Annotated in this window: 77 protein-coding genes and 1 tRNA gene; 49 read left to right on the top strand and 29 right to left on the bottom strand. The window is 37.8% G+C overall.

Annotation, left to right across the window (positions count from 1 at the left end):
* The 8 genes from PXG98_RS12880 to PXG98_RS12845 form a co-directional block, all read left to right on the top strand.
* On the top strand, positions 1–7,278 hold a 7,278-nt coding region (locus PXG98_RS12880), incomplete at its 5' end, for a hypothetical protein (RefSeq protein WP_276391691.1).
* A 27-nt stretch (positions 7,279–7,305) separates the two neighbouring features.
* On the top strand, positions 7,306–9,318 hold the full coding sequence (locus tag PXG98_RS12875; protein ID WP_276391690.1) for a T9SS type B sorting domain-containing protein: 2,013 nt from the start codon (positions 7,306–7,308) through the stop codon (positions 9,316–9,318).
* A 4-nt stretch (positions 9,319–9,322) separates the two neighbouring features.
* Complete coding sequence (locus PXG98_RS12870; protein ID WP_276391689.1) at positions 9,323–10,291, top strand: PorP/SprF family type IX secretion system membrane protein; 969 nt, start codon at positions 9,323–9,325, stop codon at positions 10,289–10,291.
* Between the two features lie 81 nt (positions 10,292–10,372).
* Positions 10,373–10,909: an isopentenyl-diphosphate Delta-isomerase gene (idi, locus tag PXG98_RS12865; RefSeq protein ID WP_276391688.1), complete on the top strand. Its 537-nt coding sequence runs from the start codon at positions 10,373–10,375 to the stop codon at positions 10,907–10,909.
* A 2-nt stretch (positions 10,910–10,911) separates the two neighbouring features.
* Complete coding sequence (locus PXG98_RS12860) at positions 10,912–11,319, top strand: 6-pyruvoyl trahydropterin synthase family protein (protein ID WP_276391687.1); 408 nt, start codon at positions 10,912–10,914, stop codon at positions 11,317–11,319.
* 3 nt (positions 11,320–11,322) lie between these two features.
* On the top strand, positions 11,323–11,775 hold the full coding sequence (locus tag PXG98_RS12855; protein ID WP_276391684.1) for a peroxiredoxin: 453 nt from the start codon (positions 11,323–11,325) through the stop codon (positions 11,773–11,775).
* A gap of 4 nt (positions 11,776–11,779) precedes the next feature.
* On the top strand, positions 11,780–12,748 hold the full coding sequence (locus tag PXG98_RS12850; protein WP_276391682.1) for a type I phosphomannose isomerase catalytic subunit: 969 nt from the start codon (positions 11,780–11,782) through the stop codon (positions 12,746–12,748).
* 30 nt (positions 12,749–12,778) lie between these two features.
* Positions 12,779–13,048 carry a hypothetical protein gene (locus tag PXG98_RS12845; RefSeq protein WP_276391674.1) on the top strand — a complete coding sequence of 90 codons (270 nt, stop codon included), beginning with the start codon at positions 12,779–12,781 and terminating at the stop codon, positions 13,046–13,048.
* A gap of 15 nt (positions 13,049–13,063) precedes the next feature.
* Here PXG98_RS12845 and PXG98_RS12840 read toward each other — a convergent pair whose 3' ends face one another.
* The 5 genes from PXG98_RS12840 to PXG98_RS12820 form a co-directional block, all read right to left on the bottom strand.
* Positions 13,064–13,717, bottom strand: coding sequence for a DUF4369 domain-containing protein (locus PXG98_RS12840; protein WP_276391672.1), 654 nt, complete (start codon positions 13,715–13,717; stop codon positions 13,064–13,066).
* Positions 13,718–13,805: 88 nt separating this feature from the next.
* Complete coding sequence (locus tag PXG98_RS12835) at positions 13,806–15,068, bottom strand: DUF819 family protein (protein ID WP_276391671.1); 1,263 nt, start codon at positions 15,066–15,068, stop codon at positions 13,806–13,808.
* A 71-nt stretch (positions 15,069–15,139) separates the two neighbouring features.
* Positions 15,140–17,371 (bottom strand): DUF5916 domain-containing protein, encoded by a 2,232-nt coding sequence (locus PXG98_RS12830; protein WP_276391670.1) that lies wholly within the window; start codon positions 17,369–17,371, stop codon positions 15,140–15,142.
* A 333-nt stretch (positions 17,372–17,704) separates the two neighbouring features.
* Positions 17,705–18,301, bottom strand: coding sequence for an alpha-ketoglutarate-dependent dioxygenase AlkB family protein (locus PXG98_RS12825; protein ID WP_276391669.1), 597 nt, complete (start codon positions 18,299–18,301; stop codon positions 17,705–17,707).
* The gene (locus PXG98_RS12820; RefSeq protein ID WP_276391668.1) at positions 18,301–19,173 is read right to left on the bottom strand and encodes an AraC family transcriptional regulator; all 873 of its coding nucleotides are present in this window, start codon (positions 19,171–19,173) and stop codon (positions 18,301–18,303) included. Before PXG98_RS12820 ends, PXG98_RS12825 begins: the two co-directional genes overlap by 1 nt.
* A 215-nt stretch (positions 19,174–19,388) precedes the next feature.
* On the opposite strand from PXG98_RS12820, the gene PXG98_RS12815 reads away from it, so the two are divergent.
* Complete coding sequence (locus tag PXG98_RS12815) at positions 19,389–19,973, top strand: DUF3244 domain-containing protein (RefSeq protein ID WP_276391667.1); 585 nt, start codon at positions 19,389–19,391, stop codon at positions 19,971–19,973.
* A gap of 55 nt (positions 19,974–20,028) precedes the next feature.
* On the opposite strand, the gene PXG98_RS12810 is transcribed toward PXG98_RS12815, so the two are convergent.
* The 5 genes from PXG98_RS12810 to htpG all read right to left on the bottom strand — a co-directional run bounded on the left by PXG98_RS12810 (position 20,029) and on the right by htpG (position 24,944).
* The gene (locus PXG98_RS12810; protein WP_276391666.1) at positions 20,029–20,724 is read right to left on the bottom strand and encodes an MOSC domain-containing protein; all 696 of its coding nucleotides are present in this window, start codon (positions 20,722–20,724) and stop codon (positions 20,029–20,031) included.
* A gap of 51 nt (positions 20,725–20,775) precedes the next feature.
* Positions 20,776–21,174 (bottom strand): hypothetical protein, encoded by a 399-nt coding sequence (locus PXG98_RS12805; protein ID WP_276391665.1) that lies wholly within the window; start codon positions 21,172–21,174, stop codon positions 20,776–20,778.
* A gap of 251 nt (positions 21,175–21,425) precedes the next feature.
* A complete protein-coding gene (locus PXG98_RS12800; protein ID WP_276391664.1) occupies positions 21,426–22,517 on the bottom strand; it encodes a helix-turn-helix domain-containing protein in 1,092 nt (363 codons plus the stop codon).
* Between the two features lie 116 nt (positions 22,518–22,633).
* A complete protein-coding gene (locus tag PXG98_RS12795; protein WP_276391661.1) occupies positions 22,634–22,990 on the bottom strand; it encodes a DoxX family protein in 357 nt (118 codons plus the stop codon).
* A 67-nt stretch (positions 22,991–23,057) separates the two neighbouring features.
* Complete coding sequence (gene htpG / locus PXG98_RS12790; RefSeq protein ID WP_276391660.1) at positions 23,058–24,944, bottom strand: molecular chaperone HtpG; 1,887 nt, start codon at positions 24,942–24,944, stop codon at positions 23,058–23,060.
* A 363-nt stretch (positions 24,945–25,307) separates the two neighbouring features.
* On the opposite strand from htpG, the gene PXG98_RS12785 reads away from it, so the two are divergent.
* The 4 genes from PXG98_RS12785 to PXG98_RS12770 all read left to right on the top strand — a co-directional run bounded on the left by PXG98_RS12785 (position 25,308) and on the right by PXG98_RS12770 (position 29,000).
* A complete protein-coding gene (locus tag PXG98_RS12785) occupies positions 25,308–25,967 on the top strand; it encodes a TetR/AcrR family transcriptional regulator (RefSeq protein WP_276391657.1) in 660 nt (219 codons plus the stop codon).
* Positions 25,968–25,991: 24 nt separating this feature from the next.
* Positions 25,992–27,305, top strand: a complete 1,314-nt coding sequence (locus PXG98_RS12780) for an ABC1 kinase family protein (protein ID WP_276391655.1) — start codon at positions 25,992–25,994, stop codon at positions 27,303–27,305.
* Positions 27,306–27,424: 119 nt separating this feature from the next.
* Positions 27,425–28,432 carry a 3-oxoacyl-ACP synthase III family protein gene (locus tag PXG98_RS12775; protein ID WP_276391654.1) on the top strand — a complete coding sequence of 336 codons (1,008 nt, stop codon included), beginning with the start codon at positions 27,425–27,427 and terminating at the stop codon, positions 28,430–28,432.
* 16 nt (positions 28,433–28,448) lie between these two features.
* Positions 28,449–29,000 carry a pyridoxamine 5'-phosphate oxidase family protein gene (locus tag PXG98_RS12770; protein WP_276391653.1) on the top strand — a complete coding sequence of 184 codons (552 nt, stop codon included), beginning with the start codon at positions 28,449–28,451 and terminating at the stop codon, positions 28,998–29,000.
* Between the two features lie 87 nt (positions 29,001–29,087).
* On the opposite strand, the gene PXG98_RS12765 is transcribed toward PXG98_RS12770, so the two are convergent.
* Positions 29,088–31,538, bottom strand: coding sequence for a TonB-dependent receptor (locus PXG98_RS12765; protein WP_276391651.1), 2,451 nt, complete (start codon positions 31,536–31,538; stop codon positions 29,088–29,090).
* A 382-nt stretch (positions 31,539–31,920) separates the two neighbouring features.
* Here PXG98_RS12765 and PXG98_RS12760 point away from each other — a divergent pair, with 382 nt between their 5' ends.
* The gene (locus tag PXG98_RS12760) at positions 31,921–32,280 is read left to right on the top strand and encodes a CoA-binding protein (RefSeq protein WP_276391650.1); all 360 of its coding nucleotides are present in this window, start codon (positions 31,921–31,923) and stop codon (positions 32,278–32,280) included.
* 19 nt (positions 32,281–32,299) lie between these two features.
* Here PXG98_RS12760 and PXG98_RS12755 read toward each other — a convergent pair whose 3' ends face one another.
* Positions 32,300–33,760, bottom strand: a complete 1,461-nt coding sequence (locus PXG98_RS12755; RefSeq protein ID WP_276391649.1) for a sodium:solute symporter — start codon at positions 33,758–33,760, stop codon at positions 32,300–32,302.
* Positions 33,761–33,818: 58 nt separating this feature from the next.
* On the opposite strand from PXG98_RS12755, the gene recR reads away from it, so the two are divergent.
* The 12 genes from recR (at position 33,819) to rimO (ending at position 43,104) form a co-directional block, all read left to right on the top strand.
* Positions 33,819–34,439 (top strand): recombination mediator RecR, encoded by a 621-nt coding sequence (gene recR / locus PXG98_RS12750; protein ID WP_276391648.1) that lies wholly within the window; start codon positions 33,819–33,821, stop codon positions 34,437–34,439.
* 89 nt (positions 34,440–34,528) lie between these two features.
* Positions 34,529–35,869: a dihydrolipoamide acetyltransferase family protein gene (locus tag PXG98_RS12745; protein WP_276391647.1), complete on the top strand. Its 1,341-nt coding sequence runs from the start codon at positions 34,529–34,531 to the stop codon at positions 35,867–35,869.
* 111 nt (positions 35,870–35,980) lie between these two features.
* On the top strand, positions 35,981–36,751 hold the full coding sequence (locus PXG98_RS12740; RefSeq protein WP_276391645.1) for a 3'-5' exonuclease: 771 nt from the start codon (positions 35,981–35,983) through the stop codon (positions 36,749–36,751).
* 27 nt (positions 36,752–36,778) lie between these two features.
* Positions 36,779–37,390, top strand: coding sequence for a fumarylacetoacetate hydrolase family protein (locus PXG98_RS12735; RefSeq protein ID WP_276391642.1), 612 nt, complete (start codon positions 36,779–36,781; stop codon positions 37,388–37,390).
* The gene (locus PXG98_RS12730) at positions 37,391–37,729 is read left to right on the top strand and encodes an Hpt domain-containing protein (protein WP_276391640.1); all 339 of its coding nucleotides are present in this window, start codon (positions 37,391–37,393) and stop codon (positions 37,727–37,729) included. It begins immediately after the preceding gene.
* Positions 37,729–38,976 carry a competence/damage-inducible protein A gene (locus tag PXG98_RS12725; RefSeq protein WP_276391638.1) on the top strand — a complete coding sequence of 416 codons (1,248 nt, stop codon included), beginning with the start codon at positions 37,729–37,731 and terminating at the stop codon, positions 38,974–38,976. The genes PXG98_RS12730 and PXG98_RS12725 overlap by 1 nt, the downstream gene beginning before the upstream one ends.
* A 73-nt stretch (positions 38,977–39,049) precedes the next feature.
* Complete coding sequence (gene rpmB / locus PXG98_RS12720) at positions 39,050–39,286, top strand: 50S ribosomal protein L28 (RefSeq protein WP_276391637.1); 237 nt, start codon at positions 39,050–39,052, stop codon at positions 39,284–39,286.
* Positions 39,287–39,307: 21 nt separating this feature from the next.
* Positions 39,308–39,490, top strand: coding sequence for a 50S ribosomal protein L33 (gene rpmG, locus PXG98_RS12715; RefSeq protein ID WP_276391635.1), 183 nt, complete (start codon positions 39,308–39,310; stop codon positions 39,488–39,490).
* 6 nt (positions 39,491–39,496) lie between these two features.
* Positions 39,497–39,649, top strand: coding sequence for a DUF4295 domain-containing protein (locus PXG98_RS12710; RefSeq protein ID WP_276391634.1), 153 nt, complete (start codon positions 39,497–39,499; stop codon positions 39,647–39,649).
* Positions 39,650–39,739: 90 nt separating this feature from the next.
* Positions 39,740–40,702: a signal recognition particle-docking protein FtsY gene (gene ftsY, locus PXG98_RS12705; protein WP_276391632.1), complete on the top strand. Its 963-nt coding sequence runs from the start codon at positions 39,740–39,742 to the stop codon at positions 40,700–40,702.
* Positions 40,699–41,562 (top strand): DUF2911 domain-containing protein, encoded by an 864-nt coding sequence (locus PXG98_RS12700; RefSeq protein ID WP_276391629.1) that lies wholly within the window; start codon positions 40,699–40,701, stop codon positions 41,560–41,562. The genes ftsY and PXG98_RS12700 overlap by 4 nt, the downstream gene beginning before the upstream one ends.
* Positions 41,563–41,802: 240 nt before the next feature.
* Positions 41,803–43,104: a 30S ribosomal protein S12 methylthiotransferase RimO gene (gene rimO / locus PXG98_RS12695; protein ID WP_276391627.1), complete on the top strand. Its 1,302-nt coding sequence runs from the start codon at positions 41,803–41,805 to the stop codon at positions 43,102–43,104.
* Between the two features lie 23 nt (positions 43,105–43,127).
* On the opposite strand, the gene PXG98_RS12690 is transcribed toward rimO, so the two are convergent.
* Both PXG98_RS12690 and PXG98_RS12685 read right to left on the bottom strand, forming a co-directional pair.
* Positions 43,128–43,919, bottom strand: a complete 792-nt coding sequence (locus PXG98_RS12690) for an anti-sigma factor (RefSeq protein WP_276391626.1) — start codon at positions 43,917–43,919, stop codon at positions 43,128–43,130.
* Complete coding sequence (locus PXG98_RS12685) at positions 43,912–44,478, bottom strand: RNA polymerase sigma factor (protein WP_276391625.1); 567 nt, start codon at positions 44,476–44,478, stop codon at positions 43,912–43,914. Before PXG98_RS12685 ends, PXG98_RS12690 begins: the two co-directional genes overlap by 8 nt.
* Before the next feature lie 118 nt (positions 44,479–44,596).
* Between PXG98_RS12685 and PXG98_RS12680 the strand changes: the two genes are divergently transcribed.
* Complete coding sequence (locus PXG98_RS12680; protein WP_338150247.1) at positions 44,597–44,797, top strand: fasciclin domain-containing protein; 201 nt, start codon at positions 44,597–44,599, stop codon at positions 44,795–44,797.
* Here PXG98_RS12680 and PXG98_RS12675 read toward each other — a convergent pair.
* Together PXG98_RS12675 and PXG98_RS12670 are read right to left on the bottom strand one after the other, a co-directional pair.
* Complete coding sequence (locus PXG98_RS12675; protein ID WP_276391623.1) at positions 44,744–45,916, bottom strand: serine hydrolase; 1,173 nt, start codon at positions 45,914–45,916, stop codon at positions 44,744–44,746. The two genes, PXG98_RS12680 and PXG98_RS12675, sit on opposite strands and share 54 nt — an antisense overlap.
* A 19-nt stretch (positions 45,917–45,935) precedes the next feature.
* Positions 45,936–46,175, bottom strand: a complete 240-nt coding sequence (locus PXG98_RS12670; protein ID WP_276391620.1) for a hypothetical protein — start codon at positions 46,173–46,175, stop codon at positions 45,936–45,938.
* A gap of 339 nt (positions 46,176–46,514) precedes the next feature.
* On the opposite strand from PXG98_RS12670, the gene PXG98_RS12665 reads away from it, so the two are divergent.
* From PXG98_RS12665 to PXG98_RS12640, 6 genes are all read left to right on the top strand, one after another.
* On the top strand, positions 46,515–47,408 hold the full coding sequence (locus PXG98_RS12665) for a peptidylprolyl isomerase (protein ID WP_276391618.1): 894 nt from the start codon (positions 46,515–46,517) through the stop codon (positions 47,406–47,408).
* On the top strand, positions 47,377–48,846 hold the full coding sequence (locus PXG98_RS12660; RefSeq protein WP_276391693.1) for a peptidylprolyl isomerase: 1,470 nt from the start codon (positions 47,377–47,379) through the stop codon (positions 48,844–48,846). The genes PXG98_RS12665 and PXG98_RS12660 overlap by 32 nt, the downstream gene beginning before the upstream one ends.
* Positions 48,847–48,849: 3 nt before the next feature.
* Positions 48,850–49,803, top strand: coding sequence for an AAA family ATPase (locus PXG98_RS12655; RefSeq protein ID WP_276391616.1), 954 nt, complete (start codon positions 48,850–48,852; stop codon positions 49,801–49,803).
* 13 nt (positions 49,804–49,816) lie between these two features.
* A complete protein-coding gene (locus PXG98_RS12650; RefSeq protein ID WP_276391614.1) occupies positions 49,817–50,572 on the top strand; it encodes a class I SAM-dependent methyltransferase in 756 nt (251 codons plus the stop codon).
* 100 nt (positions 50,573–50,672) lie between these two features.
* Positions 50,673–52,940: an aconitate hydratase gene (locus PXG98_RS12645; protein WP_276391613.1), complete on the top strand. Its 2,268-nt coding sequence runs from the start codon at positions 50,673–50,675 to the stop codon at positions 52,938–52,940.
* A gap of 64 nt (positions 52,941–53,004) precedes the next feature.
* Positions 53,005–53,562: a TlpA family protein disulfide reductase gene (locus PXG98_RS12640; RefSeq protein ID WP_276391611.1), complete on the top strand. Its 558-nt coding sequence runs from the start codon at positions 53,005–53,007 to the stop codon at positions 53,560–53,562.
* 66 nt (positions 53,563–53,628) lie between these two features.
* Here PXG98_RS12640 and PXG98_RS12635 read toward each other — a convergent pair whose 3' ends face one another.
* The 4 genes from PXG98_RS12635 to PXG98_RS12620 are packed head-to-tail and all read right to left on the bottom strand — an operon-like array spanning position 53,629 to position 57,316.
* Positions 53,629–54,078 (bottom strand): sterol desaturase family protein, encoded by a 450-nt coding sequence (locus tag PXG98_RS12635; RefSeq protein WP_276391609.1) that lies wholly within the window; start codon positions 54,076–54,078, stop codon positions 53,629–53,631.
* Position 54,079: 1 nt separating this feature from the next.
* Entirely contained in the window at positions 54,080–54,919 is an 840-nt protein-coding gene (locus tag PXG98_RS12630) for a phytoene/squalene synthase family protein (protein ID WP_276391607.1), read from the bottom strand.
* The gene (locus PXG98_RS12625) at positions 54,916–56,394 is read right to left on the bottom strand and encodes a phytoene desaturase family protein (protein WP_276391605.1); all 1,479 of its coding nucleotides are present in this window, start codon (positions 56,392–56,394) and stop codon (positions 54,916–54,918) included. Before PXG98_RS12625 ends, PXG98_RS12630 begins: the two co-directional genes overlap by 4 nt.
* Before the next feature lie 22 nt (positions 56,395–56,416).
* Complete coding sequence (locus tag PXG98_RS12620; RefSeq protein WP_276391692.1) at positions 56,417–57,316, bottom strand: MerR family transcriptional regulator; 900 nt, start codon at positions 57,314–57,316, stop codon at positions 56,417–56,419.
* 242 nt (positions 57,317–57,558) lie between these two features.
* Here PXG98_RS12620 and PXG98_RS12615 point away from each other — a divergent pair, with 242 nt between their 5' ends.
* The gene (locus PXG98_RS12615; protein ID WP_276391603.1) at positions 57,559–58,269 is read left to right on the top strand and encodes a 3-keto-disaccharide hydrolase; all 711 of its coding nucleotides are present in this window, start codon (positions 57,559–57,561) and stop codon (positions 58,267–58,269) included.
* A 47-nt stretch (positions 58,270–58,316) separates the two neighbouring features.
* Here PXG98_RS12615 and PXG98_RS12610 read toward each other — a convergent pair.
* From PXG98_RS12610 to PXG98_RS12585, 6 genes are all read right to left on the bottom strand, one after another.
* A tRNA-Leu gene (locus PXG98_RS12610) sits at positions 58,317–58,400 on the bottom strand.
* Between the two features lie 105 nt (positions 58,401–58,505).
* Entirely contained in the window at positions 58,506–58,943 is a 438-nt protein-coding gene (locus PXG98_RS12605; protein ID WP_276391601.1) for a hypothetical protein, read from the bottom strand.
* A 149-nt stretch (positions 58,944–59,092) separates the two neighbouring features.
* Positions 59,093–59,767 carry an ABC transporter ATP-binding protein gene (locus PXG98_RS12600; RefSeq protein WP_276391599.1) on the bottom strand — a complete coding sequence of 225 codons (675 nt, stop codon included), beginning with the start codon at positions 59,765–59,767 and terminating at the stop codon, positions 59,093–59,095.
* Positions 59,768–59,776: 9 nt separating this feature from the next.
* Positions 59,777–61,039 carry an ABC transporter permease gene (locus PXG98_RS12595; protein ID WP_276391597.1) on the bottom strand — a complete coding sequence of 421 codons (1,263 nt, stop codon included), beginning with the start codon at positions 61,037–61,039 and terminating at the stop codon, positions 59,777–59,779.
* A complete protein-coding gene (locus tag PXG98_RS12590; RefSeq protein ID WP_276391595.1) occupies positions 61,036–62,139 on the bottom strand; it encodes an efflux RND transporter periplasmic adaptor subunit in 1,104 nt (367 codons plus the stop codon). Before PXG98_RS12590 ends, PXG98_RS12595 begins: the two co-directional genes overlap by 4 nt.
* Before the next feature lie 43 nt (positions 62,140–62,182).
* Positions 62,183–62,881 (bottom strand): LytR/AlgR family response regulator transcription factor, encoded by a 699-nt coding sequence (locus PXG98_RS12585; protein WP_276391593.1) that lies wholly within the window; start codon positions 62,879–62,881, stop codon positions 62,183–62,185.
* 236 nt (positions 62,882–63,117) lie between these two features.
* On the opposite strand from PXG98_RS12585, the gene PXG98_RS12580 reads away from it, so the two are divergent.
* The 7 genes from PXG98_RS12580 to PXG98_RS12550 all read left to right on the top strand — a co-directional run bounded on the left by PXG98_RS12580 (position 63,118) and on the right by PXG98_RS12550 (position 70,163).
* Positions 63,118–63,555: a doxx family protein gene (locus tag PXG98_RS12580; protein WP_276391591.1), complete on the top strand. Its 438-nt coding sequence runs from the start codon at positions 63,118–63,120 to the stop codon at positions 63,553–63,555.
* A 118-nt stretch (positions 63,556–63,673) separates the two neighbouring features.
* Positions 63,674–63,973 (top strand): ribosome hibernation-promoting factor, HPF/YfiA family, encoded by a 300-nt coding sequence (gene hpf, locus PXG98_RS12575; protein WP_276391589.1) that lies wholly within the window; start codon positions 63,674–63,676, stop codon positions 63,971–63,973.
* A gap of 19 nt (positions 63,974–63,992) precedes the next feature.
* Positions 63,993–64,829 (top strand): universal stress protein, encoded by an 837-nt coding sequence (locus PXG98_RS12570; protein ID WP_276391587.1) that lies wholly within the window; start codon positions 63,993–63,995, stop codon positions 64,827–64,829.
* A gap of 39 nt (positions 64,830–64,868) precedes the next feature.
* Positions 64,869–66,767: a sensor histidine kinase gene (locus PXG98_RS12565; protein ID WP_276391584.1), complete on the top strand. Its 1,899-nt coding sequence runs from the start codon at positions 64,869–64,871 to the stop codon at positions 66,765–66,767.
* A gap of 21 nt (positions 66,768–66,788) precedes the next feature.
* Positions 66,789–67,844 carry a response regulator gene (locus PXG98_RS12560; RefSeq protein ID WP_276391581.1) on the top strand — a complete coding sequence of 352 codons (1,056 nt, stop codon included), beginning with the start codon at positions 66,789–66,791 and terminating at the stop codon, positions 67,842–67,844.
* A 100-nt stretch (positions 67,845–67,944) separates the two neighbouring features.
* Entirely contained in the window at positions 67,945–69,213 is a 1,269-nt protein-coding gene (locus PXG98_RS12555) for a DUF1254 domain-containing protein (protein WP_276391578.1), read from the top strand.
* Positions 69,214–69,323: 110 nt separating this feature from the next.
* A complete protein-coding gene (locus tag PXG98_RS12550) occupies positions 69,324–70,163 on the top strand; it encodes a universal stress protein (protein WP_276391576.1) in 840 nt (279 codons plus the stop codon).
* 68 nt (positions 70,164–70,231) lie between these two features.
* Here PXG98_RS12550 and trxA read toward each other — a convergent pair whose 3' ends face one another.
* Positions 70,232–70,531 carry a thioredoxin gene (gene trxA / locus PXG98_RS12545; protein ID WP_276391574.1) on the bottom strand — a complete coding sequence of 100 codons (300 nt, stop codon included), beginning with the start codon at positions 70,529–70,531 and terminating at the stop codon, positions 70,232–70,234.
* A gap of 116 nt (positions 70,532–70,647) precedes the next feature.
* Here trxA and PXG98_RS12540 point away from each other — a divergent pair, with 116 nt between their 5' ends.
* The 7 genes from PXG98_RS12540 to PXG98_RS12510 all read left to right on the top strand — a co-directional run bounded on the left by PXG98_RS12540 (position 70,648) and on the right by PXG98_RS12510 (position 75,442).
* Positions 70,648–71,496 carry a universal stress protein gene (locus PXG98_RS12540; protein WP_276391572.1) on the top strand — a complete coding sequence of 283 codons (849 nt, stop codon included), beginning with the start codon at positions 70,648–70,650 and terminating at the stop codon, positions 71,494–71,496.
* A 15-nt stretch (positions 71,497–71,511) separates the two neighbouring features.
* Positions 71,512–72,345 (top strand): universal stress protein, encoded by an 834-nt coding sequence (locus PXG98_RS12535; protein ID WP_276391570.1) that lies wholly within the window; start codon positions 71,512–71,514, stop codon positions 72,343–72,345.
* Between the two features lie 15 nt (positions 72,346–72,360).
* Positions 72,361–73,209, top strand: a complete 849-nt coding sequence (locus PXG98_RS12530) for a universal stress protein (RefSeq protein WP_276391567.1) — start codon at positions 72,361–72,363, stop codon at positions 73,207–73,209.
* A 51-nt stretch (positions 73,210–73,260) separates the two neighbouring features.
* Positions 73,261–73,662, top strand: a complete 402-nt coding sequence (locus tag PXG98_RS12525) for a hypothetical protein (protein ID WP_276391565.1) — start codon at positions 73,261–73,263, stop codon at positions 73,660–73,662.
* Positions 73,663–73,819: 157 nt separating this feature from the next.
* The gene (locus PXG98_RS12520) at positions 73,820–74,248 is read left to right on the top strand and encodes a hypothetical protein (RefSeq protein WP_276391563.1); all 429 of its coding nucleotides are present in this window, start codon (positions 73,820–73,822) and stop codon (positions 74,246–74,248) included.
* A 110-nt stretch (positions 74,249–74,358) separates the two neighbouring features.
* Positions 74,359–74,802, top strand: coding sequence for a hypothetical protein (locus PXG98_RS12515; protein ID WP_276391561.1), 444 nt, complete (start codon positions 74,359–74,361; stop codon positions 74,800–74,802).
* Between the two features lie 7 nt (positions 74,803–74,809).
* The gene (locus PXG98_RS12510) at positions 74,810–75,442 is read left to right on the top strand and encodes a hypothetical protein (protein ID WP_276391559.1); all 633 of its coding nucleotides are present in this window, start codon (positions 74,810–74,812) and stop codon (positions 75,440–75,442) included.
* A gap of 69 nt (positions 75,443–75,511) precedes the next feature.
* On the opposite strand, the gene PXG98_RS12505 is transcribed toward PXG98_RS12510, so the two are convergent.
* A complete protein-coding gene (locus tag PXG98_RS12505) occupies positions 75,512–76,006 on the bottom strand; it encodes a heme-binding domain-containing protein (RefSeq protein WP_276391558.1) in 495 nt (164 codons plus the stop codon).
* A gap of 41 nt (positions 76,007–76,047) precedes the next feature.
* On the bottom strand, positions 76,048–77,676 hold the full coding sequence (locus PXG98_RS12500; RefSeq protein WP_276391556.1) for a carboxylesterase/lipase family protein: 1,629 nt from the start codon (positions 77,674–77,676) through the stop codon (positions 76,048–76,050).
* A 757-nt stretch (positions 77,677–78,433) separates the two neighbouring features.
* On the opposite strand from PXG98_RS12500, the gene PXG98_RS12495 reads away from it, so the two are divergent.
* On the top strand, positions 78,434–97,162 hold an 18,729-nt coding region (locus tag PXG98_RS12495; protein ID WP_276391554.1), incomplete at its 3' end, for a PKD domain-containing protein.

The raw sequence follows: 97,162 nt of genomic DNA, 5'->3' as shown, positions 1-97,162 counted from the left end.
ACTTATACGTATACTGATGAGAGTGGCACAGCACAAATAATTGATACCAATGCAAGTGCTAACCCATATGACAATACTACCTCTGGCTTAACCGCCACGGATGTACAGGCGGCTATTGACGAAGTTGTGTTGGGAAGTACAGACGATCAGGATATCAGTACGACGGGTGCAGCCGGTAATATCACCATAGAAGATGGTAGTACCTTAAACTTAAACGTAGACGATGCGGATGCAGATGCGACCAATGAATATAACACTGCAGTTGCAATGAACGCGGGTAGTCTTGAAATTACCGATGGTGGTGGTACCCTTTCAGATAATCTTATAAGTACGGATATTAATAATGACATATTAGCAGGTTCAGACGGGGCTTTGTATTTGAATGTTGCCTCGGTAACAATAGCAGAAACAGTAACTAATTTAGTGGATAACGCTAATGGTAGTTTCACCTACACCAATGAAAATGGTGTTCCGCAGACAGTTAATAAATCAGATATTACGGATAATGGTAATGGTACCTATACGTTTACTAATAATGATGGGAGTGATGTGGTAATAAATACTACGGCATTGACAAATCCATATGACAATACAACTTCCGGACTTACGGCTTCAACTGTGCAAGCAGCTATCGATGAAGTAGCTACTGGAAGCACAGACGATCAGGATATCAGCACTACGGGTGCAGCAGGTAACATTACCATAGAAGATGGTAGTACCTTAAACTTAAACGTAGATGATGCAGATGCAGATGCTTCCAACGAGGTAAACACTGGATTTGCAGTTAACGGAGCTAATCTGGAAATTACGGATAGCGATGGAACTTTATCGGTAGCCTTGGCCGACTTAGGTACAGACGACCAGGATATCAGTACCACTGGCGCAGCGGGTAATATTACCATAGAAGATGGTAGTACCTTAAACCTAAATGTAGATGATGCGGATGCAGATGCTTCCAACGAATTTAACACAGGAATTAGCTTCGACGGTACAGATCTTACTATCACCGATGGTGGAGGAAATCAAGTAATAGATATTAGTGGCGTAAGTACAGACGATCAGGATATCAGCACTACGGGTGCAGCAGGTAATATTACCATAGAAGATGGTAGTACCTTAAACTTAAACGTAGATGATGCGGATGCAGATGCTTCCAACGAATTTAACACAGGAATTAGCTTCGACGGCACGGATCTTACTATCACCGATGGTGGAGGAAATCAAGTAATAGATATTAGTGGCGTAAGTACAGACGATCAGGATATCAGCACCACTGGTGCAGCAGGTAATATTACCATAGAAGATGGTAGTACCTTAAACCTAAACGTAGACGATGCGGATGCAGATGCTTCCAACGAATTCAACACAGGAATTAGCTTCGACGGTACAGATCTTACTATCACCGATGGTGGAGGAAATCAAGTAATAGATATTAGTGGCGTAAGTACAGACGATCAGGATATCAGCACCACTGGCGCAGCAGGTAATATTACCATAGAAGATGGTAGTACCTTAAACTTAAACGTAGACGATGCAGATGCAGATGCGACCAATGAATATAACACTGCAGTTGCAATGAACGCGGGTAGTCTTGAAATTACCGATGGCGGTGGCACTCTTTCAGATAATCTTATAAGTACCGATGCAAATAATGATCTGGCATCTGGTTCAGATGGGGCTTTGTATTTGAATGTTGCCTCTGTTACCATATCCGAGACAATTACAAATTTAGTGGATAATGCTAATGGTACATTTACCTACACCAACGAAAGTGGTGCTCCGCAGACAGTTAATAAATCAGATATTACGGATAATGGCAATGGGACTTATACGTTTACTAATAATGATGGGAGTGATGTAGTAATAAATACTACGGCATTGACAAATCCATATGACAATACAACTTCCGGACTTACGGCTTCAACTGTGCAAGCAGCTATCGATGAAGTAGCTTCTGGAAGCACAGACGACCAGGATATCAACACTACGGGTGCAGCAGGAAACATTACCATAGAAGATGGTAGTACCTTAAACCTAAACGTAGACGATGCGGATGCAGATGCTTCCAACGAATTCAACACAGGAATTAGCTTCGACGGTACAGATCTTACTATCACCGATGGTGGAGGAAATCAAGTAATAGATATTAGTGGCGTAAGTACAGACGACCAGGATATCAGCACCACGGGTGCAGCAGGAAACATTACCATAGAAGATGGTAGTACCTTAAACTTAAACGTAGATGATGCGGATGCTGATGCTTCCAACGAGGTAAACACTGGATTTGCAGTTAACGGAGCTAATCTGGAAATTACAGATAGCGATGGAACTTTATCGGTAGCCTTGGCCGACTTAGGCACAGACGATCAGGATATCAGCACCACTGGTGCAGCGGGTAATATTACCATAGAAGATGGTAGTACCTTAAACCTAAACGTAGACGATGCGGATGCTGATGCTTCCAACGAGGTAAACACTGGATTTGCAGTTAACGGTGCTAATCTGGAAATTACAGATAGCGATGGAACTTTATCGGTAGCCTTGGCCGACTTAGGTACAGACGATCAGGATATCAGCACCACGGGTGCAGCAGGTAATATTACCATAGAAGATGGTAGTACCTTAAACCTAAACGTAGACGATGCGGATGCAGATGCTTCCAACGAATTCAACACAGGAATTAGCTTCGACGGTACAGATCTTACTATCACCGATGGCGGAGGCAATCAAGTAATAGATATTAGTGGCGTAAGCACAGACGACCAGGATATCAGCACCACTGGTGCAGCAGGTAATATTACCATAGAAGATGGTAGTACCTTAAACCTAAACGTAGATGATGCAGATGCAGATGCTTCCAACGAGGTAAACACTGGATTTGCAGTTAACGGAGCTAATCTAGAAATTACAGATAGCGATGGAACTTTATCGGTAGCCTTGGCCGACATAAGCACAGACGATCAGGATATCAGCACCACTGGTGCAGCAGGTAATATTACCATAGAAGATGGTAGTACCTTAAACTTAAACGTAGACGATGCGGATGCTGATGCTTCCAACGAGGTAAACACTGGATTTGCAGTTAACGGAGCTAATCTGGAAATTACAGATAGCGATGGAACTTTATCGGTAGCCTTGGCCGACATAAGCACAGACGACCAGGATATCAGCACCACTGGTGCAGCGGGTAATATTACCATAGAAGATGGTAGTACCTTAAACTTAAACGTAGATGATGCAGATGCAGATGCGACCAATGAATATAACACTGCAGTTGCAATGAACGCGGGTAGTCTTGAAATTACCGATGGCGGTGGCACCCTTTCAGATAATCTTATAAGTACCGATGCAAACAATGATCTGGCATCTGGTTCAGATGGGGCTTTATATTTGAATGTTGCCTCTGTTACCATATCCGAGACAATTACAAATTTAGTGGATAATGCTAATGGTAGTTTCACCTACACCAATGAAAATGGTGTTCCGCAGACAGTTAATAAATCAGATATTACGGATAATGGTAATGGTACCTATACGTTTACTAATAATGATGGGAGTGATGTGGTAATAAATACTACGGCATTGACAAATCCATATGACAATACAACTTCCGGACTAACGGCTTCAACTGTGCAAGCAGCTATCGATGAAGTAGCTACTGGAAGCACAGACGACCAGGATATCAGCACCACTGGTGCAGCAGGTAATATTACCATAGAAGATGGTAGTACCTTAAACTTAAACGTAGACGATGCGGATGCTGATGCTTCCAACGAATTCAACACAGGAATTAGCTTCGACGGTACAGATCTTACTATCACCGATGGCGGAGGAAATCAAGTAATAGATATTAGTGGCGTAAGTACAGACGACCAGGATATCAGCACTACGGGTGCAGCGGGTAATATTACCATAGAAGATGGTAGTACCTTAAACCTAAACGTAGACGATGCGGATGCAGATGCTTCCAACGAGGTAAACACTGGATTTGCAGTGAACGGTGCTAATCTAGAAATTACAGATAGCGATGGAACTTTATCGGTAGCCTTGGCCGACATAAGCACAGACGACCAGGATATCAGCACCACTGGTGCAGCAGGTAATATTACCATAGAAGATGGTAGTACCTTAAACTTAAACGTAGACGATGCGGATGCAGATGCTTCCAACGAGGTAAACACTGGATTTGCAGTGAACGGTGCTAATCTAGAAATTACAGATAGCGATGGAACTTTATCGGTAGCCTTGGCCGACATAAGCACAGACGACCAGGATATCAGTACCACTGGTGCAGCAGGTAATATTACCATAGAAGATGGTAGTACCTTAAACTTAAACGTAGACGATGCGGATGCAGATGCTTCCAACGAGGTAAACACTGGATTTGTAGTTAACGGAGCTAATCTGGAAATTACAGATAGCGATGGAACTTTATCGGTAGCCTTGGCCGACTTAGGCACAGACGACCAGGATATCAGTACCACTGGTGCAGCAGGTAATATTACCATAGAAGATGGAAGTACCTTAAACTTAAATGTAGATGATGCGGATGCAGATGCTTCCAATGAGGTAAACACTGGATTTGCAGTTAACGGAGCTAATCTGGAAATTACAGATAGCGATGGAACTTTATCGGTAGCCTTGGCCGACTTAGGCACAGACGATCAGGATATCAGCACCACTGGTGCAGCGGGTAATATTACCATAGAAGATGGTAGTACCTTAAACCTAAACGTAGATGATGCAGATGCAGATGCTTCCAATGAGGTAAACACTGGATTTGCAGTTAACGGAGCTAATCTGGAAATTACAGATAGCGATGGAACTTTATCGGTAGCCTTGGCCGACTTAGGCACAGACGACCAGGATATCAGCACCACTGGTGCAGCAGGTAATATTACCATAGAAGATGGTAGTACCTTAAACTTAAACGTAGACGATGCGGATGCGGATGCTTCCAACGAATTTAACACAGGAATTAGCTTCGACGGTACAGATCTTACTATCACCGATGGCGGAGGCAATCAAGTAATAGATATTAGTGGCGTAAGTACAGACGACCAGGATATCAGCACTACGGGTGCAGCGGGTAATATTACCATAGAAGATGGTAGTACCTTAAACTTAAACGTAGATGATGCAGATGCAGATGCTTCCAACGAGGTAAACACTGGATTTGCAGTTAACGGTGCTAATCTGGAAATTACAGATAGCGATGGAACTTTATCGGTAGCCTTGGCCGACATAAGCACAGACGACCAGGATATCAGCACCACTGGTGCAGCAGGTAATATTACCATAGAAGATGGTAGTACCTTAAACTTAAACGTAGACGATGCGGATGCTGATGCTTCCAACGAATTCAACACAGGAATTAGCTTCGACGGTACAGATCTTACTATCACCGATGGCGGAGGAAATCAAGTAATAGATATTAGTGGCGTAAGTACAGACGACCAGGATATCAGCACTACGGGTGCAGCGGGTAATATTACCATAGAAGATGGTAGTACCTTAAACCTAAACGTAGACGATGCGGATGCAGATGCTTCCAACGAGGTAAACACTGGATTTGCAGTGAACGGTGCTAATCTAGAAATTACAGATAGCGATGGAACTTTATCGGTAGCCTTGGCCGACTTAGGTACAGACGATCAGGATATCAGCACCACTGGTGCAGCAGGTAATATTACCATAGAAGATGGTAGTACCTTAAACTTAAACGTAGACGATGCGGATGCTGATGCTTCCAACGAATTTAACACAGGAATTAGCTTCGACGGTACAGATCTTACTATCACCGATGGTGGAGGAAATCAAGTAATAGATATTAGTGGCGTAAGTACAGACGATCAGGATATCAGCACTACGGGTGCAGCAGGTAATATTACCATAGAAGATGGTAGTACCTTAAACTTAAACGTAGACGATGCGGATGCGGATGCTTCCAACGAATTCAACACAGGAATTAGCTTCGACGGTACAGATCTTACTATCACCGATGGTGGAGGAAATCAAGTAATAGATATTAGTGGCGTAAGTACAGACGATCAGGATATCAGTACCACTGGCGCAGCAGGTAATATTACCATAGAAGATGGTAGTACCTTAAACTTAAACGTAGATGATGCGGATGCAGATGCTTCCAACGAGGTAAACACTGGATTTGCAGTTAACGGTGCTAATCTGGAAATTACAGATAGCGATGGAACTTTATCGGTAGCCTTGGCCGACTTAGGCACAGACGATCAGGATATCAGCACCACGGGTGCAGCGGGTAATATTACCATAGAAGATGGTAGTACCTTAAACCTAAACGTAGACGATGCGGATGCAGATGCTTCCAACGAATTTAACACAGGAATTAGCTTCGACGGTACAGATCTTACTATCACCGATGGCGGAGGCAATCAAGTAATAGATATTAGTGGCGTAAGTACAGACGACCAGGATATCAGCACTACGGGTGCAGCAGGTAATATTACCATAGAAGATGGTAGTACCTTAAACTTAAATGTAGATGATGCGGATGCAGATGCTTCCAACGAGGTAAACACTGGATTTGCAGTTAACGGAGCTAATCTGGAAATTACAGATAGCGATGGAACTTTATCGGTAGCCTTGGCCGACATAAGCACAGACGACCAGGATATCAGCACCACTGGTGCAGCGGGTAATATTACCATAGAAGATGGTAGTACCTTAAACCTAAACGTAGACGATGCAGATGCAGATGCTTCCAACGAGGTAAACACTGGATTTGCAGTTAACGGAGCTAATCTGGAAATTACAGATAGCGATGGAACTTTATCGGTAGCCTTGGCCGACTTAGGCACAGACGACCAGTTTGATGATGAAGTATCTTTAAGAACCTCAATTGATGTAAATGAAGGGGGAGTTGTATCGCCTACAAACGAGACTACTGTGGAAGAAGTAATTCAGGCAATTGCTCCTATTACCTCAAAAGCAGCCCGTATATTTTATCCTCCATCAATAGCCATAAATGCCTCGGCAAATGGTACCGGATTTACAGAAAATCTTTACCAACAATACTTAGATCAATATGGCATGACTTTGCCCTCCTCTGCTGCAAGTGCTGGAGCTCCGACGGCCATACCAACATATGCTTCTAACGAATTATACTACTACGTTACCTACTACGATCCAGCGGTTTTTGCCAATGTTTCTATTAGTGCAACAGGAGTAATGACTTATGACATAATTGGGCAACCAGCTGACTATAATTCATTAATTAACGTAGTTTTTGTCGTACGATAATCAGGCTAAGTCTCTAAAAAAAGGAATTTGAAATTGATCTATAAAAATAAAAATCTATTATTCTCTATTGTCCTGGCGATATGGGGTATAGCTCAGGTCAATGCACAATTTCTTTTACAGGCTCCATCGGGTAATGGAGAAAATAATTATAGATGGTATGAAGCAAGTAATCCGTCTACAGTTCTAGCTACTGATTTCTTTTACGAGACAAGTATACCAGGAGTATATTATGCAACTTATGATGGTACACTTTGTGGTTCAAATGCTACAGGATATTTTGTGTTAACGGATTGTACTACACCAGATAATCAGGTTACTTTGGATATTTCTTCAAATGTTACCGGATCATCAACAGTTTCATGGTCTCCAGCGGTTACCGGAGATCCATTAAGACCGGTAGTTACTTCAACAACTTCTGTTGTTAGATACGTAGCTACGATAACCAAAGCTGGGAATTCTATGGATCTCCCAGGATTTACAGTAGTCTGCTTGCAACAGGCGGCAACCTTAGTGGATGATCTCATTGTTCTTGATGAGGATACTTCCATAATTGTACCGATTTACGACAATGACTCAGATATCCCTTTAATAGGAACATTGAATACCACGGATCCACTAAATGGCACGGTTTCTATAAACAATAATGGTACTCCTAATGACCCTACGGATGATATTGTAACGTATACGCCCGACCCTGATTACAATGGTAGTGATTCCTTTGATTATACCGTTTGTAATGACAGAGGCGACTGTAGTACAGCTACAGTTGATGTAGATGTATTACCGATTTTAGATGCCATTGATGATTTTATAGCAGGAACAGTAGACATTCCTTTAGATATACCTTTCTTAGATAATGATAATGACGTTCCTGTGGACGCACTTCTTACATTTACAAATACCACCGATGGAAGTGTAGTGATTAATGATAATGGAACACCAACAAATGTGCTGGATGATATTTTTAATTATACACCTAACCCTGGGTATCTAGGACCGGATTCTTTTACATATACCCTATGTGATGCAGCATCGAACTGCAGCACTGCGACGGTTTCAATCATGGTTAACCCAGAAGTGATTAATCTGGATACAGACAACGACGGAATTGTAGACAGTTTTGAGGATTTAAACTCAGATTTAGATAATGATCCTTTAACAAATCCAACCGATAGTGATTTGGATGGTATTCCGGATTTTATGGATATTGACAGTGATGATGATGGAATTCCGGACAATATAGAAGCGCAAACCACAAATAACTACATTGCTCCATCAAATCAAGATATTGACTCCAACGGTTTGGATGACGCTTATGAAAATGGCGGTGGTTTAGGAATTATTCCGGTAGATTCTGATGGTGATGGATTACCTGATTATGTTGATCCCGACAGTGATAATGATAATATTCCGGATATAATTGAAGCGCACGACTTTAACCGCGACGGGATTCCTGATGTAACCTTTATTGGATCGGATAAAGACGATGATGGCTTAGATGACGGTTTTGAAGGATCGGTGGCTATTGATGATGACGTTAATGACGAAATAGACGACCCGCAAAATGATTTGCCGGATACAGATGGGGATTTGGAATTGGACTATAGGGATATTGATGACGATAATGATTTAATTCTCAGCATAGATGAAGATGCCAATGCCGATCGAAATTACGCGAACGATGATATGGATGCTGATGGTATTCCGGATTATCTAGAGGCTAATTTTAGCGAGGACGACATAGAAATATTTAATGTTGTTACCCCAAATGGAGATGGAATTCATGATGTACTCACCATTGATGGTCTTGAAAACTTTCCAAATAATACCATAAGAATATACAATAGGTGGGGCGTTCAAGTTTTTGCTACAAGTGCCTATGACACTGCTGGCAATGTTTTTGATGGAAGCTCACAAGGAAGAGTAACCGTTGATCAGGATAATATGCTTCCTGCTGGCACATATTTTTACATTTTAGAATACGAAAACGAAAACGGAATAATGAAATCATTATCCGGATACATTTATATTAATAGATAGAAAAATGCACAGAAAACCAATAGAAATTTATTGTAAGAGGAATCTAATTCCCTTGATTTTTCTATGTATAATTCTATACGCCGAAAGTGCATTTAGTCAGCAAGATGCACAGTATACGCAGTATATGTACAATACGGTAAGCGTTAATCCGGCTTATGCAGGATCTAGAGGTAATCTTAGTATAGCCGCCCTATACCGATCTCAATGGGTTGGGTTAGATGGAGCTCCAAAGACACAAACTCTAAATATTCATTCCCCAATTGGTTACAATGGAATGGGACTGGGTTTTTCAATAGTAAATGACCAAATAGGACCAACTTCTGAGACTAATTTTGATTTGGATTTATCTTATTCTATAAAGCTTGCAAAAGAGGCTAGACTTAGTTTTGGTCTTAAAGCAAGTGCTCAATTACTGGATATTCGATTTTCAGAGCTTAATCAGGATATTGGCAACCCAGGAGGTCCTGATCCGACCTTGCAAGACGATATTATGAATCGTTTTTCTCCCAATATTGGAGGAGGAGTATATTATCACACGGATCGGTTTTATGCAGGTTTATCGGTACCAAGGATTTTGGAGACCTCCCATTTTGATGAATCTTCCCTATCTACCGCCAAAGAGCAAATGAACTTCTATTTTATCACCGGCTATGTCTTTGATATGAGCGCTTTCTGGAAATTTAAACCAGCCCTGTTAGTAAAAGCTGCACAAGGTGCGCCTCTTCAGGTTGATATATCTGCCAACTTTATGTATAATGATAAGCTCATTCTTGGGGCCGCATACCGATGGGATGCCGCCTTTAGTGGAATGGCAGGATTTCAAATATCACCATCCTTTTTAATTGGTCTGGCGTACGACAGAGAAATTACGGAACTTGGACAAGCCATTTTTAATGATGGTTCTTTCGAAGTAATTTTGAGATACGATTTTATAAAGACCAAAACAAAGTTGAAATCCCCCCGCTTCTTCTAGTCTTAAATCCTCAAGTTTTATTTCTCGAATTTTTTGTTGACCTTAACCAAGTATATTGGTTAAAGATGGTATTTTTACACAATGGAAAACAAAAAAGAAGAACGAGTTGTACTTGTTAATGAAAAAGATCAGGAAGTAGGTACCATGCCGAAAATGGAAGCTCATGAAAAAGCAGTTCTGCATAGAGCTTTTTCTGTTTTTATTATGAATGCTAAAGGAGAAACAATGCTGCAAAGAAGAGCTGCACATAAATATCATTCCCCATCCTTATGGACAAATACTTGTTGTAGTCATCAACGCAAGGGAGAAACCAGTATTGAAGCAGGAAAACGAAGACTACAGGAAGAAATGGGATTTTCAGCTGAATTAGAAGAACTTTTTTGGTTTATTTACAAAGCCCCTTTTGATAATGGTCTTACAGAACACGAATTAGATCATGTTCTAATTGGATCATATGAGGGCAACCCTGAAATTAACGAAGACGAGGTATCCCAATGGAAATGGATGTTTCCCGAGGATATTAAACAGGATATAAATAATTTTCCAGAAAACTACACCGTGTGGTTTAAAATTATTTTTGAAAAATTCTACGATCATTTAATAACTAATCGTATTTAATAATGAAAGTGAAGGTAAGTAGAAGGGCTCACTTTAACGCGGCACATAGACTATACCGACCAGATTGGGAGGATGAAAAAAATCAAGATGTATTTGGGAAGTGTAATAATCCAAAATTTCATGGACATAATTATGAGCTAATTGTAAGTGTAACTGGTTCTATTGATCCCGAAACTGGTTTCGTCATAGATGTAAAAATTTTAAAGGATTTGATTAAATCAGAGGTCGAGGATGCCATGGATCATAAAAATTTGAACTTGGAAGTGGAAGAGTTTAAGACGCTTAACCCTACTGCTGAGAACATTGCAGTGGTAATTTTCAATAAACTTAGACCGCATATATCTATAGATAAAGAATTGGAAATAGTCTTGTATGAAACACCTCGCAATTTTGTAACCTATTCAGGATAATATATGGGGCTCAAAGTTGGTCAGCTTATTCCAAATTTTTCGCTTACAGATCAAAATGGCATACCCTTTAAAAGTACCGATTTATTAGGAAGTAAATCCTTTGTCTTATTTTTTTATCCCAAAGACAATACACCTGGGTGCACAGCAGAAGTATGTTCCTTTAGAGATAATTACGAAGAATTCACGGATTTAGGAGCTGAAGTAGTAGGTATTAGTTCAGATTCTGAAGCCTCACATCGTCGATTTTCTAAAAAGTTTAATCTTCCATTTATACTTTTATCGGATAAAGGAGGTAAAGTGCGAAAGATGTTTAAAGTTGAAGGTAGTTTGTTTAACTTACTTCCAGGAAGGGAGACTTATGTAATAAATAAGGATGGGAGGGTAGAAATGGTTTTTAATAGTGCAAGTTCATCCCGACATATGAAGAAGGCATTAGCAACACTTAAATCAATGTAATGAAATGAGTTTATATCCATTAAAATTTGAACCAATCTTGATGAAACGCCTATGGGGAGGTACACGTTTGGGTACTGTTTTGGGAAAGGCAGTAAAGGAAGACAAGGTAGGGGAAAGTTGGGAAATTTCCGGAGTTAAAGACCATGTGTCTATAGTCTCCAATGGAGCTTATAAGGGCTTAAAGCTTACAGAATTAATCACCAAGTTTTCTAAAGATTTATTAGGGGAAAGGGTGCTTAGTGAATTTGGAGATGAATTTCCAATCCTTATCAAGTTTATTGATGCCAAAAAAGATTTGTCGATTCAATTACATCCAGACGATATTTTGGCTAAGAAACGACATAATTCTTTAGGTAAAACAGAGATGTGGTATGTCATGGATGCAGAAGAGGAATCTAATCTAATCGTAGGTTTTAAGGAAGATATTAGTGAAGAGGATTATAAAAACAGTCTAAAAGATAATTCTCTTTTAAGCTTATTACATTTTGAAACCGTGAAAGAAGGAGATACTTTTTTTATTAATGCAGGTAAAATTCATGCAATTGGACAAGGAGTTTTATTGGCAGAAATTCAACAGACATCAGATGTTACATACAGGGTTTTTGATTATAATAGAAAAGATAGCGAAGGGAACTTACGGGAGCTGCATACAGAATTGGCATTATCTGCTATTGATTACAAAAGACGGGACGATTTTAAGATAGTCTATGAGAAGAAGGAAAATATCGAAAACCCTATGGTTAATAGTGCCTATTTCACAACGCGTTTTGTGCCGGTCAATAAGAATTTGAGTTTTGATTTATCGGAAAGGGATTCTTTTACTATTTATATGTGTGTAAAAGGAAATGCAGAAATTAAGAATGAAAATGGGAAAGCGATAATCACCAAAGGGGAAACGGTTCTTATACCTGCTAATTCTAAGAAAATTCATATAATTACAAAAGGTGCAGAACTACTCGAAATAACTATTTGAAAAGTGTATTTTTACACAAAATAAATTGAAATGGCAAATATCAGAGAATTAAAGAAAGATATCAATTACGTATTAGGAGATATTATTGAGGCGGTCTATATCATTGAAGCTTCTCTAAACAAACAAGGGTCTAAGGAAGGTACTGCAATAATTGATGACGCCATTAGCACTTTTGATGACTTAATTTCTAAAGTCAACGACAAAAAGGTGGAAGATAAAAAAACTCAAATGAAAGGTGTTAAAAATGAGCTCGAAGAAAAAGCTCGTGGCCTAGTGGATAGATTAAACGCCCTGGCCTAAACTAACTAGTTTTCTTTAGTTTTCTAAAAAGTATTGTAATTCTTTGCCATATTTTCCATTAGCAACTTCTGGCGATAGAGAATTATTAATAGAATCTAAATATACTCTGTTGGCGTCTTTAACCTCTTTTACGGCTATATAGGAGGCAATATGGGAATCACTATTATTGAGAGCAAAATTTAGGGCAAAGACATAACCCCTCTTCATGTTTTTATCACTTGCCCTCTGAATGGAATCCATTATTACAGAATCTTTGGTATTCTCAGGATCGTAAGCAGCCTGTAATATTTCTAAATTTGTCTTATTAAATCTAGACATTATTTTCCTGTACTCTTCTAACTTTTTATGGCTTTCCGAACCTTCTATTTTGGCTTTGGTGTCGAACGCATTCCAAATGGTATTTATAGTAATTATACCTGGTTCTCCAAAAAAGGTAATTCGATCGTTTACATCATTAAAGTCTTTTTTGTCTAAATAGAGATAAAATATTTCCGGACTATCTATTTCTGTTTTAAATTCAAAGTGGCCATCACCATCAATTTGTAATGAATCAACTACTTTTAATACCGTATCTGGCAGATGCTGTAAATACAACTTCCCTTTTTTTAGACCTTTAACCTGGCCCTGAATGGTCATAGTATTTTCGGTCTCCTTTTCAGCACAGGACATAATTAGCGTGACTAGGAATAGGTATAAGAGTTTATTTTTCATCATTTGGAAATTGGTCCGGCAAATATCCGCAAAGTTTATTATAATTCTAAACTTTTGATGCTATTTCCATTAAAATGGCACACAAGTAGGCCCCAGCCGTTCCTACAACATAACCTAATACCGCAAGTAAGATTCCAACGGAGGTAAGGGAGGGATGAAATTCTGCCGCCACCACTGGTGCTGATGCGGCTCCTCCTACATTTGCCTGACTTCCAACAGCCAAAAAGAAGTAGGGTGCTTTTATTAATTTGGCAACAAGAATTAGTAAAAAGGCGTGAATAGAAATCCATATTAGGCCAACAGCAATTAAACCTGGCTTGTCGAAAAAACTACTGAGGTCCATTTTCATGCCAATTGTTGCTACCAATATATAGATAAACATTCCTCCAATTTTACTTGCTCCCGCACCTTCATAATTCTTCGCTTTGGTGAAAGAAAGTATTATCCCAACTGCTGTAGAAAATACTACCATCCATAGAAATTTTGAGCCCAAGGAGGAAAGTGCTTTTTCTTTGTTACGGATCACTTCAAAGTTATTTTGTAAAAACTCTGAAAAATGGAATCCTGCGAAATGGGCAATCCCTACGGCCGTAAAGGCCAGACCGAGCATAATTATATAATCATAAAGAGTGGTTACTCTTGTTATTTTTGCTGTGTATTCAGAAACCTTCGTCTTTAAGGTTTCTATTGAAGAGTTATCTGCCTGTAGCCATTTATCAATCTGATTTGATTTTCCTATACCCAAAAGAATAATGGCCATCCACAGATTGGCGACCACAATATCTATAAGCACCATGTCCCCAAACTTTTTTGGGTTGTATTGAAAAACTTCTAGCATTGCAGCCTGATTTGCTCCGCCGCCAATCCAACTTCCTGCTATGGTTGAAAGTCCTCTCCAAACCGCGTCAAAGTCATTCCCGCCAACGGTCTCAGGCGAAAAAATGGAAACAATTAATATGGCCAGGGGGCCACCAATGATAATTCCAAAAGTACCAGTTAGGAACATTATCAATGCTTTTGATCCCAGATTCGCTATCGCCTTTAAATCAATACTTAAGGTCATTAATACCAAGGCAGCTGGGAGTAAATATCTACTCGCAATAAAATACAGGTTAGAACTTTCCTCTGCAATTAGACCAGTACTGGAAAGTATTGCGGGTAGCATGTAGCACATTAATAAGGTTGGCACAAAGCTGTAAAACTTTTTCCAAAAACCAGTCTTTATAGAAGAAGTATAAAATACAAAGCCAAGACAAAGACAAAGTAGCCCAAAAATTACGGTATCATCGGTTAGTGGGAATTGGTTCATAGTATTAATATTTGGTCCTGATGGCTCCAAATATAAGGAAATAAGAAGTGGTTATAAGGGTGGTTTAGAAGTCAAATATTTAACCAATAAGTAATTTTTAAGTTTATTGATCTATTCTTAGGGGCAAAGCCATCCACAAAATAGTTATCGTTATATACCAAGAAAAGATCTGAGAGTGGTGCAAAACGCCATTGAAGTCTGGAATTAATCCCAAGATTATCTCTTTGATTACTATATTGAATAAGTGTAGACCAAAAAATTGATTTAGTAAAAGTCACCTCTATTTTTGGACTGATTAACCATATATCTGCACTGGGATATGGGTCTGGTAATTCAATTTTGTCGTACCTAAGTAACATAGATAGAAACACCTTAGGTTGAAATCGAAGGGTCATTCCGCCTTGCATAGTAAATCGGTTCCCATTAAAAAAACGCCCAATGCTCGGCTCTAAGGAGTAAGCAAATATTTTTCGCCTATCCGAACGATACTCAAATTCTAGACTGTTGTAGTGATATCCTTGATTTCCAGGTAATGGTATTCCACCATCTGTATTGGTGGGGTCAAAATCATCCAATAAGAAGGTATATTTATTGGAAAACTGCCCGCTTACCGCACTTTGGTCGGTAAATCTTGCCTCCCATTGCGCTCTATATTCAAAATCTGTGTTTTGAAAGTCTAGGCTAGGGCTCCAGATATGTAAAGGGAAAAAGGAAATACTATGGTTCTGAATTTTCCCTCTATTTGGCCAAAATACGCGTTCTACATTAACAAATGATTTTACTATATCGGTCCTTCGTACAAAACCTAGGTCGGAAGAGAAATCTTCCCCAATATATATAACCTTACCGGTGAGATTCCAATAGCGAGTATTAAATTCCGCTCTGGTTCCTGTAGCAATATCTTTGCCATTGCTGTCCGGGCTAAAAGATTTTTGGAAAAAGAACTTTCCGCTCCATACATTATCTGTTGATATTAAATTATAGTCTAAACCAACTACCCGATTGTATTTATCTTCTGGAGCCAAAAACTCATAGTCTTCAAAAGATTGTCTGTTAATAAAGAATAATCCAATATTAGATCTGGCAAACACTTTGTGCTGCAGGGCAAGCATCATATTGTTATTGGAGGGGATTTCGTTTACCTCGTCTGCGGCGGTTTGGATATTTAAAAAACCTAGTCTAAAGTCTTTGGTTAGCTTACCACTTAACCGTACGCCTCCTATTATTCTGTTTTCTATAGTATTGTCTGCGGTATCTTTGGCAATACCAATTCTTCTCGAAAAGAAGGGATTCGCATCCCTAGGATCACCAAAACTTCCAAAAAGATCATTGTTGTCTATAAAAAATTGTCGTTTTTCTGGTAGCGATATTTCAAACCGAGAGAGATTCGTTACCTGATCATCAACTTCTACCTGAGAAAAATCGGGATTTACTGTAATATCCAGATTCATACTATTTCCAATAGACAGTTTTGCATCACCGCCTACTGTTACCTTATTGGTATCCTCGTCATTTTCATAATCGCGTTGTACAAGGCCGTTTACATAAGGAATAATGGCAATTGGCGTCCTGGACTTCCCCAAGGGTTTTTCAAAAACCATGTCTCCCATAAAGGTGAGGCCATAAATATTTTGATTCTGAGGGATATTCATCCATGTACTGGTTTCGTTAGACTGCGTATCGAATCTATAGCTATTAAAACGCCATTTTGTTTCCCCTTCTTTGAACTTAAAAGAGGTTAAGGGAATGGCAAGTTCGGCAGTATAATAATCATCGTAGATTTTAGAATCACCCTTCCATTTAACGTCCCATGAAATAGTAAAGCCTCTAAGGTCTAGTCCTCCACCCGATACCAATCCCTCTCTTCTAACACCGTAGGGATTAATACCAAATAAAAATGCATTATTTCCATCGTTAAATGTATCAAACAATAGGGTAATATTGTCACTATTTCCAGCCCTAAAGTCTCTTTTCAAGGATTGAATCGCATATGATTTTCCAACAGTACTAACTTTTATACCGATATATAAAAATTTATTGTCATAGACCATTTTTATATCCGTCTGCGCCCTAGCCTGAATAGAATCTAGTGGAAAAAACTCCCAGAAGTCTTTAGCACTGTCTGCTGTTTCCCAAATTGGTTCGTCAAGAATTCCATCAGGGTTGATCTTTTGATTAATAAGTTTAACCTGGAACGATTTATTTTGAGGCTGGCCGTTGTTCGGTAAGGACTTAGGCGTACTCTGTGCGAAAAAAAGAATAGGAAAGATTAATAAGAAAAGCGAGGGAAATTTTGGGCGCATTAATATTTGGATTAGTCTGGTATCGCAAATTTATAGCTTTATTACGTTAAGAATATCCCAAAATTTATAGGAAAAACACAAAAAATGCCCTTTGCAGGCGTAGAAACTAAATGTAGAATGTCTGACTGCCCAGTCAGGCTTGCATTTTACCTAAAATCATTCTTTCATCCATATTTTTGGAGGTTTATCGAATAGATACAATCCTAGACAAGGCATACAGTTAAATAAAGGAACGGTACATGAGGAAATTAGTAGATTTACCTCCATGCTAAAGACAGTGTATCAATTTGCGTTAAATAGAGGTGTAAAAAAATTGACTTTAAGTCAATTTTTTTATGGAATAATACGAAATGTCAGGTTTATTCTTTCCTTAATTTTTTTTCTTGTCTTGGGTATTTGATGCTGCCAATTGTGCTGTGTTTCTCCTTCCATTAATAGAAGACTTCCATTTCCCAGGGGCATTTTATATTTCCAGTCTTTTTTTTCTTTATGTCTTAAATGAAACATTCTTTCTTGACCGAGAGAAATGGAAGCTATTATGGGGTTAATGCCTAATTCTTTTTCATCATCGGAATGCCATCCATTACTATCCTTGCCATCTCTATAAAGGTTTAAAAGACAACTGGTAAACTCGTTAGGACAAACGGTTTCAATTTTCTTCTTTAAGTTTAATAAGGTAGGTGTAAAGGCCTTTGGGTATAAAGTGAGTCCGGAATAGGTGTAGGCATTTTGATTATTCCCATATAATGCTGTTAATCGGGGTTGTGGATAGATTTTTCCAAATACCCTAACCTCTTCTTGCTGCCATACTATTTTAGATTTTAGTACTTCAAAACAGGCGTTTGCTTCAATTGTACTAAGAAAATTTGGATAATAGGAAATTGTTGCTTCCCTTATGGGTAAAACTATTCTCTCGGGAAATTTCGGCATTATTTTACAACTTTCTTAAGACTATTTCTGTATTCAGAAGGGTTTTGACCCGTAAATGATTTAAACGACTTGTTGAAATGAGAAAAATTATTAAAACCGCTCTCAAAACATATATCCGTTATGCTCATTGGTTTTTCTGCCAGTAACTTAGAAGCGTGAACAAGTCGGTATTCATTCACGAATTGTATAAAGGTCTTATTGGTTATTTTTTTAAAATACCTGCAAAAGGACGGAACCGTCATACCCGCAATACTCGCAATATCAGCTAAGGAAATATCGTCTTTGAACTGGTTGCGTACATAATTAAATACAATATTTATTCTATCGTTATCTTCTATATCTGTTTTAAAAGTAAAACCTTCGGCGTTTAATACAGTTAGTTCAGAACTTTTGCCTAATTCATTTAGGACATTTAGTATGGAGAGTAATTGGCCAAATTCTGATTGTGCTTCTAGTTTTTCCATTTCATTTCCAACGAGCTTCTTTGTTTCACCATGAAAGGCTATTCCATCTTTAGCGATCTCAAAAAGCGTCTGAATGTTTTTCATCTCAGGGATATCGAAAAAAGAATTTCCCAAAAAGTCAGTTTTCATTTGAATAACAATCTCACTTTTGTTTCCTGTAAACTTATCGGTAAAACCACAGTGCGGAAGATTACTACCTATTAATATTAAATCCCCGTCGGTATAACAAGATATATGACTGCCTATTTGCCTTTTGCCTGCACCACCATTTACATATACCAATTCTATTTCAGGATGATAATGCCAAAGGTTGTCTTTATTGTTTTTTGAAGCATCAAATTTTTGGTAGGTATAGGAATGTCCAAAATTTGGTGCAATGGCCTCGAATGCTGGTTTATACTGTTTCATTTTTTTGATGATTGATAGTATAAAATTATAAAATGCTTAATCTGCTCATATTTCCAAAATTACCCAATATATGTTTAATATTACCCTAGTAGTTTGTGATTAGTTCATAGTCTGTTAATATACTATATAAATTAGAAAATAGTGATGTGGTTTAGACTTTCCTTTCACTCTATGTTTGTACTGTAAATTATTCATTAACTCTAAAATGTAATGTTATGAAAACAATTATGAAATTTACCGCAATTATTAGCTTTTTGTTAGTCACGAGTACAACAATAGCTAAAGATCCAGAATTTAGTGTAGAGGCCAATGGGGAATCTAAAAGTCTAGTACTTACTTTAGATACACAATGGAGTACTACTAAACTTAGAATTTTGGACAAGGAAAACAATGTGATTTATAACGAGACCGTTTCAAAATCACTTTATGCCAAGAAGTTTGATCTTTCTAAACTTCAGAAAGGGAATTATTCCCTTGAAGTAGATAATAGCCTAAGAACTATATATTATACTATTGAAGTAGGATCGGAGGACTTAGAAATTATCAAAAGAAAGGAAAGATCCAAGCCCGTGTTTAGAAAAACAGAAAACAAAGTTTTTTTAAATCTCTTGAACTTAGATGCGGAAGACGTTGAAGTTAAAGTGATTGATAGTCAAAATCGAGTTGTTTATACTGAGGTTGTTGAAGGAGAAAGCATTGTTGAAAAAGCTTTCAACTTTGAAAAAGCTCACGACGACCGCTACACCGTATTGGTCAAAGACGATATGCTTACCTATTCTGAAAGTATTTTAGTGAAGTAGGAAGTTTGTTTAGTTTAGTTTGTCAAAAAGGAGGTCCGGCAAGGCCTCCTTTTTTTTATAGATATTTTTTAAGACTTTCTCTCTTTTTTAAAGGAATAGCTGTATGCTCTACGGCTATTTTAAGATGTTCTTTGTTTTTGTGGTTATCAAATAGTAATTCATAGAAATCTTTAATGCTTAAGCGGGTTTTGGATTCTTCCTTAAGAACTAAAAGATCTCCAGCCTCTACTTTACCTTCTTTTAAAACCTGAACGTAAGTTCCTGGATGTCCATGTTTAATAAACTCTTTGAGAATACTTTGATCATTAAATCGAATTCCAAGTTTAAAACAGGGTTCTCTGGGCTGTGTTATTTGGATTAGTGCAGTTCCTAACTGATATATGTTGCCAATAAAAATATCTTTTTCATTTAAACTTTCTACAGTTAGATTTTCCCCGAACATTCCCCATTCCCATGTTAAATTTGGGTATTTTTCTTTCCAAAAATCATAATAATCAGACGAAAACAGATAGCAGGCCTTGTATTTACCTCCATGAACTTTTTTATTAGCGATACTGTCCTGGGCTACTCCTTCTTCCTGCAAAAGAATTGGAGAAAGTATCGGTTTTTTAAAGATGCCCGTGGCAACAACTTTTCCTTTCCAATTAACCAGAGTTTCTGAGCCAATATTTGTAGAAATTACACGCATAGTATAAAGATACTCCCTAATGACCCAATTTCCATGGGAAGATGGAAACAATTTTTCTGTCATTTCATGGGCATCAGAAAGGCATCAGGGAGTACTTTATCATAGCACACTTCTTTAGATAAAAGTTTCTGTAGGTAGTAAAATCTCTGTAAGAACAAGTTTTAATGTCTCCAGGCCGCTGTTCTCAATATCTATTATGAGACTCTCATTCTGAGGAATTTCTACGAAATGGACAGTCCCTCTTTTAAATTGAGAATACATTATTCTCCCGTCTCCTAAATGTATAACGCCACAGCCATCATTTATACACGTATAGCTAAAATCATTCTTTAATTCCCGAAAACGCAGCCTTTCTTTATGCTCTAATTTTAAATCCCATAGGCGGAAATCGGCATTTTCAAAGAGCAAGTTTTGTCCTAAATCTGTGGAGTAGTCTTTTTTTCGTAACTCTTGTAAACGTTTTGTTTCCCAACTCTTATAATTTGCTGTAGGACTAAGTTCTATGTATTCCATAACCATTTTTTAAAAAAAAAGGGCCACAAAATGGCCCTTTTTGGGAACTACCTAAAATTCAACACCATTTACACACTTCCAATTAGGTGAACACTAAACATTAATCATTCATGTAAACATGTCAAATCACTTTGCAAAGATGCTATCTTAGTATGAGGAAAAATTGAAAATATACCAGCAGAATGTATTGATTTCAGAATTATAAACCGAAAAACGGCATATTAAGAAATATTTAGGAACTTGATTATGAATTAATTAACCATCATTTCCTCCATATAATTTTTTGGAGTGGTTCCAGTGACTTTTTTAAAAGAAGCGTAAAAAGAAGCTTTGCTATGAAAGCCTACTTCCCTGCTAAGTCCTTCAACACTGAGATTACTTAGCACATTTTCCCTTAGGAGCTTTTTAGCTTTGCTAACTCTGAATTCGTTGATATAAGTATTAAAATTTTTGTTGTAGTGTTTGTTAATTGCAATAGAAATATCCCTTGGATGTTCGTTTAAGGCAGAGGCGATATTGACAACAGACAGATCTTGCTTGGTAAAGATTTCATGGTCTATGACATATTCATCAATTCTATTAATTAATTCCAATACCTTTTCAGTGGGAACTTCCTTTTTTAAAACACCTTCTTTATTTACTGCGTTGTATTTCTGTACAGCAGAAATTACATTGTATTGAATAATACCCACTATGGCAATTGAGAAAACAAATATTAGGTTGATAAAGGATATAAATAGATCCAACATATCATTGTCATCGATAAAAAGTGTGCCAATACGCACAGCTACCAAAGCCAAGCAAAAAGCTGCAAAAAAGCGAACCCATTGCAATTGTCTGTTTTTGTCTGAAGCGAACTGATTTCTTACCTCATGCGTGTGGTGCTTAATGTAAATATTTATTCTGTAAACGATATACCCCGAGTATATAAGACCTAGGATAAAATAGGCGTCAAAAATATGAGTTCGTCTGAGGAAGTCTTTAGAGGAATCGGGTAGGAAATAAAGAAATATCTGAAAAATAATGGACAAGACCCCGGGATAAAGAACTCTATAAGTAATCCTTTCATTGGAAAAAATGGATATTTTTTGTACATAAATAAAAAATAGTGGAAATATTATCCATGTTAAGTTTATTGGTATTAGAATAAGACCAGGCCTGCCTTTTAACATTTTTAAATCTTCTAATAGAATTGGCAGAAACTCAATGGCAAATCCTATTAAGAACAAACCCAAAAAGAGGGTAGATTTATGCTTTTTGTTGATAAATAACAAAACAGCCCCAAGGATTAAGCCCTGAAGTATGCCAAAGGCATGAATAAAAGAAACAATGTTGCTATCCAATTTTCTGGTATTGAGTTATCAAGTTCTATAAACTTGAGCTCTAATCCAAATTAAGATTGGAATCAATGTTAAAGGATATATGGATTGTTTTAAGCTAATTATTATATAGTTTGCTGTTAAATGTTTAGATAGCTATAGGCCCAATATATTAGAAGGAATTGTAGAATTATTCTTAGCAATAGGAGCCACTTGGGCAGGTTTAAGGAGGCCTTCTTATTCTTCAACATATTAAAATGAACCGTTAAAAAAATAAGAAGCATTATAATTAGTGTAAGAAGAGATAAATTCTTTAATACCGGTACCATTAGCCCTATACCTAAAATTACCTCGGCTATCCCGCTTAGAGAAACTAAGAGTCTGGGGTAGGGGAGATAATCTGGTATTATTCTTAGGTAGATTCTAGGCTTTATAAAATGCATTATTCCTGCCGTAATATAAAGCACTGCCATAAAATATAAAGACCAAGACTCCATTGTAATACAAATATAAAAAGGCTGTTCTAGAGAACAGCCTTTTTAGATAATTCTTGTAATATGAAAATTACTTGATCATGTCATAACTTCTATTAATGAAGTTGGTGAGTTCTTCCCCTTTTAAAAGGCCTTTTGAAAGGCGAGCCAGGTCTAAGGATTGGTTTATTAGCCGCTCTCTCTTTTTGGCTGTCTTTGTATTTAATATTTCACCTATCAGCGTATTATTAGTGTTTACAATAAGATTGTACATTTCTGGCATAGAGCCCATTCCGAACATCCCGCCTCCACCATTTTGCTGCATCTCTTTCATTCTTCTCATAAACTCTGGTTCCGTGATGATAAATGGTGATGAGTCGCTATCCATAGCTTCCATTTGAATAGTATAGCCTTTATCAGATAAAACTTCTTCAATATTCGTCTTTAATTTTTCCTTTTCCTCATCCGACAATTTACTGATTTGTGTTTCATCCTTTTTAATTAAATTATCTAGATGGTCTGCATCTACTCTGGCAAAAGACAATTTCTCCTTTGAAGTCTCTAGCTTTTGCATAAGATGTGATACGATAGGAGAATCTAATAATAGAACTTCATACCCTTTTGCTTTTGCAGCTTCAATATAACTGTGTTGTTGTTCTTTGTCTGAGGCATAAAGCAGAACTAGTTTATCGTCTTTATCTGTTTGTGTGTCTTTTACTTTTTCTTCTAACTCTGCATAGGTGTAAAACTTGCCATCAACCGTAGGATAAAGGGCAAATTGATTGGCCTTCTCAAAAAACTTATCTTCCGACAACATGCCATATTCAATCACTATTTTTATATCATTCCATTTTGCTTCAAAATCTTCGCGATTATTTTTGAAGAGAGAACTTAGTTTGTCAGCAACTTTTCTAGTGATATAAGAAGAGATTTTTTTAACCGCACCATCAGCTTGAAGATAAGATCTGGATACATTTAATGGAATGTCTGGAGAATCTATAACACCTCGCAACATGGTTAAAAATTCAGGGACTATCCCTTCAACATTATCTGTTACAAAAACTTGATTTTGATATAGTTGAATTTTATCCTTCTGAATACTCAAATCATTTGTCAACTTCGGGAAATAAAGTATTCCTGTTAGGTTAAACGGATAATCTACATTGAGATGAATGTGAAATAAGGGTTCCTCAAATTGCATTGGATACAATTCTCTGTAAAAATTCTTATAATCATCCTCTTTTAGGTCCGATGGTTTTTTGGTCCAAGCTGGATGTGGATTATTTATGATATTATCCACTTCTTTTGTTGGCGCAGGGTCCTCTTCTTTTGCCCCTTCCGGCTTAGGCAGCGTTTCCGTTTTTGTGCCAAACTTAATTGGGATGGGCATAAACTTATTATACTTGGTAAGGAGTTCAGAAATTTTATTGTCTTCTAAAAATTCTATAGAATCCTCCGCGATACTCAAAATTATCTCCGTACCCCGATCTTTTTTATCCGCCTTCTCGATGGTAAACTCTGGAGAACCGTCACAACTCCAATGAATTGCCGGAGCATCTGTAAAGCTTTTAGAAATTATCTCCACTTTTTCCGCAACCATAAAAGCAGAATAAAACCCTAAACCGAAGTGCCCGATAATTCCGGAATCTTTTTCGGCGTCTTTATATTTGTCAATAAATTCTTCTGCCCCAGAAAAAGCCACTTCGTTTATGTATTTTTTGACTTCTTCTTCTGTCATACCAATACCTTGGTCTGTAATACGAATTTTTTTCGCCTCCTTGTCGATCTTTACTTCAATCATAGGATTGCCGTAATCCACCTTAGCTTCACCAATAGAGGTGAGGTGTTTTAATTTTAAGGTTGCATCTGTTGCATTTGATATCAATTCTCTAAGAAAGATTTCGTGATCGCTGTATAGAAACTTCTTTATAAGTGGAAAAATATTTTCCACGGAAACATTTATTTTACCTGTAGCCATATGCTTGCATTTTATATTTAAATTAATTACTTCCCCTATTTCAAAAAAAGTACCAGATTTATAAAGTGTGACAAACTGACACCTCTAAGCAAGAAATTGTAGAACACATAAACTTTAACATAATATTTGTTTAATTAAATAGTATTATTAGTTAAACATTAATTATATTTGTCAAATGATTGCTAAAAGTCAATTGCTATGAAAAAGTTTGTTGATATAGTAATCAGTTTGTTTATTAATTGGTTAGGTTGTTTGAAAGTGTGCTTACCTTCTTTGGGGGCACACTTTTTTGAGTTTGGCAGGTTAATAAGTTTAAAATGTTTAAATTTATATACTTTTAGATAAACAATAAATTATATTACTATGACGACAAAGACAAGGGCTGAAAAAATTACCAAAGAGGCAATTATTTCCTCTTTTATGACATATGTATTAGACCATGAAGTGATACCGAAATCTATTTATAGTTTTTGTAAGGACATAAAAGTTCCTGAAGAAGTGTTTTACCAGCATTTTGGCTCAATTTCTGGAATTCAGGAAGCCATATGGAACGCATTTTTTGACAATGCAGAGAAATTATTACAAAAGGATAAGGACTATCCTGAATTTTCAAGTAAGGATAAAATGTTGTCTTTCTTTTTTACATTTTTCGAATTGTTGGGATTAAACAGGAGTTATGTCTTATTTGTTCTTGGGGAAAACAGGGATGGTCTAAAGCATTTGAAACAACTTAAAGGTCTGCGGCATAGGGTAAAAGAATTTGCTACAGAATTAATTGAAGATGATAATGCGGAGAAACAAGTTAAACTAACAAAGAATAACCCGAGGGTTTTTTCAGAGGGTGCCTGGTTGCAATTATTATTCTTGCTGAAATTTTGGAAGGAAGATACCTCTGCTGGTTTTGAAAAAACCGATATAGCCATTGAAAAGTCTGTAAAAACGATTTTTGATGTGTTTGATAACACCCCTTTGAATAGTATACTTGACTTTGGTAAGTTTCTTTTTAAAGAAAACTTTGGATAGCTTAAAAATAATAAGGAGTAGTATATGAAGACACTTGATAGAATTCCTACTGGAAAAATTGAGAGAGCCGGTCAATTGGTGAAAACTGGGGTTAAAGTTGGTGGTAACTATGTAAAATACTACGGAAAAAAACTAGTGAATCCTGAATTAGACAAAGAAGAGTTAAATCAGGAGAATGCAGCTGATATCTATGATGGACTTAAATCACTTAAAGGAAGTGCCTTAAAAGTAGCCCAAATGCTCAGCATGGAGAAAAACATGCTTCCTTCGGCTTATGTGGAGAAGTTTTCTTTGGCTCAATTCTCCGTACCTCCTTTATCCGCTCCTTTGGTGCGTAAAACCTTTAAAAAATATTTTCAAAAGTATCCAGACGAAGTTTTTGACACTTTCGAAAAAGACTCTGTTAATGCAGCAAGTATTGGACAGGTGCATCGTGCCTCTAAGAATGGTAAAAATCTTGCTGTAAAAATCCAGTATCCGGGTGTTGCTGAAAGTATTAGTAGTGATTTGTCTATCGTGAAACCAATTGCCATTAGAATGTTTAATCTTCAAGGCAAGGATTCTGATAAGTATTTCAAAGAGGTAGAAAACAAATTAGTGGAGGAAACGAACTATAATTTAGAATTAGAGCAAAGTAGAGAAATTACAAGGGCATGTAGAGCAATTCCAAACATTGTATTTCCTAAATACTACAAAGACCTTTCTAGTGATAGAATTCTAACTATGGACTGGATGAATGGTGTTCATCTAAGTGAGTTTGCCAATACGGATTTCGACGCCTCTTTAGGAAATAAATTGGGCCAGGCATTGTGGGACTTTTACATGTTTCAGCTTCATGGACTGCGAAAGGTACATGCAGATCCACACCCGGGGAATTTTTTAGTCAGCAACGACAATAAGCTGGTAGCCATAGATTTTGGATGTATTAAACACATTCCTGTTGATTTTTACAAGCCGTATTTTGAATTGGCGAAAAAAGAAAATATTGAAGACGACCAGTTTTTTACACAAAAACTCTATGAATTGGAAATCTTAAGAACGGAAGATTCTACTAAAGAATTATTGTTTTTTAAAGATCTCTTTAAGGAAATGCTTACCCTATTTACTTCTCCCTTTAATGAGGAAGTTTTTGATTTTGGCGCTGACGAGTTTTGGTATAAAATTGCATCCCTAGGGGAGCGGTATGCCAAAGATGAGCATATAAAAAAAATGAATGGTAATAGAGGCTCTAAGCACTTCCTTTATATCAACAGAACCTTCTTTGGGTTATTTAACCTTCTACATGATTTAAAGGCCAAGGTTGAGGTTAACTCTTTTCAAAAGTATCTGGTTTCGTAAGAGTTCTAAGCCTACAGAATGTTTTTTTTAATTACCTTAGATTATTAAATTATTTTCTGAAGTCAGTTTCTCATGGGTTCTGAGTACAGGCTTCTGATTATTTTCAATAAAACCAAACCATGTACAATTCAAAAATTTTAGGCCTCGGGTACTTTGTACCAGAAAATGTAGTTACCAATGACGATTTATCGAAATTGATGGATACTAATGATGAATGGATTCAGGAAAGAACTGGAATTAAGGAAAGAAGGCATGTCATTAAAGGAGAGGATACCACGGCAAGCATGGGTGTAAAAGCCGCAAAAATAGCCATTGAAAGGGCGGGCATCGACAAGGATGATATTGATTTTATCGTTTTTGCTACCTTAAGTCCTGACTACTATTTTCCGGGTCCGGGCGTACTTGTTCAACGAGACTTGGGAATTAAAACTGTGGGTGCCATTGATATTCGTAACCAATGTTCTGGATTTGTATATGGGATTTCACTGGCAGATCAGTATATAAAATCCGGGATGTACCAAAATGTTTTGGTTATTGGCTCGGAACTTCATTCTTCCGGCTTGGATATGACAACTAGAGGCAGGGGTGTGTCCGTAATATTTGGGGATGGGGCTGGTGCTGCAGTTTTAACCAGAGAAGAAGACAAGACTAAGGGAATTCTTTCTACGCATTTACATTCGGAAGGGCAGCACGCTGAGGAATTGTCCCTGATTGCACCGGGAATGGGAAAACGCTGGGTTTCGGATATTCTTGAGGACAATGACCCGGAAGACACTTCTTATTTTCCTCATATGAACGGCCAATTTGTATTTAAAAATGCCGTTGTACGTTTTAGTGAGGTTATTGTTGAAGGATTAAAGGCTAACCAATTAGAGGCAACGGATATTGACATGTTAATTCCGCACCAAGCTAATCTTAGAATTGCCCAGTTTATTCAAAGAAAATTTCGATTGGAAGATAGTCAGGTATTTAATAATATTATGAAATATGGAAATACTACAGCAGCTTCAATACCTATAGCCTTAACAGAGGCTTGGGAACAAGGATTGGTTAAAGAAGGTGATCTTGTAGTCTTGGCTGCTTTTGGAAGCGGTTTTACCTGGGGAAGTGCCATCATAAGGTGGTAACAAAAGGATTCATATAATGGGAAAGCAGTACGAAAGTATAAATCAGAAACATGAGAAGTTCATTGCCGCCCAGAAGATTTTTTTTGTGGCAACTGCTATGGATAAAGGTTTTATAAATCTGTCACCCAAGGGGATGGATGCCTTTAGGATATTAAACCCCAATGAGGCTCTATGGCTAAATCTCACAGGAAGCGGGAATGAAACTGCCGCGCATTTAAAGTACGACAAAAGAATGACCATTATGTTTTGTGCTTTTGATGGGAAGCCCATTATTCTAAGACTTTATGGTGAGGCCACTGTATATCACAAGCGCGATAGTTTCTATAAAAATAACATTAGGCTTTTTCCAAGGATTCCTGGGAGTAGACAGTTAATACATTTAAAAATTAAAATGGTACAAACTTCCTGTGGCATGGGAGTACCTTTGATGGATTATAAAAAGGAAAGACTTATGCTTGAATCCTGGGCTGAAGGAAAGGGCGATCAGGGGATAGAAGAGTATTGGTCACTTAAAAATACCACTAGTCTTGATGGATTACCAACAGACATACTGGATGATGCTAAATAAAATACCCCGGGAATTCCCGGGGTATAATTATTGAAAACACGGCTAAAGATAACCAACTAAAATCTTTGCAGATATTTTCAATAGATCTTATAGTATACCTCCTCCGCCTTGTTTGGTATTGCTATCTCGTCTTTTTCGTTGAGCAGCTCTATTCTTTCCACTACCAAATCTATAGGAAATTCCTGTGAAAACAGTTGGACTTTCTGGGTTGAAATGACCTTTTTGAGCAAAGGGTTGGTCTGCTTCAAAAGCAAATTGCATAGTATTGAAGATGTCATTTACATTCACACTGAAAGTACCTTTTCCTTTGGCAAAACTATAGCGGGCGCCTAGGTTTACAAAATACATGGGTTCTACATTAAATTGAATAGTCCTGTTCTGTCCCCTGTAGAAGCCAAATAGCTGAAAAGTAAGATTCTTAGTTGCCTTAAAACTGTTATTCATTCTAAAGTTGTAGGCAGTGTTCTCCACTTCTACTTCTTGGGTAATTATATCTTCTTCAGTTGGCGGATCTATGCCTGGGTCCAAACTTTCCGTTAGCCCTCTTTGTGTTTGATGGTAAAGGTCAAAACTTACATTAAAATTCCACCACTTTGTTAGCTTGTAGTTACTACTTAGTTCTAGACCATAGGCAGAAGTATTGTCGAAGTTATCAAAACTGAGAATTATCCTATTCAAATCTAGTCGATCAATATAAACGGCCCGGTTAATTTCATCGGTTATGCTTCTGTAAAACAATCCTCCCGTAAGGCTACCGTTTTTAAATCGCCTTGTATAATTAGTCTCATAAGACATAGTAAATTGCGGCAGAAGATATGGGTTCCCAAAAGAGGAGATTAGTGGCGTAGACCATTCTCTGATTGGATTCACCTGTGTGAGTCCTGGCCTGTCTACACGTCTACTAAAGCTGAGTTGAAATTGATTCTTATCAGATGGGTTAAAAGTTACAAATCCGGAAGGATAGAACTCGGTATATTTATCTGTAAAAGTGCTTACCTGATTGGTATCCGCTTTAACTTCAACGTCCTCGACCCTTAACCCTATCTGGTAAGACCATTTATTGTAGCGTTGCCCAAAGGTGGCATAGGCAGAGTAGATATCCATACCGTATATAAAATCTGTATCAGGCGTTGGTATAAGAGCGCCATCTGGGGTGAAAGACAAACCAGTAGAGGCATATTCTACCTCCGTTTCAAATACCCTGGCTTCTACCCCCATTTCGAGTTTGGAAATAGAATCTAAGGGGTTTACATAGTCTAAATTAATTATGGTTTGGGTCCTTTTGGTATCAACAAAGTCCATATAGTCTGGCAAAGGATTACTGCCAGTCGATTTAAAGTCGGCATTTTCATCCTCTTTATATTGATTGTAATCTGCTTCTAATTCTATACTATGGCCTTCTTTTGGAAACTGGTGTTTGTAGTCGAAATTATACTGCTGACTGTGGTTGTCATTAAGATTCCTGAATACTTGTGTGGTATTCCTGGCCATATCCTGAAAATATGTCACCACGGTTGTGCCCTGAGTAGTGCCATCAAAGAAATTTTGATTGGTAAAAAAGGAGAGGGTATTATGCTCGTTTAAGTAGAAATCCATACCCACTTTAAAAAGGTTTGATTTTCTATTGTCCAAAAAATCGAATACCTGCTCAGAATCCTCTTCAAATCTATAAATATAGCCGTCATTCACATATTTACCCGTGGTGTTACCGTAGTTGCCATAAATATTTAGTTTTCCATTGCGGTAATTGAGGTCTAGAGAGCTATTAAATTTAGCTTCTTCTCCTACAGTTAAACCAATATTAGTATTTCCATTAAAACCAATATTGGTGTTTTTATGTAATACGATATTTATAATTCCGCTCATTCCTTCTGGATTGTATTTGGCAGACGGATTTGTAATTAATTCGATCGATTTGATTGAAGTAGAGGGTATTTGCCTAAGTAATTGGGCTACCGGGACATTCGATAATTTACCGTCAACCATAACTCTCACATTAGAATTCCCACGCAGCGATAGTTCTCCTGTTTGCTGGTCAATATTTACTGAGGGAATGTTGTTCATGATTTCAGAGGCTGTCGCTCCGGCTGTAGTTAGATCTTTACCAATATTCACAACTTTTCTATCAAGCTTTTGTTCAATAGTGGTTCTTTCTGCAACTACTTCCACACCCGTAAGTTGTTCTGCCTCTTCTTCAAGCTTAATTAAACCCATATTAAGGACGCGTTTGTTTTCTCCAATATCTATTCTTTGTATATGGGTTTTATAGCCTATGTATTGTACTTCAAGAATTAGTGCACCATCTGGTAGCTTTTTTACTTCAAAGCTACCATCATCTTCTGTAATGCCTCCGGTTATAGTAGAATTGTCACTGGCTAGTTTTATCACTATGGCAGCATAGGCAATGGGCTTCTCCCCATTCTTGTCTACGACTTTTCCGGTAATACTGCCAATTTTTAAATCTGACTTTTCCGATGATTCTCCTGCCCATATCAGAGCATGCAATAGAAGGGTAGTAAGTAATACTACTTTTCTCATGATTGTTCGTTTTTTGATTAATTGATTGATGTTATTGAGTAGACGAGGGGAAGCACTTTATGTTACGACAGAATTACGTTTTAACATAAAAAACTTTTCTCTTCAGATAGTTAAGAAGATGTGTCCAGTGACCTGCACTTTCTACATATAGCTTACTTTTATCTCTTAATTAAAATGCAAGTCTAGTTTTTATGTGGTGTAAGAAAAAACTAAAACCCCGACAAAAAGCCGGGGTTTCATTCGTTGACATACCATACTAAACACTAACCATTAACTATAAAAATATGGTAAAGTCAACGTTTTTAATCGCTATAATTAGAAAGACGAAGAAAAATGACTTTAGTTACAGTAATTAACACACTTTAACCTTTAAAGTTTTACAATGAAGAAAACATTAGTAATTGGAGCATCCTTAAACCCAAGTAGATATAGCAATATTGCAGTAAGAAGATTAAGGGATAAGCAAATCGAAACCAATGCATTTGGATTAAAAAAAGGTTCCATCGCCGGAGTAGAGGTACAAGATAGACTGGATGTTTTCTCCGATATTAATACCATTACTCTATATCTAGGTCCTTCGCGGCAGGTTCAATATTATGACCAGATACTTAAGTTGTCTCCGAAGCGGGTAATATTTAATCCAGGAAGTGAAAATCCGGAATTATTCACTCTTTTGGAAGAGGAGGGAATAGAAGTCGAGGTAGCCTGCACTCTGGTATTACTGGCAACTGGGCAGTACTAAATAATAATACCGAGGTATCTTATTCTTTTTTTCTTATAAGGTAAAGGCCTATAAAGGTTAATAAGCCGTTTATAGGCAAAAGTTCGTAACCAACTACATATCCTCCTATAGATTCTGCAGGTATCTTAGCTAAGGCTAGGGCAATTAAAACTGCTGATATTGCCACAATCCAAACAAAGCGATCCTTTATTTGATAATTGGTGAATATACCAAAAGTAAACAGACCTAAAAGTGGGCCATAGGTATAGGTAGCTACAGTGAGAAGTCCGTCGATTACATTTCTATCCAATACGTACTTAAATAATATTACAACAATTATCAGAAGTACACTCATCCAGATATGCGTGGTTTTACGAATTTTGGTTTGTTTAAATACTGCTTTTTTGTCAATGTCCAGGAAATCCACACAAAAAGATGTGGTTAATGAAGTAAGTGCACTGTCTGCACTGCTATATGCTGCGGCGATTAGGCCTAACATAAAAGTTATAGCCACGGTAATTCCCAACCCACTATTTAATGCTATTTCAGGAAACAATAGGTCAGACTTAGGAGTTCCGTCCATCAGGGGAGTAGCCACATTAAACTTGGCAGCATAAATAAACAGTAGAGCTCCCAGCAGGAGAAAAACAAAATTTACCACGACCAAAATAAGACTAAAGGACACCATATTCTTTTGCGCATCTCCAAGATTTTTGCAAGTAAGATTTTTTTGCATCATATCCTGGTCTAAGCCCGTCATGCAAATAGTAATAAACATACCTCCCATAAAAGACTTAATAAAATGTGTTTTCGAAAAAAAGTCGTCCGTAAAAACTATCTGGCTATAGTTTTGTAATTCACTTGAACTATAAAATTCGGAAAAAGACCACCCTATTTTATCATTGATAAAGTATATAGAGAGTCCAACAGATAGCAACATAAATAAAGTTTGCAAGGTATCGGTCCAGACAATGGTCTTAATTCCTCCGCGAAAAGTATAAACCCAAATTAGCATAACAGACAAAACAACAGTCAGTTCAAAAGGAATATTCCAAGAATCAAATACAAATTGTTGCAGTACAATGGCTACCAAGAAAAGTCTAAACGAGGCTCCCAAAACACGAGAGATAAAAAATGAAATTGCGCCAATTTTATAGCTCACCACACCAAATCTACCTTGTAGATATTCATATATAGAAGTGACATTTAGCTTATAATATATGGGAAGTAATACAAAGGCGATAACAAAATAGCCGGCTAAATACCCAAATACAACCTGCATATAACTAAACTCCGAACTCTCTACCCACCCAGGTACGGAAATAAAGGTAACCCCAGAAAGAGAAGCCCCGATCATGCCGAAGGCCACAAGGTACCAAGGGGATTGTTTGCCAGCTTTAAAAAAATCAGTATTGGAATCGTTCTTCCCGGTAAAAAAAGATATTAACAGTAGAAGAATAAAATATCCCCCAATAAGAAGCAGAATATGGGTTGCGGTCATAAAAATAAATTGCAAACGCAAAGTACAAAAACTTAAAACATTACGTAATTTTGCTTTTATGGAATTTTCATCCAAACTTCTAGAGAACGCAGTTTACGAAATGTCTCAATTGCCGGGTATTGGCAAGCGAACGGCCCTAAGGTTGGTATTACATATTTTAAAACAGCCAAAAGAACAGAGTACCGCATTGTCTGAGGCTATTGCAGCTGTACGAGAGCAAATAAAGTATTGTGCACACTGCCATAATATTTCAGATTCAGACTGCTGTGAAATATGTGCGAATGTCAATCGACAAGAACATATAGTATGTGTAGTAGAGGATATAAGAGATGTAATGGCTATTGAAAATACGGGCCAGTTTAAAGGACGTTATCATGTGTTGGGAGGAAAAATATCTCCCATGGAAGGTATAGGACCACACGATCTAACCATTTCATCCTTGGCAAATAAAGTTAAAGAAGGAAAGATTAAGGAGTTAATATTTGCCCTAAGTTCAACGATGGAAGGTGATACAACTAATTTCTACATATATAAACTTTTAAAACCTTATAACATTTCTATATCAACTATAGCACGAGGAATTTCGGTTGGAGATGAATTAGAGTTTGCAGATGAAGTAACTTTAGGTAGGAGTATTTTAAACCGAATCCCTTTTGAAAGTTCTTTGAAAGCATCTTAAAGGGAAATCGTATAATAAATGTAATGATAAGGACGTTTTTTTAGTATTTTTGCAAAATATATAGTCAAAAATGCATTTTAAATACCAATATGGCAAAATTTGAACTAAAACTACCTCAGATGGGGGAAAGTGTAGCAGAAGCTACCTTAACATCTTGGCTTAAAGAAGTTGGCGAGACCATTGAATTAGATGAAGCAGTTTTTGAAATTGCAACGGATAAGGTAGATAGCGAGGTTCCATCGGAGGTAGAAGGAGTGCTCCTGGAGAAGCTTTTTGATATTGACGAAGTAATAAAGGTAGGGCAGACCGTAGCGGTAATAGATATAGAAGGAGAAGGTGAAAAAGTAACCTACACTTCCTCATCAGAAGATAATGAACCTGCAATTGAAGCTGTAAAAGTCATTGAGGAAGATGTCGTGAAAATTAAATCTCAATTAACAGCTCCTCAGCTCTCGGAGGCAGAAAGTAGTCGCTTTTATTCTCCTTTAGTAAAGAATATTGCAAGAGAGGAAGGAATTTCCATTGCTGTATTAGACACCTTAAAGGGAACGGGTAAAGATGGGAGAGTAACAAAAAATGATATACTAGCATTTATTGATCAAGGAAAAAAATCTCCGGTAGAGACTATTCCAGAGGAGAGAGAAGCAGTGGTGGTGGACGAACAAATAACTAAACCGGAATTGCAACAGCAAAAGGTTGCCTCGGGATTAAGCAATGTTGCCGGAGCCGAAAGAATCCCGCTCTCAAGAATGGGGAAACTCATAGCTCATCATATGATGGAGAGTATAAATACTTCTGCACATGTACAGAGTTTTATTGAAGTTGACGTCACAAAGGTTGTAGAATGGAGAAATAAAACTAAGGGAGAATTTGAAAAACGAGAAGGTGAGAAACTGACTTTTACCCCAATATTTATGGAGGCTGTAGCCAAAGCGCTTAAGAAATTTCCCTTAATAAATATTTCTCTTGAAGGGGACACCGTAATTAAGAAGAAAAACATAAATATTGGAATGGCCGCTGCCTTACCAGATGGAAACCTTATTGTTCCAGTAATTAAAAATGCAGATCAGTTAAATTTAGTTGGTATGGCTAAAGTAGTTAATGATTTGGCGTCTAGAGCCAGAAATAATGCACTTAAACCCGACGAAGTTAAGGATGGGACCTATACAGTAACTAATGTAGGTTCTTTTGGAAGTGTATTTGGCACTCCAATAATTAATCAGCCACAGGTGGGTATTTTAGCATTGGGGGCTATTAGGAAAGTTCCTGCAGTAATAGAGACAAGTGAAGGCGATTATATAGGAATTAGAAGTAAAATGTTTCTATCTCATAGCTATGATCATAGGGTTGTAAATGGAGCCCTGGGTGGTATGTTTGTTAAGTCCGTTGCAGATTATCTTGAAGCCTGGGATATTAATCGTGAAATTTGATAGTAGCTTTTTCTGATTTTGTGTATTATATGTTTGACATTCACTAATACACAAGGAGTCTCAACACTTATTAACTTACTACCACAGAATCAACATTAAACCTTTATCCAAATGGAATTAGTATTAAGTAAACCGATATGTTTTTTTGATTTAGAGACCACAGGTACTAATGTATCCCAGGACAGAATAGTAGAAATATCCGTTTTAAAGATTTATCCTAATGGCAATAAGGAGAGTAAGACTTGGTTGGTAAATCCAGAAATTCAGATTCCGGAAGAAGTAATTGCTATACACGGTATTTCGAACGAAAAGGTTGCCAATGAACCGACCTTTAAAATGCTTTCAAAATCGATTTACCAGATGATCAAGGATTCGGACTTGGCTGGTTTTAATTCTGATCGTTTTGATATTCCTCTCTTAGCGGAAGAAATGTTAAGGTCGGGTGTAGATTTTGATTTAAAGAACATGAGTTCTGTAGATGTACAGACGATCTTTCATAAAATGGAAAAGCGCAACCTGTCGGCTGCCTATAAGTTTTATTGTGGAAAGGAGTTGGATAATGCACATAGTGCTGAGGCAGATACTCTGGCCACCTATGAGGTTCTCTTGGGGCAATTAGAAAAATACCCAGAACTTGAAAACAATGTTAAGAAATTATCAGAATTTAGTAGAAGAAGACAATCGGTAGATTTTGCAGGATTTATCATTTTAAATGCCGAGCAGCAAGAAATTTTCTCTTTTGGAAAACACAAGGGGAAGAAGGTGAGAGAAGTTTTGGAAAAAGAGCCGGGTTATTTTGGCTGGTTGTTGAACGCTGACTTTCCTCTATATACAAAGAAAGTACTTACACAAATAAAGCTAAGTGCCTTAAATACCAAATAATTTAGATTTATAAATAAGGAGTAAAGCATGAAGATTATCTGTATAGGAAGAAACTATGTTGATCATATTCGGGAATTGAATAATGAACAAACAGAAGAACCCGTAATCTTTATTAAACCAGATTCTGCAGTACTTCCAAAAGAACAAGATTTTTATATCCCTGAGTTTTCGAAGGAAGTCCATTATGAGCTAGAGGTTATAGTAAAGATTAATAAGGTAGGTAAACATATACAAGAAAAGTTTGCATCGACCTATTATGATGAGATAAGTTTGGGCATAGATTTTACAGCCAGAGACTTGCAGTCTTCTCTTAAAAAAAAGGGATTACCATGGGAAAAAGCCAAGGGTTTTGATGGATCGGCAGTCATAGGGGAATGGATAAATAAAGAATCTGTGGAAGATCTTAAGCATATTAATTTCACTCTCTTAAAGAACGGACAAAGCGTGCAGGAGGGAAATACGAAATATATGCTGTGGAATATTAATTCTATTATTGCCTATGTATCCAAGTTTTTCATGCTAAAGAAAGGAGATATAATTTTTACCGGGACACCGGCAGGGGTTGGTAAAATTGCAGTAAATGACTACCTTATAGGCATACTTGAAGGAAATGAATTATTAAAAGTTAAAATAAAATAAATGATTTACAGTTTGCATAAGATCAATGAGATGGCCGATGGAGATGAGGATTTCATCCAATCTGTTGTTACCGTTTTTCTGGAGGAGGTACCACAAGATTTAGAGGATCTGGAAAAGGCAATCAATGAGGGTGATCACCAAAATATATACATGTTAGGTCATAAGATTAAACCTAATGTAGATTTATTGGGAATGGAGGAGGCCAGAGCAACTGCTTTTGAAATTGAAACACTTGGAAAGGATCCTGAAAAAATTGAGGTTGTACGAAGTAAATTTCCTCTTTTGAAAAAAGATGTACTACAAGTTATTTCTGAACTGAAAAAGGACTTTAGCTTATAATGTTTGCAGAAATAATAACTATTGGTGACGAAATACTAATAGGGCAGATTGTAGATACCAACTCAACCTTTATCGCTACGGAATTAAATAAAATAGGTGTCTCTGTTTATCAGATTACTTCAGTGCAGGATGACAGGGATCATATTTTAAATGCGTTGAGTGAGGCACAGGAAAGAGCAGAATTAGTCATAATTACAGGGGGACTTGGCCCTACAAAAGACGATATAACCAAACATACTCTTTGTGAATTTACGGATGATAACCTAATAGAAAACACCGAAGTATTAGGTCATATTGAAGAATTATTCCGTTCCTATATCTCCACTCCAATTTCCAATGTTAATAGACAACAAGCTTTCGTTCCTTCAAAAGCAAAGGTCTTACATAATGCCTATGGGACTGCACCTGGTATGTGGATTACTATGGAGAAAACAACAATTGTTTCCTTGCCCGGTGTTCCCTTTGAAATGAAGAGCCTGCTGACAAATGAGGTTATTCCCAAGGTTATGGCAACTTTTGACAGACCTTATATATACCATAAAACTATTATGACCTATGGTATGGGGGAGAGTTCAATTGCTAATATTATTGAGGACTGGGAAGATAACCTCCCTTCTTTTATAAAACTTGCCTACTTGCCGAACTTGGGAAAAGTCCGATTACGGCTAACGGCTAAAGGGTCCGATAGATCGTTAATTGAAGAACGAGTTCGCATGGAGAGTAAAAAGCTTTACTCTCTTATTGGAGATATTATTACAGGCGAAGAAGAATCAGGAACAATTGAAGCGGTGGTAGCAAAATTACTTACCGATAAGCACCTTAAACTAGCAACAGCTGAAAGTTTTACCGGAGGTAAAATAGCAGAGCAATTTACTGCAATTCCAGGGGCTTCGGCATTTTTTCTAGGGAGCATTGTAAGCTATGCAACAGAGATGAAGGTGAATCTTTTGAATATTCCAAACGAACTGATTCAGGAACATTCCGTTGTTAGTGCAGAAGTGGCGGAGGCAATGGCCCTTAATGTAAAAACAATAATGAAATCCGACTTTGCCATTGCCACTACCGGAAATGCTGGCCCGACTAAAGGAGATTCAGATGCTCCCATAGGAACAGTATACATAGCGATTGCTACTCCTAACAGCGTTTTTTCCGTTAAAAGTCTTTTGGGAAATCATCGTACAAGAATTGTGCAAAAGGCAGTACATATGGCCATTCAAATGCTTCAAAAAGAAATTTTAAAATTCTAGGAGAGAATTTTGTCGGTCCCGCAAAAATGAATTAAATTTGCACCCTGTTTAAAATAAAGTAAAGAGTAGCATCATGTCAAAAGTTTGTGAACTTACCGGAAAGAAAGCTATGTTTGGAAACAACGTTTCCTTCTCTATCAATAAAACGAGGAGAAGATTTGACGTGAATCTTTCCAAAAAAAGGTTTTATATCCCAGAAGAAGATAAGTGGGTAACCTTAAAAGTTTCTACGAGAGCTTTAAAAGCGATAAATAAAAAAGGTATTTCGGCTGTTTTAAAGGAAGCCAGAGCCAAAGGATTGGTAAAATAATTCTTCTAAATATACAAGATAATGGCAAAAAAGGGGAATAGAGTTCAGGTAATATTGGAATGTACGGAGCATAAGAATTCTGGACAACCAGGTACGTCAAGATATATAACAACTAAGAATAAAAAGAATAGTCCGGATAGATTAGAGATTAAGAAATTTAATCCTATTCTAAAGAAAATGACTGTTCACAAAGAAATAAAATAAGGAACCATGGCAAAGAAGACAGTAGCAAGCTTACAATCTAGTTCTAAAAGATTAACGAAAGCTATAAAAATGGTAAAATCTCCAAAATCAGGGGCTTACACTTTTGTAGAATCTGTTATGCCACCAGAAATGGTGAACGAATGGTTAAATTCGAAATAACAAGCTAACTCAAATTAGATACTAAGCCGCTTTCGTTAGAAAGCGGCTTTTTTAATTTCATATATTTGTTGTTCAACACAAGTCAGCATTATGAGTCTGTTTAAAAAAATATTTTCTTCGGAAAAAAAGGAAACTTTGGACAAGGGGTTGGAAAAAACTAAGACTAGCTTTTTTTCAAAGTTAAGTAAGGCTGTTGCAGGAAAGTCTAAAGTTGATGATGATGTTTTGGATAACCTGGAAGAGGTATTGGTTACTTCCGATGTGGGCGTTGGTACTACTTTAAAGATTATCGAAAGAATTGAGGCAAGAGTTTCTAGAGATAAATATTTAGGCACAGACGAGCTAAATACTATTTTAAGAGAAGAAATTTCTGGCTTGCTGTCGGAAACAAATATTGGTGAGGGTATAGAATTTCTACTACCAGAAGGTAAAAAACCATATGTAATAATGGTGGTTGGAGTAAACGGTGTTGGGAAAACTACAACTATTGGCAAACTGGCACACCAGTTTAAAGCCCAGGGACTAAAAGTAGTCTTGGGAGCGGCAGACACCTTTAGAGCGGCAGCAATAGATCAATTACAAGTATGGGCAGATAGGGTGAGTGTTCCTTTGGTTAAACAAAAAATGGGGAGTGATCCGGCTTCTGTGGCGTATGATACACTGAGCTCGGCTGTTACCCAAAATGCCGATGTTGTTTTAATTGATACCGCAGGAAGATTGCATAACAAGGTTAATCTAATGAATGAATTGGGAAAGGTAAAAAGAGTTATGCAAAAGGTAGTCCCAGATGCTCCGCATGAGGTTTTGCTTGTGCTGGATGGTTCAACAGGTCAAAATGCTTTTGAACAAGCAAAAGAGTTTACTAAGGCAACGGAAGTTTCTTCCTTGGCGGTAACTAAATTGGATGGTACGGCAAAGGGCGGGGTGGTTATTGGTATATCCGATCAGTTTAAAATTCCGGTAAAGTATATTGGAGTAGGAGAAGGAATTGAAGACTTACAGGTTTTTAATAAACTAGAATTTGTAGATTCATTCTTTAATCTATCCAATTGAAACTTAGTTCCACATTAGTACTATTGCTTTTTTCTATAGGAGTCTACTCGCAAATAGAGTTTCCGCCAGTTAGTCCTCCGTCTAAAATTATTCAACAAGTAGGTCTTACCGAACTTAAAGTTAGTTATTCTCGTCCAGCAGCAAGGGGTAGAAAAATTATTGGTGGCTTAGTACCATACAAACGCATATGGCGAGTTGGGGCAAATGAGTCTACTAAATTCAGCATGGATACAGATGTGAAAATTGGTGGCAAGCACTTGGCTAAAGGCACCTATGCCTTGTATGCATTCCCCTATGAGGATTACTGGGATATAATATTTCATACGGATACTACCCTTTGGGGTGATGGTAGGGACAAATACATGCCCGAGAAGGACGCGTTAAGAATAGGAATAAGACCTAGCAGAACGAAAGACTACCAAGAAAATTTTCTTATTACATTCGACAGTATTACGCACAATGGTACTAAGATGAATTGGCTCTGGGAGAATACTCTTATTTCCATACCCATTGAAGTTGAGACAGATGTTTTAATGCAAACAAGTATAGAGAGGGCATTAAAAGAACAGCCCACTGCCCAGACTTATTATGAGGCTGCTCGGTATCTTGTGGAACAGAATCGAAATCCTTCTGTAGCTCTCAACTATGTTAATAAGGCCATAGCACTAGGTGGAAAAACCTATTATTTTTTTAGAGTGAAGTCTTTGGCTGAAGCAGCATTGGGAAATTATAAGAACGCCATTAGTTCTGCCACTACTTCCCGTAAGATCGCTGATTCTTTAGGCAAAGATGAATTTGTGCGACTTAATGAAGCGAATATTCTGAATTGGCAAAAGAAAATCAATAGCTCTAGAGACTAAGCTATCGTAAGCAGATTTTTTTTGATTTGTATATCTAGAACATCAAACCTAGGTTAAAGATAAAACAGAAGTTAAGCTTGTGTTCATAATACTTACGCCTTTTGTAAAATACAATTAATCGTATTCCTAATTGATTTCAATCTTTTTCTATAAAAATACTAGGGCCGCAGCCCAACAAAATCCGTTTAAGGGGATGTCTTAAGAATGCAAATCGTATTTTTGCCAGTCAAATTACAATGCATGCGCACAAAGACAAGAAAAAAGAATAAGATTAATGTAGTGACCCTTGGCTGTTCTAAGAATATTTATGACTCTGAGGTACTTATGGGCCAACTTCGGGCTAACGATAAGGAGGTTGTACATGAAGAGGAAGGAAACATAGTAGTTATAAATACCTGTGGTTTTATTGCGAATGCCAAAGAAGAAAGTGTAAATACCATATTAGATTTTGTAGAACAGAAAAAGAATGGAGAAGTAGACAAGGTCTTTGTTACAGGATGTCTTAGTGAAAGGTATAAACCGGATTTAGAAAAGGAAATTCCTAATGTAGATGCTTATTTTGGAACTACAGACATGCCCTATTTATTAAAGGCTCTTGGTGCAGACTACAAGCATGAACTCATAGGAGAAAGACTCACTACAACACCTAAAAATTACGCTTATTTAAAAATAGCAGAAGGTTGTGATAGGCCATGTTCTTTTTGTGCTATTCCAATAATGCGCGGAAAACACAAAAGTAAACCCATTGAAGCCTTGGTGGAGGAAGCAGAAAAGTTGGCAGCCAAGGGAGTGGTAGAATTAATTCTTATTGCACAAGATTTAACCTATTACGGACTCGATTTATATAAGAAACGAAATTTAGCTGCCCTGTTAAAGGAATTGGCTCTGGTGGACGGGATAGAATGGATAAGGCTGCACTATGCATTTCCAACAGGATTTCCTATGGATGTACTGGAAGTAATGCGTGAGGAGCCTAAAATTTGTAATTATCTGGATATTCCCTTACAGCATATTGCCGACCCAATTCTAAAGAGTATGCGACGTGGTACAACAAAAGCAAAAACCACTAAGTTATTGGAAGATATCAGAGCAGAAGTGCCTAGCATTGGTATTAGAACTACCTTAATTGTTGGTTATCCTGGGGAGACTGAGGAAGACTTCGAAACACTAAAGAAATGGGTAGAGGAAATGAGATTTGAGCGGTTGGGGTGTTTTACCTATAGCCACGAAGAGAATACTCATGCCTTTAAATTAGAAGATAATGTTCCGGAGGAAGTGAAGCAAGATCGGGCAAACACAATAATGGAAATTCAATCTCAAATTTCTTGGGAGTTAAACCAATCGAAAATTGATAAAAAATACCGTTGTATTATTGATAGAAAAGAAGGAGGTTATTTTGTAGGACGAACAGAATACGATTCTCCGGATGTTGATAACGAAGTATTAATAGATGCTTCTAGGTTTTATCTTAAAATGGGAGAATTTGCGAAGATAAAGATTACCTCAGCTTCTGATTTTGACCTTTATGGGGAGCCAGTATAAATTAGTATTAGTTGGTGCTTATTCTATAAATAAACATTTCCAATAAGGTTTTTAACCGTGGGATGATTATTGCCTCCCGCAGGTTCTATTGTAATATTAAAGGATTCGGCTTTGCTGATGTAAATAGCCGGGATAAGGTCTTCCTCTGTTGACAGAAGCCCCATATTAATCATTTCTCCCTCTACATCGGCCCATAGTTGGTAGCTATTATCTTTGTCTAAAGGACTTAAGCCTTGGGCGTTAACCAGTACTGTTTTATTTTGATGGTTCACAAAGAAGACCACTTTAGACCCAGGTGACCTTTCATTCCCATTTAAAACTAAAGGAATAATCTGCGGGTTATTTATTGCGTTGTATTTCGTGGAGGTTAGCTGGTAGTTGTTTTCTAATTGCGACAATCTTTCTTCTAAAATCACAGTCTGAGACTGCAAAAAATTAAGAGTCTCAATGGATTGGCGCCATTTGCTATAAAGCCAAATGGAAGATAAGGCAAACACAATAGCAATACTTGCTGCGACCAGAAACTTTGTCGAATATTTTTTACCACCTAAAGCTGGAGATATTTTTTGTTCCGACTTACTGACAATAGTTATTTTTCCAAGTTTTGTTTTTAGTTGTTCTCTTACTTTTTCTGGAGGAGTGACTGCATTTTCCATACCCAACTTTTCAAAGGCCAATTCAAGGTCGTTGAATATTGTTCTTAAGTCATTATCCTTGGCAATCAAAGCTTCCACTTTTTGCTCTTCTTCAAGAGTGAGTTCACCCAGAAGATAAAGTTCTAATAATCCTTCATCAATTATTTGCTTTCTATCCATATCCTAAAACTTCTAAAAGCACCAAAACTAAGTAGAGGTCGTTCTTATTTTCTCTTAACTTTTGAAGAGCTTGTCTAACATAAGACTTAAAGGTTCCCAGAGGAACTTTCATCTCTTTATGCGCTTCCATGTGGGTAAGGCCTTCAAAATATACAAGTTCAACAGCCCTTTTATGTTGAGGCTCTAATTTTGATAACACATTTTTTAATCCATAAGAATCAATTTCAACAGGATTTGAACTTATACTATTATATACACTAATTTCTTCCGTTTGGATGAGTTTTGCGGTGTTTCTAATCGAATTTAAAGCAGTATTCTTGGCTATTCTATAGGCCCAGGTATAAAACCTTCCTTTGTTTTCGTCGTACGTTTTAATTTTCTGCCATATTTTAAGAAAACTATCTTGTAAGACGTCCTGCGCAATATCTTCTCTTTTACAAATTCTAATTATTACCCCATAGAGGGCAGCGGCATACTTGTCGTATAGCACTAGTAAGGCCCTCTGATCTCCTTCCTTAAGTTGATTAATTATCAATAAATCGTCCTGAGTAACTGCCATGTTCTTGTGTTAAAGATATGATAAAAAAAGAATTTGCTCATCCATTTGAAGGTGTCTTGGGTATTTAAATATGCATAGTGCAACAGTTATAATCATAAACTCTAATTGAATTTAAATCATGAAAAAAGTTATTTTAATTTTATCCGTAATCGGTCTTTTTACAACGAATCAAGTAAAGGCCCAGATGAGTAATAAGAGTATTGTAGATATCGCGGTATCTAATGCCGATTTTTCTACCCTGGTAACTGCCTTAAAGGCAGCAGATTTAGTAGGAGCGCTTCAAGGTGAAGGACCGTTTACCGTTTTTCCTCCTATTTAATTCTAAAGTATAAATCTCCCGGCCAAGAGCGGCTAAAAAAGGAATGCCAACCTCATCGTACTCATATTGGTCATCGTTAAAGATACCGTTCTTGTTTACTAAGATAGTAGCGGTTAGTAAAAACTCTACCCCATTTTTCGTGTCGGTTATATAGGCACAGTCCGTTAAGGTGCCATAAGCAAAACCTACTTTATTGTAAATTTTAATATGCTCTGGTATTTTTTTCTTGGTATCTCCGTATATAAAGAATTTACAGTAACCGTCATAATATTCTTCCTCTAAAAACCCTGCATTCCTGGGTAAGGTGTGCATTTGTTCCAGTAAAAATTCTCTCTGATCTTCCGTAATAGTAAAGCGCTGTTCTTTTGTAAAGAGCATTGGAAAAATTACACGTTTAAGAAGCTTGTGTTGTGTACTAAGCGGGTAGTAATTTTTATAGCTAAAATCGAAAGGCTCTTGGTACAAAGAGTCTTCTTTATAAAATCCAATTCCTTTTTGAATATTATCTAATTCTAGGATTTTTGGTTCCGTATTGTTTATGGCGATGGAGCTAGTCGTGGTGCTATCATTTAGATACAGTATCAAAGGTTTTGTTTTAAGATCTGAGGAATGAATACCCAGGCGGTGAGAAATTCTTACCGGGGAGAGTCCTTTCTCTCTTAGATTTTCATTGATAGCGTCCTGTCCCTGAAATTCCAGTAATCGGTTATTTGCGTGGTTATCACTGATTGCGAAAATTTTACTGATATCCTCGGCAAAAGTGTTTTCTATTGTATCTCCTTCAATATAATATTTGGTGTTTCTGTTAAGAGAATCTATGGTATTAAGTTTTTCTAGTGCCAAAACCGCAATAGGAAACTTAACGGTACTTGCCGGATAGAAATAGTTATTATTGTTTAGTTGAAAAGAAAAATCGGTTAATTTGATAGAGTCGGCATCCCTGTCTATTTGCGTATATAATATTTGAACCTCGTATGGAGAAAGACTATCTACAACTTTTCTAATAGACGGGTCTTCAGAACTTAAGGCGATTTTGAGCAAATCGTTTTCTTTTGTTTTCGTTTTGCACGAAAACAATACTAAGATTCCTAACAGGAATAATAAGAGAAAACTTTTCATAGGGTATTAAAGGTTGTAGTTAGACAATAAATACTTCTGCGCGATGCGGTAATAGGGCATCTCGTACAATAAGCATGTTCTTCTCTTCCACTACTAAGAAGGCTATGCTATGGTTTTCATTAAGAAATTGATGCCCGCTTATATTTAGAGAAAGTTCTTCTTTTCTAATAAATTCTTGTAGATGCTTGTCGTGATGTTTTGCAATTTCCAAGGCATCTAATCCCCTAAAATCCCAAATTAATTTTATTTTTCTATTCATATCCTCTAGCTAAATACCTCTTATATGATTGGCAAAATCCATTGTGTTATTTAAAAGTAAGATAGTACTTAATCTTTCTATTGATTGCAAGATATTGTTTTTGCCGATATTATATCAATGCTTTCTACCAACTTAACATCTTTAATTTCATTTATTTTCGAATAGATATTATTCATTGAAATAGTGCTTTACGCCATGGAAATGCAACCTCGTAGTAGTAATTTAACTCTTTTTAGTAGCGAATAGATGGATCGTCGGTTAACAAAGTAGCGTACTAAAAATCTGTTAATACCTATTCTATATGCTTGCTCAGCTGCAGCGAATTCTTATTTTTGTCGAATGCTTTTTTTTAAGGATATTTTATATAAGAACTCAAAGCGTATTTCTTTATGTGCCATTGCCTGTTTAGTGGTAGCCTGTGAGGCCTATATAAACAGAAATGCCGGGGATGAACCTTTAGCTAGGGTAGGGGATGCCTATTTATATTGGGACGAAGTTGCCTTGAGTCTGGCGGATAATTTAAAAGGAGTAGATAGTGCTTCTTTGGTGACTAATTATATCAATCAATGGGCAACCAGACAAATATTGTTAGAAAAGGCCAAAATTAATCTATCAGAAGAAAAATTGGCCCAATTTGAACAAATGGTGTCAGAATATCGCACCGATTTGTATACAAGAGCATATAAAGAGGCTTTGGTAAATCAGGTGAACGATACCCTGATTTCAGAAGAGGAATTAAGATCGTTTTACGAAACGGAAAAAGCAAATTTTAAACTAAAGGAAAAGATCGTTCGACTTCGTTTTATTCAGTTACCTCTGCAATTTTTGAATAAACCGGAAGTAACGGAAAGCTTAAAAAGGTTTGAGAAAACCGATTTTGTTTATTTGGATTCCATAGGAGTACAGTTTAAAAAATTAAATTTTAATGATTCTCTCTGGGTACCAGCCACTAGAGTAATAGAAGAAATACCCCCTTTAACCACTCAGAATGAGGCACAATACTTAAAAAATTCACAATTTTTTGAATTAGAAGATGCAATGGGGGTATATTTGACTAAGGTAGTAGAAGTATTGGAAGCAAACGAAATAGCTCCTTTTACCTATGTGAAATCCAGCATTAGTCAGGTCCTTTTAAATAGACGAAAACTAGATTATATAAGAAAATTAGAAACGGAAATAATAGATGAAGCTACGCAGAAAAATGAATTTGAAGTGTATACTATTGAAAACTAAAGGTCTTTCTTACCTGTGGTTATTATTCTTTTTTGCCGCTGCAGGCTATGGGCAAGAAATGGATTCTATTGCTGAAACTGCCATGGCCCCAATAGAATCTGTACTTGTAGCAGAGGTAGATAGCGCTACCGATACCATAAAAAGAACGGAAAGGGTTAAAATTGATGGCATATCTGCTGTAGTTGGGGACTATGTCATTTTAGATTCGGACATTGATAAAACCTTAATTGACCTAAAGAATCAGGGCGCGGCAATGGATGATATTACACATTGCAGCCTTTTGGGTAAGTTAATGGAAGATCGCCTCTATGCACATCAGGCAGTTCAAGATAGTATTCTTGTTTCGGACGACGAGGTAAACGGAACAAGCGACAGACAGATGCAGCAATTGGTGCAACAAGTTGGATCTATGGAAAAGGTTCTAAAGTTTTATAATAAAGAATCTGTAGAAGACTTTAGAGAAGAGCTTTATAATATTAACAAGCTTAGAATGCTTTCCGAAAAAATGCAACAAAAAATCGTCAGTGATATCGAAGTAACCCCAGAAGAGGTTCGCCAATTTTTTAATAAAATTCCCGAGAATGAAAAGCCTGTTTTTGGAGCAGAATTAGAGATTTCACAGATTGTTAAAATTCCGGAAGTCCCAGAATCGGAGAAGCAGAAAACCATTGATAAGCTAAATGAAATTAAGGCTGATGTTGAAGATAATCAGGCGAGTTTTAGTGTAAAAGCAATTCTTTATTCTCAGGATCCCGGGTCTAAATCGAATGGTGGATTTTACAGTATGACAAGGGAAACACCTTTTGTAAAGGAATTTAAAGATGTGGCTTTTAGTTTAAGAGAAGGAGAAGTATCCGATCCTTTCGAAACTACATTCGGCTATCATATCATTTATATTGAGAAAATCAGAGGGCAGGAAGTAGATTTAAGACATATTCTGATTCAACCCGAAATCCCATCTTCAGCCTTGGAAAAAGCCAAAGTTGAATTGGATAGTATCCGAAAGCATATACAAGAAGGGAAATATACCTTTGCAGAGGCAGCCTTGAATTTCTCTGATGAGAAAGAGACAAAATTTGATGGAGGTCTTCTTAGAAATCCAATGAATTTTGATTCGAAATTTGAGCTGACGAAGATGGATCCTGCCTTGTACAACCAGGTTAGAAATTTAAAGGATAATGAAGTTTCTAGTCCAACACTAGAGACAGATCCTCGGGGCGGACCACCCCAGTATAAAATACTTATGGTTACTAATCGGTTCGACGAGCACGAAGCAGATTTTGCGAGAGACTATATTAAGATTCAGGAATTGGCTTTGCGAGATAAACAATACAGAGCAGTTAAGGCATGGCTAGAAGAGCATATCCAAGACACCTATGTTAGTATTAATGGAGAAAACAGGACTTGTGAGTTTTCTAATGACTGGCAAAAAGATTAGTAGATGTCTGACGTAGCTGCAGTAAAAGAATTAGTAGATAAACACAAGGCTCTAAAGCAGGAAATTGCAAAAGTTATTGTTGGTCAGAACGAAGTAATTGAACAAATACTTCTTTCCATCTATACAGGAGGTCATTCTTTGCTAATTGGAGTTCCTGGGCTCGCAAAAACTCTAATGGTAAACACCATTGCCAAAACTCTTGGACTAGATTTTAAAAGAGTTCAGTTTACTCCAGACTTGATGCCCAGCGATATCCTAGGAAGTGAAATTCTAGATCAGGACAGACGTTTTAAGTTTATCAAAGGTCCCGTATTCGCAAATATAATACTGGCAGACGAAATAAATAGGACCCCCCCAAAGACCCAAGCGGCCTTGCTGGAGGCAATGCAGGAACGTGCGGTGACTATTGCCGGAGAACAACACAAGTTGCCAAGTCCGTATTTTGTTTTAGCTACCCAAAATCCTATTGAGCAAGAAGGTACATATCCTTTGCCAGAGGCGCAACTAGACAGGTTTATGTTTGCGATTGAATTAAAATACCCTTCTATTGAAGAGGAAATTCAAGTCGTTAAAACAACAACCAACGATGAGGTACAAGAATTGAATCCTTTGTTAAATGCAACAAAGATAATAGAAATACAACATCTAATTCGGCGGATTCCTGTTCCAAATAATGTAGTAGACTACGCGGTAAATTTGGTTAGTAATACAAGGCCGGGTGTAGACAGTAGTTCTGATTATGTGAAGACATATCTAGATTGGGGTGCTGGTCCCAGGGCTTCGCAGAATCTTATCCTGGCCGCCAAGGCACATGCGGCAGTAAATGGTAAATATTCTCCCGATATTGAGGATGTTAAGGCTGTAGCTATGGGAATTCTTAGGCATAGAATCATAAAGAATTACAAGGCAGAAGCCGAAGGTATCTCGGAAGAAATTATTATCACCAAGCTTTTGTAAAAAGGGAAATTCTATGAGAGATACTCGAGACCTTTTTTCTGATGATTCAGGGAATTATCTGAGGTTTCGACCCACTTACCCCAAAGCACTTTTTGAAGAAATATTCCGCCATACCAAAGCCAGAGATAAAGCCTGGGACTGCGCAACTGGTAACGGTCAGGTGGCTAGTGTTTTAGCTTCTTACTTTAAACAAGTCATGGCTTCGGATATTAGTCAGAACCAACTAGATTCGGCTCCTTCATTAACAAACGTGAATTATCTAAAGAGTGCCGCAGAAACTACTCCTTTCATGGATGATACATTCGACCTGATTGCGGTTGCCCAGGCGGCCCATTGGTTTAATCTTGAAGACTTCAGAAAAGAAGTAGTTCGGGTAGGCAAGCCTAATGGAATTCTGGCGGTTTGGGGGTATGGATTGATCAGTACCGAAGATCCAATTAATGGTTTTATCAGGGATTTCTACGGAAATCAAGTAGGACGTTATTGGAATCCTGAGAGGAGGCATTTGGATAACGAATACAAACATATTTCCTTTGGTTTTGAGGAAATAGAAGTTGCTCAGAACTTTGAAATTGTATGTAGCTGGAGTTTAAAACATTTAGAAGGATATTTAAGAACTTGGTCTGCCGTAGGAAACTATGTATTGGAAAATCCGGATGAAGACCCGGTTAGTCTTGTTATTTCGAAAATAGCACCATTTTGGGAGGAGAAAACAAAAAAAGAAATGAAATTTCCTATCTACCTATCCATTAGTAAAATACCGAATTAGGGTATTTTGTAATAAAGAAGACTTATCTATTCTAAAAATTTCATTACCCTTGGGTAATTTACTAATTTAGCTACTTAGCAACAATAGAAAAAAATAAAGAATGGCATTTGATATTGACATGATAAAAGAGGTTTACTCTACTATGGCAGAACGAGTAGATAAGGCCCGTGAAATTGTTGGAAGACCTTTAACGCTCTCCGAGAAGATATTGTACTCACATTTGTGGGAAGGGAATCCATCAAAAAGTTTTAGAAGAGGAAAGGACTATGTAGATTTTGCACCAGATAGAGTAGCATGTCAGGATGCAACTGCTCAAATGGCTTTATTACAGTTTATGCAAGCCGGCAAACCAAAAGTTGCTGTTCCCACTACTGTACATTGCGATCATTTGATTCAGGCTAAAATGGGTGCTGCTGCGGATTTAAAATCTGCAAATAGTACAAGTGCAGAAGTATTTAATTTTTTGGAATCTGTATCTAACAAATACGGTATTGGTTTTTGGAAACCAGGCGCAGGTATTATTCATCAGGTAGTATTAGAAAATTACGCTTTTCCAGGAGGGATGATGATTGGAACAGATTCTCATACCGTTAATGCAGGAGGCTTAGGAATGTTGGCTATTGGAGTAGGAGGCGCGGATGCGGTAGATGTGATGGCCGGGATGGCCTGGGAATTAAAATTCCCTAAACTTATTGGAGTAAAACTTACAGGAAAAATCTCAGGGTGGACTTCCGCAAAAGATGTTATTCTAAAGGTTGCTGGTATTCTTACTGTAAAAGGAGGAACTGGGGCAATTGTGGAGTATTTTGGAGAAGGTGCAAAGAATCTCTCATGCACAGGAAAAGGAACCATTTGTAATATGGGTGCTGAAATAGGTGCTACAACTTCTACTTTTGGTTATGATGACTCTATGGAACGTTATTTAAGAGCTACGGATAGGAATGACGTAGCTGATGCCGCAAATGCGGTAAGCGAGTATTTAACAGCTGACGAAGAAGTATACGCTAATCCAGAATCCTATTTTGATGAGATAATTGAAATAGATCTTAATACCTTAAGACCACATTTAAATGGTCCTTTTACGCCTGATTTGGCTACTCCAATAGGAGATTTAGGGTCCATAGCAAAGGATAAGGGTTGGCCAATTCAAGTAGACTGGGGTCTGATTGGCTCTTGTACCAATTCATCTTATGAAGATTTAACCAGAGCTGCTTCCATTGCTAAGCAGGCAGTGGAAAATAAGATTGTACCTAAATCAGATTTCGGGATTAATCCCGGATCCGAGCAAATTAGATTCACGGCAGAAAGAGATGGATTGCTACAAATCTTTGAAAATCTTGGAGCTACAATATTTACAAATGCCTGTGGGCCATGTATTGGTCAATGGGACCGAAGTGATCTAAAGGGAGAGGAAAAAAATACCATAGTTCATTCCTTTAATCGTAACTTTTCAAAAAGGGCCGATGGAAACCCAAATACCCATGCTTTTGTTGGTTCGCCAGAAATGGTCGCAGCAATCGCCTTATCCGGGAGGTTAGATTTTGACCCAATGAATGATACTCTTATTAATGAAGAAGGGGAAGAAGTGAAACTTAAAGAGCCGCAGGGTATAGAATTACCTCCGGATGGTTTTGATGTGGATGATGCTGGATATTTGGCTCCTCAGGAGGATGGTAGCTCTGTTGAAGTGGTTGTTGCTAAGGATTCTGAAAGACTTGAAGTGTTAGAACCTTTTGTGCCTCTTTCAAATGAGAGTCTTCAAAATATGAAGCTGCTGATTAAAGCTTTTGGTAAATGTACAACGGATCATATTTCCATGGCGGGGCCTTGGCTTAGATATAGAGGACATTTGGATAATATTTCAAATAATACCCTAATCGGAGCGGTTAATGCTTTTAACAAAAAAACAAATTTTGTAAAAAACCAACTCACTGGCGAATATGGTGGTGTTCCAGATACGCAAAGGGCGTATAAGGCAAAAGGAATTAAAACAATAGTGGTTGGGGATCACAATTACGGAGAAGGCTCCTCTCGAGAACATGCAGCAATGCAACCCAGACATCTTGGAGTAGCTGCTGTATTAGTTAAGTCTTTTGCTAGAATTCATGAAACTAATTTAAAAAAACAGGGCATGTTAGCCCTTACTTTTGAAAAGGAATCGGATTACGATCTTATTCAAGAAGATGATACTTTTAATTTAGTGGATATAGCCGATTTTGCACCGGAAAAACCTTTGACAATTGAAGTAGTTCATGCCGACGGCTCCAAGGATACCATTATAGCTAAACACACTTATAATGCTCCTCAGATTGAATGGTTTAGAGAAGGTTCTGCTTTAAACGTTATTAAGAAAGAAAATGCTGCTTAATTGCAGAATATACAATGCTCAAAAACTCCCGATATTCGGGAGTTTTTAGTTTAAATAGACAAATATGAAAGTCTCGAAAAAAACGATCTGGAATCTTTTTATAATTGTATTTGTTCTCTCATTTTTCGTAACCCCAATAGGCTTTCAGGCTAAGGTTCTTTTAAATCAATTATTTGCATCAGAACCCGATGTTTTAGAGCCTGAGGAAGCATACCTTATTAGTGATTTTAGTTGGAAGCTTAAAAATGCAGATGGTAGACCATTTAATTTTAGGGAATCAAAGGGAGAGGTAATATTTGTAAATTTCTGGGCTTCATGGCGGTTGCCCTGTGTAGCTGAATTAAGGAGTATTCAGAAGATGTACAAGGAATATCAAGGTAGAATGGTATTTTATCTTGTAACAAACGAGGAAAGAGAACCCGTAGTAGAGTTTATGAAAAAAAATGACTTTAACTTTCCTGTTACCTACTTAATTATTGGAGAAAAGGCACCTTTTGATATTCCAGAGGCTCCGGCCTCTTATTTGATTGATAGGAATGGTGTAATAAGGATAGTCCAGTCTGGTATTGCAGATTGGGACAACCAGAATACATATCAATTTATTAACCAGTTACTGGAGTAAAAAGCGTAAGAAAAGAAGGCATACTTTTTTCGTGGCTGGCTCAATAAGAAACTACTTAGGAGAGACTTATCGTTTAAAATACTTAAATGGGACTAATAGCATTCCGAAGCACTCGCCATCGCCTTTCCCAATATGTTTGTGATGCATTTTATGTGCTCTTCTTACTCCTCTTGCATACCAATTATTCGCATTTCTAAACATTTTAAATCGCTGGTGAATAAAAATGTCATGAACAAGAAAATAGGTGGCTCCATATGCCATTATTCCAAACCCTAAAGGCCATCCCATCCAAAACCCGTGGTAACTTCCTAAATAAAAAAGAGTCATACTCACCACGGCATAAAAAATAAAGAAAGCATCGTTTCTTTCAAACCATGAATCATGATCTTTTTTATGATGATCCTTATGGAGGCTCCATAAAAAACCATGCATAATATACTTATGGGTAAACCAAGCCATGAACTCCATAAATCCGAAAGTTCCTAAGAATATTAAAATCCAAAGTAAAATTTTCATACTAATACAAATTCAATTTATAATTTACATATGATTTTGCCAACAAGCCAAATTTCTGATAATTGGGAACTCTAATCCGAGTGTTCTTTATTTCCATTGAAGGAGTATTCTGTAGCTTACAAAGTAGTTTGTGGTAGTATTTATAAGCAGTATAAACACCAAATTTTGCCTCATTTGGAAGTTGAACAATACCCTCATAGCCTTTGCTAAAATCATTTTTTATTTCTTCAACAATCCTATACTTTGAAGCTTCATCTAATTCTAATAGATTGGTATTTGGAAAATAAGACCTGTTTAAGTGTTCGTAATCTGCTTTTAGATCTCTTAAAAAGTTAACCTTTTGAAATGCAGAACCTAATGCCATAGCCGATTCTTTTAATTCATTATACCTGTTGTCATCTCCCTTTACAAATACTCTTAGGCACATAAGTCCAACCACATCAGCTGATCCATAAATATATTCTTTGAATTCAGCTTCGGTGTTATAGATAGTCTTGTCCAAATCCATTCGCATACTCTTCATAAAAGAGCTAACAAGATGGTAAGGGATTTGGTATTTGTGGTATGTTTTCTGAAAAGAGTTAAGGATTGGATTGAGACTGATTTTGTTTTCTAGTGCTAGATTCAGATCTTCCTCGAATCTATTGAACAGTTTTTCTTTATCGAAGTCATGGAAGGTATCTACGATTTCATCTGCAAAACGAACAAAGCCATAAATATTATAGATGTCGCTACGGATAGAAGCAGACAGCATTTTTGTAGCTAATGAAAAAGAAGTACTATAAGACTCAGTAACAACTTTACTACACTCAAAAGAAACTTGATCAAAAATCACTTTCATTTAGTAATATTTAAATTTTTACGCATCAATTCCGCTACTAGTTTCCCCGAAATTAAAGATGGTGGTACCCCCGGTCCCGGAACAGTCAACTGTCCGGTAAAGAAAAGATTGGCCACTTTCTTACTTTTTAAACCTGGTCTTAAAAAGGCCGTTTGTGATAATGTATTTGCCATTCCGTAGGCATTTCCCTTGAAAGAATTATACTCCTTAATAAAGTCATTTACACAAAAAGACTCTCTAAATATAATATTATTTTCCACATTTTGACCCGTCCGTTCTTGGAATCTTTTTAAGACGATGTTGAAATACTTATCTCTTAAACTAGGGGTATCCTCTAAGCCTGGTGCAATAGGAATAAGAAAGAAGGCTGTTTCATGATTTTCTGGTGCCATACCTTCATCGGTTACCGAAGGAAAGTTAGCATAAAACAGAGGTCTAGAAGGCCATTTAGGCTTGTCGTATATCTCACTGGCATGTTGGCTAAAGTCTGTGTCGAAGAATAGGTTGTGGTGCTCTATATTGTTTAATTTTTTATCAAAACCTACAAAGAAAAGAAGGGAAGATGGTGCAAATGTTTTTTTCTCCCAATAACTATCGCTGTATTGTCTTTGTGATTTTTCCAGCAGGCTTTCGGTATGATGATAATCGGCACCACTTAATACTAAATCTGCAAAAACATCCTCTTCATTTGTTTTAATCCCATATACCTTCTTGTCTTTGACAAGAATTTTTGAAATGGGTCTTTCCGTATATATAGATACTCCCAGTTCTTCAGCTAATGCCTTCATAGCTAAAATAATCTGATACATGCCTCCTTTTGGGTGCCAAGTTCCTAAACCAAAATCTGCAAAATTCATAAAGCTATAGAATGCTGGTGTTTTACTTGGTTTTGCTCCAAGAAAGAGTACTGGGAATTCTAGTGTTGAGATTAACTTAGGATTTTTAAAGTTTCTTCTAACTTCCTGACTAATGGTTTTAAAAAATTGGTCCACTCTAATGATGGTATCTTTTGTAACCAATTCTAGGGGAGATAAACCAGGTCTATAAACTATTTCGTTAATCGCAATGTCGTAATTTCGCTGAGCCTTTTTTATAAACTTTTCTAAGCGTACAGAACTTCCTTTTTCAATTCTTTCAAACTCCTTATAAATAGAATCTAGGCAATCGCCTATGGTTATAATATCGTCTTCAAAAAATATCTTATACGCAGGGTTTAGCTTGTCTAGTTGATAATAGTCTGAGGTCTTCTTGCCAAAATCTTCAAAAAACCGATCAAAAATGTCTGGCATCCAGTACCAACTTGGACCTATGTCGAAAGTAAAACCTTCTTTTTTTAATTGTCTAGCTCTTCCGCCGACGGTATCATTTTTTTCATAAATACTAACGTTATAGCCATCTTTGGCCAGATAGCAAGCCGCAGATAAGGAGGAAAAACCAGAGCCAATTACGACTACTTTTTTCTTCTTATTTTCCATTTATATAGTTGAATATCTAAAATTACAAGGCTGTAGACAATTCTTCCACAGATTCAAAGGTACGAATGTATGGTGGAAGTTTTTCCTTATTTAGGTGTTGAATTTGCCTACCTAAAACCCATAAAGAAGACTTTCCATTTTCCGCAAGAATATTGCCAAAATCACGAATGTAATTAGATAATTTGTCTTTGGTAGGAACCACAGTGAAATAGGAAACAAAGTGCAAATTTTGATAATAATTTTTGAGATCTGTAAGATTCTCAATAGGCATTGTCTGCCCAAGATAAATGGTTTTGTAACCTCTTAAGATTATTTCGTAATTGATAAATAATAAACCAATTTCATGGATTTCATTCTCGGGAAGAAAGAGTACAAATACTTTATCTTTCTTGCTAGGTTCCATCAATTGCAACTTTTCCGTACTGGTATAAATCTTCTGTTTAATTAAATTTGTGATGAAATGTTCATGTGCAGGACTTATAGTATCTGTCTGCCATAGAAGACCAAGTTCATTTAGCAGCGGAATAAATACATCCCAAAATATTTCTCGAAAAGACTTTTCTGCTAGTAAAGTATTGTATGTATTTTGAAATAGAGTTATATCAAAATTTATCATGGAAAGCTTAAAAGCATTCAAGGCATGATTTTGAACACTATTTTTGGCTACGATTTCTCTTACTACCAGAGCTATTTCATTCTCTGGGATTTTTGAAATCTTTGAAATCTTGTAGCCATTATTGTAGAGCAAAGTAATATTTAAAAGCTTTTGCAAACTCTCTAGACTATAGGTTCTTATGTTAGTAGTAGTTCGTTCGGGAGATAAAAGGTCATACCTTTTTTCCCATATTCGAATGGTATGTGCTTTAATACCCGATAGGTTTTCTAAATCACGAATGCTAAAAGATTTTTTTACATTGTTCATCATTTATAAATAATGTTTAAACAAAGTTAAAGATTTTTTAGCCTTACTTTCCTAATGTTAGCATAAATTTTATTGAAATATGGGATGTTCCGTAAAATTAATGCATAGAAGTAGCTTAAAAACGGAAGGGAATTCTATTAAATAGGATATCTTTAATCGCACTAACACCCACTTAGAGCTTGCTAGAAGGTGGGAATTACATTCAGTAAACTATAGTTTTAAGTCTTTATATTCGCTTTCTTATGAAATATTTTATAATTATATGCCTGCTACTTCTTGGACTTGGATGTAAAATAAAAGAGGACAACGACAAAACCCCGATCTCTCAGCTTCGGGACACAACAAAATCGGAATGGACCTCTCTTATGAATAAAGAGGACTGGAAAGGATTTAATTCAGCAGTAATTCCGGCTAAATGGACGATAGAAAATGACCTGATATCATGTAAAGGTGAAGGAGGGGAAGAAGGTGGTGATATAATCACTTTAGCTAGCTTTGATAATTTTGAATTGGAGTTTAAATGGAAAATAAGTAACAAAGGCAATAGTGGTGTTTTTTACCATGTTTTGGAAGACCCTAAATATAAGTACCCTTACGAGACTGGTGCGGAGTTTCAAATACTAGATGATGCAGGTTTTGATCATCCCATTGAAGAATGGCAAAAGGCAGGTGCCAACTACGCCATGCATATTCCAAATGGTGATAAAAAGTTAAATATAGTAGGAGAATGGAATACGAGTAAGATAGTTTTTAATAACGGAGAGGTAGAACATTGGTTAAACGGAAAAAAAATTATTCAATTCAACAAAAAATCTGAAGACTGGAAAGAAAAAAGAAATAGCGGAAAATGGAATGACTATCCGGATTATGGTATCTCCAATGAAGGGCATTTTGCCCTGCAAGATCATGGTGCCGGAGTTTGGTTTAAAGATATTAGGGTAAAGGAATTATGAGATAAGGTGATCAAAAAAAACCGCTTCTTTTAATGAAGCAGTTTTTGTGCCCACGACTGGAGTCGAACCAGCACGTCCTTTCGAACACTACCCCCTCAAGGTAGCGTGTCTACCAATTCCACCACGTGGGCAAATACCATTTTGGCAGCTGCAAATATAACGAAGTATTTGTATTTACAACTACCAAAAGTTAACCCAAACAAAGTAGTATAGACATATATTCGCAAATAGAAAGATTAGGATTTTAAAACATTTACTAATTCCTCATTATCAATAACATATTCTGTTATCTGAAAAACACTTTTTCTATTTTCTCTGAAAGCTTTTACAAAATCTGCAATGCCCTTTTCTAATTGGTGATGTTCTTTCGTAATATAGGATTCCTTAATATTACTTGTTTTATCTATAATCCGCCCAATTTCTGTTCTATGATCTGTAATCTTTTCTAGTAGTTCTGTACTATCTGTGCGAAGCTCAAGTAGGTGATTCCGCAATTCTTCTACCAATTTTAGATTTTTGTCTTTAGTAATCCAAATGATATACTTGTCTATCAGGTGGTGTAAGAATCTAAGGTCGTCTTGATAAAATTCCATGTCGGACTTCCAATGATCTGATAGGATGTATAACTCTTTCCAGCTAGAAGTTTCTCTATTAGTATTTTTTGTATCTGCCATGATTCTTTTCTTTAAGATTACTATAAAGATATATGTTCAGGGCATTAAATTTTATGATATTAGTCATGCCAATAGGTTCATAAAAATACTGTAATAGCTTCTTAAACCAATTACTAAGTGGGCAATTTTACAAGATGCCATTGGCTACTTTATTTTACTAAATAACCATCTTCCATCTCAATGATACGATCCGTCCTTTTCGCGAAGTCTAAATCATGAGTTACTATTAGTAAAGAGAGACCTTCTTCTTCTTTAAGGCGTTTAAAAATTTGAAAAACATTCTCGGCATTATAGCTGTCTAGATTACCCGTAGGCTCATCACCCATAAGAATGCTAGGACTATTTATAAGGGCTCTGGCAATTGCAACACGCTGTTTTTCCCCGCCTGAAATTCTAGATGCCCTTTTATTTGCAAGCTGTTCTATATTTAGCATTTTAAGTTTTGAAAAAGCATTGTGTTCAATTTCGGAAGTGCTTAGACGCCCCAACTTTTTAGCTGGAAGCATCACGTTTTCCAGAACACTAAACTCGGCAAGTAGATAATGGAATTGAAAAACAAAGCCAATATGCTCATTTCTTATTTTAGATAATTCCTGATGACTTTTCCCCGTAACAAGTTGATTATTTAGGAAGAGTTTGCCTTCATAGTCCGTATCCATGGTAGAGAGAATATATAAGAGCGTCGATTTACCTGAGCCAGACTTCCCCATAATAGAGCTGAACTCGCCTGAATTAATCTGGAAATTAATGTCTTTTAACACATGAAAATCCACGGGTTTTTTAAAGTGTTTATTTATATTTTCAGCTTTTAAAACTGCTTTCATACCAAATTATTAATTCCCTCTTATTATCCTTACAGGATCAATCTTCCGGGCTTTATTGGCCGGCAAATAACCTGCGATAAAAGTGGATATTAGGGCAAATGTAATTCCAATAACATAATAGCTAAATTGATAGTTTACCGGAAAAGTTTTTATAGTTGGCAGGGCTTCTGTTTCGAAGGGAATACCGTCAATTATTGTGGAAAAAATAAATCCAAGGATAAGCCCCAATATACCACCTGCAATGCCAATAATAATAGCCTGACTCATAAATATATACTGAACGTCTCTACCCGAAAAGCCAGTTGCTTTCAGGATTGCAATGTCCTGCATTTTTTCATAAATAAGCATATTTAAGATGTTATATATGCCAAAGCCAGCTACAATAAGAAGGGTAATGGAAACGGCATAGGTTATTATATTTCTAATACTACTCCCTGTTTCAAATTGTGCATTGGCTTCATTAATATCTGTGGCCTTAATCTTAAATTGTTTTTCTAACTCCTTTGCTATTGGGGTTGCTTTATTTATATTGTTCAGCTTAATATTGATATCGGTAATATAATTTTGGGCTTTTCCCTGAATTTTTTGGAGGGTCTTTAGGTTCGTAAAACTTTGAATATTATCAATTTCGGCCAATCCACTTTGGTAGATTCCAACTATTTTTAAGGGAAATACAGCTCCTTCCACGGTACTTACCTGTACTCTGTTCCCAACGGAAAGCGACATTTTATTTGCCAAGCCAGATCCTAATAAAATGCCATTTTCATTGTTTTTTAATGCTTCCGGACTTCCTTTTATTATGTTATCTCTGATGTTAGACAGTCGGACCTCTTCCATTACGTCGATACCAACCAGATTCCCACCTAATTCTATAGAACCAGATATATAAAAAATTTGTAATCTCAACTGGGGTGTAGCTCCTTTTACCTCTTTGTTTTTCTTTAAGTAGTCTAAAATTGGTAAGGCATTGTGTATTTTGGTCTGACTAATTTTGGGCTTAATAGAGCGAACTACATTAAAATCGGTACTTAGCGGTCTTGCCAAGTCTATGGGTTGTTGGGCCGAAGGTTCTATATCGTTGTACATGTGAATATGGGGCGTTTGGTTTAGAACCAAATTGTCTAACATCTCATTTAGACCAGTCATAAAACTTACCAGAGTGATATACGCTCCAATACCAAAAGTAACCCCTAAGGATGCAGTAATTGTAGATTTTAACTTGGTCAACAAATGAGTTTTTGCAATACTCAGAATTACCTTCCAGTTAGTCATTCGGTGGGTTTATATATATATGTGTCTGCATTTAAGCCTTTTAATACCTCAACCTTATCTAAGTTCTCTGATCCTAGTACGATTGGTATTATGCCCTCTACTGTTTTTACCTTATTTGATCCAATCAGATACGATTTGGGAATGGTAAGCACTCCTTCTTTTTCAGCAATTACAATATTGCCTTCTCCAGCCAAGCCAGGATATAGAACTGAGGGGAGTGTGTCAAATAAAGCTTCAACCTTGAATGTCTGGGAACGCTCATCCTTTTGGGGATAAATTTTATTTAATGTCGCGCTAAATGTCTCTGTGCCATAGGCGTCTAATGTAATTATTACTTTCTGACCCAGCCTAAGCTTTACGATATCCACTTCGTCTACCTGCATTTCAATTATAAAATCTTCGGTACTGCCAATAATAGCTATTGGTCCTGAGGTATTGACTATTTCTCCGGGGTTTTTTAACAGGGCATAGACCTTTCCGTTAATGACGCTTTCTACAGAAAAGTCGTCCGTGGTAATCAGAGCACTTTGATAGTTATTTTCAGCTTGTCTTAATCGGGTATCGAGCTCGGTCTCTGTCCGATCATAGTTGCTTTTAAGTAATGTCAATTTATTCTTTGAAAGTTCAAAGGCAAGCTTTTTATTATCAAATTCTATTTTAGAACCAATATTTTGATCCCAAAGGTTCTTTTGCCGGGTATAATTTATGGAGTCATTCTTGTATTGTAATTGTGCGGCACTTATTTCATCTCTCAGAGCCCTCAAAAGAGTATTACTACCCTGGTAATTTTCTCTTGCCAGATGCAAACTAAGTTTGGCATTTTCTGTATTCAGTTTGGGAGTATTATTAATAATTTGGGCAATGGGTGTTCCCTTGGTTACAAGATCACCTTCTTCTACTAAATTGGTTTCTAAAATTCCGCCTACTGCGGCATATACCTGATATAGGCTATCTGGTTGAACAATCACCGAGGAGTAAACAGATTCTATAAGCTTTTCTTCCGAGGGCAGAATTTTATCGACATTGTTTTTGCAGGAAAACACAAGTAAAAGACAGTAAAAAGGCAAGTAATTTCTAAGTAGTATAAACCATTTTTTCATGGAATGTTCAATTCATCAATTCTTATAAATGTACTTAAATTATCTATATTTCTATAGCCAAGAGTTCTTGGAGTTTCTTTTGATTTCTACTTAAAGGTATTTCTTTTCTTCCGATATCTAGATTCGATACACCGATGTTCTTAACTTTTTTAAGATTAACGATATAAGACCTGTGTGTTCTAAGAAATTGTTCAGATGGAAGAAGAAGGCCAATAGATTTCATAGTTGTTAGAACAATTATTTTTTCAGTTGTAGTAACTATTTTTACATAGTCGCCCAAGGCTTCAATCCACAAAATATTATCTACCGCGATTAACCTGTCCTTCATCTCACTTCTAACACATATTTTGACCGTAGAGCTGTAGGAATTTTGCTCCCTCGACTGGAGTTTAATTACCTTACGGATGGCTTTGTTAAACCTTTCTCTGCTTAGGGGTTTTACCAAAAAGTCGGTAGCACCAAAGTCGAATGCAAGTAAAGCATTATTCGTATCTGCGGAGGTTAGAATTAGTGATATACCTTTTAATAGGGAATCGGAATTTATTAATTCATGCAGTAAAGGATGTTCTATATCTATAATTACGACATCAATTTTTTGTCGGGTTAAAAATTTATTTAAACTACTCGGCCTGGCTACACCAGCTGTTAAAACTAAATTTTTATGGTTTAGAACTAGGGAACTAACCGAATTTAATTCCTCTGCTGCCTTTTCAACTACTAAAACTTTCAATAGTAAATTCATCTGCTAAGCTTAAATTAGTAACAATGGGTATAGCTCAACAAGAGCAACCTAGTTCAAAACTATTGATAATAAAAATTCTGATTTATGATAAAAATCATTTAACGAAAATATCCTTTTCTTGCGGCAGCCAAGTTTTTACTAAATAATCCATAGCAAAAGAATTTCAGTAATGTTTAGAAAGTATGATATTTATCAGCTTTTACCTATGATATCATATCTATTTTGGCATTTTTATTATGAGAGAATTGGTTATTGAATATTGGAACAAAAGGAAAAATATAAATTATCTTCCTGTTAGTATTGGTATCGTCTACTTATGGTTTGGGGCTTTAAAATTCTTTAGTGGAGTAAGTCCTGCCGAAGAATTAGCCAAGAGTACTATAGAGCGGTTAATATTTGGAATTCTACCTTCAACGTATTCTATAATTCTTTTGGCAATTTGGGAAACCCTTATAGGGATACTTTTAATTGCAAACATTTATAGGAAGGCCGCCCTTCGTATGGCTCTGGTCCATATCCTGTTTACCTTTTCTCCTTTCCTTTTCTTTCCCGAATTACTCTTTAGTCAAACTCCATTTGGATTAACACTTTTGGGGCAGTATATTATTAAAAATGTAATTATACTCGGAGTTCTGCTAGTGTTACTAAAGGAGGGTCAACCTAGTAAATACTAAGTCCTTTAACTTATTCTTTTTTATTTCTGTTTCCAGGGGAATTTATTAAAATGATAAATGTCATAGTTTAGACTTCCGTAAATGGCGAATTTTATTCTAAACTTAATTATAAATAACTATGACGATTAATATACAGTATGTTCAAATGCCAACTAGTGATTCAATGAGTGATATTGTTATTGCTAAACTACAAAAGCTAGAAAAAAAGTACGATTGGCTTATTAAGGCGGATGTCTTTTTTAAACTAGAAAATGACCCTTCAGGAATGGGGAAAATATGTGAAATTCAGCTGAGTGCTCCGGGCCCCAGACTTTTTGCTAAATCTAACCAAGATAATTTTGAAAAGGCGGCCGCAACTGTAGTAAAGGAATTAGAAAACCAATTGGCTAAACGCAAAGACATGCTCAAGAAACATTAGCCAAATAAATTTAACAGAAATGAGAAAGATTTTAGTGCCAGTTGATTTCTCAGAATACTCTGACTATGCCTTAGAAGTGGCTGCACAGTTTGCGAAAACATATAAGGCAGATATACTGGTGCTACATATGATGGGCCTTTCAGAGGCTTACTTAACCAAAAGTCCTTCAGAAGAAGCAGCAGAAGCTCATTACTATATGAAGTTGGCGAAGCAACGGTTTACCAAACTTTTAGACAAGCCCTATCTTCAAGGAATTCGATTTACAGAGCTGGTACAGAATTACAAAATTTTTAGTGAAATCAATGAATTAGCTAAAGAAGAAGGGGTAGATTTAATTGTAATGGGGTCACATGGTAAAAGTGGTATTGGAGAGTTTTTTGTAGGCTCAAATACGGAAAAGGTTGTAAGGACGTCTGAAGTCCCTGTACTAGTCATTAAGAAGCAACGCAGCGCCTATCATCCTTCTTTGATAGTCTTTGCATGTGATTTTGAACTGGAAAGTCTAAAAGCATATCAAAATGCCATGGCATTATTTAAAAAGTGGCAGGCCGAGGTACATTTGGTATATGTAAACTTACCAAACGACGATTTTAAAAGCACTGAGGAGATCCTGGAGAAAAGGGATTTATTCCTAAAAGTAGCCTATCACAATCAGCATCCTTCTAAACAGCAGCTAGTAACAGTTTCTGACTATACCATAGAAGGTGGTGTTTTTTCATATGCCGAACAACAGAACGCAGATCTTATTGCAATAACTACTCATGGTCGCAATGGTATTGCCCATTTTTTTAAAGGCAGCATAAGTGAGGCAATGGCCAACCATGCAGATAGGCCAATTATTACTTTTAGGATCTAGTATTAGTTGTATAAGATTAGTTAGTCGAAAACCATTTGTATGCATGTTTTTGAAAAAAATACTAATATATTTCACTTGCTTTCAGAAGCCGTTACAGAAGGTATCCTGGTGGTTGATGAGCAGCAGCGAATAGTTTCCATTAACGGGAAAGCGGCTGCACTATTTGGTTATATAAAGAAGGAGTTAATGCAGAAGTCTTTATCTCTTCTCATTCCCGATCATTTTACGGAAGCACATAAATCTCATGTTAAACATTTCCTTTGCAATAAAAGAGAAGATGGGGAGCTCAAGGCTAATTGTACCCTTGGTAAAAGAAAAGCCGGTGATACGTTTCCATTAGAATTAACTTTTCATCCATTTCAGGTGTATGGAAAAAACTATGTTTTGGCATTGATACAGGATAAATCCGAAACGGAAGAAATAATACAAAATCTACATTTAAAAGAGGACGCCTTAGACGCAACTTTAAATGGTATTACTATAACGGATGCTTCAAAAAAAGGACACCCGATTGTCTATGTAAATAAGGCGTTTATAAATTTAACCGGCTATAATGAAAGCGAAATATTAGATCGAAATTGTACTTTTCTTCAAAAGAATAAGACCCATGACAAAGGATTTAGAGTGATGTTAAAAGCAATGGCTCTAGGGAAAAAATGTCGTGTACAGGTAAAGAATGTCAAGAAGGACGGGACGGCATTTTGGAACGAGGTGTCTATCAATCCCATAAAGAATAAAAAAGGAGAAATTACCCATTATGTTGGGGTTCACAACGATATTTCTCATAAAAAAAAGGCAGAAGAGGAAATACGACATTTTTTGAAAATATTTGAGGATTCATTAAATGAAATTTTTGTTTTTGATGCCAACAGCCTCTGTTTTACGCATGCCAATTACGGTGCGATTAAGAACACCGGATATAGCCTTAAAATGCTTAAAAAATTGAAAATAACAGACTTGTTTGTTAATGGTTTTGAAAAGCAGCTAAGAGATAAACTAGATCTTATATTGGATAGTTCGCAAAGGAAATTAGTCTTTGAAACCAGAATACAAAGAAAGAATGGCAGTATATATCCTGTAGAAGTACATCTTCAGACGTCCTCTTTGCATAGCACGAAGGTGGTAGTGGCGATGGTATTAGATATTTCGGAAAGAAAGAATTATACAGAGGAGTTAGAAAGGAAGGTTAAAGATAGAACTAAGGAATTGAAAAGTTCTTTAGAAAAGGAGAAGGAACTAAGTGAATTAAAAACGAAGTTTCTTTCAATGGTGTCTCACGAGTTTAAAACGCCTTTAAGTACTATCTTAACCTCTGCAACTTTAGTGAGTAAGTACACTGAGAAGGAACAGCAAGAGAAACGAGAGAAACATTTAAAAACCATAAGTGCTGGAGTACAACGCTTAACGGATATTTTAAATGACTTTCTGTCTATAGAACGTATTGAGAAAGGAAAACAGTTTTATAACTGTACCAGGTTTTCCCTAAGTAAAGTGGTCAATGAAGTATTATACAATGCGAATATGTTTTTAAAAACGGGGCAAAATATAAAGTATCCGATGCATATTGAGGATGTCAGTATTTACCAAGACGAACGTATCGTAAGTCTAATCCTCACGAATTTAATTCACAATGCAATTAAATATTCTCCCGAGAACACCAACATAATATTAAAAATTACTATTCAGGAAAAAACTATGCAGATGCGTGTTATTGATAGTGGTTTGGGGATTCCAGAGAAAGATCAAAAACATATTTTTGACAGATATTTCAGAGCGGATAATGTCTTATTAACTCAGGGTACGGGTATTGGTCTAAACATTGTTCATTCTCATGTAACCAAGCTTGGGGGGAATATAAGTTTCAAAAGTGTAGAGAATAAAGGAACCGAGTTTACAGTAGAACTTCCAATTTCACAAAGAGAAATTGTAAGCGTTTAATCCATTCTAAACTTAAAGATTATGAAAAGGCAAATTGTGTTGGTAGAAGATGATAAAACACTTAGGGAAAGTGTTGCGGAACTATTAGAACTTAATGGTTTTGAAGTTTTTACTGCTTCTGATGGGGAAAAAGGTCTGAAGTTAATTCAAAACACTATGCCAGATATTGTTTTATGCGACATAATGATGCCTAAACTGGATGGATATGCCGTACTGGAATGTTTGTTAACAAAGCCAGAAACTAGAGGAATTCCCTTTATTTTTTTAAGTGCCAAAGCAGAAAGAATAGATGTTCGCAAAGGAATGTCCTTAGGTGCCGACGATTATTTGTCAAAGCCTTTTCAAGAATGGGAACTACTTGGAGCTATTAATAGTAGGTTGGCTAAGGCAGAGATACTAAAAGGCCCTGAGGATTTGGTTTCTAGTAGCGAAAAAATAAGCGAAGAGATTAAGAATATTAATGCGTTTAAAAATTATATCGATGATCATGGATTGGAGAAGAAATATAAGTTTGGAGAAACTATTTATCGGGAAGGAGACCATGCCAATCTAATATATTTAGTTAAATCTGGAGTAATCAAAACCCATAAGCTAGATGAAAAAGGAAAGGAATTAATTACTGGAATTTATAAGCCCGATGACTTTTTTGGGTTTACGAACTTTACCAGTATTCAACCTTACGATGAGTTTGCCACAGCCATTGAAACTTCCGTTTTAACGACTTTACCTCAGGAAGATTATAGTAAAATATTAGGGCAAAATCATGAGCTTTCCATAGAATTACTGGAATATCTTTCTGAACATCTCACGGATATTAAAAGGCAATTAATACAATTGGCCTATGGCACGGTCCGGCAAAAAACGGCCAGTACTTTACTGAAATTTGCCGACAGGTTACAATCTAATGATAAAGGGAATATTCATGTGCTTAGAAGCGATTTAGCAAGTGTAGCTGGAATGGCCACAGAAACGCTCATAAGAACACTTTCTGCTTTTAAAAAGGAGGGACTTATTGCCATTAACGACAGGGAAATTGGTATTTTGGACAGTAGTAAACTAAAAAAAATAGCAGATTAGTTTTCTTAGAACATATTTCAATTTATTTTCGACAGGGATTATCCGAATTAATTCTAATAACTACATAAAAGTTCTATCCTAATTTTCCTAATTTAATTTTATGAGATTAAAACACTTTTCCTTGTTTCTAGCAAGTTTATTTTTGCTGCTTTCCTGTATGAAAGACGAGACACCAGAACTTTCTAACAAAGAATACCAGGATATCGCTTACGAAGCGTTTATCTATTCGTATCCAGTTTTAGCGCAGATAAAGCTGGTTAATTCCCTACTTGAAAAAGAAACTCTTGTAAAGAATAAATTTACCTTAATTAGTGGTTTCTTATCTAAAGATACCACCTCCAATAAGACGGGTGTTAGGATTTTACCTAATACAGCAGGGATTTTAGTAGATATAACGAAAGGCCCTGTAATTATAGATGTTCCAACGATAAGAGATGCTTATGTGGCTTATCAATGTATAGACATGTTTACCCATAATATTTTCTATATGGGTACAAGAGCTAATTTTGGCTATGGGGGTAGGTTTGTTTTTTATAAGGAGGGTCAGGGACTTCCAAATGATCAGTCGATTCAAAGTATTTTACTGGAAGGAAACTATGCCGTTGTGTTAATGGGGCTTCTCAACAAAAATAGTTGGGAACAAAAGAAGCTAGAGGAAATAGTGAATGAGGTAAAGGTAGTTTATGCTCCCTTGGAAACTTCTGTATATCCTACCTATAAAGAAGAAAAGGCTTTTTCTCCCAATTTTGTCTCTTATGTCAATAGTTTAATGGATAGTATTCCGAAGAAGGAAGTGGCATTATTAGAGCGTTTTAAGCCTATAGGAATTATAGATTCTGTACGTTTAAAACCAGAACAATTAATAGCAGTACAAAAGGGAATTGATTCTGCATTATCTTCTATTAAGTCTTCGGTAAAGGAAATGAAGGCTCTAAATGGCTATTCTAGTTCTATGGGTTTTTACGGAAACCCCTATGCATTTAAAGGAGATTATTTAAAAAGAGCTACAGGAGCTTTTGTTCAATTGTGGAGTAACTCCCCTGAGGAGTCCGTTTGGTACAGGGCTTCCACAGAGGGAGAGGGTAAAATACATTTTAATAAAAAAGACTTCCCACCTTTAGGAAAGAATGGATTTATGACGGTCTCCATACTGGATTCAAACAACCACCAAATAGGAAAGAGTCTTACGTTTACCAAAGAGATGTTAGATAAAAAAGACACTTTTGATCTATACTTCTCTGCAGAGGTACAAAAAGAGTATTGGTTAAAGATTCCTAATGGAAGTTTTACAATTTCCCTTGAAGTATTTCTCCCGGAAACCGCAAGGGTTATAGATTACAGCCCTCCACAGTTTGAAAAAGAACTTTGACTTGGTTTTCTTGCTAAGTAGAAGCTTTATCAGCTATAAGAGTAAGAGCATGACTTGCATCATTTCCTATTCTTATACAGACCAATACTTTAGTGTTAAACTAAAAGACCATGAAGCGTATACTGATTCCCACAGATTTTTCTGAGAACTCTTCCAATGCAATTGAATATGGTTTGCAATTATTTAAAAAGAGTAAATGTTTGTTTTATTTATTGCATATAAATCCGATTCCTCCTTATTCCGGAGCGGGTACTTCCATACGGTCTAGCGGCTCAGAATTGCAAAAAGCATATCTTGAAGAGAGTAAAAAAAGAATACATGCATTACTTTGTAAAATAGAAGAAAGGAATGCTAATACATTACACTCTTTTAAGACTATTGCTCTATACGATTTTTTTGTGGATGGTATAAATGCGGAGGTAGAGAAAAATAATATTGATATGATCATCATGGGAACCAAAGGAGCCACGGGTTTTAAGGGAGCTGTTGTTGGCAGTAATACTGGAGATGTTATTACCAAAGTGAAATGTCCCCTCCTTGCTATTCCTGAAGACGCCTTATATAAAAGAATAAAGGAAATCGCTTTTCCGACTGACTACCACATGACTTATGATATGAAGGTCTTAGATACACTTAGTGCCATGGCAGTGATGAATAAGGCAATTCTTAGAATTGTGCATATATCCATAAAAGGGGAAAAATTAAACGAAGAACAAGAATCCAATAAGGAGTTTTTACACGATTATCTCAGGGGAATAGATCATAGCTTCCATTTAGTAAGAGGCAATCGCCTGGAAACTTCCATTCAGTGTTTTGTTGATAGTCGAGAGATTGATATGGTAGCCATGGTTGCAAAAAATTTAAATTACTTTCAGAGAATTCTTTTTAAGCCTTCTGTGGAAGAGATTAGCTACCATACGGAAATACCTTTTCTGGTCTTACACGAATAACGAAAGAAAAGGACTTGGAACAACACCTTTTAAAACTAAAAATGGGTTTATGTTTTTGTTAGTCCGACTTATTGATGCGATTTAACAATGGTAATTATATCATTTTTTGGAAGAACACCTGATTGTCTCCAAAGTTGTTTGTTGTTCTTAAAGAGCATCATAGTTGGGACGCCTCTAACCTGAAACTTCGTTGCTAGGGCCTGATTCTTATCTACATCTATCTTGATTATTTTTACCGAATCCCCCAATTCTTTTTTTACTTCTTTTAAAATAGGAGCTAAGGTTTTGCACGGGCCGCACCAGTCTGCATAAAAATCTATTAATATGGGTATGTTGCCAGAAGTAATAGACAAAAAATCTTTTTTCATAGGGTATAAAAATATGAATAAAGATAAAAAATATGCTCCATTTCATTACTGATCTTTGTCATAGTATTGGATGGTTATTGTGCGTAAATTTAGCTTGTTAGTTCATAAAGATTTATATGATGCGAAAGATTGTTATTCCTACAGACTTTTCTAAGAATGCCTTTAACGCCTTGTATTTTGCCTCCAAACTTTTTAAATATACAAGGTGCGATATGTACGTGTTACATGCCTATGCTGATGAAGTCTATAACGAATCCGAAAGTAAAAGCAGGGAGGAGATGGAGAGAAGAAAAGAAAAGATATATGATAAAGTAGACTTGCAGCTTTTGCATTTAGAAGAAAAGATAAATGAGTGTCTACCGAATCCTAAGCACAAGTATAAAATGCTGTCTGCTTTTGGATCTCTGACTGATGAGGTGAATAATTTGGTAAATTTAGAAAATGCCGACTGTGTGGTTATGGGAACTAGGGGAAAAACGAATGATAGGCAAATTACATTTGGCTCTAACACGGTCCAGGTAATGAAATATGTTCAGTGCCCTGTACTTGCAATCCCGGAAGACTATACCTATCATGAGCCCAGGGAAATATTGTTTCCATCAGATTATATGGTTCCATATAAAAGAAGAGAACTCAAGTTTCTATGTGAAATAGCCGGCTCATATAGATCTGCAATACATTTGCTTTATATAAATCCAATTCAAAAACTATCTATAAGACAAGAAGATAATATGCACTACCTTAAGGAGTGTTTGTACAAAGCCCATTTGAGTTTTGAAACAACCGAGGAAAAGGACAAAACAATGGCGATAACAAAGTATATTTTGCATAATAAGATAGATATGTTGGTGATGGTAAATAGCCAGCACTCTCATTTAGAAGATTTACTGTATCAATCTACCTTAGAAAAGATTGGCTTACATATTAAAATACCATTTTTGGTTTTTCAAAATTTACATCGGTAACCTAAAAATAAAGTCATGAAAAAAATTATCCTTCCTACAGATTTTTCTGAAAATGCTTTTAATGCTATATGCTATGCTGTACAGCTTTTTAAAGAAGAAACCTGTACTTTTTATTTGGTAAATACGTATACCCCGGCAATTTATCAAACGGAGTATTTGCTGCAAAGCCCTGGACAAATAGGTCTTGGAGATATATATCAGTCAGAATCTTTAAATAATTTAGAAGCCCTGAAAAAAGAATTAAAACAAAAGTTTAAAAACTCCAGGCACCAATTTATTGTGCGCTCAGCCTTTAATATTCTGGTTGATGAAATTTTGGAAATCGTAGCAAACGAAGAAGCCAACCTGGTGGTGATGGGAACACAGGGTGCAACGGGAGCAAAAGAAATATTCTTAGGTACACATACGGTTCATGTAATTAAAAAGGCCTCTTGCCCTGTTTTGGCGATACCCGCTGCTTATCATTATAAGAATGTTGAGAGGGTATTGTTTCCCACCGATTACGAAATAAAGTATACTTCAAACCAATTGGAAGACCTTCTGTTTTTAGTGAAGAAGCATAATGCTCACTTAGATGTAATCCATATTAGTAACGAATTCCCACTTTCAGAAGAACAAGAAAGTAATAAAAGCCTGTTAGAAGATATTTTAAGTGGTTTAGAGGTAGGTTTTCATGAACTACCCAGTCAGGAGATAATTACTGGTATTCACGATTTCCAAACCCAAACTAATGCAGATATTTTAGCCATGATCCAAAACAAGCATACTTTTTTGGAACGTTTATTTATTGAACCAGTGATTAAAAAAATTGGCTTTCACATAGAGGTTCCTTTTATGGTAATCCCCTAATTAAAATAAAGCAGCATGAAGAACATAGTTTTTGCTACAGACTTTTCTAATGAGGCTTACAATGCCTTGTTTTATATTACTAAATTGTTTGAGAAAAAAGAATGCCATTTCTATTTGCTCAACACCTATTATTTGCACAAAAGGCGTATTACAAACTACACTATGGCCAGTGAAGATTTGCAAGAGCCCTTAAATCCTGGGGACTTGTCCAAAGCAGCTCTTTTGTCTACCCTGCATCGAATAAACCTAGACGTTCCAAATCCAAAACATAGCTATGATATAGTTTCCGAAAAAGGTAATCTTCAAGAGACACTAAAAGACTTGGCTGCCCGTCTAAAGATTGATTTGTTGGTTTTGGGGAACGGTAAGAAAAAGGGATTAACTGCCTTGTTATCCGGGAACCAGGTAAAGGAGTCTATTGAAAAAGTAAGAAACTGTCCTATCTTGATAGTCCCTGAGGCGTACGAATATAGTGCACCACGCCATGTGGCATTTGCTACGGATTATAAGAACTATTTCCATGCCAGAGTTTTGTTTCCTCTGCTAACATTAGCCGGGGAATGGAATTCGAAGGTTTTTACTGTTCATGTTAAAGAGAAGGAAGATTTAAGTATCCGACAAAAAGCGAATATGGCAACGCTTAAAAAATACATGGCACATCTTAACCACAGTATGTATTTTATGCCAAAGTTTTCAAATAAAAGCAAGGTTATTGATACATTTATAAAGGAATTGGACATAGATATGCTAGTTATGATGCATTATGAACATGGCCTTTTTAACCGGCTCATACAGAAACCAATACTTGAAGAATTATGCATGTCTGTAGAGATACCACTGCTAATTATTCCATGTAATAACTAGACTAGCCGATTTTCACGGGGAATTTTTTTAAACTGATTTAAACACTATATTATGATAAAACTTGGCATATGGATAGATAAGGAGAAAGCACATATAGTCTCTGTGGAGGGGGAAGTAGTAAAGATGAAAACCGTCTTTTCAAACCTAGATTTTTTCAATCCGAGAGGAGGTTCCAGATCCAAAACTAGGTGGGGTCCTCAAGACGTTGTTCAGGACAGTAAATATTTAGAAAAAGAAAAACAACAGCTAAAACAATACTTTGGAGAATTAGCTGCACAGAGCAAGAAAGCCGATTGTATTGTTGTTTTTGGACCGGCAGAAACCGGAAGAGCCTTGCAAAAAGAGTGGGAGGGCAAATACAACGACCTGGCAAGAAAAATTAAGGCTGTAAAAACGGCCGACAGTATGACGGATAATCAGGTAATGGCGTGGGTTCGTGATTTTTATACTTAAACTCCCAATAATTATTACAAAGAGGGGGGTCACTGTTTTTTAGGGATTAGTATAAAATTCTATTAGCGGTAAGTTACTTTCATTTATTATAGGCATGATTTAAATCATTGCCATCCTATACTGCTAATACTAACTTTAGTGGGCTAATGGAATTATCATGGAACAAAAGAATACAATAGATATAGAATCGGAATTTAGCTTGGAAAAAATACATGCAAAACTCCAAGAATACAGATCTTCTTTGTGCTTTATTTCGGACGAATTTATTTTTATAGAAAAGCTCTTACACTCTTATGTTTTTGAGCCAGATACCCCTAATTTATTCGAGAAGCTACAGCTTTATTTAAGCGCACTTGAAAAGTTAAAAAAAGAAAAAGAACAACTTAAAACTCTTCTTTGTGAGTCGGAAGGAAGAATTGGCGGTGCAATAGAGGGCAAGGGTTCCAAAACAGATTTAGAACTCTATGAGGAGTATAAAATGATGCAGTTAAAAATGGCAAAATTTACTTTAGAGTTCCAACAGCTAAAAGCCGAGATATTCAATTACGCGGGTGGAATTTTAAGGAAGCACAGGCCAGACAACTAGTATCCGTTCCATTGTTCTTATGTAGGAGTTTTAAATGCATTCAATTAAGGGTAAATTCCATTTTAGACTAAAAAGGCTAAAATTATTAAGGACAATCTAAAGTTTTTAGAATGAGAAACAATGCCAAAATACATCGTTATATTGAGTGGATAAACCCTGAGGAAATGCACGAAACAACACTTGAGTGGTTATCCGAATTAAGCTTTATTAAGGATGAACAATGCTTTCTAAACTATCTCATAAAACACTACAGCCCGCAGTTGATGGATAAAAAATTCTTTAAACAAACTAAAGACTTTGTTGAGGCCATTACAGAAGAGGAAGGGAAGATAGAAGCCATTATTACACGAATTCAGAAGCATCAAAATGGGCTGGAAATTATGATGGATGAAAAGGATGAGTTAGATTTGGAAAGGCATTATCGGAATGAACATCATGAATTGCTCCGGGAAACATCAAATTATTTTAAAAGATATAAAGATTTAAAAACAAGATTGTTCGCTTTTATCGCTGAAATATTAAAAAAAGAAAAGAGTAAAAGACTTTTAAACTGATTATGTAATGAAGAGATTTGGCTATTTAATAATGGTTTTTCTTGTGGGTTGTTCTTCCTCTGATCTGGTGAGTAGTTGGAAGGATCCGGAAATTGTAATTTTTGATGCTCAAAAGGTGTTAATTGTGGGTATGACTTCTAATGAAGAGGTACAGGCAGACTTTGAGTTAAAGATGCAAAAGGAGTTTTCAAAAAGAGATGTGGAGTCTATGCGGAGTCTGGATGTTTTTGATATTGGTTTTACTGATAATTCCAGGACAGAAGAAGAATTGGACGAAGTAGAAGAAACTCTACTTGAAAGAGATTTTGATGCTATTTTATTCACAAAAATTTTAGGCTCCGAAAATAGACAGACCTTTAGAAAGAGTATGGCTAATTTGGATAATTATTACGGAGACTTTAAGGAAGACTACCTTTCTCATCAGGATCTCTACTTTGAACCTGAGGCCTATGCAGAAGAAACGGTCTATGTGGCTGAATCTTCCCTTTATTGTATTTGTATTGGAAAGGAGAGGCAATTAATTTGGCGGGGAATTATAGAAATTGCCGAGCCTAAAAAGATTAAAAATGCCATTAATGATTATGTAAAAATTGTTGTGGAGACCATGGAAGAGCAGGACCTGATTTTCTACGAAGACTAACTGGGCATTTAGTGTAGATAGAACAAAGGTTTCAATAAAATTGCTACATAAATCATCCAATTACCTACTTTATTTCCTTTTTGGCATTACCAAACTATCTGCAGGATAGGCATCCTTTAAATACTGCATTTGCCTCTCTGCCCAAGCAATGATTTTATTCCGTTCTTCCGCACTTAGATTTGCCTCTGCATGAAGACCAAAATTGGTATAGGACTCTAAAGGCATTTCATGATCTTCCACCATCTCAATGGTCTCTTCTAGCTTATGATTTTGTATTGCTATAGGTCTATGGATAAATTCTGAAAAATTTAAATGGCGTTTCCCATCTTCAATATGGTCATTAATCCACCAGGCCACAGGTTGCACATTGGCATACCAGGGGTAGACCGTGTTATTGGAATGACAATCGTTACACGCCACTTTTAAAAGTTGATTTACGTCTTCTGGAATGTTGTATTTTTTACTAATGTCATAGGTGAGATCTCCAGAAATATTTTGCTCTGGGCGAAAAAATTGGATGAGAACTAAGATAGCCAGGAGGGCTAAGAGGATTTTTTTAAGCATTGTATAGGTATTAAGTATTTTGAATAGGTTTATTAAAATTCTTATTTGGAAGAAATCAATTGAAATAGTTCCTTGTCCATTTGTGGTTTTAACGCACAGTTGTTGTCTAAATGCATGGTAGCTGTATTATCTGGCGTATAGGCAGGCCATGTAGGCAATCCGGAATGGTTGGGATCTCCATTTCTGGCAAAATTCAACCAGGCTCTACTAACTTTGTCTGCTAACTGATGTGCCTCAACACCACCTCCAGTCATATTCTTTCCCCTCTCAATATTGTCAAAAACAAAAGGCAGTTCCATACAGTGAAGACTTTTATATTTTCCATCGAAAACAGGAGATTGCCAGGTAAAGAGATACATGTACACGGCAGCACCTCCTTTTAAGGAAGCTTTGTCATTTGCTTGCGCCACAGCCCCCGGTCTAAACATTAGGTCTACGTCTATCAGGTCCTTGGCGGCGGTATCTTCTGGATAAGCTTTTTTTACTGCCTTAATGTAGGCATCAGATTTTTCTTTGTACTGTGTTTTTATATGTTGCATTATATCCTCTTCGCTGGCCTCTACAAAACGCATATTGGCAAAAGGGGCAAATTCGTTCTTTACCGTACCTATTAATAAGGGTATGTTTTTAGACATTTCGTAGGCTTCTTCTGAGGCCACCTGGTATGGGATATCTGTTCCATCCCTACTGGGTCCCCAATTTAATCCAAATCCAATAACGGGCTTACCAGCAGCATTTCTCTTTTCCTCTACCACTTTTAAGGCTTTACTACTTGCCTTGGCAAGTACTTCGAACGGAATGGTCTGTAGGCTATCTACCAAACTGGGTTCTAAATTTAATTGCTTAAGAACTTCAGCTCCAATTTCCTGGGTGTCTTCTTTTTCTAATACGGCCATTCTAAAAGAGCCACTTTGGTTAATGGCTTTATGGAATAACCCTTTGGCTTTTGGCATAGCCATTAGGGTATTAACCTTTGCTCCACCACCAGACTGTCCAAAGATGGTGATGTTGTTAGGATCTCCGCCAAAGTTTACAATGTTTGCCTTGGTCCATTTGAGGGCCGCGATAATGTCTAGCATACTAGTATTGGCAGAATGCTTGTATTTTTCTCCATAGGCCGAAAGGTCTAAAAAACCAAGCACGTTTAGGCGATGGTTTATAGATACAACTACTACATCTCCTTTCTTACTTAAGTTTTCTCCGTCAGTAGATGGGAGTTCCTGACTAGACCCAGCGGTAAAACCGCCGCCGTGTATCCAAAAAAGTACGGGGCGCTTTTTATTGTCGCTTATGGCTGGAGTCCACACATTTACACGAAGACAATCTTCGTTTGGATAACCCCAGTCATGATCAAAAACAAATTCAGGTTCGTCTTGAACAGAAGTGGTAGGCTTAATTAATGGCGCAACTGGGCCATAGGTAGTAGAACTTCGAATGCCTTCCCATGAATCTGCATCGACGGGAGGCATAAAACGCTCTGCTTTAGCGTAAGGTATTCCCTTATAGGTATATATGCCATTGTGAATATAGCCTCTTACCTTTCCAGAGGTTGTATTTGTAACCGCGACATTTTTTCCAGTCACTACTTCCTGTCCTTTCAGGTCAGGAAGAATTAAGAAGACCATTAGAACTATAAGTAAAGCCTTTGTTTTTTTTAGTGGAACAAGCATAGTTTTAGAGTTTAGAAAAGCATCTTTTTGAGTCACCTTTCAGTTATATGAGAATTTCAGTAGTAAGGTAAATAATTTATGCCATGTTTTAATAGGTAGCCATATTTTTTATGGAAGTTTTGGGTAGGAAGAAGGATTCATTTTGCAATTTAATTCAGATAAAACAACCTCGTCTAAGGAAGCCGTTTTTAAATTTATAAGTGCTTCGGTATGGAAGATTTAAGAATAGATGAACTTCAAAAATCAGGACGGCTAACAAATTGTAATTTGTAAAACTATTTTTCAGAGTTTGTTTAAGCTTTTTAAAAGAATGGTTTTACAAAGCTCTAGAAAGCGTGCAGTTCGTCGATGATAAATAGTGCATTTCATCGATTAAATCATTATTTATAGCCAATTACAGACTATGTTAAGGCATTCTTAAAACTTCTTGTTCTATATTTCAATTGTTAAAATGCCCCACATTCTAGCAGAACTTACCTCTTTTTTTTTGGTGTTGATTATTTGAATTCAATTTTTTAGACCAGCTATACATGAAGGACCAACCCCACTTGATCCTGATATTAGCCTTTATGGCCTGTATCGCTTTATTAAGGAGTTTTAGCACTCCATCCGTTTTGGTGCATTTGCAATCGCAACTAGCGCCTCTCTTGCATTTTATAAAACAAGGACCAACAAAAAGCTCGCAACTTTTAGATGCCGGGCAGACTTTATTATATCCTCAAAAACTAATTGCTATACCCGTTAAACGCAGATCATTATGAAAAAAATTACTCTAATTGCACTCTTATTAGTATTAGGACAAATGGTAACAGCCCAGACACCTTGTGGAACGCTGAGTCCACTTGACTGTTCTGAGGTAGACGTTTCATTGGCGACACCTTTCAACCTGACCTTTGATGGTACTGAGGGAGGAATTAATACAACTGGATTTACCATGGTAGATCCGCCATCTTCACCCTTAACAGCAGACGAGACTATTAATGATTTGGTTATTCCTGGATTGATAAGTGCTAATCTTTCCGTCTCAGGCGGAGCCTTAAATGTAACTGCCACTAACGGAATTAATTTTAGTCAACTCTCAGGTACGCCTTCAAGTACCTTTACAAATTCTCAAATGAATGCTCTGGGAGTGGGTGTGGGTATAACGAGTAATGTAGTAGATATAACTGCGACCATGGCACAGCCAAATTTTGCCGGTTCTACGAACAATGGGGGTACTGGATCGCAACAAGCAGGTATCTGGTTTGGACTTAACGAGAATAACTTTGCCAAATTAGTATTGGTTAAGAGTTCCGGGACACAGCAAAAAGTACAACTTGCTTTGGAACAAGGCGATGGGACAGGCAATACCACTAATTTAACTATAAACGAGCTCAACACAAACAGCTTTAATATTGCCGGTGTAAGCACTATTGCATTTAGAATTTCGGTAGATCCTTCCGATAATTCAGTAAGTGGATTTTACAGTATTGACGGGGCTGCAGAAATACAGGTCGGCGGAGATGGTGTATCCTTAACGGCACCAGCTAAATTTATTACGGGAGCCGACCATGATAGCAATATAGCAACCGATGCATTGACCTATGCGGGTATAATGACAACAACTAGAAGATCCACTGGAGGATCATTGGTGGTTTCCTATAATAGTTTTGGTGTTGCAGAAACTGCTGCTCCTATTGAAGTTCATGTGAACTTTATGAGCGATCAGCTTAATGGCAACAGTGGTGGCGTCTTAGCACCCCCAACGGGTTATGACAAGGACATTGGTGAAGCATTTGCGGTAAATCAAACCTCCGATGGATATAGCTATGGTTGGAGAAGAGCTGATGATCTTACGCCAATTAACACTACAGGAAACGGAGGAGCAGGAAGAAACAGAATAGGGAATACCTATAACACGACTACCGATATCAATGTGCAACTAGAAGGGACGTTAATGCACTTTCAAGGCGATAACATTAGTAGCTGGAGTGGTCAGAATCGGGGTAATGAATTAATCTGGGAAGTAGCTGTTCCAAACGGTACATATTTAGTAACGATTGGAATAGGAGATGCCAGTAATTCGGTCGATAGTAGACATAGTGCCGCTATTGAGGGTTACACCATTATTCCAGCTTTTAGGCCCACCCCAGGAGAAGTTAAGGTTGCCACAATGATAGTAGAAGTTGAAGATGCTGCCTTAACTATGAGTGGTCTTGGAGGTTATAATTCTAAGATTACACATATTGATATCATAGAAAGCACAGGTACACCAGTAAATGGTGAATTAACTTTTGATCCTGCTGCATCTAGTGAGTCTTTGGAAGCCGGGACAACGGGTTCCTTTATTAGTGCGTTATCAGGAGCCGAGGCAACGGATATTGCCCTTATTATTGATGATGATGGTGTAAATGGAACCGCAGACAATTTTAATGACTGGTTAAGCCTTCCTGCTACCGATGTATTGGGAGACTTTACCTTTGGGATTGATGCTAGTGCACTTGTAGCAACAGACACAAGAGATGACAGGATTATTGCTACCGCTGCTGGTTTTAAACCTGCTGTTTTGGATGCCGATCTAACTGTAACTGAGGCCCCAGTAGTTCCTATTTCCACTCCATTCCGTATGAATGTTGCTGGTGGCGAATATACCCTAGATGGCGATCTTTTCGAGGCCGAAGATACTTCTTATCTGGTAGGTACTTCAGAAACGAGTACTAACCCTTATGTTGTAGTTGGTGGTAATGAAGACCTGTATATTCCTCGTAGGTTTGGCCCAGACTTTGGTTACGCATTTCCTTTAGACAATGGGGATTACCAGGTTGTTCTACACATGGTAGAAAATTTCCAGACTGCCTCTAATGCACGGATTTTTGATGTTATCATGGAGGATATTGTTGTAATTGACGACATAGACCTTTTTGTAACCGCTGGAGAAAAGACTCCATATGTTGAATCTTTTAATGTTACAGTTGCTGATGGAGAACTTAATGTAGACTTTTTAGCCTCAATTAATGGAGGTATTTTAATGGGAATTGAGATATTACCGGCGGTCCAAAGTGATGCCACGGAAATCTTAACCTTTGCGATAGCTGGTGAGACAGGTTCTGCGACTATTGATACAGACAATGGGACGGTTACTTTAGAAGTGGCCAATGGCACGGGTCTTACGGGCCTTGTTCCAACGATTACTTTGTCTGCGGGAGCAACTATAGCACCACTTTCTGGAGTAGCACAGGATTTTGATGCTGGAGCAGTTAGCTATACGGTAACAGCCGAGGACGGATCCACAGTACAAGAATATGAGGTGACGGTCACAGAGGCTTTAGCTCCATTTGCCGCATTAATTAATTTCCAAAACAATCCTTCTGGTACTACCCCACCCACGGGTTACTTGCCTGATTATGGGAAACAATTTGGTAATGCCTCGGTAACAGTGAATAGTACAGATTATGACTACGGCTGGAAGCTTCTAGCTACTGATGCCCCATGGGATGCTTCTGATGAAGCTGCAAGTAATTCTACAGGAGTAGGTAGAATGCGTTTGGGAAATATTACGAATTATAATAATGCTTCCGATCAAGAAAAATTAGAGGGTACTTTGGTGCATTTCCAAGGCGATAATATTGCAGGATGGGGAAATGGACAACCGCGTAAAAACGAATTATATTGGGAATTAGAAGTTCCAAATGGTATTTATGAAGTTACCTTAGGCTTAGGGGATAAGCAAGCAAACCAATTAGACAGTCGTCATACAGCTACCCTCGAGGGATATACTATTATCCCAGCATTTAGACCATCTAGTACTGAGACCAGAGTAGCTACCATGATAGTAGAGGTTACTGATGGGGCTTTAACGATGAATGGTTTAGGTGGTTTTAATTCCAAGATTACCCATATTGAAGTAGTGGAAAGTACTGGTACTCCTGCAACAGGAGAATTGGTATTTAGTCCTAATACTGCTAGCCCTAGTTTGGCTGCTGGAGAAACAGGTTCTTTTGTAAGTACCCTTTCTGGAGACGGGGCTACTGCGATAGCACTAAATATAGAGGATGATCCGGTAAACACTACCGCAGACAATTTTAATGACTGGTTAAGCTTACCAACAACAGATATTCCTGGTGAATTTACCTTTGCTATAGATGCCAGTGCGCTTGCTGCTTCAGATACACGAAATGATAAAATAATAGCCACAGCTGCTGGTTTTAAACCTGCAATTTTAGATGCTGACCTTACGGTCACAGAGGGTTTACCAAATACCTTCTCTTTTATTGAAGACTTTGATGGCTATACCCCTTCCACAGGAGATCTTGCCGTGCTATCCAATGGAGATTGGGTAAAACAATCCGGAGATGAAGGTTTGGCAGATATTCCGGTACTGGAAGATGGACTAACGCCAAATACAACCCATTCTTTATCGATAAATAATGCCAGCACTATAGCAGTTCATGATTTTCAGAAATTAATCGATGCCCCTGTTGCCTTAGAGGCTAATGTTCCTTTTTATTACGGGACTTATTTCCAAATAACAGATCTAGGGACTAACAATAACAATAGAATACGGGTTGCTATACGAGTGGATGATAGTGGTGGTGAGGCTGCTGCCTGGGTCCGACAGATGATAAGTCGGAACGGAAATAATGGTCCTTTAGTCGCTAGATTAGGGCTCGCTGGTTCTAATGCCGCCCCAGTTGGAGAGGTTGGCGTGGATCCTGATCAGGTTTTGCAATTTGTGGTAAAAGGAGTGTGGGATGGCGCAGGTACCATAAGTTATGAATATACTATTGCACCGACTTTGGTAGAAGGTGATAATACTTGGGTTGCAGCTACTGCATCTCAGTCTGTAACAGGAACACCAGAATTAGGTAGAATATTTATTAGTTCTACCAGCACTGCCAATAATGGGAAGATTGGACCAATCAGACTCAGTACCGATTATGCTCAGGTAGTTACGGAAGAAATTATAGTCACGACACCTCCTGTTGTATTGGATCAAGAATTTGATATTACGGAGATAGCGGTAGTAGGGGATGCAGTAGGTACTGTAGTAGCTACGGATGCAGATACGGATGTTGCAGATTTGGATTTTGCTATTACCTCGGGTAATGAAGCAGGAGATTTTACTATAAACCAGGATACCGGAGAAATCACAACGGTGAACGCACTTGATTTTGCGGTTACCCCTCAATATGTGTTAACCGTAGAAGTAAGCGATGGGACCAATGCGTCGAGCGCGGAAATGACCATCGATCTTATAGATGTATGTAACCCATTGAGTATTCTACCTTGTGATGCGGTAGTGGTTAGTTTACCGGTGAATTTAGATTTTTCTGCCCCAGTAGCCAATACTATTTTTGATACAAATGCATCAGGAACTGGCTTTACAGCGGTTTTAGAACATTCGGAGGCAAGAAGGGCTGGAGATTTAGCTATTTCCAATCCAAGGATAAATGGATATGAGCCATCCTTACTTACTTTAGGTAGTGGTACTTTGGCCATACAATCACAGGCTGGGATTGCTTATTTAGATCCTGATATTGGAAGTAGTAATAATAATAACCAGGTTAATACTTTGGGGATAGGTCTGGATAATTTATCCGAGACAATAACGATAAAAACCACGCTATTAAATATAGTTACAGGAGGGGATGCCGCACAGGCAGGGCTCTGGTATGGTTTTGATGAGAATAATTTTGTTAAGCTCGATATCAATAATAACAATGTAGAACTTCGAGTAGAGCGCGCAGGGGCATCAGCAAACAATAATACAGACCAACTTCAGGTAAATGCATCGGCCTCAGGCAATGATGTTGTCTTGGAGATGGTGATTGATCCTACTGCTTTATCGGTAGAGGCCTTTTACACAGTTGGAGCGGGAACCAGAACTTCTTTAGGAACATTATTGCTTCCAGCAAATTATTTTACAGGAAGAGATATCAATGCAGTAGGAGGTCAGGACAATGTTTCCTTTGCAGGGATCTTTGCTACCCACAGAAATGGTAGCCAATTCACAGCCACTTTTGATGACTTTAGTGTTGAGGCTGATACGAATACGAACATTCCTCCTGTAGTTGACGACCAAATTTTTACAGTATCGGAACTAGCATCCATAGGAGATGCAGTAGATACAGTAGTAGCTACAGATGCAGATACGGATGTTGCAGATTTGGATTTTGCTATTACCGCGGGTAATGAAGCAGGAGATTTTACTATAAACCAGGATTCTGGGGAGATTACTACGGTGAACGCACTTGATTTTGACACTACGCCTCAGTACATATTAACAGTAGAAGTTAGTGATGGGGACAATCAGGTTGAGGCTTCGATAACCATAAATGTTGAGGAAGATATAGTTGTTCCTCCAGTCGGAGACTTCGCCTTCATAGAAGATTTTGATTATTCTCTTGGAGATCTAGAAACGGTATCTGGTGGAGCTTGGATTCCTGAAAATTCAAAGCCAGATTTACCAGTAGTCGCCACTTCTATTGCTACCGGCGTAGCCAACTCGGTAAGGATTGAAAACGATAATACGGTTATAGATTACCAAACACTAATAAACAATCCTGTCGCTCTTGAAGCGAATGTGCCATTCTACTATGGCACCTACTTTAAAGTAGAGGCCTTAGGTGCAAGCGAGGGAAATAGAATTCGTGTGGCTATCCGGGTAGATGACGATGGTGGCGAAGGGACCGCATGGGTTCGTCACATCATTGGAAACTATGGAGGAACCTATTATGCTCGACTAGGACTTGCCACTTCTAATTCCAATATGGGTCAGACAGAAATTGCTCCTGACCAATTGTTACAGTTTGTTGTTAAAGGAGTATGGGATGGTGCTGGTACTATTAGTTATGAGTATACTATTGCACCAACCTTGGCAGAAGGAGACAATAGTTGGATAGCAGCAACCGAAGATCAGACTGTAGTAGGTATACCTGAATTGGGTAGAATATTTATCAGTACTACAAGTACTGCCAATACAGGAAATATTGGTCCAATCCGATTGAGTACCGATTACACCGAGGTAGTAACAGAAGAAATTACGGAAGAAGCTTCACCTTGTAGCCCATTTAGTACGTTACCCTGTGATCAAATCGTAACTAGTAATGCTGTTTCCCTTAGTTTTGACGGGACAGAAGGTGGCCTAAGTGACACCGGCTTTACCATGGTGGATCCTTATTCGGGCACAAGAGTCGCGGAAGACGGTACTCCTTCTAATACAGACGTACCGGGATATGAGCCAGGAAACCTAGCTCTTACAGGAGATAACCTGGTGATTTCGGCAAATAAAGGAATTGCCTATTTAGATAATAATGCCCAGATAAACACACTTGGGGTAGGATTACAAAACATTACATCAACAATTACCCTTGAAACAAAATTACTCGGAATAACTACCGGGGGAAGTTCCGCACAGGCTGGAATTTGGTTTGGAATAGATGATGAAAACTTCGTAAAGCTCAATGTTAACAACAACAATATTGAGATGCGTAGGGAGATAGGTGGTGCTTCCGCAAACGGAGCGGACTCCCCAGATCAAATTCAGGTTAATGCACTTGGTGTGTCGGGACAAGATGTGACCTTGCGATTGGTGGTAGACCCAGAAGCAGAAACACTAACTGCTTTTTATTCTTTGGATGATACTAATTTTACCCAACTGGTTAAAACTAATTTTGACGACTTAGTGCTACCAGCTGCATATTTAAGCGGGAAAGAGATAAATGGAGAGGTAGGAAACGCTAGTTTTGCAGGGGTTTATGCCACCTATAGAAGTAATGCTAGTTCTTTTGATGCAACTTTTGACTATTTTACTATCTCGGAGGATGCTACCCTTTCTTTTGATGTAACAGAACTTAGTTTCTCAGGAGAACAAGGAAGTAGTATTGCACCTCAAACAGCCACTCTGACGGCAAGCGAAGGTAGTCCCGCAATTATATTAAGTGATGATCCGGATTCAGCGTCATGGCTAATTTTGCCTGAGAACCCAGTTCTTGGAGACCTGGAATTTGGTATAGAAGAAGGTCTTGCACCTGGGAACTATAGTACCACAATTTTCGCAATTGAACAACCAGCTGATGTTGGCTATACGAGCGCTGAATTACAGATTACTCTGGAAATTACCGAGCCGGTCAACGATTTTGCCGTAAATATCAACTTCTCGGATCCTGCTACAGCTCCTCCCGCAGACTATGAAAGGGATAGTGGAGACCCTTATGGAGACAGAGGGAACGACCTTACCTATGGATGGTTAACTTTAGGAGATGCACCAATAGACCTCACAACAAATACCCGGAATAGAAATTCAACTGTTTCTTTGTTAGAAAAGACCTTAATCCATATGCAATATGGGGATACCGGTGGGTCTAACGGAGTCGCTACAGAAGGCAAGTGGGAAATAGAAGTACCTAACGGGTCTTATAACGTTGTGGTAAGCGTTGGGGATCCATCTTTGGATGGTACTAACCCAGTTGATACTACACCATTCCATAGCTTGAATGCTGAAGGAACAACCCTGGTAGATCGTTATACTCCTGTTCGTGTGGCTAATGACCCAGAACAGTTTACTACTGGAAGTGCAGTAGTTTCTGTTGAGGACGGACGTTTAACGCTTGATGCTACCGGTGGTTTTAATACCAAAATAAACTATGTACAGATTACTGCTACTGCAGGTGGAGTACAAACGCCAAGAGTTGTAGGAGTGGATCCAGACGACGGTGCCATTGGCGTACCGGTAAATACAAGTATTTCGGCTAACGATCTGTTTTTGCCTAATCTGGATTCACAAAATAACGCGGGTGTAGACAATAACACAATTACTACAACTAGTGTAAAACTTATTAAAGTATCCAATGGAAATCAGGTTCTAGCCAGTGTAAATGGTACAGGTGGCGGAGACGCTATTAACCTTGTTCCTTCTGCCCCTCTTGAAGCAAATACAGAGTACAGATTCGAGATTGAAGGGGTTTTGGACTTAGTGGGAGAGCCATTTGAAGCCTTTGCTTCGACCTTTACCACAGGAAGTGGTAATACCGGACCTGTAACCGATTTAGACAACGTGTCCTTTTCAAATGAAGGAGCAGTTGCATCTGGTGAGCAGTATACTACCTTAACGATTGGTCCTGACGGAAAATTATATGGTTTACAAATAAACGGAGATATTGATAGATGGACCATTGAAAGTGATGGTACCCTTTCAGGAAAAGAGGATCTGAATGCCTGGAAAGGTAACTATGGTAACAGCAGAACCTCTGTTGGCCTAACCTTTGATCCGGATGCTACAGCACAAAATCTTATCGCTTATATTTCACACAATTCAGGTGGATTAAGTGGAGCTCCTGCTTGGGATGGTAAAATATCTAGACTTACAGGAGACAACTTACAGACCGAGGTTTTAGTTGTTACTAATTTGCCTAGGTCTACAAAAGATCACTTAACCAACAGTATAACTTTTAGACCTGGAGAAAACAATGTATTGTACTTTAATCAGGGGAGTAATACAGCCGGAGGAGCTCCGGATAATTCTTGGGGACAGCGAAAAGAACGCTTGCTTTCAGCTGCTGCCTTGCGCCTCGATTTGGATAAATTACCAGAAGGACAATGGCCTTTGAATGCTAAAACCACAATGGACCCAGCGACGATTAACGAGGCGAATGTAAATTCTCCTACATTAGCCTCACCTGGAGGTACTACCTATTCAGAGTCTGGCCAAAACAATATTCCGGATGATGGGACTTATAATCCTTATTATTTTGATGCGCCTTTAACCTTATTTGGAACTGGAGTTAGAAATGCCTACGATTTAGTTTGGCATTCTAATGGGCAACTTTATATTCCAACTAATGGAACAGCCGCAGGAAGTAATGCGCCCGCGTCCATTGATGATACAAGAAGACCAGATGGCAGCATCTATGATCACGATGACATTAGCGGAAACTACCCGGTAATACCTGCCTCGAACAGTAATAATACTCAAAAGGATTGGTTGTTTAGATTAAACCCATCTAATCCATTGGGTTATTATGGGCACCCTAACCCTTTGCGTGGAGAGTTTGTTTTAAATAGAGGAGATGCAGATGTAAATCAATCTGGAAATACTTATGATGGAGTGCAACCAGATATTAACTATAGAGGAGCTGCCTTTGATTTTGAAAACAATAAATCGCCAAACGGTGTCATTGAATATAAGAGTAATGCCGAGAACGGTAACCTAACCGGAGCTTTACTGGTTGTTAGGTATAGTGGTGGGAGCGATATTATTGCCCTTGTACCCGACGGACCTAACGGAGACATCAATACCTTTAAAATAGGAATCCCAGGATTTACAGGATTTAATGATCCTTTAGATCTTGTAGAAGATGTAACCACAGGAAATATTTATGTGTCTGACTACGGGCAACGTGAAATTATTCTATTAAGACCTAGTGCCCAGGCTTCACCAGAAGCATTGATTGTTTTGGATGCGGAAGAAGTGGTAGGAGATGCCATTACAAGTAACGACTTTACTCAGGAAATACTTCTTTCTAACCTTGGAAATGCCAACTTAGAAGGAATTACTGCAGAAATTACGGGGCCGGATAGCGATCAGTTTAGCTTCAATGGTTTGGCTTCTAGCCTAAATCCTCAGAATTCTGATGCATTTAACGTAGTCTTTAGCCCTACTTCTAATGGTCCAAAATTTGCCCAATTAACCATTTCTGGAACAGATGTAGACGATGTTGTTATTCCCCTGAATGGTTTAGGAAAGCAGGGTACAGGTGGTTCTAATGAGCCTTCTCTGCAATGGATCTTAGATACACAATTAGGGGCAGGAGCTGTGAATGTAGGAGATGAAGATCCAGCTACAAACATTTTCAACCCTGCTAATGGTTTAGATTTTAATGATCTTTTAGGAGATGAATTAGATATACAAAGCTTCGAAAGGGCAATAGATGCTCCGGTAACCTTAGAGTTATTGAGCGTTTATGGACCAACAGGTTCCGATCCTGTTGTGGCTTTTGGATGGTATGAGACAGGTAATGCCTCAGCTACCAATGAGCTCTTTACGGTTGATAATACCCCTGTGAGTAATGGACAACGATTAAATCCACCTTTAACAGGATTAGATCAGTTTGATCCGGGAACACAGGCCTTTGGTTTCTATAGCAGATGGCCTGCATTCCAAAACAGACAATTATATAGCGAAGATGTTCTAAATACTTTCACTGGTAATATTCCGCACCATGTTCGTGTATATGCCTTGCCAGGGGAGACAGATGCTTATATTATCGCTACGGAAGAGCATATTACTGGCTTCGATTATCAGGATATTGTTGTAATTGCTAGAAATATTAGACCTGCAGATAATACTCCTGCGCTTAACTGTGCGCCAATCAGTCTGCTAGACTGTGAAGAAATTCCAGTAGCTCTGCCATACAGCCTAACATTTGATGGTACAGAAGGCGGTTTGTCTAATACAGGGTTTACCATGGTAGATAATCCAACAGTGCGATTGGCTGCAGACTTACCTATCTCACATCCAGATGTTTTGGGTTATGAGCCTGGGAAAATTAGCTTAACTAACGGGAATCTCATCTTGGAAGCCAATAACGGAATTGCGTATAGAACGGAAGGGTCTGGAGGCACTCAAAGTACAGATGTAAATTCACAGGTGAATACTTTAGGCGTTGGATTCGACGCCACCTCTTATGGTAGTTTTAGTATTACAACTACCATTGTAAATCCCTATACCGATGGCTCAAACGATTCGGAACAGGCCGGAATTTGGTTTGGACTGGACGAGGATAACTTCGTAAAACTTGTCGCGAATAGTGGCGGACAAGTAGAATTACGCTCTGAGACTAATGGTATATCTGCTGGCGATGACCAAGAGGTTACTTCGGTAGCTGGATTAAATACCAGTACGGTTCAATTAAGACTTTTTGTAGATGTAGATAATAATTTACTTGTACCTCATTATACCATAAACGGGGGTACGGAAGTGGCATTTACAGCATTACCTTTACCAGCCTCTTATTTGGCCGGTAATGCAGCCTATGATGATCAGAGTTTTGCAGGGATTTTTGCTACCAAAAGAAGAGAGGCCGCAGCTACTGTGACCTATACTTTTGAGGATTTTGCGATTACACCGGAAAATAGTGCGGTAGCTCTAAGAATAAATGCAGGTGGTACGACAACGTATACAGACGCACAGAGTAACGTTTGGGAATTAGACGAAACATTTTTAACGGGCAATTCAGAAGTGTCATCTAAGATATTTGATGTGGCAGGCACCACTGAAGATGACTTGTTCCTGGAATACCGTTTCTCAAATGACGATGCAGCTGGGTCAGGTCCGGGAGCACCATTCGGATACTCTATACCGGTAACAGGAGCAGGACCATATACAGTTAAACTGTATTTCTTAGAACCTTTCTTTGGAGTACCAGGTGGAGGAGCAGGAGGTACAGGTGTGCGTGTGTTCGATGTTGATATTGAAGGAGGACAAGGTTCTTTATCTAATTATGACCTTACTGAAGAAGCTACTCCCGGAACTTTGATAACAGAGACATTTTCTGATATTACTGTAACGGATGGAAATTTAACTATCGATTTCACGGCCACTACCAACAATGCGATTATTTCTGCTATTGAAATTATTGGAGGTCAGGTTGGTTCAGGAGCATTCTTTACGAATGTTAATCCTGCTGATAACAGCAATGGTGTAGCTATTACAGACTTCCAGATCACCGTATCGGTAAATACGCCCGAAGGATATGAACTGGATGAAGGCACTATTGCAGGCAATGTAAATCTGTATAGAGTGGTAGGGAATGATGAAATTTTAGTTCCTTCCAATTCTAATGATACAGGCGGAGGAGATGCAATTACCTTAACTCCTTTAAGTGATTTACAACCGTTTACCGACTATGTGTTTAGAACAACAAACGCTATAGAGGCTAACCTTATCGGAGACCTCACTACAAGAATCCCTTTCCAGGCGTTCCGCTCTGACTTTACAACAGGGGATGGTACAACGGTTCCGGATCTAGACCTTACCGGTGTAGAATTCACCCAAGTGGCTCTGCCAACTACAGAAGGAGAACGTTTCTCTAGCCTAGTCATAGGACCCGACGGGAAGTTGTACGGTAGTACCATTGGAGACTTCCAATCGGACGGTAGAATATTCCGATGGGATATGGCGGCCGATGGAACCCTTGAAAATGAAGAAATATTAACGCCTCAGCTTCTTGGATCCCCAGATCCGGAAGGAGGATCGAGACCAGGAAACAATAACGAAAGACTTATTATTGGACTAGTATTTGATCCGTCGTCTACGGCAGAAAATTTAATTGCCTATGTAACCCATAGCCAAGCTTCTGATTCTGATGGTCCGGAATGGGACGGAAAATTAACCAGATTAAGTGGTCCTACCTTAAGCGATGTACAGGATATTATTGTGCATTTACCTAGGTCTAAGAAAGATCATTTAACCAATAGCGTAATTTTTGATGATCAAGGAGATCTTTATATAAATCAAGGAAGTAATTCCGCTGGTGGTGCTCCGGATGCAGCCTGGGACTTTAGACCAGAAAAACTATTGTCTGCTGCAATACTAAAGGTAGAATTAGACAAATTACCAAATACCCTGCCCTTAAGTGCTTATACTACCGATGATATTGCGGTGATTAATGCAGCGCCTTCGGGAAGTATTTTAATGAGTGATAATACCTATAATCCGTTTTCTGTTAATTCACCCCTGACCATTTTTGCTTCTGGAGTTCGAAATGCCTATGACTTTGTATGGCACAGTAACGGTTGGTTATATATACCTACCAATGGTACTGCTGGGAACAATAACTCATCGCCAAATTCACCAGCCTATACGATAGGAGATCCTTTGGCAAGAAGAATTGATGGTCTTGGTGTGTTACCAAACAACGTCCCAGCGCTAAATGGTGGCGAGACACAAAAAGACTGGTTATTTAAGTCGCAAGGAGGATCCTATCACGGACATCCAAATCCTCTTAGGGGAGAATTTGTATTGAACCATGGAGGAGCTCCTTATAGTGGCGTTCCGGGACAAGAATCAGAACCGGCAACGGATGTTAGTAAATATCCAGACAATTTGGGTCCAGATCCAAATTACCGAGAACCGGCCTATGATTTTGGTTTTAACAAATCTCCAAATGGGGCTATCGAATACCAAAGTGATGCCTTTGGCGGCAAACTACAGGGTCTGTTAATGGTGGTTCGTTTTAGCGGACAAGACGATATTATTGTCTTACAACCCCAGGGTAATGGAGATATTGCCAATGCGAATGGCGACGTACCCGGCTTACAAGGTTTTGATGATCCTTTAGACGTAGTAGAAGATCCAAATACAGGAAACATGTATGTTTCTGAATACGACAGAGGTGGTAACACCAATGTAGGCTTAGTGCTTTTACGTGCCAATGTTCAGGCAACCCGCGGACCTAAAATTGTGGCTGCCCCAGAAGAGTTGATTTTTGAAGTCACGAATAATACTAACCCTAATGAAGGCGAGCAAACCGATACAAAAGTGGTTGAAGTAACCAATGATGGAAATGAGGTGCTTAATATAACTGGTGCTTCCTTTACCGGTACTTTTGCTAGCCAGTTTACTTCAGTTACCCCATCTGGGGTAGTAACCCTGCAACCGGGGGAAAGCCAGGACTATACTGTTGTTTATGCAGCGGGGTTAGATGGTTCTGCCCTTGGATATCAGGAAGCTGCTTTGCTGATAGAAAGCGACGATCCTAATAATCCTAGTTTCGAAATAGGGCTGCACGGTCTTAAGAAAGCCGGTTATGAAGGCAATCAAGAGCCGCCATTACAGGATGTAGTAGATGCCTTAGGAATTGGAATTGATGTTGGTTGGACAAGTTTATCCAACGGTACAAATCCGGCTCCGGTTGGAGATGAATTAGAAGACGAGCGTTGGGTAAAGGCCGGTAATGAACCTGTAACTCTTGTGTCCGTAGGACGTTATTCTCCTGCAGAGACCTTACCTTTTGGATGGTATACCAATATAGATGGTTCAATTACAACTAATGAAGTAGGGGTGCAAGCCGATGGTATAGACAATGCACAGACCCTATTCCCAATTTTAGAGTCGGGTGATACTTCTTTTGATCCACAGGGAGCCGTCTTCGGAATCTACACAGAATCTAATTTTTTCAACAGGTTTAATTATACGGAAGATGGGCTTAACGCTATTCAGACTTCAGGAGTTACACATAGGACCAGAATTTACCCTAATAGGGATAGAGATGGTAATCCTATTGAAAATAGCTATTTGATTGCTTTTGAAGATGCAGCCAATGGGGATTACCAGGATTATCTTTTTATTCTCAGTAATGTTGAGCCTTTTGTGGATGGCAGTTTGGTTTTAGACTTTACAAAGGAAAGTCTAGACTATATTGTAGCAGTAAATCAGGAAGATATTCCTGTACAACAAATCAGTTTAACAGCTACAGGAGGAGTTGTAAGCTCAGAAATCACCTTGGAAAGCAGTGAGGATTGGGTAATCTTGCCAGAGAACTTTAATCTGAGTATTCCTTTTGATGTTGGCATCGATAATACCGGTTTAGGAATTGGTTCTTATACGGCTACCGTTACGGCTTCTTCACCTAATTATGAAGACGCTACTTTTGACATAAATCTGGAAATAACCAACGAATTGGTTTATACCTATCAGTTTAATTTCCGAACTCCTGATCCTAATAATATTGAACCTTCCCCGTCTGGTTATGTCGACGATATTGGTACCGAATATGGGGTGCAAAGTACAATTCTTGGGGATGTTACCTATGGCTGGGTATTGCCTGGTACGTTAACACCTGCGGGTGCTGAAACAAACGTTAGGAATAGACCAGAAGGAATTGGAGATGGTATACTATTACAGACATTAACCATATTGGGACACAGGAATGACAACTCTTTTCCATATAGGGAGTGGGTTGTAGATTTACCCAATGGTACCTACTCTGTTAATCTAAGTGTAGGTGATGCGACGGCTACGGATAGTAACCACGTATTGGACGCAAATGGTACAGAAATAATTAATTACAACCAAGAAGCAGATCCTAGTGGACCTACTTATAGTTCTGATACTAGCATAGTAGAGGTAACCGATGGCATTTTGAGATTAGGTCTAGGTACGGGCGGTGTGAATGTTAAACTAAACTATATACGTTTGGCTCCCGTTAATACAGCACTTATACCTCCAACGATAGTGGCTACTTTTGATGGTAATCAAAGCGACGAAGATACCTATAGAGGTGCGGTGGACATTACTCTAGAAGCTACAGACGAAAGCGGTAGTGGAAGTATCGTAAGGTTAGAGTATAACTTAGATGATGCAGGAGTGGAAGAATATACCGAGCCACTAAATGTCTCGGATGTAGGACCACATACCCTTGTAGTAACAGCAGAAGATGCAAACGGAAATATTACAGAACAAACGTTCAATTTTAACATAGAAACTCCTTCTGGTGCCTTATTGGCCATAGAAAACATGACCAAGATACCAGGAACAGACAGAGGTTTCCCTGCAGACGATTATTACACCTTCTACAGATTAGGTCAGCAAGGTGGCAATGGTGCACAGTGGAGAGACTTTAATACAATGCGATTAAATAATACAGGATCTGGTGATCTTGTGGTTTCAGAAATAATCGTTTCAGATCCGAACGACTATACTTTTGAGATTTTGGATGCCAATGGCGAAACCATTGAGGGACCTGGCTTTACGGTACCAGTGGGTAGTTACGTAGATCTTCCAATAACCTTTATTGGAACAACTGGGAATGGTAATAATGGCTTATTCTTAGAAACCATTCAAATAATTTCTAATGCGGATAATGCTTTAGAAAACCAAGCAAGCTTACATGGAGGATATGCGCCTCAACCAGAAGGTGGGGACGAGATTAATGGGCAGGAAGTATTTGATGTCTTTGGTTTCCAATCCAGCATGCTGAGTATTGTTAATGACGAGGGAACCATCTCGCCTCCAAACAATGTTCCCTTTAGACCTAGCTCTAATTACCCTCTTGAAGAGAATATCAACGCAGGTTATGAAGGCGATATGATCTTACCTAGTGCCTATGTAGTAGCCGACCCCAGTCAGCCAGTTTATGGCTTACAGCTTTCTGCATTACATGGCACAGGTTCTGCAAATGCAAGGTTTATTCAGGTAGGTGCAGACGTTACCGTAGGGGGAATTAACTTTGCTCATTCTAACGCTTGGTATCAGTCCTTATTACCGGTAAAAAGCGGAGAAACGGACCCGGCAATAATAAATTTTGATTCCTCCACGAGTATTAATCAACCTTTTAGAATTCAGGTGGCAGGTTACAGAAGCTCGGGAGGTCAGACTAACGGAAACAACGCGGACGGAATTTTAGGTCTTCGAGTTTACCGTGTCATAGACCATAATGGAAATGTTATCCCAAATGAATATTTGGTAATGCAGGATTATATTGGCTCTGGTTGTGGTGCCGGAGGTGCAAACTGTGACTGGAATGATAATACCTTTTATTTTACTAATATTAGACCTTTGGAGGTGCCAACGGCACAGCCTATTGAGGATCTATTTGTTGCAGTAGGCTCTAATTTCTCTGTGGAGGCTACAGAAGCTTTTGACATTGGCTACGCGGGGAATAAACTTACCTATGCGGCTAGTTATGAAGGTGGGGCATTACCATCGTGGATAAATATTAACCCTCTTACAGGTTTGGTATCAGGTAATGTGCCTAACGATGCGTCGGGTAGTTTCCAGATTGATATTGACGGGGTAGATAGCAACGGATTAATTGCGAGCACTTCCGTTACTATTACAATAGACGAAGCGCCAATTGCGGAGGATGATGAAATTCAGGCGGTTCAGGGAGTGCCATTATTGTTAGAAAATTTATTGGCAAACGATAGTGAACCTAACGGCCAGGACCTGACAATTACCCTAGTAAGTAACCCGGGTAACGGAACTGCAGAACTTAACGAAGGAGAGAACACGGTGCTATATACCGCCAATGGATCCTATGTAGGTCCGGATTCTTTTACCTATACTATTGAAGATGAAAATGGCTTATCGGCAACTGCGGATGTCCTTATTGATGTAGTAGAAGAGAATCTGCCTCCTACTGCAGTGGCAACTTCTAATATAAATGAAGGAATACCTGCGCTAATTGTGCAGTTCTCTGGAGATCAGTCGACTGATGATAACAATGCTATTTCTGGGTATTTATGGAACTTTGGAGACGGCTCGGCTACTTCCAACGCAATAAATCCAGAGCATACGTATACCTCAGCAGGTAATTTTACGGCTACTTTGACGGTTACTGATGCAGGAGGTCTTCAAGATCAGGCTCAGGTTAGTATAACTGTTTCGTCTTTACCGAACATAGATCCGGTTGCCAGAGCTACATCTGATGTTTCCACTGGGGATGCTCCTTTGGTAGTTGGTTTAAGTGCCAGTACCTCAGAAGGAAATGGAGATCTTACATATTTGTGGGACTTTGGAGATAATACAGCGACTTCTACTGCGGAAGAGCCAGAACATGTCTTTACAGCACCAGGCACCTATACGGTAAGCCTTAGTATTGAAGATGCAGAAGGGTTAACAGATAATACTACCTTAGAAATTGTAGTAACTGGAGATCCTGTTGCCTGTGGACCAGTACCAGATCCTTGGACTAGTTCAGATATAGGTAACGTAGCTGCTGCGGGAAGTGCATGTTTTGACGATGGAACCTTTCAGGTGGAAGCTTCCGGTAGAGATATCTGGGACGAAAGTGATGAATTCCATTTTGTTTATCAGCCGTTAACGGGTGATGGAGAAATTATTGCCAGAGTATTGGCTTTAGACGCTACCCATCCTTGGGCAAAAGCCGGAGTTATGATGCGAAATACCACTGCTCCTAATTCGGCGCAAGTACTGATGTCATTCTCTCCAAATCCAGTAGGAGATGGCTTGTCTTATACTCTACAGGATAGACCAACTGCCGGAGCAAATATGACGCCCGCGGATAATAACTTAGGTCCGGTGCCAATAGATGACTATCCTCATTACGTACGTTTGGTACGTGAAGGAAATACCTTTATTGGCTATGCATCAGACTCTAATGGCAATTGGGAAGAGATTGGTAGAAAAGATATCACCATGGGAGAGACCATCCAGGTAGGATTGGCTACGACTTCTCATAACGATGGGGTAATTACCAATGCTATATACGATAATGTTTCTGTAATTCCAGCTGACGGAGGGAATACCCCACCAGTAGCTGCCGCAGATTCGGATATCATTAGTGGCTTGGCGCCATTAACGGTTAACTTTAATAGTGATGACTCTACGGACGACAAGGCTATTACTAGTTACCTATGGGATTTTGATGATGATGGTGCAACCAGTGCTTTAGAAGATCCATCGCATACTTTCGATACCGCCGGGGTTTACCAGGTGAGTTTACGAGTTGAGGATGCAGAGGGTGCATTTGATACGGCTACAATT

Origin of the sequence: Eudoraea chungangensis, from assembly GCF_029360665.1 — a bacterium.
GTDB classification, from domain to species: domain Bacteria; phylum Bacteroidota; class Bacteroidia; order Flavobacteriales; family Flavobacteriaceae; genus Eudoraea; species Eudoraea chungangensis.
This window is presented reverse-complemented; position numbering and strand designations above follow the sequence as displayed.

What these genes read in the sequence shown, in the direction of transcription:
- PXG98_RS12535 (WP_276391570.1), top strand. Translation starts at nt 71,512, where the DNA reads ATGAAAAAAATTATCCTTCCTACAGATTTTTCTGAAAATGCTTTTAAT.
- PXG98_RS12640 (WP_276391611.1), top strand. Translation starts at nt 53,005, where the DNA reads ATGAAAGTCTCGAAAAAAACGATCTGGAATCTTTTTATAATTGTATTT.
- recR (WP_276391648.1), top strand. Translation starts at nt 33,819, where the DNA reads ATGGAATTTTCATCCAAACTTCTAGAGAACGCAGTTTACGAAATGTCT.
- PXG98_RS12520 (WP_276391563.1), top strand. Translation starts at nt 73,820, where the DNA reads ATGGAACAAAAGAATACAATAGATATAGAATCGGAATTTAGCTTGGAA.
- PXG98_RS12530 (WP_276391567.1), top strand. Translation starts at nt 72,361, where the DNA reads ATGAAGAACATAGTTTTTGCTACAGACTTTTCTAATGAGGCTTACAAT.
- PXG98_RS12685 (WP_276391625.1), bottom strand. Translation starts at nt 44,478, where the DNA reads ATGGCAGTTACTCAGGACGATTTATTGATAATTAATCAACTTAAGGAA.
- PXG98_RS12840 (WP_276391672.1), bottom strand. Translation starts at nt 13,717, where the DNA reads ATGTCCTGTGCTGAAAAGGAGACCGAAAATACTATGACCATTCAGGGC.
- idi (WP_276391688.1), top strand. Translation starts at nt 10,373, where the DNA reads ATGGAAAACAAAAAAGAAGAACGAGTTGTACTTGTTAATGAAAAAGAT.
- PXG98_RS12860 (WP_276391687.1), top strand. Translation starts at nt 10,912, where the DNA reads ATGAAAGTGAAGGTAAGTAGAAGGGCTCACTTTAACGCGGCACATAGA.
- PXG98_RS12625 (WP_276391605.1), bottom strand. Translation starts at nt 56,394, where the DNA reads ATGGAAAATAAGAAGAAAAAAGTAGTCGTAATTGGCTCTGGTTTTTCC.
- PXG98_RS12565 (WP_276391584.1), top strand. Translation starts at nt 64,869, where the DNA reads ATGCATGTTTTTGAAAAAAATACTAATATATTTCACTTGCTTTCAGAA.
- PXG98_RS12555 (WP_276391578.1), top strand. Translation starts at nt 67,945, where the DNA reads ATGAGATTAAAACACTTTTCCTTGTTTCTAGCAAGTTTATTTTTGCTG.
- htpG (WP_276391660.1), bottom strand. Translation starts at nt 24,944, where the DNA reads ATGGCTACAGGTAAAATAAATGTTTCCGTGGAAAATATTTTTCCACTT.
- PXG98_RS12690 (WP_276391626.1), bottom strand. Translation starts at nt 43,919, where the DNA reads ATGGATAGAAAGCAAATAATTGATGAAGGATTATTAGAACTTTATCTT.
- PXG98_RS12870 (WP_276391689.1), top strand. Translation starts at nt 9,323, where the DNA reads ATGCACAGAAAACCAATAGAAATTTATTGTAAGAGGAATCTAATTCCC.
- PXG98_RS12615 (WP_276391603.1), top strand. Translation starts at nt 57,559, where the DNA reads ATGAAATATTTTATAATTATATGCCTGCTACTTCTTGGACTTGGATGT.
- PXG98_RS12595 (WP_276391597.1), bottom strand. Translation starts at nt 61,039, where the DNA reads ATGACTAACTGGAAGGTAATTCTGAGTATTGCAAAAACTCATTTGTTG.
- PXG98_RS12855 (WP_276391684.1), top strand. Translation starts at nt 11,323, where the DNA reads ATGGGGCTCAAAGTTGGTCAGCTTATTCCAAATTTTTCGCTTACAGAT.
- PXG98_RS12845 (WP_276391674.1), top strand. Translation starts at nt 12,779, where the DNA reads ATGGCAAATATCAGAGAATTAAAGAAAGATATCAATTACGTATTAGGA.
- PXG98_RS12585 (WP_276391593.1), bottom strand. Translation starts at nt 62,881, where the DNA reads ATGAATTTACTATTGAAAGTTTTAGTAGTTGAAAAGGCAGCAGAGGAA.
- PXG98_RS12570 (WP_276391587.1), top strand. Translation starts at nt 63,993, where the DNA reads ATGAGAAAGATTTTAGTGCCAGTTGATTTCTCAGAATACTCTGACTAT.
- PXG98_RS12680 (WP_338150247.1), top strand. Translation starts at nt 44,597, where the DNA reads ATGAAAAAAGTTATTTTAATTTTATCCGTAATCGGTCTTTTTACAACG.
- PXG98_RS12675 (WP_276391623.1), bottom strand. Translation starts at nt 45,916, where the DNA reads ATGAAAAGTTTTCTCTTATTATTCCTGTTAGGAATCTTAGTATTGTTT.
- PXG98_RS12810 (WP_276391666.1), bottom strand. Translation starts at nt 20,724, where the DNA reads ATGACAGAAAAATTGTTTCCATCTTCCCATGGAAATTGGGTCATTAGG.
- hpf (WP_276391589.1), top strand. Translation starts at nt 63,674, where the DNA reads ATGACGATTAATATACAGTATGTTCAAATGCCAACTAGTGATTCAATG.
- PXG98_RS12760 (WP_276391650.1), top strand. Translation starts at nt 31,921, where the DNA reads ATGAAGAAAACATTAGTAATTGGAGCATCCTTAAACCCAAGTAGATAT.
- PXG98_RS12770 (WP_276391653.1), top strand. Translation starts at nt 28,449, where the DNA reads ATGGGAAAGCAGTACGAAAGTATAAATCAGAAACATGAGAAGTTCATT.
- PXG98_RS12745 (WP_276391647.1), top strand. Translation starts at nt 34,529, where the DNA reads ATGGCAAAATTTGAACTAAAACTACCTCAGATGGGGGAAAGTGTAGCA.
- PXG98_RS12710 (WP_276391634.1), top strand. Translation starts at nt 39,497, where the DNA reads ATGGCAAAGAAGACAGTAGCAAGCTTACAATCTAGTTCTAAAAGATTA.
- PXG98_RS12795 (WP_276391661.1), bottom strand. Translation starts at nt 22,990, where the DNA reads ATGGAGTCTTGGTCTTTATATTTTATGGCAGTGCTTTATATTACGGCA.
- PXG98_RS12580 (WP_276391591.1), top strand. Translation starts at nt 63,118, where the DNA reads ATGAGAGAATTGGTTATTGAATATTGGAACAAAAGGAAAAATATAAAT.
- PXG98_RS12835 (WP_276391671.1), bottom strand. Translation starts at nt 15,068, where the DNA reads ATGAACCAATTCCCACTAACCGATGATACCGTAATTTTTGGGCTACTT.
- trxA (WP_276391574.1), bottom strand. Translation starts at nt 70,531, where the DNA reads ATGAAAAAAGATTTTTTGTCTATTACTTCTGGCAACATACCCATATTA.
- PXG98_RS12785 (WP_276391657.1), top strand. Translation starts at nt 25,308, where the DNA reads ATGACGACAAAGACAAGGGCTGAAAAAATTACCAAAGAGGCAATTATT.
- PXG98_RS12775 (WP_276391654.1), top strand. Translation starts at nt 27,425, where the DNA reads ATGTACAATTCAAAAATTTTAGGCCTCGGGTACTTTGTACCAGAAAAT.
- PXG98_RS12665 (WP_276391618.1), top strand. Translation starts at nt 46,515, where the DNA reads ATGCTTTTTTTTAAGGATATTTTATATAAGAACTCAAAGCGTATTTCT.
- PXG98_RS12725 (WP_276391638.1), top strand. Translation starts at nt 37,729, where the DNA reads ATGTTTGCAGAAATAATAACTATTGGTGACGAAATACTAATAGGGCAG.
- PXG98_RS12645 (WP_276391613.1), top strand. Translation starts at nt 50,673, where the DNA reads ATGGCATTTGATATTGACATGATAAAAGAGGTTTACTCTACTATGGCA.
- PXG98_RS12825 (WP_276391669.1), bottom strand. Translation starts at nt 18,301, where the DNA reads ATGCCGAAATTTCCCGAGAGAATAGTTTTACCCATAAGGGAAGCAACA.
- PXG98_RS12630 (WP_276391607.1), bottom strand. Translation starts at nt 54,919, where the DNA reads ATGAAAGTGATTTTTGATCAAGTTTCTTTTGAGTGTAGTAAAGTTGTT.
- PXG98_RS12635 (WP_276391609.1), bottom strand. Translation starts at nt 54,078, where the DNA reads ATGAAAATTTTACTTTGGATTTTAATATTCTTAGGAACTTTCGGATTT.
- PXG98_RS12655 (WP_276391616.1), top strand. Translation starts at nt 48,850, where the DNA reads ATGTCTGACGTAGCTGCAGTAAAAGAATTAGTAGATAAACACAAGGCT.
- PXG98_RS12620 (WP_276391692.1), bottom strand. Translation starts at nt 57,316, where the DNA reads ATGAACAATGTAAAAAAATCTTTTAGCATTCGTGATTTAGAAAACCTA.
- PXG98_RS12730 (WP_276391640.1), top strand. Translation starts at nt 37,391, where the DNA reads ATGATTTACAGTTTGCATAAGATCAATGAGATGGCCGATGGAGATGAG.
- PXG98_RS12525 (WP_276391565.1), top strand. Translation starts at nt 73,261, where the DNA reads ATGATAAAACTTGGCATATGGATAGATAAGGAGAAAGCACATATAGTC.
- PXG98_RS12660 (WP_276391693.1), top strand. Translation starts at nt 47,377, where the DNA reads ATGAATTTGAAGTGTATACTATTGAAAACTAAAGGTCTTTCTTACCTG.
- PXG98_RS12815 (WP_276391667.1), top strand. Translation starts at nt 19,389, where the DNA reads ATGAAAACAATTATGAAATTTACCGCAATTATTAGCTTTTTGTTAGTC.
- PXG98_RS12510 (WP_276391559.1), top strand. Translation starts at nt 74,810, where the DNA reads ATGAAGAGATTTGGCTATTTAATAATGGTTTTTCTTGTGGGTTGTTCT.
- PXG98_RS12765 (WP_276391651.1), bottom strand. Translation starts at nt 31,538, where the DNA reads ATGAGAAAAGTAGTATTACTTACTACCCTTCTATTGCATGCTCTGATA.
- PXG98_RS12740 (WP_276391645.1), top strand. Translation starts at nt 35,981, where the DNA reads ATGGAATTAGTATTAAGTAAACCGATATGTTTTTTTGATTTAGAGACC.
- PXG98_RS12560 (WP_276391581.1), top strand. Translation starts at nt 66,789, where the DNA reads ATGAAAAGGCAAATTGTGTTGGTAGAAGATGATAAAACACTTAGGGAA.
- PXG98_RS12505 (WP_276391558.1), bottom strand. Translation starts at nt 76,006, where the DNA reads ATGCTTAAAAAAATCCTCTTAGCCCTCCTGGCTATCTTAGTTCTCATC.
- PXG98_RS12755 (WP_276391649.1), bottom strand. Translation starts at nt 33,760, where the DNA reads ATGACCGCAACCCATATTCTGCTTCTTATTGGGGGATATTTTATTCTT.
- PXG98_RS12600 (WP_276391599.1), bottom strand. Translation starts at nt 59,767, where the DNA reads ATGAAAGCAGTTTTAAAAGCTGAAAATATAAATAAACACTTTAAAAAA.
- PXG98_RS12735 (WP_276391642.1), top strand. Translation starts at nt 36,779, where the DNA reads ATGAAGATTATCTGTATAGGAAGAAACTATGTTGATCATATTCGGGAA.
- PXG98_RS12540 (WP_276391572.1), top strand. Translation starts at nt 70,648, where the DNA reads ATGATGCGAAAGATTGTTATTCCTACAGACTTTTCTAAGAATGCCTTT.
- PXG98_RS12500 (WP_276391556.1), bottom strand. Translation starts at nt 77,676, where the DNA reads ATGCTTGTTCCACTAAAAAAAACAAAGGCTTTACTTATAGTTCTAATG.
- PXG98_RS12590 (WP_276391595.1), bottom strand. Translation starts at nt 62,139, where the DNA reads ATGAAAAAATGGTTTATACTACTTAGAAATTACTTGCCTTTTTACTGT.
- PXG98_RS12805 (WP_276391665.1), bottom strand. Translation starts at nt 21,174, where the DNA reads ATGGAATACATAGAACTTAGTCCTACAGCAAATTATAAGAGTTGGGAA.
- PXG98_RS12515 (WP_276391561.1), top strand. Translation starts at nt 74,359, where the DNA reads ATGAGAAACAATGCCAAAATACATCGTTATATTGAGTGGATAAACCCT.
- ftsY (WP_276391632.1), top strand. Translation starts at nt 39,740, where the DNA reads ATGAGTCTGTTTAAAAAAATATTTTCTTCGGAAAAAAAGGAAACTTTG.
- rpmG (WP_276391635.1), top strand. Translation starts at nt 39,308, where the DNA reads ATGGCAAAAAAGGGGAATAGAGTTCAGGTAATATTGGAATGTACGGAG.
- rimO (WP_276391627.1), top strand. Translation starts at nt 41,803, where the DNA reads ATGCGCACAAAGACAAGAAAAAAGAATAAGATTAATGTAGTGACCCTT.
- PXG98_RS12670 (WP_276391620.1), bottom strand. Translation starts at nt 46,175, where the DNA reads ATGAATAGAAAAATAAAATTAATTTGGGATTTTAGGGGATTAGATGCC.
- PXG98_RS12780 (WP_276391655.1), top strand. Translation starts at nt 25,992, where the DNA reads ATGAAGACACTTGATAGAATTCCTACTGGAAAAATTGAGAGAGCCGGT.
- PXG98_RS12820 (WP_276391668.1), bottom strand. Translation starts at nt 19,173, where the DNA reads ATGAAACAGTATAAACCAGCATTCGAGGCCATTGCACCAAATTTTGGA.
- PXG98_RS12830 (WP_276391670.1), bottom strand. Translation starts at nt 17,371, where the DNA reads ATGCGCCCAAAATTTCCCTCGCTTTTCTTATTAATCTTTCCTATTCTT.
- PXG98_RS12605 (WP_276391601.1), bottom strand. Translation starts at nt 58,943, where the DNA reads ATGGCAGATACAAAAAATACTAATAGAGAAACTTCTAGCTGGAAAGAG.
- PXG98_RS12550 (WP_276391576.1), top strand. Translation starts at nt 69,324, where the DNA reads ATGAAGCGTATACTGATTCCCACAGATTTTTCTGAGAACTCTTCCAAT.
- PXG98_RS12850 (WP_276391682.1), top strand. Translation starts at nt 11,780, where the DNA reads ATGAGTTTATATCCATTAAAATTTGAACCAATCTTGATGAAACGCCTA.
- PXG98_RS12650 (WP_276391614.1), top strand. Translation starts at nt 49,817, where the DNA reads ATGAGAGATACTCGAGACCTTTTTTCTGATGATTCAGGGAATTATCTG.
- rpmB (WP_276391637.1), top strand. Translation starts at nt 39,050, where the DNA reads ATGTCAAAAGTTTGTGAACTTACCGGAAAGAAAGCTATGTTTGGAAAC.